The sequence below is a fragment of the Buchnera aphidicola str. G002 (Myzus persicae) genome (assembly GCF_000521565.1).
Classification (GTDB): domain Bacteria; phylum Pseudomonadota; class Gammaproteobacteria; order Enterobacterales; family Enterobacteriaceae; genus Buchnera; species Buchnera aphidicola_C.
On record NZ_CP002701.1, the window covers coordinates 346027 to 461369 of the forward strand.

Genomic DNA, 115343 nt, shown 5'->3' on the forward strand with positions numbered 1-115343 from the left:
TTTGTACGGATAGGAGGATATCCTTTATTTTTTTCATATTCTATAATAGCACCTCCTTGTCTTAAAGCATCTACTAGGTCCTTAATAGGTCTTTCATGCATTCTATCATCACCACTTAATATAACATCATTATTTAAATTTAAAGATAATGCAGATAGAAGTGGACGTATAGCAGTACCTGCATTTCCTAAAAACAATGAAATAGGTTTAGATAATTGAAAAGCATGCCCAATACCTTCAATATGACATTCTTTTTTATTATCAGATAAATGATAATGAATACCTATTTTTTTTAAAGCTTGTAACATGTGTTTAACATCATCACTATTTAATAAATTATTTAAATATGTTGTACCTTTAGCTAGAGAAGCAAGTAATAACACTCTATTTGAAATACTTTTAGAACCAGGTAAATAAATAGTTCCATTGACAGAAGAGATTGGTTTTAAATTAAAAGAATCTTGCATAATAAATATACACTCTATTTAATAAAAGTTAAGATTGTATTATAGAGATAAATAATAATATTTTATCCATATCGTTTTTCAAAATATGACATAAATTTTACTAAAGATTTAACACCTTCTAATGGCATTGCATTATAAATAGATGCACGAATGCCACCTACTATGCGATGTCCTCGTAAAGCCATGAGACCAAATTGAAAAGCTTCTTTAAAAAAAATTTCATTTAATTTAGGATCAACTAAATCAAATACAACATTCATTTGAGATCTATTTTTATGTTCTATTTTATTAATATAAAAATTACTACTATCTATTTTTGTATATAATAAATGTGATTTTTTTTTATTTAATTTTTCGATTCTTTTTAAACCACCTTCTTTTTTTAACCATTTAAAAACTAGTCCTGATAAATACCAAGAAAAAGTAGGTGGTGTATTAAACATAGAATTATGTTCTGATATTTTTTTATAATCTAAAATGGAAGGAGATATTTTAGAAATGTGTCTTATTAATTTTTCTCGAATAATAATTATTGTTATACCTGCTGGTCCAATGTTCTTTTGAGCACCTGCATAAATAAGATCATAATTTTCAATATTTATTGTACGAGATAGTATAAAAGATGAAAAATCTCCAACTATTATTTTATTTTCAAAATTAGGTTCTTCATATATAGATAATCCATCTATAGTCTCATTGGGACAATAGTGAATATATACTGAATTTTTAGTAATATTCCATTCAGACATTGGTAAAAGAGAAGTTTTTTCATTGATTTTTTTTCTAATCAGTATGGATTGAGGTATACAATATTTTTTAGCTTCAATAAATGCACACTGTGACCAATATCCACTGTCTATATAATCAGCTGATTCTGCATTTCTTAATAAATTCATAGGAACAGCAGAAAATTGACCCCTAGCACCACCTTGACAAAATAATACTCTATAAGAATCAGGTATACTCATCAAATCTCTTAAATCTTTTTCTGCTTCTATAGCTACTTGTGTAAATTCTTTGCTACGATGACTTATTTCCATAATAGAAGAACCTGATTTTTTCCAATTTTGAAGTTCTTTTTTAGCTATATATAGTACTTCTTTTGGAATCATAGCTGGACCAGCACTAAAATTATAAACTACATTCATTATTTCACCAATCGTATCTTTTGCTAGCAATATATTTATAATTAATTTATAAATTTCAAGCCTTGCATATATTTTTCTTGAAGGATTTTGGGAATTTCTACACGGCCATCAGAATGTTGATAATTTTCTAATATAGCTGCTAATGTTCGACCTATTGCTAAACCAGAACCATTTAAAGTGTGTACTAAAGAAATTTTTTGTTTATGTTTTTTTTTATAACGGGCTTTGATACGACGTGCTTGAAAGTCACTCATATTTGAACAAGATGAAATTTCTCTGTATTTTTTCTGAGAAGGAAACCATACTTCTAAATCATAAGTTTTTGCAGAAGAAAATCCCATTTCTCCTCCACACAAAAGTACTTTTCTATATGGCAAGTCTAAAAGTTGTAAAACTTTTTCAGCATGACCTGTGAGTTCTTCTAATGTTTCCATAGATTTTTCAGGATTAACAATTTGAACTAATTCTACTTTATCAAATTGATGCAATCGAATTAATCCTCTTGTATCACGTCCATAAGAGGAAGATTCTGATCTAAAACAAGGAGTATGTGCAGTTAACATAATAGGTAGATCTTTTTCATCTAAAATTTGATTAGAAAATAAATTAGTTAATGGCACTTCTGCTGTAGGAATTAATATATAATTATTTTTTTCCATAAAATTGATATGAAATAAATCATTGCTAAATTTCGGTAATTGCCCTGTTCCATATAAAGCTTTAGGATTTACTAGATAAGGTACATAAGTCTCTTTATAACCATGTTCTATAGTATGTAAATCTAACATAAACTGACTTAATGCTCGATGTAAAAGAGCAATATCACCTTTCATAACAACAAAACGTGCACCTGATATTTTTGCTGAAGATGTCCAATCTAATTCATTAAATTTTTTTCCTATTTCAACATGATCTTGCACTCTAAAATTATATTCTTTTTTTATACCCCAATATTTTATTTTTTTATTATTCATAGATGTGTTTCCTTCTGGAACATCGTCAGAAGGAATATTTGGTATACATAGAGAAAAAGTGTAAATTTTCTCTTTTAAAGAATTTAGTTGAGTTTTAGCAATTTGTAAATCTTTACCCGATTTTATAATTTTATCTTTTAAAATTTGATTTTCTTCTTGAATAATTTTTGTATTTTTGAATAAGTTTGATAAAATATTATGATTATACTGCAAATTTTCAGTTTCAACTTGTAACTTTTTACGTTTTTTTTCCATAGAAGATATTTCAGAAACATCTAACGTATAACCTTTCTTAAGTAATTTTTCAGCTGTTAAATGTATTTCATTTCGTAATAAATAAGGATTTAACATAATATATTTTGCTTCTTTATTTAATTATAAATATTATTTTTTAATAAATGTTTTAATACTAAATATTATACTATTTTGAAGTAAAAATTATTTATTTGTATTTTGTACTAAATATTTAATACATTGAAATCTATTTTATAAAATTAAAATAAACTTTAAAATACTATTTAAGAAAATTTAATTAAAAATAATAATAACTCATTTTGTTATTTAGATCATAGTTTTCTATATTAATTTCGACTCAAAAATATTTTTTAATATTATATAATTCTATAACATAATAACTAGTGGATAAATATTGAATTAAAAAATATATTTTTTAAAAGTTATAAAAATATTGATTTTATCATTAAATTAATTTTAAAAATATTTTTAAAAAAGGAAAATCAGCAATGAACAACTTTATTAAAAACAGTAAGATAATTATTTTAGGATCTGGCCCAGCAGGATATACTGCTGCTATATATGCTTCAAGAGCTAATTTATGTCCTATTTTGCTAACCGGAAATAATCAAGGAGGTCAATTAATGAATACTAGTGAAATTGAAAATTGGCCTGCAGATATTAATACAATTACTGGTTCAGAATTAATGAATCGCATGTACCAACATGCTATTAAGTTTCAAACTGAAATTATACCTGATAACATACATTCAGTTAATTTTAAAAAAAAACCATTTCATCTTATAGGAGAAAAATTTGAATATACTTCAAACGCAGTTATTATTGCTACTGGAGCCAATCCTAGATATTTAGGATTAAAATCCGAAGATGTTTTTAAAGGAAAAGGTGTATCAACATGCGCAGTATGTGACGGTTTTTTTTATCGAGAAGAAGAAGTAGCTGTGGTCGGAGGAGGCAATACAGCTATAGAAGAAACATTATATTTATCTAATTTTGTTAAAAAAGTCCATTTGATTCATCGTAGAGTTGATTTTAGTGCTGAAAAAATTTTATTAGATCGATTAACAAAAAAAATAAAAAATAAAAAAGTAGTCCTTCATTTAAATTCTACTGTAAAAGATATATTAGGTAATACTTCAGGTGTTACTCATATATTGATTGAACAAAAAAATTTAAAGGAAGAAAAGGAAATAAAAATAATGATTGCTGGAATATTTATAGCCATAGGATATTCTCCAAATACAAGTATTTTTGTAAATCAATTAGAAATGAAAGATGGTTATATTAAGGTCATGCGTGGTACACATGGAAATTATACTCAAACAAGTGTTCCTGGCGTGTTTGCTGCAGGAGATGTTATAGATCACGTATATAAACAAGCCATTACATCATCTGCTAGCGGTTGCATGGCTGCATTAGATAGTGAACGTTATCTTAGTTCTTTAATATAAGTAATATGACAAATTTAAAACATACTAGTCAAAATGACTAGTATCTGATATAATAAATTATCTTATTAAAATCAAATATTATTTAAGAGAATATAATGTCTAAAGAAGAAAATATTGAAATGCAAGGTGTAGTAATAGATACATTACCCAACACTATGTTTCGTGTACAATTAGATAATAAGCATATTATTACGGCTCATATTTCAGGAAAAATGAGAAAAAACTATATTAGAATATTAACAGGAGATAAAGTAACTGTAGAACTAACACCTTACGATTTAACTAAAGGAAGAATTATTTTTAGAAGTCGTTAATTATAATTATGAAAAGTTTATGACGATCTAGTATACTAAAAATTAATAAAAAAATTTTAAACAATCACTGTCAATTATTTTTAAAAACTCACCTCCTAAAAACTTATCTTATTAAAAATTTAATCTATTTTTTAAAAAAATTAAGAAATTATAAAAAATAATTTCTATTGTTTTCATACTCAAAAAAATAAAAAAATTTTAAAGAGAATTTATGCGTACTCAATATTGTGGAAAAATTCGAGCAACTCATCTTAATAAAATTGTCACATTATGTGGCTGGGTTCATAAAATAAGAAATTTTGGTCAATTTATTTTTATTGATATGAGAGATTTAACAGGTCTTGTTCAGATTATTTTTGAATCACAAAAAAATATAATTTTTAAAAAAGCTCTTCAATTAAGAAGTGAATTTTGTGTTCAAATTACTGGTATAGTTAGAGAAAGAGACGAAAAAAATAAAAATTTTAAAATACTTACTGGAGAAATAGAAATATTAGCAATAAAATTGAATATTTTAAATATTGCAAAATCATTACCATTAGATTATATGAATAATAATCATGATGATTCAAGATTAAAGTACCGATATTTAGATTTACGTCGTTTTTCTATTTTAGAAAATCTTAAAATAAGAAACCAAATTACTTATCTCATAAGAAAATTTATGACAAAAAAAAATTTTCTAGATATTGAGACACCGATACTCACAAAATCTACACCAGAAGGTGCTAGAGATTATTTAGTACCCAGTCGAAATTATCATGGAAAATTTTATGCATTGCCCCAATCTCCTCAATTATTTAAACAACTATTAATGATTGCCGGAATTGATAGATATTATCAAATAGTAAAATGTTTCCGTGATGAAGACTTACGTTCGGATCGACAACCAGAATTTACACAGGTTGATATTGAAGTATCATTCATGAATTCTCATAAGATACGAAATTTAACAGAAAAACTCATAAAAAATATTTGGTCAAAAATAATAAATTTTAATTTAAATAAATTTCCTAAATTATCTTTTCGTGAATCCATGAAACGATATGGATCAGATAAACCTGATTTACGGAATCCAATAGAAATTATTGATGTATCTAATATATTTAAAAATAGAAAATTTATATTATTTTTTAATATAAATTTAAAAAAAAATAGTCGAATAGCATTATTATGTATTTCTGGCGGTTGTGACTTAAGTCGTAAAAAAATTGATGAATATGTTGAATATGTCAAAAAATACGATGCACAAAAATTATTTTATATAAAAATAAAAAAAAATGATATTGGATTAAAAGGAATTGATAGCTCGATAAAAAAAATTTTAGACGAAGATGTCTTAAAAAAAATATTAGATAAAACTAATGCTAAAAATGGAGATATACTATTTATCATTGCTGATGAAGAGTATATTGTGAATAAATCTCTCGGAATGTTGCGTTTAAAATTAGGTATTGATTTAAATATCACTGAGAAAAACACTTGGAAACCTCTTTGGATTGTTGATTTTCCAATGTTTTATAAAAATGACCAGGGAAATTTTTCTTCAATTCATCATCCTTTTACTGCTATCAAAAAAATGGACTTAAAAAAATTAAAGAATTCACCTGAATCTGCTATTTCAGATAGTTATGATCTTGTTATAAATGGTTATGAAATTGGTGGTGGTTCAGTTCGTATTCATGATGTGAAGATGCAAAAAATCGTCTTTGATATTCTGGGAATAAAAAAATCAATACAGTATGAAAAATTTGGTTTTTTAATAGAAGCATTAAAATATGGAGCACCTCCACATGCTGGAATAGCTTTAGGACTAGATAGGATAGTAATGCTATTAACTAATAGTACAAATATTAGAGATGTCATTGCTTTTCCAAAAACAACTTCAGCAGCTTGTTTAATGACTGATTCTCCTAGCATATTAAATCCTGTGACGTTAAAAGAATTAGGCATCAAAATATTTAAAAAAAAGATATAAAAATTTTATCAAACTATTCATTAAAAATATTTTTTTATATTACTTAATAAACAAAGAAACGAAGAACATAAAACAATAGATGGACTAGCTGGTGTGTTATAAAAAACTGATAGAAATATTCCTCCTGTAATAGACAGAATACTAACTATTATGGCAATAATAATCATTTTTTCTGGAGATCCAGAAAAATGCTGTGCTGTTGCAGGTGGAATAATTAATAAAGAAGTAATTAATAATGCACCCACAAACTTAATTGCTATAGAAATAGTTAGAGCAGTCAATAACATTATAGTTAAACGTGCATAAAAAATATTTACGCCATCTATTTGAGCTAATTCTTCATTAATCGTTGCTGATAAAATAGAATTCCATCGAAAAATTAAAATACTAAGTATAATTATACTTCCTAATGAAATAATAATTAAATCAGATTCTGTGACAGCTAATAATTCACCAAATAAATAATTTGTAACATCTATTTGTTGATGATTAGAAGACATGAGACTAATAAATACTATTCCTAAAGATAATGAACTATGTGACATAATACTTAATATAGTTTCTAAAGAAAAAGGTAATAATTCTTCTAACCATGCTAAAATAAATGCTAGCAAACTGATAAAAAATAATACCGTATAAAAAGAACTAATATCTAAAAATACAGATATAGATAAAGCAAGTAAAGAAGAATGTGATAAAGTATCACCAAAAGATGACATACGGCGCCAAACTATAAATGAACCTAATGGACCTGTTGTAAAAGATAGTATAATACCTGCTAACCAAGCTGGAAAAATTAATTCAAACATAAAAAAATTACTCTATAATGACAACATATTATTTTAAAAATTATGAGCATGATAATCATGATGGTACATTGCTAATTCTTGTCTATTTTTTATGCCAAATATAGAAATAAATTCTATATTTTTACAAACAGATTCTGGAGCACCCGAACAACAAATATGATTATTTAAACAAATTACCTCATCTGTTTTAGCCATCACAAAATTTAAATCATGAGAAACCATTAAAACAGAACATTTTAATTCATATCGAATCTGATTGATTAATTCATACAAAGCTATTTGTCCCATCACGTCTACTCCTTGTGCTGGTTCGTCTAAAACAAGTAATTCTGGATCGTTTAATAAAGCTCGAGCTAAAAGAATTCGCTGTGTTTCCCCACCAGATAATTTTTGAAGTAGGGAATATTTTAAAGATTCTGCTTTTACACGTCTTAATATTTCTGATATTTTTATATCGTTAGTTACTTTTTGAGATAATTTCATAAATCGTTCTACTGTAATTGGCAACAAAGTATTCAGGTATAATTTTTGAGGAACATAACCAATAGATAAATTATATGAACGAATAATTTGACCTGAATTAGGTTTGATTAATCCCAAAATAATACGTACTAAAGTAGATTTTCCAGCTCCGTTAGGTCCAATAAGAGTTAGAATACGATTAGGAATCAATGACAATGTTATGTTAGAAAGAATAGAACGATTAGAAAAATTTACATAAACATTTTTTAATTTAACAAATTCAAACATGGTGTTATAAAGTATGTTTCTATTAAAACAGATTTTTAATCTTAATATTATAAGATATATTTTTTAAGATGAACATGAATATTATATTAAATAATAAAAAAATAAACATTTTTACTAGATTAGTAGTAATTTTTTTTTGTTTTATATCAACTAATTCCAATGCTTCTATAGTAACTTTTTTCAAACCATTAGGATTTATTGCATCAGCTATTGCAGATGGAGTGACGTCAGTCGAAGTTATCATACCCGATGGTGCTACAATACATAATTATTCTTTGCGTCCATTAGACATCATGAAAATAAGAAATGCTGATTTTTTAATTTTAATAGGAAACAACGCAGAGCCTTTTTTTTTAAAAAATATCGTACACCATTTAAAAAAAAAAATATTGAATTAAGTACAATAAATAAAATTAAATTATTTTTAATATATAATTCTAAGAATTTAATCGATAAAAAAAGACAAAAAAATACTTTGCAAAAGAAAAAAGAAATTAATAATATATTATATGATATACATGTGTGGTTATCACCTAAAATTGCTTTAGAATCTGCAATTGCAATACATAATATGTTAATAAAAATCATACCCCAAAAGAAAATAATAATAGATAATAATTTAAAAAATTTTAAATTAAGTTTATTGAAATTAGATGAAAATATAAAAGCAAGACTTTTATCATTTAAAGAAAAAAAATATTTTATTTTTCACAATGCATATAAATACTTTGAAAAATATTATCAATTGCATCCAATAGGATATTTTGAAAAATATCCTGGAATACAAACAGGAGCTAGAAGCTTATATGAAATTAAAGAACAATTATTGAAAAAAAAAGCAACATGCATTTTTACAGAACCACAGTTTAATACAAATATTATCGATGTTATAATACGTAGAACAAATATTCATAAAGGTCTTCTTGATCCTCTAGGTATCACTATACCTTTGAGCAAAGATAGCTATCTAAAATTTCTTCTACAATTGTCTAATCAATACATTCGCTGCTTTAAAAAAGCTCAAGGAATAAAATAAAGTGCAGCAAACTTGTAAAATATTTTTTTTAAAAATTTTTGGTGTATCTTTTTTTTACAACATTATTATAATATTTATTAATAGTTTAGTTGCGCTATCTTTTTTATCTAGTTGTAATATTTTATTTTATCATCCGATCAAAAATTTTCCTATTAGACAAGAAAGAATAAAAAAAAATACTAATATCAAAGAAACTATACATAAAATAGACAACATTAAAAAAAATTATTATAAAATTAATAAAAGAGAGAAAAAAATTCATACATTACTTGATATGTCTGGAGTAAATACAAATGAAATCTTGAAACTTATTCGGACAGATTCAAATTTAAAAAATTTAAAAAATGGACAAAAATTATCTTGGAAAGTCAATTCATCAGGTAAATTATTAGAATTAGAATGGCAGTTATCTAAATTTCAAAAAAAAATATATAAAAATATTAATAATAATTTTTGCATCTTTAACCTTTTATTAAAAAAAACTATAACCATCAAAAAAAAATCAAATTTTTTTAAAAGCGCAATAGAATCCGGTTTAAGTAAATCGGAGATAAATAATGTTATCCAAGCTATTAGATGGCAAATAGATTTTCAAAAACTAGATATAGGAAGTCATTTTAATGTCATTTTTTTACATAATTCAAGAAATAATAACAATATATTATTAGGTGTAAAATTAGATAATTTTGGAAAAAAATATTATTCTATACGTGCTTCTAATGGTGATTTTTACAATCTTTATGGTTTTAATACAAACATCTGTCCTATAAGTTTATCATTTTTAAAAAAATATAGAATTTCTTCTCAATTTAATTTGCATCGTTTGAATCCAGTAACACATCGAATTACCCAGCACTTAGGTGTAGATTTAGCTATGCCTCAAGGAACTCCTATTTTAGCTACAAGTAACGGTAAAATTATAAAAGCACAATTTAATAAAATTGCTGGTTTTTATATTTCTTTGAAAAATAAAAATGACTATATAACTCGATATATGCATCTTAAAAAAATTCTAGTAAAAATAGGTGATAAAGTCAAGATGGGACAAAAAATTGCTTTATCCGGGAATACTGGTCGTACTACGGGACCACATTTACATTATGAAATTTGGATTAATAATCATCCTATCGATCCTATAAAATTTAAATGTATACCAAATAAAAGAATGACAAAAGAAGAAGAAAAAATATTACAATATTTACAATAAAAAAATTATATAACTTTTAAAATTCTACTAGTATTAGTTTTCCCGGTTGTTCTCATCACGTCTCCTTGAGTAATAATGACTAAATCACCACTCTGTAAAAAACCTTTTTTACATAAAAGAACAATAGCTTCATTAGCTGCTTTACAACCGTCATATTTACTATCAAAATATATTGGAGTAACACCTCTATAAAGAGTTGCTAAATTTAAAGTTTTTTTGTGTTTTGATAAAGCAAAAATAGGTAGTCCAGATGTTATTCTAGATGTCATTAATGCAGTTTTACCTGATTCAGTCATTGTAATAATGGCTGTGATCCCTTTTAAATGATTAGCGGCGTACATAGCTGACATAGCAATAGTTTCTTCAATATCATTAAATTGAACATTGAGACGATGCCTAGAAACATTAATACTCGGAACTTTTTCTGCTCCTTGACAAATTTTTGCCATTTTTATAACGGTCTCAGAGGGATATTTACCAGACGCAGTTTCAGCTGAAAGCATGACGGCATCGCTGCCATCTAAAACAGCATTAGCCACGTCCATTACTTCGGCACGAGTAGGTGATGGATTGATAATCATAGATTCCATCATCTGTGTGGCAGTAATGACAATTCTATTTAGCTGTCTAGCTGTTCTAATTAATTTTTTTTGGATTCCTGCTAATTCGTAATCACCGATTTCTACACCTAAGTCTCCTCTAGCAATCATAATTCCATCAGAAGATAATATTATATCTTCTATAGTGTTTTGATCTATTACAGCTTCAGCACGTTCTATTTTAGCAATAATTTTAGCGTTACTACCATTCTTTTCAGCTAATTTTCTAGCTTTTTTTAAATCATTACTACATCGTGGAAAAGATATTGCTAAATAATCTACATCTATTTCAGATGCAAGTATTATATCTTTTCTATCTTTTTGAGTTAATGAATTTGCTGATAAACCACCACCTAATTTATTAATACCCTTATTATTAGAAAGCATACCACCTATAATAACTTTTGTGAATATTTCATGGTCAGTTACTTTTATCACTTTCAATTGAATTCGACCATCATCTAATAACAAAATATCATTTACTTTTAAATCAAACGGTAGTTTTTTATAATCAATACCTACTCTTTCTTGATCTCCACTATTTTCTTCTAAAAACGCATCTAATATAAAAAAATCACCAATTTTTAAAAAAATATTATTTTTTTTAAATTTAGAAATTCTAATTTTAGGACCTTGTAAATCACCAAGTAATGCAATATGACAATTTAAATTAGTCATTATATCTCTTGCAGTTTTCGCTCTTAATTTATGTTCATCTACTGAACCATGAGAAAAATTTAATCGAAGAACATTTACACCAGAAGAAATCATTTTTTCAAGATTATTATTAATATCTGTAGATGGTCCTAAAGTAGCGACAATTTTTGTTCTTCTTAATCGATTCAACATAAAAAAACCCTTTTTTTAAAAAAATATTTTCTGAAATGATTTTTTTCTTAACATAAAATTAAGAATTTAAAATTTGTATTTATATTTATTAACTTATTTAGTAAAATTAACTTTTATTATAAAAAAGAATATATTATAAAAAATATGAAGTAATAGCATTTTTAGTATATAAATATTTTTTATCTCTAAAAAAACTAAAAGTTTTATAAAATTCTTATCTAATATAATGTTATTTAAATTATTGCATTAAAAATTAAAATTTTATATGTAAATTTTATAAAAGAGACGATTATGATCATAGAAATAAATCAAGCTTGTGATTTAGTAATTTTTGGCACAAAAGGAGATCTGGCAAAAAGAAAACTCTTACCTGCTTTATATAAATTAGAAAAATCTAAAAAAATTCATGACAATACGCGCATAATTGGTGCAGGTCGCGCTGATTGGAATAGACTAGAATATAAAAAAATAGTAAAAACAGCAATACAAACTTTTTTAAATGAAAAATTTGATAATTTCATTTGGGAGAAATTTAGTACTCGTTTATATTTTTGTAATATTGATGTTTATGAAACATTACATTTTTTTAGATTGAAAGAAATATTACAAAAACAGAAAAATATAAATATTTTTTATTGTGCTGTACCTCCAAATACATTAAATTCTATTTTTAAAGGATTAGGCGATACTAGTTTAAATTCTGAACCAGCACGAATAGTTCTAGAAAAACCATTAGGTATTTGTTTGAAAACATCTAAACTAATTAATGATCAAATTTCTAAATATTTTTTAGAATCACAAATTTTTAGAATTGACCATTATCTTGGTAAAGAATCAGTACTAAATCTTCTTGCTTTACGTTTTGCAAATTCATTTTTTTTCCAGAATTGGGATAATCAAACCATTGATCACATTCAAATTACTGTATCTGAAGAAGTCGGTATTGAAGATAGATGGAATTATTTTGATAAAATGGGACAAATGAGAGATATGGTACAAAACCATCTTTTACAAATACTTACTATTATTGCAATGGATCAACCTAAAAACTTGACATCCGAAGATATCCGAGAAAAAAAATTAAATATTCTAGGTGCACTAAAGCGAATCGATATTAATAATATCAACATGAAAACTGTACGAGGACAATATTGTGCTGGAATAATAAAGGGAAAAAAAGTATTTTCTTATATAGAAGAATCTGGTTCAAATAAAAGCAGTCAAACTGAAACATTTGTTGCTATTAAAGTAGAAATTAATAATAAGAAATGGTTTGGTGTACCATTTTATTTAAGAACAGGAAAACGTTTATCACATAAATATTCTGAAATAGTAGTTGTATTTAAAAAAAATCCTATAAATTTATTTAAAAATTCACATTTAAAATTATCACACAATAAATTAATAATACGTTTAGAACCTAATCCTAATATTAAAATAGACATTTTTAATAAAATACCAGGATTAAAACAAGAATATGAATTAGAAAGTTCTCAATTAGAATATAATCATATTTATCAAAAAAACTATAAAAATTCAATTGATGCCTATGAAAGATTATTATTAGAAAGTATGAGAGGTATTCAATCTTTATTTGTATCTCGTGAAGAAGTAGAAGAAGCATGGAAATGGATAGATCCAATTATCAATGCATGGAAAGAAAAAAATAAAAATATTCTTCAATTATATATATCTGGAACTTGGGGACCAAAAAATTCAGATTTATTACTGACTCGTGAAGGTCGTTTTTGGCATAAATTTCAATAGAAAGTGATTTTAAAAAAATTATCTATCTTGACTTCATTAAGACAACTATGTTAGCTTAAAAAATTAATTTTTTAATATTGGCATAAGTAAAAATTTTTAAAATTCTTAATTTTAAACATGTTTCATTTTATGTTTTGATAAAGACTTCTTTTGCTAATGGAGGAAAATAATCTCTTATGATACGTATGATTCTTTTCTTATTAACTAATCTATCAGTTATGCTGATATTTAGTATAATTCTTAGTCTAACAGGTATTCAATCTCATACTGTTTATGGTCTATTAATCATGTCATCTCTATTTGGATTTAGTGGTTCTATTTTATCACTTATTTTATCAAAATGGATTGCATTACGATCTGTAGACGGAAAAATAATTACTCATCCTAAAAATGAAACAGAAAATTGGCTCATAGATACAATTCGTGAACAATCTATAAAAAAAGGCATTATTATGCCTCAAATAGCAATATATCATGCTGCTGATATAAACGCGTTTGCAACAGGTGCAAGACGTAATTCTGCTCTAATTGCTATTTCTACAGGATTATTAGAAAATATGACTCGTAATGAAGCAGAAGCCGTAATTGCTCATGAAATCAGTCATATAGCGAATGGAGATATGATTACTATGACACTAATACAAGGAGTAGTTAATACCTTTGTCATTTTTATATCTCGTATTCTTTCACAAATTATCAGTAGTGTTGTATCAAATAATAGAAATGAAAATAATGTAGAAGAAAAAAATCCATTTGTATATTTTTTAATTTCTACATTTTTAGAGTTAATTTTTGGTGTACTAGCAAGTATGATTACAATGTGGTTTTCAAGACATCGTGAATTTTATGCCGATGCCAGTTCTGCAAAATTAGTGGGTCGTGAAAAAATGATTTCTGCTTTAAATCGTTTAAAAACAAGTCATGAACCTCAAGAATCTGATAGTATGATCGCATTCTGTATAAATGGAAAATCTAATAATTATTTTTTAAAATTGTTTGCATCTCATCCTTCTTTAGATAAAAGAATACAGGCTCTATATAATAGAGAATACATGTAGTGAAAAAAATCTCTCTTAATAGAAAATTAAAAATAAATTTCTATTAAGAGAAATGAAAAATATTTAAAAAATAAATTTAAACTTGTTTTTTTCATAAAAAAGTTATAGAATTAGTATTAATTATAATCATTTTATAATTAAAAAATTTATTTATATAAAATAATTCATATTTCTAGATAAATTTTTCAAATAATTTTAAAATTATAGAATAAAAAAATTTCTATTTAATCTTAAATTTATAACACAAAAAAACTTTTTCTATTTTTAAATAAAATTAAGAAAAAAAATATTCTGAAGAAAGAAGTTTATGATATGAATAAGATTAAATATTAAGTTTAGTATTGAAATAGATTTTAAAAATTTATCTTTATCATTTTTTAAATGAAAGAGAATCTATTTACGACTTATAGTAGAATATAAAATGTTAAATTTGCAATTCAAAATAAATTTAAAAAAATCAATTATTCTAAGTGTAAATTACTTAAATCTAAAAAAATATACCAAGATTTAATACATTCAATTATATTAAAGTATTTATTAATAATATTTACTATCGTAAATTACAATCAAAAAAATAACCTAATCTTATTCTAAATATAATCATAACTAACTTCATATATGAATTCTCTCAAAATCTGTTCATTCATATAACTTATTTTTATCTAAACTATTTGTTTAATCTTCTAAATATAATAAAATATATAATTTTTCATATATTATATCTTAGACACATTAAATATTACGCTGTCCTATTTTTTTTGCGGAGTTTTTGTGATGGAGTTTTTTTTAGACCCGTCAACTTGGGCCGGCTTATTAACACTAGTTATTCTAGAAGTAGTATTAGGAATTGATAATTTAATATTTGTAGCTATTTTGTCAGAAAAACTACCTCCTAATCAAAGAGATAAAGCCCGTTTAATTGGTTTGGGATTAGCTCTAGTAATGCGATTAGCATTATTATCATTAATATCTTGGGTTGTAACACTCACTTCCCCTATTATTCATAATAGTTTTTTTTCTTTATCAGTACGTGATGTAATCCTTTTATTTGGTGGTTTATTTTTATTATTTAAAACTACAATAGAATTACATGAAAGATTAGAAAATAATTATCATGAAAATTCAGAAAATAAAAATTATGCAGGTTTTTGGGCTGTAGTAATTCAAATAGTTATATTAGATGCTGTATTTTCGTTAGATGCTATCATAACAGCTGTTGGTATGGTAAACCAATTATTAATTATGATGATAGCAGTTATATTAGCTACTACTTTAATGTTATTAGCATCAAAAGCATTAACTAATTTTATTAATTTACATCAAACAGTAGTAGTATTATGTCTTAGTTTTTTATTGATGATTGGGTTTAGTTTAGTAACAGAAGCATTAAGATTCTACATTCCAAAAGGATATTTATATGCTGCAATAGGTTTTTCTATTTTAATAGAGATTTTTAATCAAATAGCACGTCATAATTTTATGAAAAATCAATCTAGAAGACCAATGAGACAAAGAGCAGCAGAAGCTATTTTCCGTTTGATGGTAGGAGAAAAAAACAAAAAAAAACAAATAAAAAAAACAGATCTAGATCAAAAAAAAACAACATCTATTCAATCCGAATCAGAAATAGAAACTTTTAAAGACGAAGAACGATATATGATTAATGGTGTTTTAACCTTAGCTGGTCGTTCTATTAGAAGTATTATGACTCCAAGAAGAAATATTTCTTGGGTAAATACAGAAAAAAATACTGATGAAATTCGCATGCAATTATTAGATACACCCCATAGTTTATTTCCAGTATGTAAAGGAGAACTAGATGAAATCATAGGAATTGTACGTGCTAAAGAATTATTAGTAGCCATTGAAAAAAAAATAGACGTATCTGATTTTGCTAGTAAAATATTACCAATTGTTATCCCAGATACTCTAGATCCTATTAATCTTCTAGGTGTACTACGTCGTGCTCAAGGAAGTTTTGTAATTGTAAGCAATGAATTTGGTGTGATACAAGGATTAATCACTCCTTTAGATGTTTTAGAAGCTATAGCAGGTGAATTTCCAGATGCTGATGAAACACCAGATATTATAAAAGAACATAATAGTTGGTTAGTAAAAGGTGAAACTGATTTGCATTCATTACAACAATTACTAAACACTGAAGAATTAATTAAAGAAAATAATTACGCTTCTTTAGGAGGACTGCTAATTGCTCAAAAAGGTCAATTACCCCTTCCAGGAGAAGTTATCTATATTTATCCTTTTCATTTTCATATTATTAAAGCAACTGAATATCGCATTGATTTAGTAAGAATTATTAAAAATCAGGATCATAATCAAGAAATTTTTAAATAAATTTTTTAATTTTCATAAAATATCTTATATATTTTAAAATAAATTCTTTGAGACAAAATATGTCTAATATAATTTTGGCAATTGATACATCAATTGACTACTGTTCAGTTGCTATATATAAAAAACAACATATTTATTTTCTATCAGAAAAATGTAAAAAAAAACATACCTCACAAGTATTACCTATGCTAAAAAAATTATTATTTCAGACAAAAACTACATTCCAAGAATTAAATTATATTGGTTTTGCAAAAGGACCTGGTAATTTTACTAGTATACGTATTGCAGCAAGTATCGCTCAAAGTTTATCTTTGAGTTTAAAAATTCCTATAATTAGTATTTCTACTTTGCTCATTATAGCTGAAAAAACATGGCGAAAATATAAAAAAAAAAATGTTATTGTTATAATGCAAGCTAAAAAAACACATGTATATTGGGCTCAATATATTAGAAATCAAGAATCTATTTGGATAGGAGAGCACACAGAATCTTTAATAAAAACAGAATCGATTAAAGATAAAATGAATAAGCTAGAAAAAAATTGGACTTGTGTTGGTAATGGATCAAAAATAATTGAATATAAAAATATTTCAAACTCTATTAAAGATGATGTTTTTTTTCCTGAGGCTCAAGATATTATTCCATTTATTTTATTAAAAATCAAAAATAGAGCATTTTTTTATTCTACAAATACTGAATTAAATTACTTATATAATAATTTTTAAATAAAATTATTTTTTTCTAGTTTTTAAAAAACAATCAATACTGAAATATTAAATATGCTACAGTATTGATTGTACAAAATTAGGATAATATAAATTGAAATAAAAATTTAAAAAATAGTCTAATCTGGTAAAATAACATTTAGTTCTAATATAGTAATATCTTCTCTTTTTTGTTCTAGTTGAACACTAATCATATTAGGTTCTATTTTCACATATTTACAAATTACAGATAATATTTCACGTTTTAATTGAGGAAAATAATCTGGTTCATTATTATATTTTCTTTGTTCTGCAATAATTATTTGTAATCTTTCTTTCGCAATATTAGCATTAGCAATATTGGTAGTATTTTTGTTCCGGGATAAAAAAAAATCCAATAAAGCCATATCTATCTCCCGAATAAACGTTGTAAAAAACTTTTTTTTTCTTCTTCGATAAAACGGAAACGATGTTTTTCACCTAATAATCGATTAACAGCATCAAAATAAGCATGTCCTGCATTTGAATTAACATCTAATATAATAGATTCTCCTTGATTAGAAGCACGAAGAACAGATGGATCTTCAGGTATGACACCTATTATAGGTATTCTCAGAATATCTAAAACGTCTGTCATACTTAACATTTCACCTTTTTTAACACGCGTAGGATTATAACGTGTTAATAAAAGATATTCTTTTATAGGAGTTTTGTTTTGTTCAGCTCTTTTTGATTTAGATGCAATAATTCCTAAGATTCGATCTGAATCTCGTACTGAAGACACTTCGGGATTAGTAGTAATAATAGCTTCATCTGCAAAATATATTGCTAAAATTGCACCAGTTTCTATTCCTGCTGGTGAATCACAAATAATAAAATCAAATTTCATTTTTACAAGTTCTGATAAAACTTTTTCAACTCCTATATGTGTTAAGGAATCTTTATCTCGAGTTTGTGATGCCGGAAGAATAAATAAATTGTTTGTTTTTTTATCTTTAATTAATGCTTGATTCAGAGTTGCATCCCCTTGAATTACATTAATAAAGTCATAGACTACTCTACGTTCACATCCCATAATTAAATCTAAATTTCTTAATCCTATATCAAAATCTATAACAATTGTTTTTTTTCCTTTTCTTGCCAAACCTGTTGCTATGGCTGCACTCGAAGTAGTTTTACCTACACCTCCTTTCCCTGAAGTTACTACAATAATCCGTGTCATAATAAAAAATGTCCTTTAAAAAATATACTTAACTGAGAGAATTGATAGTTAAAAATTTATTTTTTAAGTAAATTTGAGCTGCTTTTCCAATAAATTCTGATGGTATTTGATCTAATAACCAATATTCTCCAGATATAGAAACTAATTCAGCTAATAACCTTGTACAAAATATTTTTCTTGTTATATCTCCATTAGCACCTGCTAGAACTCTTCCGCGAACACTTCCATAAATATGAATATTTCCATCTGCTACTAATTCTGCTCCGGCACTAACATTATTAGTGACTATTAAATCAGAATCTTTTGCATAAATTTTTTGACCTGATCGAACAGGTATATCTATAATATGAGTTTTTTCTATTTTTTTAATTATATCTTTTTGAGTTTTTACTAAAGAAGTAACACAAGGATTATGAACCATGTTTATATTATTATTTTTGCTTTCTGATAAAATAGGTATTCCTGAATCAATAATATTTTTTTTTAATATATGATTTTTACAACCACTGACTCCTATCACAGAAAAACCATGAGAAGTAATAATGTCTTGTATTCTTTTCCAATCTGCTTTATTACATAAACCTGCAATATTTACAATAACAGGTGCATTTTTAAAAAATCCCGGACATTCTTTAATTTTTTTACGTAATGATTTGTTTATTATATCTATGTTATGATTATTCAAATAAAGAACTAACAATGTAAAATTACTACCTTTTAGTTCAATGGGTTTTTTTTGCATATTTATTACTCAATGGTATTTACTTATATGCAGATAAAATTTATAAAAAAAGAGAAGTTCTATTATTTATAATAGAAAACTAATAAAATTTATATAATATAGATTATAGTATAAATACTATATGATAACAATTTCTATTTGTTACAAAAGAAATATACTAGAAAAAATAAAATTTATTTAAATTTATAAAAAAATTCTATTAGATATTTTTTAAATTATATAACATATAAGGAAATTTTTAACTTTGTTATTTTCTCAAAATAGCCAACTAATACTACGTCACACTAAAAAATTCAAAACAAAAAAGGTATTTTTTTTCGGAAATATACAAGATAACTTTCCTGAATATTTATCTACAATTGAAACAAAAATAAATTTTCAAAAATATGATGACTATAAAAATTTTAAAAAAAACAATATTAAAAAAATTGACGTTTATAATCGTTTTCTAGTCTCTGATGAAATGATTAAAAATTGTGATACAATAATTTATTATTGGCCTAAAAACAAATCTGAAGCTAAATTTCAATTAATCAACTTAATATCTCATTTTTCAACACAAACTGAAATATTTATTGTAGGAGAAAATTCTAGTGGTATAAAAAGCGCACCATTAATATTAAAAGCATGGATGGAATTATACAAAATAGATAGCGCTAAACATTCTATACTAATGTCAGGCTTTCTTAAAAGAAAAAAAAAATTTATATTAGATCATTTTTTTAAAATACATAAATGGAAAAATTTTTTTATCAAATCTTTACCAGGTGTTTTTGGTTACAAAAAAATAGATGAAGGAAGCAAGGTACTTGCATCAACTTTTTCAAAAAATATAACTGGTGATGTTTTAGATATTGGTTGTGGAACAGGATTTTTATCAGTATCTTTATTCTATTATTCTCCTAATGTAGTTATGACATTAGTCGACAATAATATTGTTGCATTAAGATGTGCTCAAGATACATTTGATTTTAATCGATTAAAAGGAAAAATTATATGCAGTGATCTTTATTCTAATATATTTAAAAAATTTAATTTGATTATTTCCAATCCACCTTTTCATAATAATTTAAAAACAAATTTTCATATAATAAAAAAAATAATATGTGATTCTATAAAATATTTAAAACCGAAAGGAGAATTGAGATTTGTTACTAATAGTTGTTTTAGTTATCATGATTTATTGACAAAAGTATTTAAAAGATATTTTATAATGAAGAAAACTAATAAATATAAAGTTTATCAAGCTTTTTTAAATTAGTTTCTATTATATTTTATTATTTACTTTGGTACCCGGAGCGGGACTTGAACCCGCAAAGCTATATAGCCGAGGGATTTTAAGTCCCTTGTGTCTACCGATTCCACCATCCGGGCTAGAAAATTTTAGAGGCGTATCCCGGAATCGAACCGGGTTATACGGATTTGCAATCCGCTACATATCCAATCTGTCAACACGCCTAGATAATCATTATAGAAAAAAAAAATATAAATTACAAATAAAAAAATTTTTTTTTAAAAAATATATATAAAAAAAAAATTATCTTTACAATCAGTAATGTAATGATTTAATATTGCAAGACAAACTATTTTTATTATCGGAGAGATGGCCGAGTGGTTTAAGGCAGCGGTCTTGAAAACCGCCGATGAGCAATCATCCGAGAGTTCGAATCTCTCTCTCTCCGAAAAACTAAAAAATATTAAAAAGTATAATAAAAATTAATAAAATTAGAAAAATACATCTTTTTTTCAATCAAAAAATTTTATTTATTAATATATTTACTTGTCTGAACTAGATAAAACTTCAATTTCTACTCGACGATCAGGAGCCAAACAACTAATTAATAAAGGTCTATTTTCTATATCCTTACATACCTGATTAGTTAATGAATACAAATTTCCCATTCCTTGGACAGTTATTTGTTCTCTAGAAAAACCTTTAGATGTTAAATAGTTTTTAATGCTATAAGCGCGATCCTCAGATAATGTTTGGTTATATTCTATACTACCAATTCTATCAGAATGTCCTGAAAGAATAATTGAAATATTTTTTAAATTCATCTTTTTTATATCATTTTCTAATTTGTCAAGCTTATCATAAGAAATAGGTTTTAATTCTGTACTATTAAAAGGAAAATTAATATTTTCATTTAATACACTGTATTGTCTATTTAATAATTCAGAATCATCAGATAAAAATATATCATCAACATCAGATTTTCCAAATTTCCATCCAAAAGATAAAATTGCATCTCCTAAAGAAGGTTTAATAGATGAATCTATTATATTTCTTATGGTATTTTTCCAAGTATAATCTAATCTAGTAATAAATTTTTTATTAAATACATATTCAGCTCCTAAAGACAAACTAGGAAATAATTTACTTTCTTTACTAAACATGCTTTTTAAATCTTGTTTAGAAACAAGATTTTCCCAAAATACTGTTCCGCCCAATCTAGTGTAAAAATGAAAATCATCTGTAATTGGATAAGATAATTTAGTTGCTAATTGCACACTATTAATTTGCGTATATTTTTGTTCTTTTTGAAATATACGATGAGGAAAAAAACCATTAGTATCGTTTTCTATTTCAAAAGCAAAATATGGATTAAATTCGTATCCTAAAAATAATCCAATAATTGGAGCACTGAGGTTTTCTTTTGATTCACTACTAGTATTGTCAGTCTTTTTCAAATCATCAATGTTATATTTTAGAGGATTAAAATGAGACCATCCCATCTTTGTACCTAGATACCATCCATTTTTTTCTTCGGCTTGGACAGACGTCACTAAGCTTGCTAATAAAAATACGATAGCAAAAGCTCGTTTTTTCATTTGAAACTCCATTGTATTTAGATGAATTGTAGGTAATAAATTTTATATAATATTCTTCATATACAGATAATATATTTAAAATATAGTAATGTTGTATTATCTAAATATTCTTAAAATATTATTTAACATTATATATTAAATATAATATTAATTATATATCGATGACGATTTATCATTGATATATAATTAATATTATATTAATCTAATTAAGATAACTTATAAGAAAAACTCATGAAACGAATTCCTAAAAAATTCAACGTGATTAAATATCCAATACCAGAGATAAAACAAACAAACAATAAACGAATTACTTTATTAACAAAAGAACCTATATTCCATAAAGGCATAAAATATAAAACAAAAAACAAAATAAAAAGCATGACTAATGTTGATAAAATTAAACGAATTACAAAAATTAATTCTCTATATTTAAAAAAAATAATTTTTCTTTGATACAATTTCCAATAAAGAAATAAAAAATTTATCCAGCTAGATATACTAACAGATAAAGCAAGACCAGCATGTTTAAAATAAAAAATAAAAATTGGATTCATTACTTGCGTTAAAAGTAGTGTTAATAATGAAATCTGCATAGGAATACTTATTTCTTCACAAGCATAAAAAGCAGAAGCTAATATTTTAGTTAAAATAAAAGCAATCAAACCAAAAGAATATAATTCAAGCACTTCTTTCGTCATTAAAACATCAAATTCTGTAAATTTACCATATTGAAAAAGAACAACTACAATAGGTTTAGCTAGAACAAAAAGAATTATGGCACTGGGTAATGAGACAATTAAACCAATACGAAAACCCCAATCTAGTAATTTTTTATATTCTAATTTTATACCATTTTTATATCTTTTAGTAAGAGATGTAAATAAAATAGTACTTAATGATGTACCAAATATTCCAACTGGAAATTCTATTAATCGATCAGCGTAATATATCCAAGATATTGATCCTGAATGTAATAATGAACTAAAAATAGTATTCATAATTAAAGATATTTGACTTGCAGACGTTCCCAAAATAGCTGGTCCTATTTTTTTTAAAAACCTTGATAGACCAATATTGTGATAACTAATTTTAGGTAAAACTAACATATTTATTTTATATAAGAATGGTAATTGATAAAATAATTGTACTAAACCACCAATAACAACAGCCCATCCTAAAGAAAAAATAGAAGGATTAAAAAAAGAACTAAAAAAAATAGAAAAAATAATCATACTAATGTTTAAAAATATTGGAGATAAAGCGGGAATAGAAAAATAATTCCAACTATTTAAAATAGAGGAAAAAAAAGAAGATAAAGAAATTAATAAAATATAAGGAAACATAATTATCAACAAATTTTCAGATAATTCTAGTTTTTTAGGTAACTCTGAAAAACCTGGGGCGTTAATTAAAATTAAAAATCGAGAAAAAAACATTCCTAATATTGTTAAAATAAATAGAAAAAATATCATAAAACCAAATATAGAAGAAAGAAAATCTTTTACATACTTCTCGTTTTTACGAGTTTTATATTCCATTAATATGGGTATAAAGGCTTGAGAAAAAGTTCCATCAGAAAAAATACGACGTAATAAATTAGGAATCTTAAAAGATATAAAAAAAGCATCAGTAAAGATAGAAGCACCAAAGGTACTAGCAATTAATAAATCTCGAATAAAACCTAATATACGAGATATTAAGGTCATAAAACTTACTGATATTAAAGATTTTAAAAGGTTCATTCTCAAATAACCTACAACTATAAAAAAATATTTTAATATTATTTTTTTAAAAATTAAAATTCTATTTATTTTGTGTTTATTTAAATTATTTAATCGATCTATTATAAGAAAAAAATATGTCTAAATTTGAAAAAAAAATAATTATTATAAAACCTGATGATTGGCACGTACACTTAAGAGATAAAAAAATTTTAAATAAAGTTATCAAATATACTGGGCAATTTTATAAAAGAGCGGTCATTATGCCAAATCTTAAAGACCCTATTACAAGCTGTTTCAAAAGCATCGCTTATCGTAAACAAATTTTAAAAGCAATGAATGTAAATTATAAATTTGAACCATTAATGACTTGTTATTTAACTAGTTCGACTACTCCTAAAGAATTAGAATTTGGTTTTTTTAAAAAAATATTTATAGCAGCTAAATTATATCCTCATTGTTCTACGACTAATTCTCAACAAGGCGTCAAAGCAATCAGTGATATTAATTGTGTGTTAGAATGTATGGAAAAAATAGGAATGCCATTATTAATTCATGGTGAAGAGATTAATCAAAATATAGATATCTATGATAGAGAATCAGAATTTATTAAAAATACTTTAGAACCTTTACGTAATAAGTTTCCACAGTTAAAAATAGTATTAGAACATATTACAACTAAAGAATCTGTAGAATATATTAAGAAACATGATTGCAATTATCTATCAGGAACAATTACACCACATCATTTAATGTTAAATCGAAACGATATGTTTTCTAGTGGCATTCAACCATACCTTTATTGTCTTCCTATCTTAAAAAAAAATAAACATCAAAAAGCATTAAGAAAAGCTATAGCTAGTGGAGACAATCATTTTTTTTTAGGAAGTGACACAGCGCCACATTTACATAAAAATAAAATTGGTTCTTTTGGATGTGCTGGCATATTTAATGCTCCTTCTTCTTTCTTATCTTATGTTACAATTTTTGAAGAAATGAAGGCATTGAAATATTTACAAGCTTTTTGTTCAGAAAATGGTCCTAAATTTTATAATATGCCAATTAATAAAGAAACTATAACATTAGTTAAAAAACCATATAAAGTTTTGAAACAAATTAATTTTGGTAAGAACAAAATTATTCCATTTTTATCAGGTAAAACTTTAAACTGGTCTCTTCAAAAATAATATAAAAAGTAGATTTTTTTAAAAATACCAATTTTTAATATTCTAAATTACCACTCAGATTATACGTGATACACTTTCTATCTGATAAAAATAATTCTAAAAAATATTGGTTAAAATAAAATTTTTTATTTAAAAGAATTTTATTTTGAATATTTATTTTTTTTAATAAACAAGATTTTTTAAAAATAAGAATAGAATATTTTTTTAATTCATGATGTTCTTTATAAGGTAAAAAGATATTATTTTTTTTTTCAAAAAATGCTCTTTCCTTACTTAATTCTAAGAATTGTTTTAAAAAATGTTCTTTTTTCTTTATGATGAACTTTAATTCATTCATATTAGAATCAGGATTTAATAAATTTTTATGTTCTTGGTTCATTAAAACTTCTAAAGATGATAAATTTGCTTCTATTTTTTTAATTATATTTATTAAGATTTTCATTTCAGAATTAATATTTTTAATATTAAATAACATTTTTACATAAACAAAACATTACATCAATTAAAAAATTGTATAAAAATAAATTATTATGAATATATTTATCTTTTTTTATTAAAAAAGATTTTACTTTATTTAAAGAGACACTATAACTTCTCCATTTTTATTAACAATTCCTGTAATAATCTTTCCGTTTTTTGTTTTAATACGTACTTTTTCATTTTCTGCTCCATTATTTAATGATTTTGCTATTGAAGAAATCGTAAAACCATCTCCTTTAAAAATAATTTTAACTTGTTGATTGACTTGCACTAACCAAAACGGTCGTGTTATAAAAGATGTTATCGGTTGTAATGGGAAAATGTCACGTAAATTAACTCTATTAATTACGTCTTCTTTCTTGAGATACGTATTATTAGGTAACATATCTAATCGTCCAATTAAAATTTTTAAATCTGATTTTTGTATTTTCGTTCCTCTAGGAATTTTTCTTTTAGCAACGATATATTCTCCTTGTGTTTGAATTTCTACTTGTAAAAAATATTGTCGTGTATCGCACTTTAAAAGAACATCAACTAAACTCAAATCACGCAAATTACTTAAAATTGAAAAAAAAGGTTTTTTACAATTCAGATGATCTTTTAATGGAGTACGTATTATGATATGCATACGATTTTTTTTAAAAGGATATTCTTTCTTAAAGAAATCATTTAATTTTTCATTTAAACTTAATGCATCAACTTGATAAGATAAACACAATAAAAAAAAACTAATTGTTATTTTTTTTAATATCATTCTTTCCCTTAACTATATACTGTTAATAATAAGACTAAGGTATAGTAATTTAATAAAATTTATATTATTAAATTTTTAAAATGATTTTCTTGATAGAAAATATTGAATAAAGTTATAATATAAATATATTATTATTTCTAATATTTGTAAAAATTATTATGAAATAATGGATATTATAAAAAAAACAGAATAAAATAATATTTTATATGAATCTTCAAACAAATTTGTATACTTTATAATATTAAAGGATAAAATTATGTTTAATCAAATTAACCAAGTGTTTGATTTTAACCAAAAAGCATTAAATATTTATGTTAAAAGACAAGAAATTTTGGCTTCTAATATTGCTAATGCTGATACACCTGGATATAAAGCTGTAGATATTAATTTTAAAGATGAACTGAATAAAACATTAAACAAGAAAGATACAAAAATTATTCTTAAAAAAACATCTCCTAATCATCTTAATGGAAAAAATAACCATATATCTTTATTAAAAATAATACCTGTAATAAGTAATAACATCAAACCAGATGGAAATACAGTTAATATGGATAGAGAAAGAATCGAATTTGTAAATAATAGTTTAAAATACGTATCAACTTTAGCATTTATAAAAAATGAAATTAAAAATATAATACATGTTTTACAAGGATAAAATAAATTATGTCTCTTCTTAATATATTTCATATTGCAGGTTCTGCAATGACTGCACAGTCACAGAAAATGAATGTTATTGCAAGTAATTTAGCTAATATAGATAGTGTAACAGAGAAAAATGGAAAGTTTTATCCATATATTGCAAAACAAGTAATTTTTGAATTAGATGCTTCAAATAATTCAGCAATAGGTGGAGTAAAAGTATCTAATATAATTAATGACTCTACTCCTATGAACTTAATATATAATCCTAATCATCCTATGGCTAATAAAAAAGGCTATCTTTTAACATCTAATGTCAATCCTATTACAGAAACAGTAAACAACATATCGGCAGCAAGAAACTATCAAGCTAATATAGAAGTATTAAAAACGGCTAAATCTATGATCATGAAAACATTGACAATTAACGAATAATGGAGAATAAATAAACATGATTAATATGAATTCATCCATTGATAACAAATTAATTGAAAAAAATATTAATGATTCACCAAACAACTTGAATCCATTAGATTTACAAAAAAATTTTTTAAGTTTATTGATTGCACAAATTAAAAATCAAGATCCTACTGATCCTATTAAGAATACTGAATTAACATCACAATTAGCGCAAATTAATACGGCAACAGGAGTCGAAAAATTAAATAATACTGTTTTAAATATTTCTAATGAAATTAATAAAAATCAAAATGTTCAAATATCTTCATTAATTGGACATCGTGTGATGATACCAAGTACTCAAATTGTACACACCCAAGGTGCACCTAGTAGATATGGTATAGAATTAGTTGGATACGCTACTTTAGTAGAAATACAAATTAAAGATAAAAATGGTAATACATTATACACTAAAAGAATGAATGATATGAAACCTGGCATTCATAATTTTATCTGGAATGCAAAGGATATCAATACTGGAAAATATGATATTTTAGTTTCAGCTAAAAACAAAGATCAAAATATTCCTGTTCAAAGTTTAAGTGAAAGTTTAGTACAGAGTGTCATTATATCTTCTAGAGGTCCTCTTATAGATCTAGGGGTAGCTGGAAATATAACACTATCACAGATTCGAGAAATTCTTAAATAAAAGTTTTTTCATTTAATACATAATAAAGTGTAAGGGTGAATATTATGACAGCAATGACAGCTATCAGCGGTTTACTCATTAATAATAATTATATAGATATTATATCTAATAATATCGCAAATGCTTCTACTATAGGATATAAATCTAGTCAACCTATCTTTTTTGATATTTTTTCACATTCTTGTTATTCAAACACTCCTATCGGATATGGAGTTGGAATTTCAAATATTATACAAAACTTCAGCAATGGAATGTTAGTAGAAACCGGTAGAGATTTAGACTTAGGAATTATAAAAGATGGTTTTTTTCGTGTTTTAGACGCTCAAGGTCACGTACATTACACACGAAATGGTCAATTCTTAATAGATAAAAATAAAAATATTATTAATATACAAGGAATGTATCTCACAGGACAAAATAAATCTCATTCAAAAAATACTTTTAATAATTTATCTAATTTAGAACCGATTAACTTACAACATGCGCATATATTACAAGCAAAACCTACTTCATCAATTAAATTGAGTAGAGCTTTAAATAGTGATATGAATCCTATTAATCATGAAAATAATTCTGATAATGATTTGTCTCAAAAAGACAACTATGTAAGCAACATCACTATTTATAATAAAGATGAAAAAGCAGAAACACTAACTATTTCTTTTAAAAAGACAGATAAAAAAAATACATGGAACGTAAATATAAAATCAAATAACCTTTCAGATGATTCTGACAAAAAAGAGAATATTAATAAAAGTTTTGATTTAAAATTTGATTCTCATGGTGAATTAATTTCTGAGGCAGTATTAAGTATTCAATCAGAAAATTCAAAATATGAAAATATTACTTTAGATTTAACTGGTACTATAGAACAATTAGACAGTGATAATTCTTATCATGAATACTTTTCTTCTCAAAATGGATATGCAAAAGGATCTTTAAAAACATTTCGCATTCTTCTCAATGGTGAAATTATTGGTACATATTCTAACGAACAAACTGTTCCAATTGGACAAATATTATTGTCAAAATTTATTAGTCCAGAAAAATTACATCCTGAAAGTGGTAATTTATGGTCTGCTACTGAAGAATCAGGTCAAGGAGACATAGGTATAGCGGGTGATTCTGGTTTTGGAACATTAACAAATGGAACTTTAGAAACTTCAAATGTAGATTTGAACAAAGAATTAATAAACATGATTATAGCACAACGCAACTATCAATCAAATGCACAATCTTTTAAAACAGAAGATAAAATCATTAACACATTACTAAATTTACGATAATCTATTAATGGGACTCAAAACTATATATGGAGAATGCAATATATCATTCTATGATGTCAGCTAAGCAATTATTAGAAAAACAAACTATAATTTCTAATAATCTAGCAAATATTTCTACTAATGGTTTTAAAGAAAAATTTAATTATATATTACAGGATGAAAATACAAATAATTTATTTAATAATCATCATCCAATTATAAAAGAATATTATAATCTTTCTCCAGGTATATTACATCATACACAAAGAAATTTAGATTTATTTATTAAAGATGATGGTTGGTTAACAGTTAAAGATATAAATGGTGAAGAAGCATATACAAAAAACGGTCATTTAAAAATAAATGCAGCAAGAAAACTGACTATTCAAGATAATGAAGTAGTAGGACATAATTCTAATATAGAAATACCTGATAATGTAAATTTAAAAATTTTATCTAATGGAATTATTACTGTAATAGAAAAAAAGAATAAAAAAATTTTTACAAACCAAATAGGTGCATTAAAATTAGTTAGTCTTCCTTGGCAAAATCTAATACAAAAAGAAAATGGGTTATTTTATCTTAAAAAAGATTTCAAAAGTAACAAATATAGTCATATTATTAATCATAATAATAATATACGTGTGCAAGCAGGATTTTTAGAATCTAGCAATGTAAATACTTCAAAAAACATGATAGAAATGATATCTAATGCTAGACAGTTTGAAATGCAAATGAAAATGATATCTACGTGTGATCAAAATTTTGAATATGCTAATCAATTAATTAATATAAACAATTAAAAAGGAGAAAAAAATATGATTCCTTCTTTATGGATTGCTAAAACAGGACTAGATGCTCAACAAATTAATATGAATGTTATTTCTAATAATTTAGCAAATGTTAGTACTAACGGATTTAAACGTTCTAGAGCTGTTTTTGAAGATTTAATGTATCAAACAGTAAGGCAAGCAGGAACAAACTCATCTATTGATACAAATTTGCCATCAGGACTACAGATCGGTACTGGAGTGAGACCAGTTGCTACAGAAAGAATTCATAGTCAAGGTAACCTTTCTAAAACAGATTCTAGAAAAGATGTCGCAATCAACGGACCTGGTTTTTTTCAAGTACAATTACCAGATGGAAATATGGCGTATACTAGAGATGGTTCTTTTCAATTTGACCAAAATGGTCAATTAGTCACTAACAGTGGTTTTCCTATTATACCTGAAATTACTATTCCTGCTAATGCTTTAAATCTAAATATAGCAAGAGATGGTGTAGTTAGTGTTACTGTGCAAGGACAAACTCAACCTATTTTTCTTGGTCAATTGAATTTAATTAATTTTATTAATCATTCTGGATTAGAAAGTTTGGGAGAAAATTTATATCAAGAAACTCAGGCATCTGGGACACCCATCGATACTACTCCTGGTTTAAACGGTACAGGTTTATTATATCAAGGATATGTTGAAACTTCAAATGTGAATGTTGCTGAAGAACTAGTTAATATGATTCAAACTCAAAGAGCATATGAAATAAATAGTAAATCTATTAATACATCTGATCAAATGTTACAAAAATTGTCACAATTATAATATATTCTACTTCTATATTATTTTTAAAAATAGGTTAAGAAAAAACTTTTATTTATTGAACGTCTATTATTAAAGGTAACTTTTTCGTGATAAAGTTATTTATCTGTCAATTTAAATATTATTTAACTGCTTTATTTTTATTAACTATTCAGAGCTGTGCATCAGTGCCATATCAACCTCTAGTGGAAGGTGTAACAACAGCTGTAGCACCTAATATTTTACCCAAAATAGTAAATGGTTCTTTATTTCAAGAAAGAACACCTATAAACCCAGGTTATCAACCATTATTTGAAGATCACCGTCCACATAATATTGGTGATACTATAACTGTTGTATTACAAGAAAATATAAGTGCTAGTAATAGTTCTGCTTCCAATATGAGCCGAGATGGAAGTGCTAATCTAGGAATTACAATAGCACCTAGTCAATTCAATCCGATTTTAGGTTTTGATTCAAAAGACAATAAAACTGGATTAGATAGTATAGGAAAAAACGTCTTTTCTGGGACAGGTAGTAATTCAGCTGAAAATAAATTTACTGGTCTAATTACTGTTACTGTAAAACAAGTATTACCGAATGGAAACTTAAAAGTTGTTGGAGAAAAACAGGTAGCCATTAATGAAGGAACAGAATTTATTCGTTTTTCAGGTGTGATAAATCCTAATAACATTAGTAAAAATAACTTAGTAGCATCTACTCAAATATCTGATACGCGTATTGAATATTTAAATAATGGACGTATTCATGATATTCAAAAAATGGGATGGTTGCAAAGATTCTTACTAAAAATTTCTCCTATATAGATATTTGAACAAAAAAATAATTGAAAAAATATCCAAAAAATTATATATCCTCTAAAATAATATTAATTTTCATAAAGGACTCTATTTGTCCTTTATGATAAACATATAAAATATTTTAAAAAATAAAAAATTTTTACATAATGAGAATATTTATTGAAAATAATATATTTGTATACTATAACACTTTTAAAAAAGTGAATTGATAAAGGTTTTCTATGTCTAAAATAATATCATCATTAAAATTTATTATTTTTCTTTTAATAAGTTTATCTCTTCCTGTGTATGCTGAAAAAATACGTGATTTAACTAGTATTGAAGGAATTCGAGATAATCAGCTGATCGGTTATGGTTTAATAGTAGGTTTAGATGGCACAGGAGATCAATCAATACAAGCACCATTCACAAGTCAATCACTCAATAATATGTTAGCTCAATTAGGAGTTAGCATTTCACCAAATACTAATATGCAATTAAAAAATGTAGCTGCAGTAATAGTAACTGCAAATTTGCCTCCATTTAGTCATGCAGGTGAACAAATAGATGTTTTTGTTTCATCTATAGGAAATGCTAAAAGTCTGAGAGGCGGTACATTATTAATGACTCCATTAAAAGGTACTGATAATCAAATTTATGCTCTGGCTCAAGGTAACATATTAGTATCTGAAAAAAATAACTCTATAAAAAAGTTTAATTATATTCATGTAAATCAGGTTAATTCTGGAAAAATTCATCGTGGTGCAACAATCGAACGTGAGATCAAAAATAATTTTGGAAAAAAAAATACAATTAATCTCCAACTAAATACAGAAGATTTCATTACGGCACAACGTATCAGTGATATGATTAATATAAAATATCCCGATACAGCTACACCTATTAATTCTAAAACAGTACAACTGAATACTTCACCTAATAACGATGTACAAGTTCACATGCTTTCTAATATTCAAAATATCGATATTTCTTTACCATCTCAAGAGGCAAAAGTTATATTAAATTCTCGTACTGGTTCTATTGTAGTTAATCAAGAAGTAAAACTAGGAACATGCGTAGTTTCTAACGGAAATATATCAATAATTGTACATGAAATAATTAATAAAAAAAGAGATCTTAATTTTTTAAAAGATTTTAAAAAAAATATAAAAAAAGAATCTTATTCAGAAGATATAATAAATCAAAATTACATGGAGAACATTTCTTTAAATCAAAAAAATTTGAATAATATAGTGAGAGCTTTAAATATATTAGGTTCTACAACTAGTGAACTTATGTCTATTTTACAATCAATGAAAAGCGCTGGTTGTCTTAATGCTAAATTGGAAATCATTTAATGAACAATAATTTATTATTATTTAATATATCAAATTATGGTACAAAATTTATTCATGAATTAAAATATCAAGTTCATAATAATGCAAAAAAATATTCATTGCAAACTGCGAAAGAAGTAGAAGGTGTCTTTATTCAAATATTACTTAAAAGTATGAGAAGTTCTTTATCAAAAGATAACTTAATAGATAACAACCAAAGTCGTCTTTATACAGATATTTATGATCAAGAATTATCAAAAATATTAAGTAAAAAAGGAATGGGATTAACTAATATCATTTTAAAACAACTTCAAAAAACACAAAAAACATAAAAAAATATATGGAATATAATTAAAATATACTATTTTATCGTAATAAATATAATTTATTACAAATTATATCAAAAAGGGAAGAATTATGAGTTCTATATTTAACACTGCCATTGCTGGTATAAATGCAATGAGAATTATGATTGAAAAAACTACTAATAAAATTAACCATCCAGATGAAAATAACAATGTAGAAAAACGTATTTTTTTAGAAAATACAGCACAAGATTCTAGTGTCAATACTGCAGTAAAAGTAAAAGAAATTTACGATAATTATAATGATTTTATTACTGAAGAAAAAAGAAAAACAAATGTACAAGTACAAGATGAACAAACTAAAATTGAACAATTATTAAAACTAGAAGACTTATTGTGTGAAAAATCAAATATTTTTAATGAATTAATTAATGATCTATACGAACAAATAGAAAAAGATGTTGCATTAGATAAAAAAAATATTATTAATAGTAATATAAAAGAAAAATCAAATAATATTATTACTGAATTAAAAGATTTTGATAGAAAATTAAAATTTCTAGAAAAAGATATTAAAACATCAGTAATTAATAAAGTACAAAAAGTTAATTCTTTAATTGATCAAATTCATGATGCAACTATTGATATTCGTTTTTTTCCTATTTTGAAGATACCTAACAGAATTCAAGGTTTTATTGATAAAAGAGATGATTTAGTCGATGAACTAAATAATTTAGTTGGTGTTAAAGTTGTTAAGGGTAATGATAGTTATAAAATTTATTTAAATAATGGAATATGTATTATTAACAATAATCAAAAACAAAACTTAATTCCATTAACATCTAAATCTGATGATAGATATATTAGTGTAGGATACATTGATAAAGATGAAAATAGAGTAAAAAAAATAGAAGATATGATTCCTAGTGCTTCTTTAGGTGCTCTTTTAAAATTTCGCAGAGAAGAATTAACTAATGCAAGAAATAAAATTGGACAATTAACAGTCAATTTTGCTGATAGTATAAATTCTTATCACACATTAGGATATGATGTATTTGAACATGTTGGCAAACAAATTTTTAATATCAGCAATCCAGAAATTATAGCTAGTTCAACTAATCATTCATCCCCTATAACGTCTGCACAATGGGTTTCTACTAGTAATTCTAAAGATACTGATTATATTTTATACTTTAAAAACAATAATTGGAACGTCAGAAGATTATCTGATCATACTTCAGTTCAACCTAATATACGTAGAGAAAATAATAATTTATTAATCACTTTTGATGGACTTGAATTTTTAATACAAGGTCAGAATGAAGATGGTGATATTTACATGATTAAACCATATTCTAAAACACTAGAACAATTAGATCTATTAATCGAAGAAAATGAACCTTTTTCATTTTCATCTGCAAATAAAATAAATAATCAAAAGAAAAATGTTTTAGTCAATCATCAAGAAACACTTGATGAATCTTATCAAAAATTTTCAAAATCTATAGCTTATAAATGTAATTTACTTGAAGAAGAGTTACCTTTCAAAAAAAATATGATTAAAATACTTGATGATAAAAAACTTTCCATGTCAAGTGATCTTGAAAAAGACTATCAAAATTTAAATTATCAACAAGAGTGTTATCTTGCTAACGTTAAAGTTTTAGAAACAGCAGAACGAATTTTTAATGAAATAATTGAATGCTATAGCTAATTAACTAATTTTAAAATTATATCTTTAAAAAAAATAAAAACTTACTTTTAAAGTAAGTTTTTATTTTTTACAAGTATAAATATATAAAAAATATTAATACATGTATTAAATTTTTTTTTTAGGTTTAAAAACAGGAGAATTAGAAAAATTTTTTGCAGAGTGTGCTCCTGCTGAATTTTTTATTTTAATATTTGATTCTCTTAAAAATAAATTAGAATTTATGACTTTCTTTTTTTCTTTTAAATATAGTTCTGTAGAGATCTTAGTAATGGGAGCACTAGATTGATTTTTTTTATTAAAAATAAATGTATTTTTCTTTTTAGGAATTAGTATATATTTACATTTTATGTTTTTTTTAATTTGTTTTTTAAATTTTGAATATTTTTTCAATGAATCGAGTTCGCTTGTTATTTTTTTTATTTGATCATAATCATTCTTAATTTCTTTCTTTTTTAACTTTTTTTCTGATAAAATTGGATATGAAACTAAATTGTTTTTTTCAAAAATAGAAAATGAATTTATTTTTTTTTTCAATATGTTTTTTTTGTTTTTTTTTATTCCATCTAATGAAATAATTGAATATTTAATCCAAACTTTACTAAAAGCTAATTCTAATGAAAAAACTGAAGATTTAATTGAAACAGGACATACGAGTGGATAAAAATTTAAATGATTATTCTTAATACTCCTTTTTTTTAATATTTTAGAAGCAGTAAAAACTGGATAAACAATATTATCATGTTCTATGATTTTATTCTTATTTAAATTATTTATAACAGTCTTTTGGGATATATTTTTTTTATTTTCTATATTATAAAAAAAATTATATTCACTTATAAAATAAAATTGATTTTTTTTCATATAATTATTATAAATCTGACTGAAAGTAAAACAATCATTTTTAAATACTTTAATATCTGAATCTTTTGAAAATGAATTTTGAATATTTTTACTATTAACATTGAATTTATTGTCTTTTTTCTCTCTATCACTATAAGAAGATTTATTATTTTTATTTAGAGAATGATATTTTTTTTTTATATATATGTTGTTTTTATTCTGATAAGTATGATTCTTAATGAATTCACTTGTTGTTAAAATATATCTCATTAAAACAGAACGTTTTAACCAAGTTATTATTTTTAAAATAAAATTATTATTTAATAAAATCTTATAAAATTTACTATTAATCTTATTTTTTTTTAAAATATTTTCTTTTTCTTTTTTTGTTTTATTAATTTTATTATTCGTTAAAATAAAATTTTTCAAAACTAATTTTTCTTTTTGTTTTTTTTGAATAACGTTTTCTTTCAATGTATGAGAAAATTTTCTTTTTTTAGTATCAGAAAGATAATAACTCATTGAATTGATATTTTCACCTTTTCTTATTCTAGAAACAGAATAATGTGGAGTTTTCATATTTTTACTCGGAACAATGATAGTTTTTCCACCACGTTGACGTTTTTCAATAGCATGTACTGCATCTCTTTTTTCATTTAATAAATAACAGGCTATTTCTATAGGTACAATAGCATGCACTTCATATGTATTCTCTTTCAGAGCTTCTTCTTCAATTAAACGTAAAATAGATAATGATAAAGATTCATTATCTCTAATAGTTCCAGTTCCTGTACATCTAGGACAAATATGATAATTAGATTCACCTAAAGAAGAACTTAATCGTTGTCTCGACATTTCCAACAAACCAAATTTAGAAATCTGACCAATTTGAATCTTTGCTCTATCTTCCCGTGCAATCTCACGTAATCTATTTTCAATAGCTCTCTGATGACTAACCGGAGTCATATCTATAAAATCAATAACAATTAAACCCCCTAAATCTCTTAAACGTAATTGACGAGAAATTTCATCTACTGCTTCAAGATTAGTATTAAATGCTGTAGACTCAATATCTATACCACTTGTAGAGCGAGCAGAATTAATATCAATAGCAGTTAATGCTTCAGTACTATCTACCATAATTGATCCACCTGAAGGCAATCTTACTTGTCTTTGAAAAGCAGAATCTATCTGTGTTTCAATCTGAAAATGTCTGAACAGTGGAATTGCTCCAGTATATAGTTTGATCTTATTAATAAAATCTGGCCGGCCTAAAAAAGTAATATGTTCTCGTGCGAAATCTAGCATTAAAGGATTATCAATTAAAATCTCTCCAATGTCTTGCCGTAAATAATCTCTAAAAGCACGTACAATTACATTACTTTCTTGATGAATCAAAAATGGTGCTGTTCGTTGTTGTGCTATTATTTGAATCGTCTCCCAATGCTGTAATCTAAGTGATAAATCCCATTTTAATGATTCTATCGATTTTCCGGCACCTGCAGTCCGAATTATGACACTCATATCTTCAGGTAATTTTAATGAAGTTAATAACTCTTTTAAAAGAGTTCTATCACTTCCTTCAATTCTTCTTGATATTCCACCAGCTTTCGGATTATTTGGCATAAGTACTAAATAACTACCTGCCAAACTGATAAAAGTCGTTAAAGCTGCTCCTTTAGTACCGCGTTCTTCTCTATTTATTTGAATAATAACTTCTTGACCTTCTTGCAAAATATCTTTTATATTTACACGTGAATTATAAATATATTTTTTCGGAAAATAATTTTTAGAAATTTCTCGTAATGGTAAAAAACCATGTTTTTCTTCACCATAATCTACAAAAGCAGCTTCTAAACTAGGTTCAATTCGAGCAATCTTTCCTTTATATATATTTGATTTTTTTTGTTCTGATCCAGAATTTTCTATATCAAGATCATATAAACGCTGACCATCAACAAGTGCTACACGCAACTCTTCCTGCTGAGTGGCATTAATTAACATTCTTTTCATTGTAACTTTTTCTCTCTTATTTTTATAAATAAGTAAATACATCAACAGGAAATACAAACTGGAAAAAAATTCTTATTATCATATAATGACTTTTATTTGAAATACCTATAAAAATAAGCTTTTTATAAAAAATTAAATAAAAAGAAGTTCAAAATATAAATATATAAAAAAATTAGTATATTCATAATATATTTTTTATAAAATAATTATTTTTTACACGATCAAATTTATTACTAATACTATATTTTATTCTAATAAATTTAATTAATATATTTATATAAATAATTATATTATAATAAATAAAAAATTAAAAAAATTACTGAATAAAATAGAGATTTTTTTAATGAAATATAAAACACTACCTGTATCTATAATATATATTAATGAAGATATGATGAATCAAAGAATAGATAATTTTATGCATAATCGATTTAAAAATGTGCCTAAAAGTATGATATATCGAATTATCAGAACAGGAAAAATTAGAATTAACAAAAAAAGAATTCAACCCTATTATAAATTAAATATTGGAGATATACTTAGAATTCCACCAATAAAAATATCATATAATTTCAAAAATAATATTTTTCCTTTAAAAGATGCTGAAATTTTATTAAATAGTATCTTGTATGAAGATAATGATTTATTGATTATTAATAAACCTTCTGGAATTGCAGTACACGGGGGAAGTGGATTCAATTTTGGAGTGATAGAGTATTTCAGAAAGTTACGTCCACTAAATAAATTTCTTGAACTCGTTCATCGTATTGATCGTGAGACATCAGGCGTATTAATATTAGCAAAAAAACGTACATGTTTAACTTCTTTACATGAGCAATTAAGAGAGAAAAAAATAAAAAAAGAATACTTAGCATTAGTACATGGTTTATGGCCTATTCATAGAAAAAAAATTGTTAACTCTTTATTAAAAACAAAATTACAAAATAAACAAAAAAAAGTTTTAATTGACCCTCTTGGCAAACCTTCAGAAACTTATTTTAAAATAAAAAAACAATTTTCTTCATCCACACTACTTTCAATTATTCCTAAAACTGGTCGAACACATCAAATCCGAGTACATACTGCACATATCGGACATCCTATAATATTTGATAAACGTTACGGTGAAAGTTATTTAGATATTAATATAAAAAATAAAATAAATATTAATAGACTTTTACTTCATTCTGCTGCAATTCATTTTATTCATCCAAATAATGGCAAAAAAATTTGTATTCAAGCACCCTTAGATGAAACTTTTAAAAGTTTCTTGAATAATATAGTATAGTTTATTTTAAATCATATATTTCATACTAATATGTTTCAATCACTGTTTAAATAATTATCTTAATACATTTAAGAAAAAGTGAGAATAAAAATGGCTGTTCAAAAAAACAAACCGACACGTTCTAAAAGAGGTATGAGGCGTTCCCATAATTTTTTAATAGAACCAACCTTGTCTATAGATAAATTTTCCGGAGAAATTCATATACGACATCATATTACTAATAATGGTTATTACAAAGGTAAAAAAGTAATTTAAGAAATTTTATACAAAATGATGCTTATGAAAAAGCATCATTTTTTTTAAAAAAAATTAATGAAAAATATTAAATTTTCTTAAACTTATTTTAGATAATATTATAAATTTTTTGAACAATATAAAAATGTTAATGTATTTTTTATTTAAGAAAATAAGGTATTCATAATGGCTTTATTTGCAATGTTATTTCCAGGACAAGGTTCGCAATATGTAGGTATGTTGTCTTCTTTTTTTAAAAAAAATAACAATATTTTTAAATATACTTTTGATGAAGCATCTCATTATGTTAATCATAATTTGTTAAAATTAATAAAAGAAGGACCAAAAATAAAATTAAATGAAAGTTCATACTCACAAGTCGCGATATTAACTTCATCAGTATCAATTTATCGTTTTTGGAAAAATCAAAATGGAAAATCTCCATCATTGATATCTGGACATAGTCTTGGAGAATATTCCGCTTTAGTATGCTCTAATGCAATAAAATTTTCTGATGCATTAAAAATTGTTTTTTTACGCGGTAAAATTATGCAAAAAACCGCTATGAATCATCCTAGTTTAATGCAAGCAATTATCGATATAGATAAAAAAAAAGTTGAAAAAGCATGTTTAATAGCTTCAAAAAAAAAAGTAGTATCTTTGGCAAGTATAAATTCTAATAATCAAATCGTAATTTCTGGAGATAAATCAGCTGTTTATGAAGCAGGTTTACATTGTAAAAAATTTGGTGCTAAATGCATATTAAATTTAAATATTAACACACCTGCACATTCGCAATTAATGAAACCAGCAGCTGAAAAACTGAAAAAAATATTACAACTCACTACTATATATTCACCAAAAATTCCAGTGATAAATAATGTTGATGTAAAATATGAAAACAATAGCAAAAATATTAAAAATGCATTAACCAGACAAATTTACAGTACTGTCAGATGGAAAGAAATTATAGATTTAATCCAAAATAAAAAAATTTTTATTATGTTGGAAGTAGGACCTAGTCAAATACTAACAAATTTAAACAAAAAAAATAAAAAAATTATTTCATTAAGTACAAACAATTTAAAAAATTTTTTAGAAGCATTTCAAAAAATTAATAAAGGTAATCATGAATAAAAATAAAAAAACTGCTTTAATCACAGGTGCTAACCGTGGAATAGGACAAGCAATTGCAAAAAAATTAATAAAAACAGGAATAAAAGTAATTGGAACAGCTACAAGTCAAGATGGTGTTAATTTGATTAATAATTATTTAAAAGAAGATGGATTTGGTTTTGTGTTAAATCTAGAAGATACTTCTTCTATTAGAGAAAAAATAAAAGAAATTTGTAACAAAAAATGTTCTATTGATATACTCGTTAATAATGCCGGGATAAAAGAAGATAAATTATTAGTTAATATGAATGATCAAGAATGGAATAAAGTTATAAAAATTAATTTTATGTCAATATTCTATCTTGTAAAATCAGTACTTCGTTATATGATAAAAAAAAAACAAGGACGTATAATTACTATCAGCTCAATAATTGCTTATACTGGAAACAAAGGACAAGTTAATTATAGTGCTTCTAAATCTGCATTAATAGGATTTCATAAATCATTAGCGTTAGAAGTAGCATTAAAAGGAATTACTGTTAATATTGTTGCACCAGGATTTATTAAAACAGATCTTACAAATACGTTAAATATCATTCAATATCAAAAATATTTATCTGAAATACCTATGAAAAGATTAGGTAATGTTAAAGAAGTAGCTGACGCTGTTGAATTTTTATCTTCAGAAAAAGCATCATATATCACAGGACATACATTACATGTTAATGGTGGTATGTATATGATATAATATAAAATAAATCTATTTTTTTATAGAGTAAAATATTCATTATATTCACAAATACAATAGAGAATTATAAAAATGAAAAACATTGAAAAACGAATAAAAAAAATAATTACTGATATATTAGATATAAAAGAAGAAAATATTTCAAACAATGCTTCTTTTATAGATGATCTTGGTGCTGATTCCCTTGATACAGTAGAATTAATTATGGCATTAGAAGAAGAATTCGATATTGAAATATCAGATGAAGCAGCAGAAAAAATGAATACGATACAACAATCTATTGATTATATTAAAAAATATTGTAAAACATAATTAATCAATTCTATATATTTCAAAAAAGATTAGACTTATTTTTTAAATTAATTAATAAATCTCATTTAACGTAATAAATCAATTATATAATCAATATATGTTAAAAAATGATAAAAAATAAATTTATTGTTATTGAAGGATTAGAAGGCGCTGGTAAAACTCATGCTTGTATATATATTAAAAATACTTTAAATAAATATAATATTAAAAATGTAATATTAGTACGCCAACCTGGCAGTACACCTATTGCAGAAGAAATAAGAAATTTAATAAAAAAAAATTTTAATACTGAAGATTTTACTAAAGAAACAGAATTATTATTAATGTATGCAGCAAGAATACAACTAGTCAAAAAAATAATTCAACCTGCCTTAAAACGTGGAATGTGGGTCATTTCTGACCGCCATGATTTATCTTCTTTAGCTTATCAAGGTGGAGGATTGGGGATCCAAGAAAAAAAAATAATTCAATTAAAAAATTTATTTCTAAGAGGTTTTATTCCGGACTTAACTATTTATTTAGACGTTTTTCCAAAAATTGGTTTAAAAAGAGCATTGAATAGAAATTCATTGGATCGAATTGAACGTAGAAAACTAGAATTCTTTAAAAAAACTAGAAAAATTTATCTAAAAAACACACAATCAGATCAAAAAATTATTAAGATTAATGCTAATTTAAATATTAATACTGTTCAAAAAAATATTAAAAAAAAAATATTAAATTGGCTTAAACAGCAAATCATATGAAATTATATCCTTGGTTACTTAAACCATATAACAATATTATTCAACAATATCAAATAAAAAAAGCTCATCATGCTATTTTAATTAAAACTTCAAAAGGAATGGGTGTATCAAAATTAATTTGGTTTATCAGCAAATGGATATTATGTCTGGATCCTATCGGAACAAATTTTTGTAATAAATGTCATGGATGTAAATTAATGTCTATTCAAAATCATCCAGATTGGCATTATTGTAAATCTAAAAACAATGATCTGTTTAATATCGATGAGATGAGAATAATTAACGAAAAAATATTCAAATGTTCACAACAAGGTGGATCTAAAATTATTTTTTTTCCAGATACTGAAAAATTAACAGAATCAGCAGTGAATGCTTTTTTAAAAACATTAGAAGAACCACCAAACAATACTTGGTTTTTTTTAGTAAATTATAATAATTTAAGTTTACATTATACATTAAATAGTCGTTGTCTAATATATAAATTATTTGTTCCAAATGAAAAAGATAGTTTAACTTGGTTAAAAAAATCTACTAAAAAAAAAGATAAATCATGTTTAACTTCACTACGAATCAATCAAGGTTCTCCTATATATGCAAAAAAATTTATTAATAGCCAAATATGGATAGAACGAATAAATTTTTATAAATGTTTATTTCATGCTTGTCAAAATAGAAATTTATTAAAAATATTACCAATATTAAATAACAAGAATAGTATTGTCTATATCAACTGGATATGTTTTTTACTATTAGATTCTATTAAATTTAGTTTTAATCAAAAGGAATATTTAACTAATTTGGATCAAATAGAACTGATTGAATTTTTTTCTGATAATTACAAAACTATTATTTTAGATGTTAGTATTCGAACTTGGATGAAATGTCGATACAGATTATTAAATATATCTGGAATAAATCATGAGTTACTATTATTAGAACAATTATTAAAATGGGAAAAAATTTTGAATTTTATATTTAAAATTTAATAATTAAAAAATTGAAATAAAAAGAGATGAAATTATGTTCTTAATTGATTCACATTGTCATTTTGATCGATTAAATTATGATTTATTGCATACGAATATAGAAGATGTGTTAAAAAAGTCTTTTAATAATGATGTAAAAAAATTTTTAACTGTATCTACTTCCATAAATAATTTTTATAAAATTAATCAATTATGCAAAAAAAATATTTCCATTCTTTATTCTTGCGGTGTTCACCCTTTAAATTGTCAAAAAGAAATAATTAATTTTAATACAATAGAAAAAATTACTGAAAAAATAGAAAAATTATCTTCTATACCACGTGTAATAGCAATAGGTGAAACTGGTTTAGATTATCATTATTCATCTGAAAATAAAAACATTCAAAAAAAATTTTTTCGTAAACACATTCGCACTGCAATAAAATTAAAAAAACCAATTATAGTTCATTCTCGTAATGCGATGGATGATACTATCCAAATATTGAAAGAAGAAAATGCAGAAATATGCACAGGAATATTACATTCATTTAATGATAACTATCATTCAGTATCTAAATTATTAGACATAGGTTTTTATATTTCTTTTTCTGGAATAATTACTTTTAAAAATTCTATAGAATTACGTTCTATAATTAAAAAAATACCATTAGAACGTTTATTAATAGAAACAGATTCACCTTATCTAACACCTGTTCCTTATCGAGGACAAGAAAATCAACCTGCATATTTATTAGAAATAGCAAAAACAATATCTATCTTGAAAAAGATAAACATAGAAAAAATTTCACAAATGACAACGGATAACTTTCATAGATTATTTAATCTATAAAAAATTAATAACAATTTTATAAAAATATATCAGATGAAATATATCTGAAAATTTTAGAATATATTTAGGAGTTCTTCAAATATGTTTAAAAATACTTTTGCTAACCTTCAAAAAGTAGGCAAATCACTTATGCTACCTGTTTCAGTTTTGCCTATTGCAGGTATACTTCTTGGAATAGGATCTGCACATTTTAGTTTATTACCTGATATTGTTTCTCAAATAATGGCTCAAACAGGTAGTTCTGTATTTAATAATATGCCATTAATTTTTGCTATTGGCGTTGCTCTTGGTTTTACTAAAAATGATGGTGTTGCAGCTCTAGCTGCAGTAGTTGCTTATGGTATTTTAACTCAAACGTTATTTTTAGTTGAACCTATAATTTTACATACTACTATTGATGTTATAAAAGATAATCATCTTACAGATACTGGTATACTCGGAGGTATTATTGCAGGAGCTATTTCAGCATATATGTTTAATAAATTTTATCGTATTCAATTACCTGAATATTTAGGTTTTTTCGCTGGTAAAAGATTTGTTCCTATAATTTCAGGATTATCTGCTATATTAATAGGCTTAATATTATCAATAATATGGCCTCCTATTGGACATGGTATTCAAATTTTTTCTAAATGGGCTGCTTATCAAAATCCTATTCTTGCTTTTGCGCTTTATGGTTTAGTAGAAAGAGCGTTAGTACCATTTGGATTACATCATATATGGAACGTACCATTCCAAATGCAAATTGGTGAATATACTAATTCTATTGGACAAGTATTTCACGGAGACATTGCAAGGTATATGGCTGGTGATACTACTGCTGGTAATTTATCAGGAGGATTTATTTTTAAAATGTATGGACTTCCTGGAGCTGCTTTAGCAATTTGGCATTCAGCTAGAAAAGAAAATAAAAATAAAATAGGAAGTATTATGATCTCAGCAGCATTAACTGCTTTTTTAACAGGTATTACTGAACCTATTGAGTTTTCATTTATTATTGTTGCACCTATATTATATGTTATTCATGCTGTTTTAGCCGGGTTATCTTTTCCTATATGCATTTTTCTAAATATGCGAGCAGGAACAAGTTTTTCGCATGGCTTTATAGATTTCATAGTGTTAAGCGGAAATAGTAATCATATATATCTTTTCCCAATCGTTGGAATACTTTATGGATTATTATATTATAGTATTTTTTACCTATTCATAGTCCATTTGAATCTAAAAACACCAGGACGAGAAGAAGATAAAAATACTATTTTGTTTAAAAGTAATATTGAAATGGCACCATATATTATTAAAGCATTAGGAGGTAAAAATAACATTAAAAATTTAGATGCGTGTATAACTAGACTAAGAATTACAGTTTTAGAAATATCAAAAGTTAACCAAAAAGATTTGAAGAATCTTGGTGCAGCAGGAATAATCATTTCAGGATCAGGAATACAAGCTGTTTTTGGTACTAAATCTGAAAATATTAAAACTGCTATAGATGAATATATACAAAAAATGCTATAAAATTTTTACATTTAAAAAATCAAGGAATTTTAATTATGAAGGATGAATCTATTTTTAAGAAAATTATTAATAAAGAATTAACAGCTAGTATAATTTATCAAGATAAAATAGTCACCGCTTTCAAAGATATAAAACCAAAAGCACCAATACATATATTAATCATACCTAATATTTTCATTTCATCATCAAATGATATTGATGAAAAAAATAAAGATATTTTAGCTCATATGTTTTATATTGCTGTACAAATTGCAAAAAAAAAGAAAATTAGTGAGAAAGGATATCGAATAATTATTAATTGCAACAAAGATGGAGGACAAGAAATAAATTATCTTCATATGCATTTGTTAGGAGGAAAAAAATTAAGACCATTATCCTAATGATGTTTTATCATCAAATATTTTTTTATATAAAAAAATAATATATGACATAGTTCTTTTTTTTCAAATTTAAGGATGAAATTTTATTAAATACTTAATACTTATATTTTTCACGTTTTTTTTTATTAATAATTGTTCATTTTTTAATAATTTTAAAAAAAATTTGACAAAAACAAAAAATGTCTCGTTGAACTTTGACGCTACGATAGATAATATTATTGAAGAATTATTAAATTCTAAAAATATATTTATCTCTTATAAAACCTCATTTTTTGTTGATTTATTAAGAAATAAATCTAGTCTTATCATAGACGAAAAAAGAATCACAGATTTAATAAAAAATAAAATTACTAAACATACTAATAAAATTTATTTTTTTGAAAAAAAAGTTATTGATAAAAACAAAATTAAATTAGGGTTATCAGATTTAGAAGATGCATTAGATACTAGTACTGCAATGCTATTATGTCGTAATAATCATATAAAATATTATCTCCATAGCTCTGTACTTGAAGAACAAGATTTTTTTTTGTTAAAAATACAATTGATACTAGTTAGAACAGGAGAAATAGTTTTTGGAAAAACAGAAAAATTTTACTGGTAATGGGTATAAAAAAATCTATTTTTTTATAAAAATTTTTTATTTTTACTAAGAGTAGCGCTTTCTACTGAAATTGACATCATTAAAATATTATTTTTTTAATATACAAAAATAAATTTTTTATTTATAGATCAGTAGAAAGTTCTAACTCTTAATCAGGCAAAACATTATATAAAATTTTTAATTCCATTTAAAAAATATATTTTCTAAATATATTAAAACTGATACACTATTCCTGCACCAATTATATTATCTGTAGGTATTTTATCTCTTTCAATAGATTTATGATTATTCTTTAATAAATTAATTTTATAATTCATATATGTAGAAATATTTTTATTAAATTCATAACGAGTAGAAATATTGATTTCTTTAGCTAATTCTAAAGCATTATTAGATGCATCTTTTAAATCTGAATTTGTTTGTTGTCCCTTAGAATCTAAATAACTTAATGAAGGGTGAAATCCAGAATGAAAATTATATTCTGCAATAGCTTCAATGTTTTCTGTCGTCTGTATATATGGTTCACTAGATGAATCATGATTTTCACGAATACTAAACTGTATTGGTAAATGACTTCCTACACCATAAAAAGCTGCAATATATAAATCGTTAGCATCATATTTAAAACCTAATCCATATACATCTACAGACGAAAGTTTTTTATTTTTATTCGTATCAGAATTTAATTTTTCAGAAGAAAAAAAAGAACCTACAGCAGTAAGTCCTGTATCACTTTCATATTTTAAAGAAGCACCCCAACCCGCACCATTTTTTTGGTGTACTGCTCTATTTTCTACTGCATCTTGATATTGTAATGCAATACTAATTCCATCTAATAAACCAAAAAAATTGTCATTTCTATAAGTTAGTAAACTATTACTTCTACCTATCATATAATTATCATTACTAGAAAATACACTTTCTTTAACAATATACGGCATATGATTTGTTAATGATTGAGCATCATGTAAAATACCATAATTACGACCATAATCTATTGAACCCCAATTACCATATTTGAAACCAGCATATCCTAAACGCATAGAATTAGTTTTTTGTTTATCAAATGTTTCTTCTGGTATCGTAAGATCAGTATTATATTCAATATTTGCATAGCTCAAAAGTTGATCAGTAATATTGATTTCTCCTGATAAACCTAAAATAGCATTAGTATGATCATGATGAGATTTAATCTTTGTAGATAAAAATCCATGAGACAATTCATGTTTAGGATTAATACTACCATGTAATTCTAATTTATTACCATTTTTATTAAAAATTTCTACAGCATTAGCTCCATTACTAGCTGCTAATAACATTGGTATTACAATTGCTAAAGATTTACGATTTGTCATAATTTTTTATACTACCTTTTTAGTAAATATAATTTAAATGAATATCGATTTGTATTTGAATAAAATAAATATTATCTTTTTTTATCTTATTTATGGATATAAAATTATTATAATCAAAAATTTGTTTATTAAAAATTTGAACAGAAATCTTAACTAAAAATGTGCATTGTTTACTGTACGTGGAAATGGAATAATGTCTCTTATATTTGATATTCCAGTAATATAAGAGATTAATCTCTCGAAACCTAGTCCAAAACCTGAGTGTGGTACTGTACCATATCGGCGAAGATCTCTATACCACCAATAATCTTCTTTTTTTAATCCTAATTCTAATAAACGTTGATCTAAAACTAATAAACGTTCTTCGCGTTGAGAGCCACCTATTAGCTCTCCAATATTAGGTACTAATAAATCGATTGCTGCAACAGTTTTTTTATCATCATTCAATCTCATATAAAAAGCTTTTAATTCTTTTGGATAATTTTTTATTATTACGGGAATTTTAAAATGTTTTTCTACAAGAAAACGTTCATGTTCAGATGCTAAATCAACACCAAAAAAAACGGATTTTTTAAATTTCATATTAGAATTAAGTAGAATATTTATAGCATCTATATAATCTATACGTACAAAATTTATTAATAATAATTCTTTTAAACGATTAACAATGTTACTATCAATATAGTTTTTAAGAAAATTAATGTCTGGCATGCAATCTTTTAAAAGAGCTTTAAAAATATATTTTAACATACGTTCAATAAAATCTGATATATCGTTTAAATTTGTAAAAGCTGACTCTACTTCTAACATCCAAAATTCAGCTAAATGACGACTAGTATTAGAATTTTCCGCACGAAAAGTCGGTCCAAAAGTATAAACTTTAGAAAGAGCACAAGCATATGTTTCTATATTAAGCTGCCCCGAAACAGTTAAAAAAGATTCTTTTCCAAAAAAATCTTTTTTAAAATCAACGGAACCATCTTTATTTTTAGGAATATTTTTCATGTCTAATGTTGAAACACGAAACATTTCTCCAGTACCTTCAGTATTTAATCCAGTAATAATAGGAGTTGGGACCCAATAATAGTTATTTTTATATAAAAAACTATGTAAGGTGTGTAACACATGATTTCTAATTCGAACTATTACACCTATTAAGTTTGTTCTAGATCTTAAATGAGATACTTCTCTTAAATATTCTAAACTATGTTTTTTAGCTGATATTGGATAAGTATCTGGTTGATCAATCCAACCTTGAACTTCAATTTCTATTGCCTTAATTTCATATTTTTGTTTATGTCCAATAGACAATATTAATACTCCTGTAATCCTTACAGAACATCCAATAGTTAAATTCAATATTTCTTTATCATAATTAGATAAAGAATTATTCGCAATAACTTGTATTGAATAAAAACATGAACCATCATAAATCGTAATAAAAGAAAAACCAGATTTTGAATTTCTGCGGCTGCGAACCCATCCACATACAGTAATTGTACTACTTACTATAATATCATCTTTATATATATCTGATATTGATACTGTATTCATAAAATCTTTCCTTTTACACTTATTTTAAAATATTTTAATAGAAATAATTTCAAAAAAACATACAAAAAATGATATTATCTAATTTAGCAATAAAATTCTTATTAAAATTTAATTTCACCTATTTTCTTTTACGATACGTTAAAAACTTTACATAAATTTTTTAAAAATTTTTTATCTAAACAAAACGTTTTACCTGGACTATCAGATATTTTAGCAACAGGTTTTCCATTACATTTTACTAATTTAATTACAATATTTAATGGTTTTACATATGGAATATCACATGTTAATTTTGTTCCTATTCCAAAAACAAGATTGATTTTATTATTAAATCTTTTATATAAAGAAATAATTTTTTTAAAATTTAAATTATCTGAAAACAACAATGTTTTAGTACGAGGGTCTATTCCTGATTCTTCATAATGTTTTATAGCTTTTTCACCCCATTTGACAGGATCCCCCGAATCATGTCTAATTCCTTGATAGGAAGAGGTAAAAAATAAATTAAAATCATGTAAAAAAGCGTCCATAGTAATAGAATCTGTAAGTGCGATACTTAAATGATTCCCATAATGAGATAGCCATGTTTTTAATGCTAAAATCTGACTTTTTTTTAAATTTGAACTAATCTGTTGATGCGCTTGAAACCATTCATGCGCCTGTGTTCCAACTGGTGATAAATTTAATATTCGTGATATATGATAGTTACTTGAACCAATTAAAAAAGGAAATTTTTCTTTTAATCTTTTAACAATTGCATACTGTACATCATAAGAAAATCTTCTTCTCGTTCCAAAATCAACAATTTTCAAACGAGATAAATCTATATTTTTAGTATATCTAAAGAATTTTTTTAATTTAGAATCTAAATATTGTATGGCACTTATAGTACTTATTTCTGGAGAAAAATTACTATGAAAAACTTCACTAATTAATGCTAAAATAGGTACTTCCCACAATATGACTTCTTGCCATAATCCACTTATTCGAATATGCAATTGTCCTTGATAATTGTTTATTTTTACTTGTGATATATTATATCGAAATTTTTTTAACCAATGTAAATACTCTTTTTTAAAAAATGGGAAGGAAGTCATATAAATATATTCTTCATGGCTTAAAGATAGAGATCTCATCATACTAATTTGTTCTAATAAAACATGAGAGTAACAGCCTAAAAAATTATCTCCTCTGCAAAGGAATTCTGCTACTACGTCGACGTTCTTATAATTATAAAAAATGGCTTGTTGCATATGAAGTTTATATGCGTCAGTATCAAGTAAAGTTTTTACTATTGGATAATCATATCGTTTCATAATATCTTGTATGTTATTATTATACTCTTTTTTCATATATGATAACTAAAATATTATTTTTTTTCATATTTAAATTACATTAAAAAACAAAAACAAAAAATTTTTTTAAGATATTACAAAAAAATACAAACAAAAAAAGTTATTACTTTTTAATAGATAATATTATACAAGATTTTTTAATGTAAATTTTATGGAATTTTACTTTAAATTCAAAAGGAATTATAATGTTTTATTATTTAATTCGTAAACTGTTATTTTTAATAGATCCTGAAAAATCTCATATTTTTATATTAAAATGTCTTAATTTTAAATTTTTTCAACTATTTAACAAAATATTTTCTAAAAAAAATCAAAAATCAAAAAAAATAAAATGTATGGGTTTAATTTTTAAAAATAAACTTGGTACCGCAGCAGGAATAGATAAAAATGGAGAGTATATAAATTGTTTATCAAAATTAGGATTTGGTTTTATTGAAGTAGGAACTGTCACTCCTTTACCGCAAAATGGCCATCCTAAACCTAGATTGTTTAGAATAACTCCTATGGAGGGTATCATTAATAGAATGGGATTTAATAATCTAGGTATAGATAATTTAATTCTTAACATAAAAAAATCTCATTTCAAAGGAATTATAGGCGTTAACATTGGAAAAAATCAAAACACTAGTATTAAAAATTCAATTAATGACTATTTAATATGTATAGAAAAAATTTATCTTTATGCTAGTTATATTGCAATTAATATTTCATCACCTAATACAACTAATTTAAGAAATTTACAATATGGAACTATTTTAAAACATTTATTGTATACTATTAAAGAGAAACAAAAAGAGTTGCATAAAAAACATTTAAAATACGTTCCTATTGCAATTAAAATCTCACCAGATCTTTCCATAAAAGAATTAAAAAATATTTCAAAGCAATTTATAAAATATAAGATAGATGCAGTAATTGCTACTAATACAACATTAGACCATTCATCAGTTTTATCATTGAAAAATGGTTCACAAATAGGAGGACTCAGCGGGTTACCTTTACAGAAAAAAAGTACTAATATAATATCTATATTGTCAAAAAACTTAGGGGAAAAAATTCCTATTATTGGTGTTGGTGGAATTAATTCTATACATTCAGCAAAAGAAAAGATTAAATCAGGTGCTACTTTAATTCAAATATATTCTGGATTAATATATCATGGGCCTGATCTTATTAAAAAAATTATAAAAAGTTTGTAAAAATTTTATAGATAATAAAAAATCTATCTTATATAAAAATATTATATTTTTTTATATCATATACGTAATATTAATTAAATTAATTATAAAAAATAATGAATTGTTTATTTGCAAGTACAAATTTTGGGACTGAAAATTTATTAAAAGAAGAACTCTTATATTTAGGAGCTAAAAATTTAAATATAAAAAATGGAGGTATTTACTATGAAGCAAATGAGTTATTATTATATAAAAGTTTAATGTGGAGTCGCATTGCTTCTCGTATTTTTTTATGTATAAAACAATTTAAAATAAAGAACAAAGAAGAACTATATTCTAATATCTATAATATAGATTGGGATGAAATCTTTTCTATAAATAAAACTTTTTCAATTAATTTTAAGGGAATTAATCATTTTATTCGTAATAGTTTATTCGGATCTTTAATAATAAAAGATGCTATTGTTGATCAATTTAAAAGAAAATATCTTCTCCGTCCAAACATAGATCTTATAAATCCTGATATTCGAATCAGATCATTTTTATCACATGATAATATAATTCATATTATGTTAGATTTAAGTGGTTCATCATTACATAAAAGGGGATATCGACAATTATCTAATTCCACTCCTATTAAAGAAAATTTAGGTGCAGCAATTATATTAAATTCAGGGTGGAATAAAAAAATGCCAATTATAGATCCTATGTGTGGCTCTGGAACATTATTAATAGAAGCTGCTATGGTATCTACTGATAGAGCACCTGGATTAAGAAGGGTGAAATGGGGATTTCAATCATGGAAAAAATATAATAAAAGTCTATGGCTTAATGTTATTCAAGAAGCAGAAGAAAGATTTAAAATAGGACTCGAAAAATGTTTTAAAAATAATTTTATTGGATATGATTATGATTCTAAAATAATAGAAAAAGCTAAAATAAACGCATCAAATGCAGGTTTATCAAAAACAATTAAATTTTTTACACAAAACTTAAATAATCTTAAAAATCTTTATGATGATAAAAAAATTGGAATATTGTTAACTAATCCTCCATATGGTGAAAGGCATCAAACTGAGAGTCAACTTGTAGGTTTATATATACAATTGGGTGTAGTATCAAAAAAATACTTTAAAAATTGGATATTGTCTATCTTTAGTTCATCAAAATTTTTGTTAAATTTTGTACAAATGAAATCAGATAAAGAGTATTTTTTAAAGAATGGAGCGTTAAATTGTATTCAACAGAGTTTTAAAATTTACTCAAAAGAAGTGCATACGGAAAATAGTGAATATCAAAATAGATTAAAAAAAAATTTCAATAAATTTAAAAAATGGACAAATCAAGAAGGAATAGAATGTTTCCGTGTATATAATGCTGATTTACCAAATTACAATATTATAGTAGATGTTTATAATAAATGGCTAGTCATTCAAGAATACAAAGCTCCAAAACTAATCAACTCCAATAAAGCATATAAAAGATTATGTAATGCAATTTATTATACTAAAGAAATATTATCTATTGATATTAATAATATAGTATTAAAAATTAGACAAAAAAATAAAAATACAACACAATATAAAAGACTATATAACAGTAATAGTTTTATGATAATTAAAGAATATCATGCAAAGTTTTTAGTGAATTTAATAGATTATTTAGATACCGGATTATTTTCAGATAAACGACTTATAAGAAAAATGTTAGGAACAATGGCGAGAGGAAAAGATTTCTTAAATTTATTTTCATATACTGGAACTGCTACTGTATATGCTGCACTAGGAAAAGCTAAAAGCACGACGAGTGTAGATATATCTAATACTTATATGAAATGGTCAATGCGTAATATGTCTATTAATAATTTAACAGATTATAATCATCATTTTATTCAAGAAGATTGTTTGAACTGGATAAAAAAAACAGATCATAAATTTGATCTTATATTTATTAATCCACCAACTTTTTCAAATTCTAAAAAAATGCAACAAGATTTTGATTTAAAAAGAGATTACCTTATTTTGATGATAAATTTAAAAAGAATTTTACGGTACGATGGTAATATTATTTTCTCTAGTTCTACACGTAATTTTAATATTAATTTGAATTCTCTTAAGAAAATAAAATTACATGCACAAAATATTACAAAAAAAACACAAAGTAAGGATTTTTTAAAAAATTTTAATATTTACCATTCCTGGTTAATAAAACATTCATAATAGATTGAAGGATATAAAGATTTATGCCTCTTATTAATCTTAAAGATGCTTCGTTATCATTTAGTAATTTAGAAATTTTAAAAAACAGTATGCTTCATATCCACAAAAATGAAAGAATATGTTTAATTGGTAAAAATGGTACTGGAAAATCAACGCTCTTAAAAATTATTAATAAAAAACAAGATCTGGATCATGGCTGTGTTATTTATAAAAAAAATATAAAAATATCTTATTTAAAACAAGAAAATCCGAAAAATTTAAATATTTCTATACATGATTTTATTATTTCTGGTTTTTATAAAATTTATACTAATAGCAATAACAGTTATAATATTGAATCAATTAAAAAAAAATTAAATATGGATCAAATTGTAAAAATAGAAAAAACAATAGAATTAATTGAATTAAAAAAAAATACTTTACTATCTGAACTTTCTGGAGGTTTACTAAGAAAAGTTGCATTAAGTCGTGTTTTAATAGATGAACCAGATGTATTATTACTCGATGAACCCACGAATCATTTAGATATAAAAACAGTCAAATGGCTCGAAAATTTTTTAAAGAAATTTCATGGTAGTATATTATTTGTATCACATGATAGAGGTTTTATTCAAAATATATCTACACGTATTGTTGATCTTGATCGAGGTAAACTAATTTCTTGGCCAGGAAATTATGAAAATTTTATAAAATTAAAAAATGATAGCAACCGGATTGAAAAAATACAAAAAAAAATATTTGATAAAAATTTAGAAAAAGAAGAAAAATGGATTAGAAAAGGAATTAAAGCTCGTTCAACTAGAAATGAAGGAAGAGTAAAAAATTTACAATTATTACGTAAAGAAAATAATGATTACAAAAAAATAGAAAAATTAAATAATATTACAATCAATCAAGATAAAAATTATTTAGGAAAAATAATTTTTAAAGTAGACAAAATAGATTTTTCATTTAAAAAAAAATTAATTATAAAAAATTTTTCATCAATAATTCAACATGGTGACAAATTAGCATTAATTGGAGCAAACGGATGTGGTAAAAGTACAATGATTAAACTTCTGATAGGAGAAAAAAAACCTACTAAAGGGGAAATTTATAAAAGTCAAAGATTAAAAATATCGTATTTTGATCAAAATAGATCTATATTAAATCCTAATAAATCTATAATAGATAACATCTCTTATGGGAAAGAAACCGTTTTAATAAATGGAAAAGAACAATACTTGATAGGATATCTAAAAAAATTCCTTTTCAAACCGAATCAACTTAATTCTTTAGTAAAAACATTATCTGGAGGTGAATGCAATAGATTGCTTTTAGCAAGATTATTTTTGACACCCAGTAATGTTTTAATTTTAGATGAACCTACTAATGATCTAGATTTAGATACATTGGAATTATTAGAAAAAATTATTATCAATTATAAAGGAACAGTTCTTATCGTAAGCCATGACGAAAAATTTATAAATAATACAGTAAACAAATGTTGGTTTTTTGAAAAAAATGGATTAATTAATACTTATGTTGGTAATTACGATTGTCTCAAAAAAGAACAAAATAATTTAATTAAAGAAAAAAAAAATATAACAAGAAAAACACATCATCAATTGATTACTCATATAAAAAAGAATCATAAAACAGTAATCAAAGAAATATTAATTAAAATAGAAAAAATAGAATGTGATATTAACAAACTACAAAAAATAGTTAATGAATTAAATTTCTTTCAAAAAAAAAGAGAAGAAAAAGTGCTAACATTAAAAATGTTAATACAAAAAGAAAAAGAATTAGAAGAAATATTAATATATTGGGAACAATTAGAAAAAAAACATAATCAGTAATATAGAAAAAAATTTTTAAAATGTATAGTATATTATACTATATCTTTCTCATACAATTTAAAGAACAACAATTATTAAAAGAAATTGTACAGTTTTTACACTGAATGAAAAGAAGATGACATAAATTATTCTTACAATTAACATAAGTGTCTGAAGGAGTGTTACATTGTGAACAAGAAGACAGAATTTCATCTGAAATTTTTTCACTCATACGGTTATCAAAAACAAAATTTTTCCCTTTAAAGAGTATTGGTAATCCATTTTTCTTAGCATCATGAACATAACCAATAATACCTCCTTCTATATGATAAACATATTTAAAACCATTGAAATGCATCCAAGCAGTAGCTTTTTCACAACGTATTCCACCTGTACAATACATAACAATTCTTTTGTTTTTAGCGTATTCCATTAATTTTATTATTTTTTTTAATTGTTCTCTAAAAGTCAAACTTTTAATTTCAATTGCTTTTTCAAAATGACCAATAGCATATTCATAAGAGTTTCTCATATCAATAAATATCGTTTCTGTATCTTTAAGCATTAAATTAACTTGTTTTGATCTAATATAAATACCCACATGTTCAGGATTAAAAAGAGGATCTACAATTCCATCTTCTACGATTTTTTTTCGTACTTTTACCGAAAGAACCCAAAAAGATTTTTCATCATTTAGTGATTTATTAATACGTAAATTATTTAATACAGAGTTTAATCTACATAAAAATTGTTTTATAAAAAAGTATTTGTTTTTAGGCACACTTATTTGAGCATTAATACCTTCAGCTGCCACATAAATTCTTCCTAAAACATTATATTTATAAAATTCTTTATAAATTTGATCTCTATATTCATATGGATTATTAATAGTAAAATATTTATAGAAAGATAGTGTAAAGCGTGGTTCTTTTTCACACAACATACGATTTTTTAATTCTTTTTTGCACATTATATTATGTAAAATAGACATAAAACACCCTTAAATTATATTATTTAAAATCAATGTTATTGTGTTTCAAAAAATATATCAACAAAACTATTTTTTATTAGATAAATTTGTAAAAATTTTTATTTGTTGAAAAAATTTTTGATATATTTTATTTAATTTTGACAATTTGTTTTTTTCTTCCGTTACTATTTTTTCTGGTGCATAGGATAAAAAATTTTCATTTGCAAGCTTATTTTTAATTTTTTTGATATTTATTTCTATTTTTTCCATTTCTTTTTTTAATCTTTTTAGTTCTTTTTCTTTCTCTACTAGTTGAAGTATAGGAAGTATAATTTCAGCTCCATCAATTATTTCTTTTATACATAGATCTTTATTATATTCTTGAAATAATATTTTTACTTCATTTAAGAAAGATATCTTTTTTAGTAAAAAAGTATTTTCTTGAATAACTTTTTCTTGTTCAGAAGTTGTTTTATATAAAAATAATGGTATTAATTTAGTCGAATTAATATTCATACTAATTCTAATATTTCTCAAAAAAATAATTATTTTTTTTATCCAATCAACATTAATCAATATTGTTTGATCAAAAATTGTATGATTATATTCTGGAAATTTTTGTAGCATAATTGTTTTTGATTTAATATTTGCAATTACTTTTACACGCTGCCAAATTATTTCAGTAATAAAAGGAATAATAGGATGTGCTAATCTTAAAAGTAATTCTAAAACATAAATTAAAATATTTTTAGTAAAAAAAACATTTTGAGAAGAACTTTTTTGAAAAATAATTTTAACAAACTCTAAATACCAATCACAAAATATATTCCAAATAAAATCATATAAAATATTTGAAGCAATATCAAATCGATAAGCATCTAATGATTCTCGATATATTTTAACTGTATTATTTAGTTTTATTAAAATCCATTTATTCACTAATAACATATCATCTTTTATATTTAAATTTAAATAATTATGATTGTGTGTATTTATTAAAACAAATCGACTAGCGTTCCAAAGTTTATTACAAAAATTACGGTATCCTTTTAATCGACTCATATCCCATTTTATATCACGCGTACTAGATGCTAACGCAGAAAAAGTAAACCGAAGTGCATCTGTACCAGTAGATTCAATTCCTTTAGGAAATTCTTTTATAGTACGTTTAGTGATCTTGCTAGATAAATTTGGTTGGAGTAAATTACTAGTTCTTTTTTTGATTAATTCTGTTAAAGAAATTCCATCTATCATATCTAAAGGATCTATCACATTTCCTTTTGATTTTGACATTTTTTGACCTTCTTCATCTCGAATTAAACCTGTTATATAAACGTTTTTAAAAGGAACTTCAGGTTCTCCATGATCATCTTTAATAAGATACATAGTTAACATAATCATTCTAGCAATCCAAAAAAAAATAATATCAAATCCACTAACTAAAACATCTGTAGAATGAAAAAGTTTTAAAAATTTTGTTTTTTTAGGCCATCCTAATGTAGAAAAAGTCCATAATCCAGAAGAAAACCAAGTATCTAATACATCATCATCTTGTACTAATAATATATTTTTTGATATAGAATATTCTTTTCGTATTTCTTCTTCATTATGTCCAACATATATATTTTTTTGATTATCGTACCATACTGGAATACGATGTCCCCACCATAATTGACGAGAAATACACCAATCTTCTATATTATTCATCCAAGATGAATACATAGTTGTATATTGCTCTGGAACAAATTTAATTTTTTTATTTTTTACCGCATCAAGAGCTATCTGAGATAATTGTGATGTTTTTAAGTACCATTGATCAGTCAAAATAGGTTGAACAATAACACCGCTTCTATCACTGTAAGGCGTAACAATATCACATTCTTCGCAACCTTCTAATAATCCTATTTTTTCAATTTCTTTAATAATTTTTATCCGTGCAGATAAGATGTCTAATTTTTGAAATTTAAGTGGAATAAAGTTACTATATACACTAGATTTTTGTCCATTATAATTATAAATTTTAGAAAAAGATCTAATTTTCCCATTTAGAGTAAAAATATTAATCATAGGTAATTTATGACGATAACCTATCTTATAATCATTAAAATCATGTGCTGGTGTTATTTTAACACAACCTGTTCCTTTTTCTATATCAGCATATTTATCTCCAATAATAGGAATAATTCTATCAACTAAAGGGCAATGAACAAATTCACCAATTAATTGATTATGTTGACAATCTTCAGGATTAATAGCAATAGCTGTGTCACCTAATAAAGTTTCTGGTCGAGTAGTGGATACAATTAAATATTTAATATCTGAATTAGAATTTGTAATACTATTTTTCACTATAGGATATCGAATTAACCATTTTCTACCCTTTACTAAACGATGTTCAACTTCTAAATCAGAAATCACAGTTTCTAATTTTGAATCCCAATGTACTAATCTTTTTTTCTTATAAATCAAATTTTTTTTATATAATAAAATAAAAGCTTCTCGAACAGCAATAGAAATATCTGCATCTAAAGTAAATTTTTCACGATCCCAATCAACAGAAATTCCTAATCGGCGCATTTGTTTTGTAACAATACTATTATATTTTTTTTTCCAAATCCAAATTTTTTCTATAAAATCATCTCTTGTATAATCTTTTTTGGTTTTCTTTTCTTCTAAAAATAATTGACGTTCAACTAATAATTGTGTTGCTATTCCGGCATGATCTGTACCAACTTGCCATAATGTATTTTTCCCTTGCATTCTATGATAACGAACTAATATATCCATAATTGTTTGTTGAAAAGCATGTCCCATATGTAAACTTCCTGTAATATTGGGAGGAGGCATCATAATACAAAAAGTTGGTTTTTTTAAATTATTTGGTTTAAAATAACCATTCTTTTCCCAAAAATTATATAAAGATTCTTCAATATGCTGAGGATTATAAATTTTTTCCATTTTCTTTAACTATTTATTAATAAAAAGGCGAAATTGCCATGTTATGAAAACAATATTGTAATAATATTAAGAAATATATTTAAATATTAATAATTTTTTACTTGATTCAATAAAAATTGAGATAAAAGTTCAACAGGACGACCTGTAGCTCCTTTGTTGTTTGATTTCCAAGCAGTTCCAGCAATATCTAAATGTGCCCAACTATATTTTTTTGTAAAATAAGAAAGAAAATAAGCAGCAGTAATAGCTCCAGCTTTTCCTTTTCCCGTATTAGACAAATCTGCAATAGAAGAATATAAATCTTTTTCATATTCTTGAAATAATGGCAAACGCCATATTTTATCATTTGTTTCTTTTGAAGCACAATATAATTCATTAGATAAGTCTTCATTATTAGTAAAAAGACCACTAACAGACTCTCCTAATGCTGTAACGCATGCTCCAGTTAAAGTAGCAATATCAATTACTATATTGGGAGAAAAACGTTCGACATAAGTTAATGAATCACATAAAACTAAACGTCCTTCAGCATCAGTATTTAATATTTCTACTGTTTTACCAGACATGGTAGTTAAAACATCTCCAGGTCTAAAGGCATGTCCTCCTGGCATATTTTCACAACCAGACAAAATTCCTATTATTGTTAAAGGTAAACATAGTTCTGCAGCCATAATTAAAATACCATATACTGCTGCTGCACCACACATGTCATATTTCATTTCGTGCATATTCATAGCAGGTTTGATAGATATTCCTCCTGAATCAAAAGTTAAACCTTTTCCAACAAAAGCAATAGTTTTATTACTAATAATATTATCTCCAGAATACTTTATTACAGACATAAATGGTTTATTTTTTGATCCCTGTGATACAGATAAATAAGCATTCATTCCTAATTTTTTCATTTCTTCAATACCAATTATTTCCACTGTAATATTTTTTGGATATTTCAAAACAAGTTTTTTTGCTTCGTTAGATAAATATAAAGGATCACAAATATTAGGAGGCAAATTACTTATGTTTTTTGCAGATGTAATTCCAAGATTAATTGCTAATGCGTGCTTTAAAGCTGTCTCTGCTATTAATACATCTTTTTTTTCAAAAAAATTAAATTTAATTAATTCTAAATTAATATTTTTTTGATTTGAATTATTTATTTTTACAATTTTATATAAACTTTGTTGTATAGAAAGTATTCCACATCTTACTATCCAATAAATATTATTTTTAACATTAAGATTTAAATCAGTAAAAGAATAAATAACATTTTTTACAGATATCTTTTTAATCATTTTAATAGTTTTTTTAAATATTTTTTTAAGAACTGATCTAGTAATAATTTCTTTTTTTCCACAACCAACTAATAATATTCTCTTAGAAAAAATATTAGGAACATCATATAAAACAAGTATTTCTCCTACTTGTCCTTTAATATCTCCTAATTTTATAAAAGAACGTATATATCCTTTGCTACATTCATCTAAATAATTTGCACTACTAGATAATTTATATGATTCGAAAACATTTACTATTATACAATCAGTTTCTTCTTTATCTAAGTGATCATTTTTTATAAGAAATTTCATGATATTTACTCTATTTAAAATATTATTAACTAATATAATTCAAATTACATTAAGTATATTAAATATTCTTTAAAATTATTAATTAAATTTAATTTATATTTTTTATTTTAATATATAATTAAACTTATATATTAACATTACTTTTTTTTGTATTGAAAATTTTTACGAAACATAACACTATCTTTTTACTGAAATACATTTTTTTATGTATGAATTTTATTGTAATTTCATAGAATTCCTTCCATCATTTATTGTTTAAGAAAAAAATATTATATACTATAATATGTATTCTCTAATTTCAATTTTTTTAAAAATATATTTTTTATTCAATGTTGAGACTTTAACATGAACAATCTTTATCAACGTAATTGTTTGAAACTATTAGATTTCACTTCTTCTGAATTAAAAAAAATTATTTCTTTGGCAGAAAAACTTAAAAAAAACAAAAAAAATAATCAAGAAATTCCGTTACTTAAGAAAAAAAATATCGCTTTAATTTTTGAAAAAGAATCTACTCGAACTAGATGCTCGTTTGAAATAGCTGCTTTTGATCAAGGTGCTCATGTTACGTATCTTGGTCCCGGTAGCACTCATCTTGGAACAAAAGAATCAATTGCAGATACAGCACAAGTCCTTAGTCGTTTATATGATGGTATTCAGTATCGAGGACATAATCATAGAACAATAGAAATTTTAGCACAATATTCCCGAGTACCCGTATGGAATGGTTTAACTGAAAAATTTCATCCTACTCAAATACTAGCTGATTTGTTAACTATGCAAGAAATTTTTCCTAATAAAAAATTTAATGAAATAAAGTGTGCATATGTTGGTGACACACATAATAATATGGGAAATAGTTTACTAGAAGCAGCTTCATTAGTTGGATTAGACTTACGTTTAGTATCTCCTAAAAAATATTGGCCAGAAAAAACGTTTTTTTTATTTTGTCAAGAGCAATCTCAAAATAAAAAAGGAAGAATAATTTGTACTGAAAATATTTCAGAAGGTGTTAAAAATGTAGATTTTATTTATACAGATGTTTGGGTATCTATGGGAGAACCAGAAGATCAATGGAAAGATAGAATTGAATCATTGCATGATTATCAAGTTAATAGTTCAATGTTAGATCTTACTAATAATTCTAATATAAAAATATTGCACTGTCTTCCAGCATTACATAATCAAGAAACCAAAATAGGAAAATCTATATTAAGAAAATATGGATTTAAAAATGGGATGGAAATCACAGATAATATTTTTCAAAAACACCAAAACACTATTTTTGAACAATCAGAAAATAGATTACATACTATCAAAGCACTACTAGTATCTAGTCTGCTAAAAACCATTGACTTTTAAATAAATTATACATACATTGAAATATTCAAAATATTAATAAAATTTATAAAAATATTTAAAAAAACAATATTTTTTATAGAGTTTTCTATACTAAAAAAGTATCTTATGCTATCTTTTCTGAAATTATTAAGGTAAATAAAATTTGAGAAATTCTCTATATAAAAAAAATATAATTTCTATAAATGACTTACAGCGTAATGAATTAGAATTAGTTCTAAAAAAATCTGCAATTCTTAAAAAAAAACCACATTATAACTTATTAAAAAATAAAATTATAGCTAGTTGTTTTTTTGAAGCTTCAACACGTACTCGTTTATCATTTGAAACTGCTATCTATCGATTAGGAGCATCGATAGTAGGATTTTCGGATGGAAATAATATTTCATTAAAAAAGAAAGGAGAAACATTATCAGATACTATTTCAGTAATTAGTTCTTATGTAGATGCAATTGTTATTCGACATCCACAAGAAGGTGCTGCACGTTTAGCAACAGAATTTTCTAATGGTATACCGGTATTCAATGCAGGAGATGGTGCAAATCAGCATCCCACACAAACACTTTTAGATTTATTTACTATTCAAGAAACTCAGAATAGATTAGGTAATTTAAATATTGCAATGGTAGGAGATCTGAAATACGGAAGAACAGTCCATTCATTAGCACAAGCATTAGCAAAATTTAAAGATAATAAATTTTTTTTTATTTCTCCTAATGCTTTAACGATGCCAAATTATATCAATGACATGCTCGAAAAAAAAGAAATTTTTTGGAAAAGATATAAAAACATAGAAGATATAATTTCTGAAATAGATATTCTTTATATGACTCGAGTGCAGAGAGAAAGATTAGATTCTACTGAGTATGCAAATGCTAAAGCAAAATTTGTATTACATTCTTCAACTTTACGAAATGCACGAAGTAATTTAAAAATATTGCATCCTCTCCCTCGTATAGAGGAAATAGATCGTGATGTTGATCATACACCTTATGCTTGGTATTTTAAACAAGCTGCAAATGGAATTTATGCACGTCAAGCAATTTTATCTTTAGTCTTAATAGAAAAACATTAATAATAAAAATATGCAAATAAATAAACTTCAAGTAGAAGCTATTAGATCTGGCAGTGTTATTGACCATATACCTGCACATATTGGTTTTAAATTATTATCTTTATTTAGATTTACTGAAACAGAAAAACGTATTACTATAGGATTAAATTTACCTTCGCAAAAATTAGGAAAAAAAGATCTCATCAAGATTGAAAATACTTTTTTAAATGATCATCAAATCAATCAATTAGCTATTTATGCTCCAGATGCTACCGTAAATTATATTAATGAATATAATCTTGTAGGAAAAACATTTCCAACTTTACCTGAAAAAATAGATCAAATTCTTATTTGTCCAAATAGTAATTGTATTAGTCATCATAATTTTGTAACTTCTAGTTTTGTTTTTCAAAAAGATAAATATCATAATATAAATTTAAAATGTAAATACTGTGAAAAAGAATTTCCTAAAAATATAGTTTTGTCATATTAACGATAGTATTAATATCACACAAATATAAAAACGGTTATCATATATGAAAGACATAATTAATACTAAAAATGCACCGCAACCTATTGGTCCCTATTCACAAGCTATTCAAGTTAATAATATTCTTATATTGTCAGGACAAATACCGATTGATGTTGTATCAAATTATATCCCACAAAATATTTCTGAACAGACATATCTTGTATTAGTTAATATTAAAGCTATTTTAACACAAGCTAAATTTCAGATAAAAGATATTATTAAAACAACTATTTTTACGACTGATTTAAAAAAAATAGATATTATTAATGAAATTTATACAAAATTTTTTATAGATAATAAATCAGAATTTCCTGCACGATCTTGTGTAGAAGTAAAATCTTTACCTAAAAATGTAAAAATAGAAATTGAAGCAATAGCGTATCAAAAATAAAACTTATTTTAAAATAATATTTATAAAGAAAATTTTTTATTTTAAATATTTGAATATGCCGCAAAGCGGCATAAAACTTCAAGAATTTATACATTCCTACGACGAGAAAAAGACGTTTTTGATTCGTTCTTAGAAAAATTAGATTTATTTAAACGATTTTCAGAAAAACGACGATTGCTATTTTTATCTTTATTAAATGTAGTACGGTTCGTTGTTTTAGTTTCGTAAACTCGAGAGTCACGTAATAATTTTATATTGATAGGTTTGTTTAAAATTCTAGTACGTGTCAAATATTGTAATAAATCTTTTGACATTCCCTTGGGTAATTCAATTGTAGCATAGGAAGAAAAAAGTTTAATATTTCCAATATTACGACTATTAATATTTCCTTCATTAGCAATAGCTCCAACAATATGACGTACTTCTACTCCATCGTTACGTCCTACTTCAATGCGATATAAATCTATATCTTTATTATCACGACGTTCTCGACGTATTCGACTGTTACGATTGTCTTCTCGTCTACGTTCCTCTTTAGATAAACGATGATTGATGACTAAATCAGGTTTGATAATTAAAGGACGTTCTCCTTGAGCCATTTTTAATAAAGCAGCTGCTAAAGTTTTTATATCTAAATCATCTGTAAAATATAGTTTATCTAACAAAGCACTATATTGTTCTAAGTCTCGACTTTCTAATTGCTGTTGTACTTTTTTTGCAAATTGTTCAAGCCGTCTTTTAGATAATAACTCAATTTTTGGTAATTGTACTTCTGGAATAGATTGTTTGATAGTACGTTCTATATTACGTAACAAACGACGTTCACGATTTTCAACAAATAATAATGCACGACCTGCACGACCTGCACGACCTGTACGACCTATACGGTGAACATAAGATTCTGAATCCATAGGAATATCGTAGTTTATAACAAAACTAATACGATCAACATCTAAACCGCGTGCTGCAACATCTGTAGCAATTAGAATATCTAATCGACCATTTTTTAATCTTTCTAAGGTTTGTTCTCGTAAAGCTTGATTCATATCTCCATTTAATGCAGCACTATTATATCCGTTACGTTCTAAAGCTTCTGATACTTCTAAAGTTGCATTTTTAGTTTTAACAAAAATAATAGTAGCAGAAAAATCTTCAGCTTCTAAAAATCGAATTAACGCATCAGTTTTTCGACTACAGACCATCCAATAACTTTGTTTGATATCTGGACGTGTACTAATATTAGATTGTATTTTTATTTCTTCCGGATTTTTCATAAATCGTTTAGAAATTCGACGTATTGCTTCTGGCATTGTAGCAGAAAATAATGCAGTCTGATGATCTTTGGGAATTTGTGCCATAATAGTTTCTACATCTTCTATAAATCCCATGCGTAACATTTCATCTGCTTCATCTAAAACTAATCCATGTAAATTTGAAAGATTAAGAGTTCCTCGTTTTAAATGATCTAATAAACGTCCTGGAGTTCCTACAACAATTTGAGGTCCTTGTTTTAAAGCACGTAATTGCAATTCGTATCTTTGTCCACCATATAAAGGTAATACATGTATGCCTATCATATGTTTAGAAAAATCCGAAAATGCTTCAGCTACTTGAACTGCTAATTCTCTTGTAGGAGCTAATACTAATATTTGAGGAGCTTTTAAATTAATATCAAGATTATGTAACAACGGCAATGCAAATGCGGCAGTTTTACCGCTTCCGGTTTGTGCCATGCCTAATACATCACGTCCTTTTAAGAGCAAAGGAATACACGCTGCTTGTATAGGAGAAGGTTTAACATATCCCATTTCAGTTAAAGATTGGATAATAAAAGGGTTTAAACCAAGAAAAGAAAATGTGCTTTCAATATGAGTCATGCAATAGATATGCCTTTTAAGTTACAGTGGCCAGTCTACATAGCTCATTATGAAAATATTTATTTATTCTCATTGAAAGGTGTGAACCGGCTCAAATTAAGTGATTTAATAAATAAAAAAATTGAATTTTATAAAAAATTAATAGTTATATTTATTAATTATTGCTAATGATTTTTTAGATATATATGATTTATTTCAAAAAATAACATTAGCAACTTATTGAATTTTATTTTTTAAAAAAATTATATATCTATTCTAGATTAATATAATTTTTCAAAAATAAGATGAATTAAATTTTATATAATTTCTATTTCCATGGTACTATTTGAAAAGATATAAAGCTATATTTTATTAAAAAATGTTTTTTAAGAATTTTACTCTGGTTAAGATAATTTTTTAAATTTAATTAATTTAAAATAATTATATCAGATAATATCATGATTTATTATTTTATTAGAAATAATAGAATTTTCTATTTCTTTTATGCTTAACCTCAAACGACCCTGACGATCTATTTCTAAAACTTTTACAGAGATTACTTGATCAATTTTTAAATGATCAGATACTTTATCAACTCGTTTATCAGAAATTTGTGAAATATGAACTAAACCTTCTTTTCCAAAACCGATAGAAACAAAAGCACCAAAATCAACAATACGAGTAACTTTTCCTGAATAAATTTTTCCTACTTCAATTTCTGCTGTAATTTCTTCAATTCTGCGGATAGCATGTTTTGCTTTTTCACTAACAGCAGCTGATATCTTAACTGTACCATCATCTTCAATTTCAATTATAGTACCAGTTTCTTCAGTAAGCATTCTAATAACAGAACCTCCTTTACCTATTACATCCTTTATTTTTTCAGGACTAATTTTAATGGTATGGATACGAGGAGCAAGTTCAGAAATTTCATTTCTTGATTTACTTAATGCTTGATTCATTACATTTAAAATATGTAATCGAGCTAATCTTGCTGCATTTAGAGCTGTATGTATAATTTCATTAGTAATACCCTCTATCTTCATATCCATTTGTAATGCTGTAATACCTATATCTGTTCCAGAAACTTTAAAGTCCATATCTCCTAAATGATCTTCATCCCCTAAAATATCTGAAAGTAGTACATATTGTTCTCCTTCTTTCACTAAACCCATCGATATACCAGCAACAGCAGATTTAATAGGTACACCAGCATCCATTAAAGCTAAAGAAGCTCCACAAACAGAAGCCATGGAAGACGAACCATTTGATTCAGTAATTTCAGAAACTATTCTAATAGTATACGGAAAATCGTCTAATTTTGGCATCACAGCTAATAAACTTCTTTTAGCAAGACGACCATGTCCAATTTCACGTCTTTTTGGTGATCCTACTGTTCCTATTTCTCCAACAGAATAAGGAGGAAAATTATAATGAAATAAAAAATTATCTGTTCTATCTCCTAATAACTCATCTAAGTTTTGTGCATCTCGAGATGTTCCTAAAGTTACTGCAACTAAAGATTGTGTTTCTCCTCTAGTAAATAAAGCAGAACCATGTGTTCTAGGTAAAACACCAGTACGCACATCTAATGCACGAATCATATCTTTTTCTCGTCCATCAATTCGCGTTTCATTATTTAATATACGTTTACGCACAATTTTTTTTTCAATTTTTTGAAAAATAGCTTCTATTTCTAACACAGAAACATTCGAATTATTATCAGAAAATGTTTTTATTATTTCTTCTTTAATAGAATTTAATCTATCAAATCTTTCTTGTTTATTAAAAATTAAATAAGCAGAACTTATTTCTTTTTCAGATAATTCGATAATTTTCAATTCTAATGCTTTATTTATATCTGGATAAGATGTTGTCCAAGGTAATTTACTAGCTTCATTTGATAAAGAACGAATATTATTAATTACTACTTGTTGTTGTTGATGACCAAAAATAATAGCTTCAAGAATTTTTTCTTCACTAAGTATTTTTGATTCTGCTTCTACCATAAGAACAGCGTTTTGAGTTCCTGAAACAACTAAATCTAAAGAACTATTTTTCATATCATCACTTGTAGGATTTAATAAGTATTGATTATTAATATAACCCACTCTTGCAGCACCTACTGGACCATAAAATGGAATACCCGATAAACTCAGTGCTGCTGATGCGCCTATAATAGAAATTATATCAGGATTAATTTGAGGATTAACTGATACAACTGTTGCAATAATTTGAACTTCATTCAAAAAATTTTTAGGAAATAGAGGTCGAATAGGTCTATCTATCAAACGAGCTATTAATATTTCATTTTCACTTGGACGTCCTTCTCTTCTAAAAAATCCCCCCGGTATACGACCTGCAGCATATGTACGTTCTTGATAATTAACAGTAAGTGGAAAAAATTTTTGACCTGTATGTATTTTTTTTTGCCCTACAACAGTTACAAAAACTGCTGTATCATCCATACTTGCCATAACAGCTGCTGTCGCTTGTCGTGCCATTATACCTGTTTCTAAAGTAATCGTATATTGACCATATTGAAATTTACGTACAATTGGATTTAGCAAAATAATATCCTTAACATAAAACTAATTTTTTTAATAAATAGAAATTACCTTATTAATACTTTAATAGTATTAATAACATTTAGTTTATAAAATTTAAATGAAACTGTAAAAAAAGGGCTAAAAAAGCCCTTTGTAAGTAATATTTCTTCATTTTTTTATGAAAATATAGATTTTTTTTAAATTCTATATTTTTAGAAGAACTGTTTACCGTCTTAAATGTAATTCTTCAATTAAAATAGTATAACGAGAGATATTTTTTTTCTTTAAATAATCTAATAATTTACGACGTTTTGAAACCATATTTAAAAGACCTCTACGGCTACAATGATCTTTTTTATGTTGAGAAAAATGTACTTGAAGATGATTAATTTGAGTTGTTAGTAATGCAATTTGTACTTCTGTTTTTCCACTATCTTGTTTATTTTGACCATATTTTAAAATAATATTTTTTGTGTCTATTGCACACAGGGACATATAATACTCCATATATTTAAAACAATATTTTATTGATTTTAGAATCTAATTCAGTATTTTAAAAATAATATCATGCTAATCTTAAATTTAATAGTGAATAACTTAATTAGTATATAGAAACTAATCGATATGGTATTAATAATGCTTCTGTATTAATTCTTCCTAATCCAATAAATTTTTTATCTTTTTTTTCTATTACACGTACCAAACTATTTTTAATATTAGATTGATAATTTACTATCTGTCCAAGTTTAAAATGATATGATTCTGTACAAGAAAGATATACTTCTGGTAAAAAAGATACAGGACTATCTATAGGCATTAATAAATTATCTATTTTTTGAAAAAAATTAATATTTTTAGTATTATTTTTGTTTAACAATTTATATAAATCAGTAATTTTGACTAATTTCGTATAACTATAGGATGCAACTTGTAAACGACGTAAAAAAATTACATGAGCACCACAACCTAATTTTTCCCCTAAATCTTCAATAAGAGTTCTAATATATGTGCCTTTTGAACATAATACTGTAAATTCAATTAAATTATCTTTTTGAATAACAGAATCAATACTATATATCATTACTTTTCTTATTTTACGTTTTATATTTAATCCTTGACGCGCATATTTATATAAAGGAATACCATTATATTTAATCGCTGAATACATGGAAGGAATTTGATTAATTAAACCAGTAAGTTCTTTTATAGATGCATTCAGCTGAAAATTAGTAAACAAAATAGGACGTTTTTCTATCACTATTCCATAGGAATCAGATGTAGATGTTTTTTCTCCTAATTTAGCAATAACATGGTAACGCTTATTAGATTCCGTCAAATAACTAGAAAATTTTGCACATTCTCCAAAACAAATAGGTAACATTCCAGTTGCTAAAGGATCTAAAGTTCCAATATATCCTGCTTTTTTTGCATTAAAAATAGATTTTACTTTCTGTAAAGCCTGATTAGAGGACATACCGGAAGGTTTATCTAATAATATTAACCCATGAACATTGCGTTTTTTATGAAAAAACATTGATTAATCCTTTTTTCATTCATAAAATAGTGTATTCTCATTTTTTTTTGATAATTTATTCAATATCATAGAAATATGATTACCTTTTAAAAACGAATCATCATAATAAAAAATAATATTCGGTATAATCCTTAGTCTCATTTTTTTGCATAATAATTTTCGAATATAACTAGAAGCGTTATTTAAGACTATTAATATTTTATCAACATTGCGTTGATTTAAATTTTCTAAAAAACTTACAAATACTTGAGCATAGGACAAATCTTTAGATATTTTAACTTCAGAAACTGTTATCATTTTTTTGATGCGTGGATCTTGCATTGAATATTGTATAATAACAGATATTTTTTTTTGTAATTCTTGTCCTATACGAATAGATCGATTAAAAGATTTTTCCATAATGATATTACCAAATTATTTTTTTTAAAATAAATATACATTTAAATTTATAATATTCTTTTAACTTCTTTTACTTCGAAAACTTCTATGATATCTTTGATGCGTATATCGTTATAATTTTTTATACCAATACCACATTCTAATCCATTACGTATTTCATTAACATCTTCTTTAAAACGACGTAACGATTCTAATTCACCTTCATGTATCACTATATTATCTCTTAATATATGAATTGGATTAGTACGTTTAACTATCCCTTCAATAACCATGCAACCTGCAATCAAGCCAAATTTAGGAGATTTAAAAGTATTTCTAACTTCAGCTAATCCAATAATATTTTGTTTATATTCAGGTGATAAAAGACCAGTCATAGCAGATTTAACTTCATTAATTAAATCATAAATAACTGAATAATAACGAAGATCTAAATGTTCTGAATTAATTATTTTTTTGGCAGCAGCATCTGCTCTAACATTAAATCCTAAAATAATAGCATTTGAAGCCATAGCTAAAGAAGCATCTGTTTCTGTAATACCACCGATACCTAATCCTATTATTTTTACTTTTACTTCATTTGTAGAAAGCTTTAATAAGGCTCCAGAAATTGCTTCTAAAGAACCTTGTACATCAGATTTAAGAATGATCTTTAATTCAGAAAAATTATTTTTACTCATACTATCAAACATATTTTCTAAATTTATTTTATTTTCATTTAATAACTTTCTTTCACGAAATTTTTCTTTTCTATAAGAAGCTACTTCTTTTGCTTTTTTTTCATCACGGACTACAGTAACGTTATCTCCTGAAAAAGGAACTTTAGATAGTCCTAAAACTTCTACTGGCATAGCAGGTCCTGCATACAAGACTTCCTTTCCTGTTTGATCACGTAAAGCTTTAATACGACCATATTCAAAGCCACATAGTATTATATCTCCTTTTTTTAAAGTACCTTTTTGAATTAATACAGTAGCTATTGGTCCACGACCCTTATCTAAAAATGATTCAATAACGACACCTTCTGCCATACCAGTAGGTACTGCTTTTAATTCTAATATTTCTGCTTGAAGTAAAATTGCATTTAATAGTTGATCTACACCGTTGCCTGTTTTTGCAGAAACAGATACAAATATATTTTCACCACCCCATTCTTCTGAAAGAATATTATATTTCATTAAATCATTTTTTACTTTATCAATATCAGAATCTATTTTATCAATTTTATTAATAGCTACAATTACTGGAACATTAGCTTCTTTTGCATGTTGAATCGCTTCAATCGTTTGAGGCATAACACCATCATCTGCTGCTATAACCAAAACAACAATATCAGTTATTTTTACTCCACGAGATCTCATGGCAGTAAAAGCTGAATGACCTGGTGTATCTAAAAAAGTAATAGAACCTAAATCAGTTTTCACATGATATGCACCAATATTCTGTGTAATTCCTCCAGCTTCATGAAAAGCGGTTTTTGTTGAACGAATATAATCTAATAATGATGTTTTACCATGATCAACATGTCCCATTATAGTAACTACTGGAGATCTTACAGTAAAAATATTATTACCTATATCACGATCTTGCATAATTATTTCTTCTAATTCATTTTCTCTATGCAAAGTAACTTTATGACCCATTTCTTCTGCAATTAACTGAGCTGTATCCTGATCTAAGATATGATTAATAGTACCTATAACACCAATTTTCATCATAGTTTTAATCACTTCAGAACTTTTTATAGCCATTTTATTAGAAAGATCAGATACAGAAATAGTTCCATTAATTATAATATCTCTATTAACAATAGAATCGGGTTTTTTAAAAACTTGTTGCAATAAAATAGGCTTGTTTTTTTGTTTCAGATTTTTTTTCTGACGATTGGAAATACGTATTTCTTCTTTATTATTTTTACTATTATAAAAATTTTTATTACTTTTTTTCTGACGATGATTTTTTAAAACTCGGTTATGATTTCTTTTATCAGTTTCGATATCTCTATCATTATCATCTTCAGCTTGTCGAGCATGTAAAAACGTTGTTAAATGATAATCTTTTTTTTCTTCTTTATAAGATTTTCTAGTATCTATATTTTCTTTTGTTCTTTTTTTTTCATTAATATCAATAAAATTTTTTTCTATATTTTTTTTTATTTTTTTGTCTTTTTCTTCTTTATTTAAGATTTTAGAATTTTTTACTTTATTAATTTTTTTAAAGTTAAAAAATTCAACATTTGTTTTATTAAAATCTAATTTTTCAATATTTTTTTTACGTTTTTTGTCTATAGTATTTTTTTCTATAGACGTATTTATATTATTTTTTTGTAAATTTTTTAAAGAATACTCTTGTTTTATTAGAATTTTATTAGTACTTGTTATATTCGATGAAAAGTCAGCTTCAAATTTATTATTTTTTATGTAAGTTCTTTTCTTACGTACTTCTACTTGTATAGATTTATTTTTTCCACTAGTAGTAGATACGCTTAAAGTACTGCGTGTTTTCCTTTGTAAAATTAAAGTATCTAAAGAAGATTTTTTTTTAGATTCTAAATGTTTTAATAAATTATTTTTTTCAATTAAATTAATTTGATCCTTTTCATTTTTTACTATACCGATATCAGATAATTCTTTTATCAACTCTTTGATTGATATTTTTATTTCATTAGATAAAAATTTTAAACTTATATCTGTCATACCTTTTCTTCCTATTATTAAACTTTACCACCGAACCAACAGATATTACGAGCAGTCATAATTAATAAACCAGCTTGTTCAGAATTGAGACTCTTAATATCAGTTAAATCATCTATTCCTTGATCAGCTAATTCTGCTAAAGTAAATATATTTTTTTCAGCTAATTGCAAAGCCAATACTGTATTCATACCATTTATATTTAGTAAATCTTTTTCTGTTTTTTTATCTTTAATTCTATTTTTTTTTCTGATTCTATGATACGTAATTTATTTTTTGCACCTTCACGTACTATTTTTGCTTCTTCTTTACTTAAATCATTAATTTCTAATAATTCATTAAATGGTATATAAGCTAATTCTTCAAGAGAAGAAAAACCTTCTTTTACTAAAATTTTTATAATTTTTTCGCTAATATTTAAATTTTTTTTAAAAGTATTAAAAGCTGCATGAGCTTCTTCTTGATGTTTAGAATGCAGATCTTCTGTAGTCATGACATTTAATTCCCAACCACTGATTTGAGAAGCCAAACGAACGTTCTGCCCATTTCGACCGATAGCTTGTGCTAAATTTCCGGATTCTACAGCTATATCCATAGTGTGATGATCTTCATCTACTACAATAGAAGCTACATCTGCTGGAGCCATTGCGTTAATAACAAACTGAGCAGGATTATCATCCCATAAAATAATATCAATTCGTTCACCACATAATTCGCTTGATACTGCTTGTACACGAGCTCCTCTCATTCCTACACATGCACCTACTGGATCAATGCGCTTATCATTAGTTTTTACTGCAATTTTTGCTCGAGAACCTGGATCACGGGCAGCTGCTTTAATTTCAATGACTTCTTCTCCAATTTCAGGAACTTCTATCCTGAATAACTCAATTAACATTTCTGTTTTAGAGCGACTAATAAATAACTGAGCGCCACGAGATTCAGGATATACACCGTATAGAATCCCGCGAATACGATCACCAGGACGAAAGTTTTCTCTCGGCAACATACCTTCACGTAAAATTAATGCTTCAGCATTATTGCCTAAATCTAAAGTTAAATTATCTCGATGAATTTTCTTAACTATGCCAGTAATTATCTGACCAATATATTTTCGAAATTGATTAACTAACATTGCTCTTTCTGCTTCTCGTACTTTTTGTACAATTACTTGTTTTGCAGTTTGAGTAGTTATTCTATCAAAATTTACAGATTCTATCTGATCTTCTATATAATCGTTAATCTGAACTTTTTCACCTTCAAAACAAGCTGCTTCTAAAGTAATTTCTCTAGTGGGTTGAGTCACTGTATCCACTACCATCCAACGTCTAAAAGTAGTAAAATTTCCAGTTTTTCGATTTATACTAACTCTAATATCAATTTCTTGTTCATGTTTTTTCTTAGTGGCTGTTGCTAAGGCGATTTCTAATGCTTCAAAAATTTTTTCACGAGGGAGAGACTTTTCATTAGAAACAGCTTCTACGACAGCTAAGATTTCTTTATTCATCTTAGAGTACCTTAAAATAAACATTTTTGAAATGAACAATAAATAGCTTATTTTGTATGTATTCATTACAAAAAATTAATTTTTAAATTAAATAATTAATTATTTAATATTTTAAGAAATATTAATTTTACATAAATTAAAATAAATTTTCTAATAAAAAACCCCGAAAATTCGGGGTTTTAGGCAATATTACCCTATATATATAGTAATGATGATAAATCTAAATCTTTTAAATAAAAAAATAGTACCGAGGATGGGAATTGAACCCATATGCCTATTTGGCACTATCCCCTCAAGATAGCGTGTCTACCAGTTTCACCACCTCGGTATATTATATTTATTCTTAAAATCACAATTAACTTAATATACAATTAATATAAGAATGATAAAAAATTAATGCGGTATATCAGAATGAAACAATTTTTTATCTAATATAGGTTTTTTTGCTATAATATTTTTTGTATGATCTTCCCATAAAAAATCTGGTTCCATTTTTCTATTATTAATATTACATAAAATAATACTAATCAGTAGAAACAAAAAGGAAAAAATTCCAATAATATTAGTTACAAAATTATTAGTTCCAATGCCACTGAAGAATTTAATATTATTTTTACTATTAAAATTCAACGTATTATTAAATCCTTTTCTTGGCTGTAATAAAATAAAAAAAATTAAAAAAATAGAAATGAAAATAAAAAAAAATAAAAAAAATAAATACATAAAAAATTATTTCCTTTTTTTATAAAATATGAACTATTTATAATCTATTTTTTCATAAATAATTTATATATAAATTATTTAGATATAAATTATCTATTTAATAGTAAAAGAAATAAAATTATTCAAAATAATATCATCTAATTTTATTACTATAACATCGATGTATTATGACCACTTATATTTTTTTAATAAAAATAATTTATTTTATAATAGGTTTTGAAAAGAATACTTAATATAGAAAATATAAATTAAAGTAATTCAATAGTTTTTGCAATATCATGTGCTAATTTATGAACCTTTAAAAAATTTTTACCTTCCACCATAATGCGAATACAAGATTCTGTACCTGATTTACGAAGTAAAATACGACTATTTTGACCTAAAATGGATTTAGATTTAGCAAGAATGTTTTGTATAGTTAAATCTTCTGCTAAATTTATCTCTTTTTTAGAAAAAACATTTAATAATATTTGAGGAAATAATTTTACTTCTTTAGATAATTGATACAAAGTTTTATTATTATTAATCATACTTAATAAAACTTGTAAACTTGCTATGATACCATCACCTGTAGAATGTTTATCTGATAATATAACATGACCTGATTTTTCTGCTCCGAGTATCCATTTTTTTTCTTGAATTTTTCTATATACATTACTATCTCCTATTGGTGCAGCGAAAAAAGGAATCCCAAGTTTTTTTAAACTTAAAACTACTCCCATATTAGTCATTAACGTACCTACGACACCACCATTTAACATTCTATTTTTTAAATATTCTTTCGCAATAATATAAATAATTTGATCGCCATCTATTTCATGACCTAAATGATCGATCATAATCACACGATCTCCATCTCCATCAAATGCCAAACCTATATCTGCTTTTTCTAATAAAACTTTTTTTTTTAATTTTAAAACATTCGTAGATCCTGAATTTTTATTAATATTTACTCCATTAGGATTAATTGAAAAATTAATTATTTTTGCACCTAAATTTCTAAAAATTTTAGGTGCTACACGATAAGTAGCACCATTAGCACAATCTAAAACAATAGTCAGTTTAGATAAATTTAAATTTTTAGGAAAAGTATTTATACAAAAATTAATATATTTTTTTTCAGCATCAATCATTTGATGAGAAAGGCCAAAATGAATAAAATTAGAAAAAAAAACATTTTTTTTAATATTTTTTTCAATAGAACACTCAATTTCTTTGTCTAATTTAATCCCATGTTTATAGAAAACTTTTATTCCATTATCGTCAAAAAGATTATGAGAACCTGAAATTACAATACCCGCTGATGCATTTAAAAATCTTGTAAAATATGCAATTGCTGAAGTAGGAACACAATCAGCTAATAAAGTAGATGTTCCTGTTGATAAAATCCCATACTCTAAAGCAGACTGTAACATAGTACCAGAAATACGAGTATCTCTTCCTATAATAATTTTTTTTGTTTTATTTTTACCTAAAACTGTTCCAATAGACCATCCTAATTTTAAAAAAAACTCTGGTGTTATAGGTTTTTTACCTACTTTACCACGGATGCCATCTGTTTTAAAATATTGCAAATCATGCATAATAATTTTATTCCTGTACTATTTTAAAATAATTAAATTTGTAATAAATATCATAACTTTTATCTTCCATTAAAAAATAAGATGAAGTTATAATTTTTTTATTACTTCATCTTATTTTAATACATATTAAATTAATTAATTTTACACAGAATAAATTATTTTTTTATATCTGTTTCTACCCACCCCTTCGGTTTTCGTACTTCTCGTCTTTCCATTAAGTCATCAATTTGAAAAGCATCAATAGTTTCATATTTAATTAAAGCATCTTTCATAGCATGTAATACATCAATGTTTGCATTTAAAATATTTCGAGCTCTACTATAATTAGCTTCAATTAATAATTTAACTTCTTCATCAATAATTCTAGCTGTTTCATCAGACATATGTTTTGCTTTAGCTACCGAACGACCCAAAAATACTTCTTCTTCTTCTTCAGCATATAATAAAGGTCCTAACTTATCTGAGAAACCCCATTGAGTTACCATATTTCGTGCTAAATTAGTAGCAACTTTAATATCATTACAAGCACCAGTAGAAACATTTTTAGGACCATAAATAATTTCTTCTGCTAGACGACCACCATATAAAGTCGATATTTGACTTTCTAGTTTCTGACGACTGATACTTAATGTATCAGATTCTGGTAAAAAAAATGTAACACCTAAAGCTCTTCCTCTAGGAATAATTGTAACTTTATGCGCAGGATCATGATCAGGTACTAATCTTCCAATAATCACATGACCAGCTTCATGATATGCAGTAGATTCTTTTTGAAAATCACTCATCACCATTGATTTACGCTCTGAACCCATCATCATTTTATCTTTTGCTCGTTCAAATTCTAGCATAGACACAACACGATTATTAAGTCTAGCAGCAAAAAGAGCAGCTTCATTCACTAAATTAGCTAAATCTGCACCTGAAAAACCAGGTGTACCACGCGCGATAATCATAGGATCTACATCTTTTGATAAAGGCACTTTTCTCATATGTACTTTTAAAATTTGTTCTCGTCCACGAATATCAGGAAGTGCTACAATAACTTGACGATCAAATCGACCCGGACGTAATAAAGCAGGATCTAAAACATCTGGTCTATTAGTAGCAGCTATTAAAATAATACCTTCATTTCCATCGAAACCATCCATTTCTACTAACATTTGATTAAGTGTTTGTTCTCTTTCGTCATGTCCACCACCTAGTCCAGCTCCTCTTTGACGACCTACTGCATCAATTTCATCAATAAATATTATACACGGTGCAGATTTTCTTGAATGTTCAAACATGTCTCTTACTCTAGAAGCACCTACTCCAACAAACATTTCGACAAAATCAGAACCAGAAATTGTGAAAAAAGGCACTTTAGCTTCTCCAGCTATTGCTTTTGCAAGTAATGTTTTACCAGTGCCAGGTGGACCAACCATTAATACACCTTTTGGAATTTTTCCTCCTAATTTTTGAAAACGACTAGGCTCCTTAAGATATTCAACTAATTCACTTACTTCTTCTTTTGCTTCGTCACATCCTGCAACGTCTGCAAAAGTAGTTTGAATTTGATCTTCTGATAGCATACGTGCTTTACTTTTACCAAATGACATTGCACCTTTTCCACCACCCATTTGCATTTGTCTCATAAAAAAAATCCATACCCCAATTAAGAGTAACATAGGAAACCAAGAAATAAATATAGAAATAAGAAGACTGGGTTCCTCAGGAACTGCACCGATAATTTTAACGTTTTTTGTCAAAAGATTGTCTAACAGTTTAGGATCATTTACAGGAATATAGGTGATGTATTTACTGCTATCTTTTTTAGTAACACTGATCATACGTCCGTTAATGTATGTTTCACGAATTTGATCTTGGTTAACTTCTGATAAAAAAGTGGAATAATCAACTCTATGATTGTTTACATCACTAGTGTTAAAATTTTGAAAAATAGACATTAATACCACTGTGATAACTAACCAGAAGATCAGGTTTTTAACCATGTCACTCAAGGGAACAACCTCTCATTGGATCTATAATATTTAAAAATAACACAGACTACTATAATGTTTATCTGGTTGCTAAAATGAATATTTCTCGAGATCTTGATCGAGAAGTTTTAGGTTTACAAATTTTAACTTGTGTAAATAATATTTTAATTTTTTTATAAAATTCATTAAAACCTTCTCCTTGAAATGATTTCAATAACAAAATACCATTTTTAGATAAAACATAATTTGATATTTTTAATGCTAATTTAGATAAATCAATAATTCGTGGCATATCAATAGAAAAATTTCCTGTTATATTAGGAGCCATATCTGACATAACTAAATGAAATTTAGTACTATTTAAAGAATTTAACATGAGATTTAATACATGTTGATCACGAAAATCTCCTTGAAAAAAATCAACACCTATGATTGGTTTAATAGGCAAGATGTCACAAGCTATGATACGTCCTGTTTTACCTATTTTCTGAATTGCATATTGTGACCAGCTTCCAGGAGCTGCACCTAAATCAATTACATTCATCCCAGTTTTAAATATTTTATTAGTTTGATCTAGTTCTTCTAATTTAAACCAAGCCCTTGAACGTATTTTATTTTCTCTTGCTTTCTGAACATATTGATCTTGAAAATGTTCTAATAACCAACGATTAGAACTTTTTGATTTTTTTCGAGAAATCATATTATTATAATTGTAAAATTTATTTGAAAAACACACTTTTAAGTTATAATAAAACCAACTATATATAATCGATCTTTAGAATTTTATATTCGACTTCACCACCTGGTGTAGATATAGTTACAATAGCATCATTTCTTTTTCCAATTAAACCTCTTGCTATTGGAGAATTAATAGAAATTAAATTTTTTTTAAAATCAGATTCATCATCACCAACAATTTGATAAGTAAATTTTTCTTTATTTTTCATATTTAAAATTGTAATAGTAGAACCAAAAATTACTCTTCCATTATTCGTTAATTTTGTTACATCTATAATTTGAGAATTAGATAATTTTGCTTCAATTTCTTTGATACGTCCTTCACAAAAACTTTGTTCTTCACGAGCAGAATGATATTCGGCATTTTCTTTTAAATCACCATGTTCTCTTGCCTCTGCTATTGCAGTAATAATACGAGGACGTTTTATATTTTTTAATTTCTGAAGTTCTTCACGAAGTTTTTCTGCACCTCTTACAGTCATAGGAATTAAATTAACCATATATAAACACTCCATTATTTTTTTATTTCATATTATAAAAATAATTTCATTTATAATATAAAAATATTTTTTAAAATTTAAAAAAATGTTAAAATTTTAAATTATATTTTTTAATAAAAAATATAGTTTAATTTTTCAAATATTGTATTTGTAATAAAATTTAAAATGATTAAAAATTTTAATTTGCATCTCTTATAAAATTTTATATGAAAATTAGAACAAAAAATTATCATTATATAAAATTAAATCATTTTTTTATAAAAAATGATATATACATTAAAAATAAACTAAAATAAGGTATTTAAAATATTAAAAACATATACATTTTAAAGTAAAAAATAGAATTTATCAAAATTTTAAAAATTTAGTTATATATTTTTATATCCTTAATTTAAATCAATGAATAATATTCTTTATGAAAAAATCATTAATTTTTTAAAATTTTAAAATTATTTCAATATTAAATTAAAAGTATATTAAAAAATGAATAATCAAAATATCAAATTGCTACTTATGAAAGAATTAAATTTAACACAAGCCTATATCACAGGAGATAACAATCATATTAAAATAATAGCGATAGGAAATATATTTAAAGAAATGAGTCAAGTAAAAAGACAACAAATAGTTTATAAACCTTTAATAAATATGATTACAGAAAAAAATCTTCATGCTATATCTATAATTTCTTATACAGATGAAGAATGGGATAAAAATAATACAAGTATAGATAATTCTTATCATGCATAAAATAAAAAAAATTTTCATATCAATAAAAACAGAGATTTCTTAATAAATGAATAAATTATGCATCGAAGGTAATAAAAATTTATATGGTAGTGTTGTTATTTCCGGTTCTAAAAATGCTGCATTACCAATTTTATTTATGACGATACTAACAGAAGAAAAAATTAAAATAAGTAATGTTCCAAATTTGACAGATATTAATATAGCACTGAGATTACTTGTATATTTAGGTGCAAAAATAGCATATAAAAAAACATTATCTATTGACACTAGTAGAATAAACGTATTCTCTACTCCATATGACTTAATTAAAAAAATAAGAGCATCTATTTGGATATTAGCTCCCCTTTTAGCAAGGTTTGGAAAAGCTCAAATATTTCTTCCTGGAGGATGTAAAATAGGTAGTAGACCTATAGATTTACACTTAAATGGATTGATAAAATTAGGCGCGACAATTAATTTAAAAAATGATTGCATTAACGCTTTTGTAAAGGGACGTCTAAAAGGTAAATATATTTTAATGGAAAAGATCAGCGTTGGTGCTACTATTACAATTATGAGTGCTGCAACTTTAGCTCAAGGTTTAACAATTATTGATAATGCAGCATGTGAACCAGAAATTATTGATATAGCAAAATTTTTAAATACTTTAGGTGCAAATATTATTGGAGCAGGTACTCACAAAATATTTATTACAGGTGTACTGAAACTAAACGGCGGTAATCATAAAGTAATTCCTGATAGAATTGAAACAGGTACTTTTTTAGTAGCTGCAGCAATATCAAAAGGTTATATTACTTGCCATAAAACTGAACCTAAACATTTAAAAAATGTACTTTCAAAATTAGGTAAAACTGGCGCCAAGATTAAAACAGGAAAAGACTGGATTAAATTAGATATGAGAGGGAAAAGACCAAAATCCTTAAATATTTCTACTTCACCCTATCCAGGGTTTCCAACAGATATGCAAGCTCAATTCACTTTATTAAATATAATCTCTAAAGGAATGAGCACTATAACTGAAACTATATTTGAAAATCGTTTTCTTTATACTTCAGAATTAATTCATATGGGAGCTAAAATAAAAATTCAAAATAGTAATACTATTGTTTGTCATGGAGTCCCTACATTATCTTCTGCAAATGTTTCTTGTAGCGATTTGAGAGCTGCAGCAACATTAGTATTAGCAGGATGTATCTCTATAGGTGTCACTATAGTTAATCAAGCTGATCATCTTATTAGAGGATACGATTCATTTCCGAATAAATTAAACAAATTAGGAGCTAATATTAAAATTATATAAATGCAATTAATAAAAATTATTTATCTTTTTTAAATAGAAAGTTTTTTGTTTGTTAAAAGAATAATGAATAATAGATAGCTGGAGTTATTTATGTATGCAGTCTTTATCAGTGGTGGGAAACAATATCGAGTAATTAAAAACCAAATTATTCGGTTAGAAAAATTAAAAAATCCAATTGGTACAACTATAGAATTTAAAAAAATATTGATAATGTCTAATAATAAAGATGTCCAGAGAATTGGCACTCCTTTCATAACTGGAGGCATAATAAAAGCTAACATTGAAAATCATGGTCGTTTAAAAAAAATTAAAGTTATTAAATTTAATCGTCGTAAACATTATAAAAAACAACAAGGTCATCGTCAATATTTTACTGATGTAAAAATTTTAGATATTAATAATATTTCAGAGGAAATTGAAAAAAATGGCTCATAAAAAAGCTGGAGGTTCTACTAGAAACGGACGTGATTCTAATGCTCAAAGACTAGGTGTGAAACATTTTGGTGGTGAATTTATTTCAGCAGGAAGTATAATTGTTAAACAACGTGGTACTAAATTTCATCCTGGTAAAAATGTAGGCTGCGGAAAAGACCATACAATTTTTGCAATGGTAAAGGGAAAAGTAGAATTCAAGAAAAAAGGATTAAAAAAAAGAACATATGTAAATATTATAAATTAAAACAAAAAATTAATATATATAAGACCCCTTTTTTCGGGGGGTTTGATTATTGAGAATAAAAAATATCAGAATATATGGATAAAAAATGAAATTTATTGATCAAACTATTATAGAAGTTATTGCCGGAAAAGGTGGAAATGGTTGTGTTAACTTTAGAAGAGAAAAATATATTCCTAAAGGAGGTCCTGATGGTGGAGATGGTGGAGATGGTGGAAATGTTTGGTTAGAAGCAAATAATAATTTAAATACTCTTATAGATCTTCGATTTAAAAAAAAATTCTGTGCTCAAAATGGAGAAAACGGATCAGGTAAAAAATGTTCTGGAAAAAAAGGAAGTGATATTAACATACAAGTTCCTATAGGAACAAAAGTAATAAATTACCAAACACGTGAAGTTATAGGTGATTTGATAAAAAATAAACAAAAAATATTAGTAGCTAAAGGAGGTTGGCACGGATTAGGTAATACTAGATTTAAATCCTCAACAAATAGAAGTCCTAGACAAAGTACTATGGGTACAATAGGAGAAAAACGAGATATACAATTAGAATTAATGTTAATCGCTGACGTAGGTACATTAGGCATGCCTAATGTAGGAAAATCTACTTTAGTAAAAAGTATATCTGGTGCTAAAACAAAAATCGCAGATTATCCTTTTACTACATTAAATCCAGTTTTAGGTAGTGTAAATATTAAAAATAATAAAAAATTTATAATAGCAGATATTCCAGGCATCATTAAAGGAGCTTCAAATGGTTCTGGATTAGGTATTCGTTTTTTAAAACATCTAGAAAGATGTAAAATTTTACTACATATCGTAGATTTAAAACCTCAAAATAACTTTCATCCTATGAAAAATATAAGTATAGTTTTAAATGAATTAAAAAAATATAATATTGCTTTATATAATAAACCACGATGGCTGGTTTTTAATAAAATAGATTTATTAAATTTAGAAGAAATAAAAAAAATTATTAAAGAAATAGAATCTAAACTAGAAACACAAGAAAAATATTATTTTATTTCATCGAAAAAACAAACGGGAATAAAAAAATTATGTTTTGATATAAGCCAATATTTAAATAAAGAAGAAAAAGAACTCGGTTAATTAAAAAAACCAAGTCCTTGTATAATAAAAAATAATTATGTGTTTTTTAGTATTAACGTTTAGAAAACTGTGGACGTTTTCTAGCTTTTCGTAAACCTATCTTTTTACGTTCAACTTGTCTTGAATCTCGAGTAACAAATCCAGATTTTCTTAATTCACATCGTAAAGATTGATTATATTGAATTAAAGCACGAGTAATACCCTGTCGAATAGCACCAGCTTGACCAGAAATACCTCCGCCTTTAACGGTAATATAAATATTAAATTTAGTCATCATATCAACTAATTCTAAAGGTTGACAAACGATCATACATGACGTTTCACGACCAAAATATTCATTTAAAGAACGCTTATTTACAATAATTTTACCATTACCAGATCTAAGAAAAACTCTAGCAGAAGAGCTCTTACGACGACCAGTACCATAGTTTTGAATTGGAATCATTTATTATTTTTTAACCTCTTTATCAAATATTTAACAATTGAGGACATTGTGCCATATGATCATGTTTATCATTAGAAAAAACTTTCAATTTTTTAAACATAGCACGTCCTAAAGGACCTTTAGGTAACATACCCTTGACAGCAATTTCAATGACTCTTTCAGGATGATTAGATAGCATTTCTTCAAATCTAGAAGATTTTATACCGCCTATATAACCTGTATGATGATAATAGACTTTATCTGTCTTTTTTTTCCCTGTAACTAATATTTTTGAAGCATTTAAAACAATAATATAGTCTCCAGTATCAAGATGAGGAGTATACTCGATTTTATGTTTCCCTCTAAGACGTAAAGACAACGCACTCGCTAATCTTCCTAATATTTTATTCGTTGCATCTACATAATACCAATTTCTTTTTATATCACTTAATTTAACTGAAAAAGTTTTCATATAAAACTCACTAAAATATAATCATTTATATAGAAAATAATACTATGATTAGAATTAATAAGATATAGTAAATATATTTTACTAAAATATTTTTTAAAGTAATTTTTTAAACAACTTTATAATGTAAAAAATTATACTAATTTTACTACTATTGATGTTACTAAAAAAAAATAATTTTTTAAAAATATTCCTTTTACATTAATACATTCTATATATTTTATAGGTAATCAATATATGACCGCTAAAAACTCTTTATTAGTTCTTCGTAATGAAATTAATAATATTGATGAAAAAATAGTTACATTATTAGCAAAAAGAAAAGATCTAGTTTTAAAAATTGCGATGTCTAAAATAGAAAATAATCAACCAATACGCGATATAGAACGTGAAAGAAAAATATTAAGAAAATTGATTGTTTTAGGAAAAAAAAAATATCTCACACCTGAATATATAACTCAATTATTTCAGTTGATAATTGAAGAATCAGTATTAAATCAAGAAAAATTATTAAAAAAATTTTGTAGTGATAATAAATTAACGCTTGCTAGTTTTTCTTTTTTAGGACCTAAAGGTTCTTACTCTCATATTGCAGCTTCTGAATATGCGGATCGTAATTTTAAAACATGTATTATTAAAGAATGTTCAACATTTGAAGAAGTTATTGCATCAGTCGAAAATAATGAATCAGATTATGCTATTTTACCAATAGAAAATACTTGTTCTGGATATATTAATGAAGTTTTTGATATATTAAAAAAAACTAATTTATTCATTGTTGGTGAAATTAATATTTTTATAAACCACTGTTTACTTGCAATAAAAAAAATTGCATTAGATGAAATTAAAACAGTATATAGTCATCCTCAACCGTTTCAACAATGTAGTAACTTTATTAAAAAATTTCCACAATGGAAAATTAAATATACCAAAAGCACAGCTGATGCTATGGAAAAAATATCTAAATATAACGACATACATAATGCAGCATTAGGTAGTGAAATAGGATCTAAAATTTACGGACTAAATATTTTATCTAAAAATTTAGCAAATCAAGAAAAAAATATTACAAGATTTATTTTATTGAATCGAAAACCTATTAAAATTTCTGAAAAAATACCAACTAAAACAACATTAATTTTTAGTACAGGACAAGAATCAGGTGCTCTTTCTAAAGTATTGTTAATATTACAAGAAAAAAAATTAATTATGAAAAAACTCACTTCTCAAACAATTTATAAAAATCCATGGGAAGAAATGTTTTACATTGATATTCAAGTAAATTTATCGTCTGAACTGATGCAAAAAACTCTAAAAGAAATTCAAAAAATAACTAAATTTGTAAAAATTTTAGGATGTTATCCAAGTGAAAATGTAATTCCAATAGTATCATAATATCTTTAAAAAAATAAAACGATTCTTATCGTAAATATATACCATATATAAATATCATAAATAATCATTTTTCTAAATCAAGAACATATTTTTTAAGATAATTATTATTATATTAATAATGTATTAAAAATATTAACATGAGCAATAAATAATGTTCAATAATTTAACTCAACGTCTTTCACAAAGTTTACGTAAAATTATCAATAAAGGAAGACTTACAGAAGACAATATTCAAGATACCATAAGAGAAGTACGAAAAGCATTATTAGAAGCAGACGTAACCTTATCAGTAGTACAAAAATTTATAGAAAATGTCAAAAAAAAATCAATTGGATCTCAAATTAATAAAAGTTTAACTCCTGGTCAAGAATTCATAAAAATAGTGAAAAATGAGTTAATACTTGCTATGGGTGAAAAAAATAATACTTTAAATTTATCTATTGCACCACCCGCTATCATATTAGTCATCGGATTACAAGGAGCAGGAAAAACAACTACTTTAGCAAAATTAGCTAAATGGATACGAGATAAACATAAGAAAAAAATATTAGTTGTATCTACTGATATTTATCGTGCAGCTGCTATTAAACAACTTGAAATTCTATCACAGCAAATTCAAATAGATTTTTTTTCATCAAACACAAATGAAAAACCAATAGAGATCACTGAAAAAGCGATAAAATATACAAAATTAAAATTATATGATGTTTTATTGATTGATACTGCAGGACGCTTACATATTGATGAAAAAATGATGAATGAAATTAATCAAATACAAAATTTATCAAAACCTATTGAAACATTATTAATAGTAGATTCTATGATGGGTCAAGATGCAATAAATATGTCAAAAATATTTAATAATAAACTATTTATATCTGGTATAGTATTAACAAAAACAGATAGTGATTCTAGAAGCGGAATTGCTTTATCTATGCGATATATCACAGGAAAACCAATTAAATTCATTGGAACAGGAGAAAAAATAACAGATTTGGAAGCATTTTCTCCTGAAAGAATTTCTGATAGAATCTTAGGAATGAATGATGTCATATCTCTGATTGAAGATATTGAAGAAAAAGTTGATCAATCTCAAGTTCAAAAACTCACAAAAAAGTTAAAAAAAGGTCATAATTTTAACTTAAATGATTTTTTAATACAAATTAAACAAATAAAAAAAATAGGAGGATTAAACTATTTTATTAATAAATTTTCTATGAATAATATATTATCTAATAATATATCATTGCTAAATTCAGATAAAAATACATTAAAAAAAATAGAAGCAATAATATCTTCAATGACACCTAAAGAAAGAGAAAAACCAATAATTATAAAAGGATCTAGAAAACGTAGAATTGCTTTAGGTTCTGGAACAAAAATACAAGATGTCAATAAATTATTAAAAAATTTTGATGATATACAAAGAATTATGAAAAAAATAAAAACTGGAGGAATATCAAAAGTGATGAGAGGAATAAAAAATATATTACCTAAAAATTTTTCATAAATAAAATTACATACATAAAATATTAAAAAATATTTTTATATGTAATTTTATCCAAAAATAAAATTCAGTTTCATGATATTTCTATTAAATAAATTTAAAGAAGATAAATATATGGTAAAAATTCGTTTAGCTCGATATGGAACAAAAAAACGTCCTTTTTATAAGTTAGTAGTAGCTGATAGTCGTTGTCCTAGAGATGGTCGTTTTATTGAGCGTGTAGGCCATTTTAATCCCATTTCCAAAGGAAAAACGCATGATCTCAAGGTTAACTTAGATCGTATTAAATATTGGAAAGAAAAAGGAGCTAAAATATCAAAAAGAACACAAAAAATAATAAAATTATCTGATAAAGAGGTCATATTATAATTATTAGTATAAAGAAACCAATTGCACCATTGTTAATAGGAAAAGTAGGAAAAGCTTATGGAATACTAGGCTGGATGACTATTTTTTCTTTTACAGAAGAAAAAGAAAAAATATTTAATTATCAACCATGGTTTTTTTTTAAAAAAAAATGGTTAAAAGTTCAACTTAATAAGTGGAAAAAACATAATAAGAATTTTATTATTCATATCAAAGGTATTTCTAATCGATCAGAAGCTAGAGAACTAACTAATTCAGATATTATAATTAATAAAGATGTATTGCCTGTATTAAAAAAAAATGAATATTATTGGAATGATATTATCAACTATAAAGTGTTTAATTTAAACCAAATTTATTTAGGTAGAGTTATTAATTTAATACGTACAAAACATAATGATATTTTAATAGTCGAAAATTCATTAAAAACATTAAAAAAAAATATTTTTATTCCATTCATCGATAAAAAAATCATCAAAAATATAAATACCAATTATAAATTTATAACAGTTCAATGGAACTAAATTATCTATTCTAAATGAAAAACAAATATGATAAAACTTTAATATGGTTTAAAATTATTACTATTTTTCCGGAAATGTTTCGTGCTATTACTGATTATGGCGTCATTGGAAAAGCGATCAAAAAAAACATTATTAACATTGATTTTTTAAATCCCAGAAATTTTACTAATAATAAGTATAGATCTATAGATGACCGTCCTTATGGAGGAGGACCAGGTATGTTGATGAGTGTCGAACCATTATATTTATCTATTCAACATGCTAAATCTACATTAAAAGATGCTTTTGTAATTTACTTATCTCCTCAAGGAAAACAATTAGAACAAAATTGTATACAAAAATTAATTGATAAAAAAAAAATTATACTTATATGTGGCCGATATGAAGGAATAGATCAAAGAATTATTGACAGCCAAGTTAATGAAGAATGGTCAATTGGAAATTATATACTTACTGGAGGAGAACTTGCTGCTATGATTATGATTGATTCAATTTCTAGATTAATTCCAGGTGTTATCAAAAAAAAACAATCATTAGAACAAGATTCTTTTTCTAATAATTTACTTGATTATCCAAATTATACTCGACCAAGAATAATTTATAATATGTCTGTTCCTAAAATATTGTTATCTGGAAATCATGATAAAATTCGACTTTGGCGTTTAAAACAGTCACTAGGAAACACTTGGATCAAACGACCTGATCTTTTAAAAAAAAATTTTTTAACTAAAGAAGAAACAATACTATTAAATGAATTCAAAAAAAAACATAAATAATTATTTATTTCTTCAGTTATCTGATTTTTAGGAGTAATATATGCCCAATATAATTCAAGAAATAGAAAAAAAACAACTAAAAAAAAATATACCTATTTTTAGACCCGGAGATACTGCAGAAGTTAAAGTATGGGTTGTCGAAGGTTCTAAAAAACGTCTTCAATCTTTTGAAGGAATAGTCATAGCAATAAAAAATCGTTGTTTAAATTCATCTTTTACAGTACGTAAAATATCTAATGGAGAAGGTGTAGAGCGTGTTTTTCAAACGCATTCTCGTGGTATTGAAGAAATTATCATAAAAAGAAAAGGTCTAGTTAGAAAAGCAAAATTATACTATTTAAGAACACGAACAGGTAAAGCTGCGCGTATTAAAGAAAAAATTAACTAACATTAATGAAATAACTTTCGCATGCAGTCATGACATATTTCTTGACTGCATTATTCTTTATAAGATTTTAACAAAATTATTAAAAAATTTTCTCTTGTAAAAATTAAACAGTTGTTCCGCCTACAGTTAAACTATCTAATTTTATAGATGGCTGTCCAATTCCCACCGGAATATTTTGACCATCTTTACCACAAAATCCCATTCCTTGATCCATTTTTAAATCATCACCCACCATGGATATTTTTTTCATAACTTCTAAACCAGATCCTATTAATGTTATATTTTTAATTGGTGTAGAAATTTTTCCTTTCTTAATTAAATAGGCCTCAGAAGTAGAAAATACAAAATTTCCAGAAGTAATGTCCACTTGACCTCCAGAAAAATTTATAGCATATATTCCATAGTCAACACTGTTAATTATATCATCTATTTTAGACTTACCAGATAACATATAGGTATTAGTCATTCTAGGAATAGGTAAATATGAGTAAGATTCACGACGTCCATTCCCAGTAGACTGAGTTCCCATCAAACGTGCATTGAGTTTATCTTGCATATATTTTTTTAAGATTCCGTCTTCAATTAAAATATTATACTGACCAGGAGTACCTTCATCATCAATACTTAAGGATCCGCGTTGATCTTTTATGGTTCCGTCATCAATAATAGTACATAATTCAGATGCAACTTTTTTCCCAATCATATTAGTAAATATTGATGTTCCTCTTCTATTAAAATCACCTTCCAAGCCGTGTCCAACCGCTTCATGCAATAAAACACCTGGCCATCCAGGACCTAAAACTACTGGAAAAGTTCCTGAAGGAGCTTCTTTTGAAGATAAGTTTAATAAAGCTATACGGACTGCTTCTCTTGACCAATAATCAATCCTAATCTCTTTTGAAAAATCATCTTTTTTTAGAAAAAAACTATAATCAGTGCGATTTCCTCCACCACTTCGTCCTTTTTCTCTTCTTCCATGATCTTCAACTATTACACTAACAGAGAAATGAACTAAAGGTCTGATATCAGTTGCTAAATCTCCATCAGTAGAAGCTATTAATATTTGTTCATAAGAACCTGTTAAAGTTGCGTTGACTTCTATTACACGATGATCAACACTACGTGCTATATGATCTGCTCTATATAATAAATCACTTTTTTCTCTGTAAGAGAACATTTCTAAAGGATTTTTAAAATTATAAAATGGTTTTATTTTTTTTTCGAGTAATATTTTTGTCTTTACTTTTTCTTTAATAGAAATAAAACTGCCTGCTACGTTGATACTTTTTCTTAGAGAATCTATCGATATTTGATCTGCATATGCGAATCCTGTTGTTTGTCCTTGTATAGCTCTAACACCTACCCCTTGATCTGCATGATAATTACCTTCTTTTATAATTCTATTTTCTAATGACCAAGATTCATGAAGATTAGATTGAAAGTATAGATCTGCATAATCTAACTTACGTGTACATAATTCTTCTAAAGAGACGAAAAGATCTTGATGATTTATTTTATTAGTAGTTAATAAAGCTTCAGTAACTAATTCAAATGTCATTTAAACTCGCTTAATATATAATAATTTTATGGAAATTTATTATAAAAGATAAAATATAAAATAAAAATATTTTTTATAAAAAATGCTATAATTTATTTAAAAAGATAATTGTTTAAAAAGAGATTAAATATGAAAAATATTAAAAATGTATTAGTAATCAATGGACCGAATTTAAATCTTTTAGGAACAAGAGAAACTAAATTTTATGGCAACATTAGTTTAACTCATTTAATCAACGATTTACAAATAAAAGCTAAAAAGCTTAATATGACATTAGATCATGTACAGTCAAATGCAGAACATGTTTTAATTGATACAATTCACAATTCAAAAGATAATGTTCATTATATTATCATTAATCCAGCAGCATTTACACATACTAGCATAGCGATAAGAGATGCTTTGATCGGAGTTAATATTCCTTTTATTGAAGTTCATATTTCAAATATTTATTCTAGAGAAGATTTTCGTTCTCATTCTTGGTTATCAGATATTTCTCAAGGTGTAATTTGTGGACTAGGACTTGATGGTTACTATTGGGCATTAAAAACCATATCAAATAGACTAATCTGATTTCTATAAAAATAAAAGATGATATGAACTAAAAAACTATATTTTATATATTACATAACAAAATTTTTTGCACTCTCTCGATTTTTAAAAAATAGAAAGTGCAATAAAATAAAGTTAGTTCATACCATATTTTTTTAATTTTTTTCGTAATGTACTTCGATTAATCCCCATCATTAAAGCTGCACGTGTCTGATTTCCTCGAGTATGTTGCATAATCATGTCTAATAATGGTTGTTCTAATTCAGATAAAGCTAATGAATATAAATTATCAATATTTTTTCCATTTAAATTTAATAAAAAATGTTTTAAAGATTGTCTAACTGATTCACGTAAAGGTTTCTTTATAATTTTATTTTGAGAACTTATACTAGATACAACAAAAAATTCAGTATTTAAGGTTTCTTCTAACATAGTACTATCAACTCTTTATTATTTTATAATGTCTCTATTTAAAAAAAGAATATATTTTTTAAACTTTTTTATTAAGATAAATAATATGTTTTATTAAAAATAAATACAATAAATAAAACAAATTTGTTATATATTTGTAATATATGTTAGAAGTTCTTTTATATCTTCAGGAAGAGGTACTGACCAAGACATTAAGTTTTTAGTAATAGGATGATGAAAAGAAATATGAGTAGCATGTAATGCCTGACGCGGAAATTGAACTATTTTATTTATATTTTTATTTTTTATATTATCAATCTTCTGGTTCATTCCACCATAAATAGGATCGCCAACTAACGGATGTCTAATATGTAACATGTGTACACGAATCTGATGTGTACGTCCTGTTTCTAATCTTATCGTTATATGCGTATGAAATCTAAAACGATTTATTATTTTATAATGAGTAATAGATTTTTTACCTAAACTATGTACCATCATACATGTTCTTTTAACATTATGACGTATTATGGGAGCATTGATAGTACCACCTGAAATCATATTTCCTTTTACGATGCCTTGATATTTTCGAGTAATCTTTCTTTTTTTCAATAATTTTAACAAATAATTATAAGATATCAAATTTTTTGCAATTACCATTAAGCCACTGGTATCTTTATCTAAACGATGTACAATGCCTGCACGAGGCAAATGCTGAATATTTTGATAACGATATAATAATGCATTTAAAATAGTTCCTTTATGATTCCCCGCACCAGGATGAACGACTAAACCAGCAGGTTTATTAATAATAATTATGTCACAATCTTCGTAAATAATATTTAAAGAAATATTTTCAGCTAAATGAAGAAAAAGTTCTTTCGAATCGGGATAAATACTAATAATTTCTCCTCCGAATATTTTTTTATCAGGCTGATTAATTATATTTTTATCAACAAATACTTTATTTTTAAGAATTAACTGTTTTAAATAAGAACGAGAATATTGCTTGAACAAATGAGTTAATACTTGATCTAATCTTTTTCCTGATAAAGCAATAGAAGATACAATCGTACTTAATTCTATTTTTTTCAATAAAATTATCCTTTTGATAGATAAATAAATATTTTTTTGTTAATCAAACCGAATCCTTAATTAATAGAAAATATGATATTCTATTCATCACCAAACAAAAAATATTCTGAATAAAAAATTTTATGAATTTCAATAAAAAATTCCAAATAAAAAAAAATAATATCATATGCATTTTTTTAATTATATGTTTAAACTTTACAGTATGCTGTAAATCTTCAAATAATGATTTTTTTATAAAGACATATAATGTTTATAAAAAAGCTCAAAAAAAATTAAAAGAAAAAAATTTTAATGATGCAATTTTCATATTAGAAAAATTAAAAAAAAACCATATGACTTATTTTATTCATGACAAAATTCAAATAAATTTAATTTATGCTTATTACAAAAATTGCAATTTCAATACAGCTCAAAAAAATATAGAAGAATTTCTACGTATTTATCCAAATCATCCAAATATGGATTATATTATATATATGCAGTGCTTAATTAAAATGGCTATGGATAAAAATATATTTTTTCAAGAATGGCTTATTAATTATCATAAAAACGATACTTATTATGCTATAAGTGCATTTTTCGAATTAAAAAATTTTATTTATCAATATCCAAAAAGCTTTTATGTTATCAATGCAAAGAAACATTTAATATATTTAAAATATCGTCTTTCAGAACATGATCTTAAAATATTAAAATTTTATTTCTTGCATAAAGAATATGTAGCTGTTGTCAATAGAGGTGAAGAAATGATTCAGAAATATTCTGAAACACCAGCTGCAAGAAAAGCTCTTGTATATATGAAAAAATCTTATATTGCATTAAGAATTTTTCAAACAGCTGAGAAAATATCAAAAATAATCTCATTAAATAAAATCTAAAATATTTAAAACTAAATAAAAATATCTAATTATAATATATAATATGAAAATATTAATTAAGCAAAATATTTTTTAAATTTTTAGGGAATAAAAAAAATTTAATCACTTTTATAAATTTAATCACTTTTATTTTAATAAAATATTATGTTGTTAAAATTTGTATTAATAAAATTAATAAGAATCATTATGAAAAAAAGTACAAATGAAATACGTCAAAAATTTTTAAATTTTTTTGAAAAAAAAAGACATGTAATTATTCCCAGTAGCTCTTTAGTGCCATATAATGATCCTACATTATTGTTTACTAATGCAGGCATGAATCAATTTAAGGATTTTTTTTTAGGACAAAAAAAAAGCAATCATCCTCGTATAGCTACTATACAACGTTGTTTAAGAACTGGAGGAAAACATAATGATTTAGAAAATGTAGGATATACTTCAAAACATCATACATTTTTTGAAATGCTTGGAAACTTTAGTTTTGGTGATTATTTTAAAAAAGAAGCTATCTCATATGCATGGGAATTATTAACATCTCAAAATTGGTTTAATATACCACAAAATAAATTATGGATTACGGTATATGAAAATGATAATGAAACATATGAAATATGGAAAAATATTATTAAAGTACCACCTGAACGAATTATCAGAATTGGTGATAAAAATAACTTAAAATATAATTCTGAAAATTTTTGGCAAATGGGCGATACTGGACCGTGTGGTCCTTGTACTGAAATATTTTATGATTATGGCGCTCAAATTTTAAAAAATTCACTAGAATTTCTAGAAAATAAAAATAATCGTTTTGTCGAAATTTGGAATATTGTTTTTATACAATTTAATCGCATTTCAAAAACAAAAATTATTTCTTTACCAAATAAATGTATAGATACAGGTATGGGATTAGAAAGAATATCTGCTGTTTTACAAGATGTTTATTCTAACTATAATATTGATATATTTCAAAAATTAATAAAAAATATATCTCAATATACTATTATTAAAGATTTAAATAATGTTTCTTTAAAGATTATAGCAGATCATATTCGATCTTGTGCATATATTATTGCAGATAATATTTCTCCATCTAATGAATATCGAGGTTATGTTTTAAGAAGAATTATTAGAAGAGCTTTAAGACATGGTCATAAAATTGGAATTAAAGAAAATTTTTTTTATAAACTTGTTTCTAACTTAATTTCAGTCATGGGAGATGCAGGTGATATTTTAAGACAAAAACAAGAAAAAATAGAAAAAATATTAGAAACAGAAGAAATACAATTTTCTCATACTCTTGATAAAGGCCTTAAAATATTACATTCTGAAATAGAAAAAACACATGATCATATACTTTCAGGAAAAACTGCATTTTATCTTTATGATACTTTTGGATTTCCAATTGATCTAACAGCAGATGTATGTCGTGAAAAAAATATCAAAATTGATTATATCAGTTACGAATCATATAAAAAAAAGCAAAGGGAACAATCTAATATTCGTAAGAAATTTTATAAAAACTATAATGAAGATATTATTGTAAATAATACATGCGTGTTCCAAGGTTATAAACAATACAAAGTAAAATCATTAGTACAATTTATTTTTGTAAAAAACGTTTCAGTTAAAAAAATTATGCCTAATGAGGATGGAATTATTTTTCTTGATACGACATCGTTTTATGCGGAGTCAGGTGGACAAATAAGCGATATAGGTCGACTATATAACGAAGAATCATGCTTCATAGTACAAAATACAAAAAAATATGGAAAAACAGTAGGACATATTGGAAAATTAATCTCAGGGATAATTAAAGTAAATAATTATCTCTATAGTGAAATTGATCGAGATTATAGGCATTCTATTGAACTAAACCATTCGGCAACACATTTATTACATGCTGCATTAAGAAAAATTTTCGGAGAAAATATTAGTCAAAAAGGATCTTTAGTCACTGATACACATCTAAGATTTGATTTTTCTCATCACAAGTCTATAGAAAGAGCTCAAATTCAACAAATTGAATATATTGTTAATATGCAAATTCGTAATAATATTCTAATTAAAATTAAAGAATTAAATTTAGAAGAAGCTAAAAAACAGCAAGCAATTGCTTTATTTGAAAATCAATATCAATCTATAGTTCGAGTAGTTTTTATAAATAATTTTTCTATAGAATTATGTGGCGGAACACATGTAAAAAGAACTGGAGAAATAGGACTATTTAAAATTATTAATCAATCAAGTGTAGCATCAGGAATCAAAAGAATTGAAGCAGTCACTGGGCAAAAAGCAATAGATTATTTACATAAAAAAGATAATTATTTAGAAGATATCTCTCTTTTTTTAAACTGTAATAGTTTTTATATTAAAGAAAAAATAAAAAAATTAACAGTTACAATAACAGATTTAGAAAAAAAAATAAGTATATTACAAGAAAAAGAAAATATATCTCACATAAAACAATTAATTAAAAACATTGATTATGTACAAGATATAAAATTTATTAAAAATATATTTTATAACTATGAACATAAATTAATGAAAAAAATAGTTTATCAATTAAAAAAAGAACTAAAGAATTCGATAATTATATTAATTAATATTAATAATAATCATTTTACAATCGTTATCGGAATCACAAAAAATTTAATTAATGACATCACAGCTATAAAAATCATGAATATAATTATGAAGGAAACAAATGGAAAGGGAGGGGGTAAAAAAGATATTGCTGAAGGAGGTGGTGTTAATACAAAAAAACTTTCTATAGTTTTAAAAAACATTAAGGTATGGATTGATACACAATTAAAAAAAAATAACTATTTATAACTGATATTTTATAGATTAAACTATTTTAATAAAACACATTCATATAAAGTATATATCGTATATATTATTTAAATATTTTCATAGTCTACGTTTAACTCTGTATTATTCATAACGCCAGGAACTGGAAAGGAAAAACTCTTTTAATTTTTCAAGGAGACAAGAATGCTTATTCTAACTCGTCGAGTTGGCGAAACGTTAATAATTGGCGACGAGATCACTGTAACAGTACTAGGAGTTAAAGGTAACCAAGTTCGTATTGGTGTAAATGCCCCTAAATCAGTTTCGGTACATCGTGAAGAAATATATCAACGTATTCAAGCTGAAAAAAAACAACAAAAAAATTGCTAAAAAAACCGCATCTTACTAATTTCAAGTAAGATGTAGTTTTTTAGTATTTTATAAATTTAGTTTATTTAACAAAACAATAAAAATTTTATATAAAATATATTTGACTTATATTAAAAAAAAAGTAGAATAAAACTATAAATAATTTTAAAAAAAAATATATTCAGGTGAGATGGCCGAGAGGTTAAAGGCGCTCCCCTGCTAAGGGAGTATGTAGAAAATATCTGCATCGAGGGTTCGAATCCCTCTCTCACCGCCACTACCTATTTCATTTTTAAAATTGCATCCGTAGCTCAGTTGGATAGAGTACTCGGCTACGAACCGAGCGGTCGGAGGTTCGAATCCTTCCGGATGCAAAATAAAAAAATCCAAAAAATTCTCAATTCAAAAAATATAATACATATATCATAGTACTAAATTTTTTTAAAAGTTATCAAAAAAATATTTAAAAAATTAGGAGATAACATTGATACAAGACATCTCGAAAAAAATTTCTTGGTTAAAAACACACCCCAAAATATTAGAAAGTATTTTTCGAGGAATTGAACGTGAAACTTTAAGAATCAAAAAAAATGGAAATTTTTCACAAAATAAACATCCATTTTCAATTGGATCACCTTTAACCCACCAATGGATCACTACTGATTTTTCCGAAAATTTATTAGAATTTATTACTCCAAAAAGTAATAAAATAGATGATGTATTATCTTTTTTAAAAGATCTACATTGTTTTGTGGCATCTAAAATAAAAAATGAACGTTTATGGCCCTTCAGTATACCATACTGTTATGACATCCAAACAAATATTCAAATTGCTGAATATGGCTCTTCTAATATGGGAAAAATAAAAAACATTTATCGAAGAGGCTTAAAAAATCGTTATGGTGATCTGATAAACACTGTTTCAGGAGTACATTATAATTTTTCATTACCCATAAAATTCTGGGAGAATTATAGAAAAACAAACGGAAAAAATAATAATGTAGATTATGTTTCTGCAGGTTATTTAAATTTAATTCGAAATTATTATAGATTTGGATGGATTATTCCATATTTATTTGGAGCATCACCAGCTGTTTCATCGTTTTTTTTAAAAAATAAAAATCAAAAATACGAGTTTAAAAAAAATCAAGAAAATATATTTTATTTGCCATGGGCAACTTCATTAAGATTAAGTAATATTAGATCTACTAATCAAAAAATTATAGATTTGAATATTATGTTTAATGATTTAGAATCATATCTTCAATCACTCAAAAATGCTATAGAAAAACCATCAGAAGAATTTATAAATATAGGATTAAAAGATAAAAAAGGTAATTTTAAACAATTAAATACTAATATTTTACAAATGGAAAATGAACTTTACACACAAATAAGACCTAAAAGAAATAAAAAATATGGTGAAACACTTATAGATGCTCTGAAAAACAGAGGTATAGAATATGTTGAAATACGTTCTTTAGATATTAATCCATTTTCATCCGTAGGTATCAGTAAAAATCAAATATTACTATTAGATTTATTTTTAATCTGGTGTGCTCTAATCGATGCACCTAAAATGAATAAAACAAATTTTTTATTAAGTACTGAAAATTGGGAAAAAATAATTTTTGAAGGAAGAAAACCTAATCAAACTATTTATATTAATAACAACTATGAGAAAAAAACATTAGTTGAAATAAGTGAAATAATATTTAAAGACTTAAATAAAATTGCATTAATATTAGATAATATTAATAATAATTCATTATATCAAAAAGTATGTCAAAAAATAATATTGTTTTTTAAAAAACCAGAATTGACTTATTCTGCTCAATTTTTAAAATATTTCATACCAAAAGATATTAAAAAAAGCGGATTATATTTAGCTAATAAATATCATAAAAAATTTATTAATAGATTATACTCAAATACTCATAAAAAAATTTTAGAAGAAGAAGTTCTTATTTCACACGAAAAACAAAAAAAAATAGAAAAAGAAGATATATTATCTTTTGAAGATTATATGAATAATAAAAAATAAAAAGTTTTCCCATGCTAGTTAACATGGGACATATAATAATACCAGTATATTTGTCCCTTTTCATACTCTTAATAATTTTATAAAAAGTATTTTTTAATATTTTAATTTTAATGTACAAAAAATATAAGAAAATTTATGCAGATAATTCATCTATCTTATCTATTCGCTCCCATGGAAACTCTTCTCTACCAAAATGGCCATAAACTGCGGTATTTAAATAAATAGGTCGAAGAAGATTGAGCATTTTAATTATTCCATATGGTCGCAAATCAAAAATATGACGTATTAAAGACACTAAAGAAGTATTACTTATTTTTCCAGTTTGAAAAGTATCAACCATAATAGAAGTTGGTTCCGCTATTCCAATGGCATAAGAAAGTTGAATTTCACAACGATCAGCTAAACCTGCAGCTACAATATTTTTAGCTACGTATCTTGCTGCATATGCTGCAGAACGATCTACTTTTGAAGGATCTTTACCAGAAAAAGCACCTCCCCCATGCCTAGACATACCACCATACGTATCTACTATAATTTTACGACCAGTTAAACCACAGTCTCCCATTGGTCCTCCTATAACAAATCTACCTGTTGGATTAATAAAAAATTTTGTATGTTTGTTTAACCATTTTTTAGGCAATACTGGTTTTATAATCTTTTCCATAATTGCTTCTTTTAAAATACTTTGAGTAATATTTTTTTGATGTTGTGTTGAAAAAACTACGGTATCTATTCCAATTATCTTTCCATTTTTATATTGAAAAGTAACTTGACTTTTAGCATCAGGTCTGAGCCAAGATAAAATATTATTTTTCCTTAGTTCAGATTGTTTTTTCATTAAAAGATGAGCATAAGTAATAGGTGCTGGCATTAATACTTCTGTTTCATTAGTTGCATAACCAAATATAATTCCTTGATCTCCAGCTCCTTGTTCTAAAGGATCTTCATGATCTATACCTTGATTAATATCTGGTGATTGTTTACCAATTGCACTTAAAACTGCACAAGAATTAGCATCAAATCCAGCATCAGAATTGATATAACCAATATTATTAATAGTATTTCGAGTAATTTCTTCAACATCAACCCATGCAGTTGTTGTAATTTCTCCTCCGATTAAAACCATTCCTGTTTTAACATAAGTCTCACAAGCAACGCGTGCTTTAACATCTTGTTTTAATATTTCATCAAGTAAAGCATCTGAAATTTGATCAGCAATTTTATCTGGATGTCCTTCTGAAACTGATTCAGATGTAAAAAGATATTGAGTCATTTTTTTTCCTTATTATGATCAATGTTATTATTAATATTTTAAAATAAAATTAAAAGGTTTTAACATATAAGATGTTAATATAAGATATATTAAAATATTATTTAATTACAATAATATTAAAAAAATAATCAGAAAAATATAATTTATAACTCATAACTTTTCTGATTAATATTAAAAAATAACAGATATATTATTCATATAAAATAAAATATATCATATAAAAAAATTTTTTTTAAAATAGATAAAATAAAAATGATAAAAAAAATATTAATCATAATTAGCGTATTTTTTTTTTATTCTCACATAAAAAAAATAATTTTAAAAAAAATACTGTACAAAATTTCTATCAAGTAAAACTTAAAGCTATTAAAATCCACAAAAATGTCCCAGGTTCTTTTTATTGTGGCTGTAAAATTAATTGGACACAAAAAAAAGGTATTCCTAATTTACTATCTTGTGGATATAAAATCCGAAAAAATAAAATACGTGCAACACGAATTGAATGGGAACATGTTGTACCAGCATGGCAATTTGGACATCAAAAAAAATGTTGGAAAAAAGGAGGACGCAAAGCATGTATAAAAATAGATCAAAAATATAAATATATTCAATCTGATCTTCATAATTTACAACCTGCTATTGGAGAAATTAATGGAGATCGATCTAATTTTATGTATAGTCAATTGAACATTAAAAGTTCCCAATATGGAAAATGTAGTATGAAAATAGATTTTAAAAAAAAATTAGTAGAGCCTCCTGAAAGAGCTCGAGGCACGATAGCTCGAACTTATTTTTATATGAGTGAACAATATAAAATTGTTCTATCTCCAAAACAAAAAATGCTATTTCGTCTATGGGATAAAAAATTTCCTGTTACAAAGTGGGAATGTGAAAGAGAAAAATTAATCTTTCAAATACAAAAAAATCACAATAATTATATTTTTAAGAACTGTAAAAGAAAATAAAAATATGAAAAAAAATATTCCACGTCTTTATATTAAAGAAAATTTAAAAATCAAACAAATTTTTTATTTATCAAGATATGATACATATTATATTCAAAAAGTTTTAAGAATGAAAGTTGAAGATGTTTTAGAAATATTTAATAATACTAATTATATTTTTTTTTCTAAAATAATATATCTATCTGATAAAATTATTAAAATAAAAATTTTTGACTGTAAATTTAAAAATAATGAATCTCCACTTCACATTCATTTAGGACAAGTGATTTCTAGTAATGAAAAAATGGATTTTACTATTCAAAAATCAGTTGAAATGGGAGTCAATATTATTACACCATTGATTTCTGAATATTGTAATGTTAAAAAAAAAGGTATTGATTTTTCAAAAAAAATAAAACGTTGGGAAAAAATAGTTGTTGCTTCATGTCAACAATGTCGTCGTAATATTATTCCAATAATTCAATACCCACAAGATATTTTTTCTTGGTGTCAAAATAATACAAAAAATAGCACAAAAATTATTTTTCATACAGAATCCAAATCAACAATTAATCACTTACCACAATATACAAATAATGTTCATATGATCGTTGGTTCTGAAGGAGGATTTTCAAATAATGAAATTTTTAAAATAACTGAATATGGTTTTTTTTCAATAAAACTAGGACCTAGAATCTTAAGAACAGAAACAGCTACTGTTGTAGCGATTACTGCATTACAAATAAAATTTGGTGATTTTTTAATTTAAAAAAAATTTTAGAAATTTTTTTAAAATTTTATAAAAAAAGTAATTTAAAAAATCCATTTTTTATTCGGTGTTAAAATAATAGGTAATGAAATATCCCAATGTTGCTGGGGTATATTATTAACTAATTGAAAATCATATGAAAAACCTATTGGGAAAAATTTTTCTTTCTTCCAATCTTTTAAACAAACATCATAAAAACCTCCACCCATACCTAATCTTGAACCCTGTTTATCAAAAGCTACTAACGGTACTATTACTACATCTAAATTAGAAATTGAAATAATATCTTTAGCACTAAAAAAAGGCTCAAATATATTATATTGATTGCGATATAATATAGAATAAGAGGAAAAACGGACAAATGATAATTTTTTATTTTTAATAGAATTTATTACAGGAAGGAAGACCTTTTTTTTATTTAACCATAATTTTTTAATAAAAGGATATGTATTAATTTCTCCATCAAAAGGTAAAAAAACAGCAATATTTTTAGCGTTATAAATAAAACTACAATTGCATGCAACTTTAGAAATTTTTATAGATTCATTATATTTCTGTGTAATTGTGAGAGATTGACGCATAAAGCGCATGTATTTACGAATATTTTTGCGATTTTTTAAAAATTTTGTTAACATATGTTTATATTAAAAGTTATTTTTTTTAATAGTTTTTATTCCTTTAGGTGTACCAACTAAAAGAATATCAGCACTTCTTTCAGCAAACAAACCAACTGTGACAACACCAGGTAGAGAATTAATTTTTTTTTCCATTAATAAAGGATCTTCTATACATAAATCATATACATCTATAATAATGTTTCCATTATCTGTAATAACATTTTTTCGATATTTTGGTTTCCCTCCAATCTTTATTATTTCTTGTGAAATATAAGAAATAGCCATTGGAATAATTTCAATTGGTAATGGAAAATTTCCTAAAATATCTACTTTTTTTGATTTATCAATTATACAAATAAAATTCTTTGCCATGGCAGCAATAATTTTTTCTCTAGTTAAGGCAGCTCCTCCACCTTTAATCATTTGCATACGATTATTTATTTCATCAGCACTATCAAAATAATTGGTTATAGAACTAAAATTTTTTAAATTAAATACTCGTATACCTTGTTTTTTTAATAATAAAGTAGAATGATTAGAACTAGATACTGTACCATATATTAAATTTTTTATTGTACTTAAAGCTTCAATAAAATAAAAAATTGTAGTTCCGGTTCCCACACCAACAATAGAACCAGGAGGAATATAATCTAATGCAGCCCATGCTGCTTGTTTTTTTAATTGGTTTAAAGTCATAATATAAAAAACGTATTTTTATTTTTAAATTAAGAATTTTTTAAATAGAAAAAATAATAGATTTTTGATCTTATTCAGTAGTAAATTTAATATAATATGAAATTAGCATCTTTAAATAAATTTATATTCTTTATTGAGGGAATATTATTTATATTTAAGCAGTGAAGAAAAAATAGTTTTTAGAGTGGCTGGGGTACCTGGATTCGAACCAGGGATGCCGGTATCAAAAACCGGTGCCTTAACCACTTGGCTATACCCCATATAATTGTAATATTTTTATAATATTACGGGAGGCGAGACTTGAACTCGCATACCTTTCGGCGCCAGAACCTAAATCTGGTGCGTCTACCAATTTCGCCACTCCCGCTAAAGTGGTAGCTACGACGGGAATCGAACCCATGACCCCAGCGTTATGAGTGCTGTGCTCTAACCGACTGAGCTACGTAGCCTATAAAAAATTAACTATTTATTAATAATATTTTATAATATATCAATTAAATAATCAATAAAATTATTTTAAATAAAAAATAGATTTTATAAATTTTAAAAAAATAATGAGTAAATTAAAAAAAAAGAGAAAAAAATGAATAATCAAGTAAAAAAATATAATAATTTTATTAGTCAAATTATAGATGAAGATTTTATGGAAAACAAAAATTTGTCTTTTTATACTCGATTCCCACCTGAGCCAAATGGATATCTTCATATTGGTCATGCTAAATCAATATGTTTAAATTTTGAATTAGCAAATCTTTATAAAGGAAAATGCAATCTTAGATTTGATGATACTAATCCAATAAAAGAAAACATAAAATATATTAATGCAATTCAATATGATATTAATTGGCTTGGATACAAATGGCATAATCATGTTTATTATTCTTCTCAATATTTTCCTGTACTATATAAATATGCAAAAGAATTAATTAAAAAAGGTCTTGCTTATGTAGATGAATTAACAAAAGAACAAATACGTGAATATAGAGGTACTTTAAACACTCCAGGAAAAAATAGCCCATATAGAAATAGAACAATTCAAGAAAACTTAGAACTATTTCAACAAATGAAAAACGGAAATTTTTCTGAAGGGAAAGCATGTTTGCGAGCTAAAATTAATATGCGTTCTTCTTTTATTATTATGCGTGATCCTGTTTTATATAGAATTATTTTTTCTGAACATCATCAAACGAAAAAAAAATGGTGTATATATCCAATGTATGATTTTGCTCATTGCTTATCTGATTCTATTGAAGGAATTACGCATTCATTATGCACACTAGAATTTCAAGATAATAAATGTTTATATAACTGGATTTTGCAAAACACAAACGTGACTCACTTTCCCAAACAATATGAGTTTTCTAGACTAAATTTAGAGTTTTCAGTCTTATCTAAAAGAAAAATAAAAACATTAATTGATAAAAATATAATAAAAGGATGGAATGATCCTCGTATATCTACACTATCTGGTCTAAGAAGAAAAGGATATACACCATATTCTATTAAAAAGTTCTGTGAAAAAATTGGTGTAACTAAACAAAATACTTTAATAGAGTTTTCTATGCTAGAACATTGTATTAGAAAAGAACTAAATAAAACAGCTATACGAACTATGGCTGTACTAGATCCAATAAAAATTTTTTTATATAATTTAGACGAGAAACATGAAGAAAAATTTATAGTTCCTAATCATCCTAATAACCCAGAATTAGGAAGTCATGAAATTCTTTTTACTAATGTAATATATATTGAACGCACAGATTTCAAAGAAAAATACGATAACAAATACAAAAGATTAAAAATTGGAGAAGAAATACGTTTAAGATACGCATATATAATAAAAGCAGAAAAAATAGAAAAAGATGAATATGATAATATTATTAATATAATATGTTATTGTAATATGCAAACTTTGGGTAAAAAACCAAAAAATAAAAAAAATCCCTCAGTAATACACTGGATTTCAATAAAAAATGCATTTCCAGCAGAATTTAGATTATATAATCAATTGTTTAATATAAAAAACCCAGAACAAGAAAAAAATTTTTTATCTTATATAAATCCGAATTCATTAATAATAAAAAAAGGATTTATTGAAAAAATAATATGGAAACAAATACAAGAAGAAATGAACATAAACAACAAAAAAATATTTTTTCAATTTGAAAGAATAGGTTATTTTTCTTTAGATTATATAGATTCTAAAAAAGATCAATTAGTATTTAATCGTACTGTTAATTTACGTGATTCATGGGCATGTAAAAAATAAATTAAAATAAAAAACATTACTAATAATTAGTATCAGTATATAATCTTAAGATTATATTTTATAAAAAAATATATAAATTTATATAGATATAAATTTCTGATAAAAATAATTTAAATTAATTTATTTTAGTATTTTTAAAAAATACATTATCTTTAATAAGTTAAAAATTTTTTATTAATATACATATTAAAATATAAATAATAAAATTTTTAAAATTAAACACTTATTCATCTTAACTTATATTTTTATATTTAGCATGACGAAAAATTATATTTTTATTACTGGTGGAGTAGTCTCATCTTTAGGAAAAGGCATTGCAGCAGCATCGTTAGGTGCCATATTAAAAGCACGTAATTTGCAAGTGACAATAATAAAATTAGATCCATATATTAATGTAGATCCTGGAACAATGAGTCCAATTCAACATGGAGAAGTTTTTGTTACTGAAGACGGTGCTGAAACAGACTTAGATTTAGGACACTATGAACGTTTTATGCATACTAAAATGACATATTTAAACAATTTTACTACAGGAAGTATTTATGCTCAAGTTTTAAAAAAAGAAAGAAGAGGTGATTATTTAGGTGCAACAATACAAGTTATACCTCATATTACTAATGCTATTAAAGAAAGAATTATTTTATGTTCTCAAAAAAGTAATATTATTTTAGTAGAAATAGGTGGCACTGTAGGAGATATTGAATCCCTACCATTTTTAGAAGCAATACGTCAAATGGCAGTTGATATTGGACGTAAAAACGTTATTTATATACATCTCACACTAGTACCTTATATTTCTACTGCAGGTGAAATAAAAACAAAACCAACTCAACATTCAGTAAAACAGCTACTTTCTATAGGGATACAACCAGATATTTTAATTTGTCGATCCGAACGTACTGTTCCTTTAAATGAAAGAAAAAAAATTGCGTTATTTTGTAATGTACCAGTCAATGCTGTAATTTCTTTGAGAGATGTTGATTCAATATACAAAATTCCCAAACTACTGAAAAATCAAAAACTAGATAATTATATATGCAAATATTTTAAATTAAAAGTTCCTGAAGCTAACTTAAAAGAATGGGAACAGGTAATTTCTGCTGAAAAAAAATCTCATAAAACAATTATGATTGGGATTATTGGTAAATATATTACATTACCTGATGCATATAAATCTGTAATAGAAGCACTTAAACATGCAGGTTTAAAAAATAAAATTAAAGTAAACATTCAATTAATTAATTCTCAGAATATAGAAAATAAAAATATTCAACAACTGAAAAATCTGAATGGCATCTTAATACCAGGTGGTTTTGGCGATCGAGGCATTATCGGTAAATTATTATCTATACAATATGCACGAGAAAATAAAATTCCATATTTTGGTATTTGTTTAGGAATGCAAATAGCTATTATAGAATTTGCACAAAATGTAGCAGGAATAAAAGAAGCTAATTCAACAGAATTTGATCCTCAATGCAAATACCCAATTATAGATTTAATAAAAAATTCGAGTATACATAAAGAAAAAAATAGCACAGGAAAGAGTAATAATATTAATTTAGGTGGTACTATGAAATTAGGTAGTCAACCTTGTAGATTAAGTCTAAATAGTTTATCTAGAAAGCTATATAACAAAGAGATTATTATAGAAAGACATAGACATCGATATGAAGTCAATAATATTTTATTAAAAAAAATAGAAATAGCAGGATTAGAAGTAACTGGACGTTCTCAAGAGAGTAACGTTGCAGAAATTATTGAAATATCTGATCATCCATGGTTTTTAGCATGTCAATTTCATCCAGAATTCACTTCTACACCACGTGATGGACATCCATTATTCATAGATTTTATAAAATCAGCAGGAAAATATAAAAAAAATAATACAAAAAAAACATTTTTTATTAAAAAAACTCTTAAGATTTAATGAGGTAAACATGTCTAAAATTATTAAAGTCATAGGTCGTGAAATTATAGATTCTCGAGGTAACCCTACTGTAGAATCTGAAGTACATTTAGAAGGAGGTTTTGTTGGACTAGCTTCCTCTCCTTCTGGAGCGTCTACAGGTTCTTTAGAAGCATTAGAATTACGAGATCAAGACAAAAATAGATTCATGGGTAAAGGGGTAAAAAAAGCAGTTTTATTAATTAATGAAAATATATCAAACGCTTTAAAAAATAAAAATGCTAAAAACCAAAAAAAAATTGATTCTATCATGATCGATTTAGATGGCACAAAAAATAAGTCTAAATTAGGTGCTAATGCTATTTTATCTGTTTCTTTAGCTGTCGCAAAAGCAGCTGCTTTATCTAAAGGAATGCCTTTATATGAACATATTTCAGAAATAAACAATACAGCAGGTCTTTTTTCTATGCCACTTCCCATGATTAACATTATTAACGGTGGTAAACATGCAAATAATAATATTGATATTCAAGAATTCATGATTCAACCAGTAAGTGCTAAAACAATCAAGGAAGCTATACGTATAGGATCTGAAGTATTTCATTCGTTAGGTAAATTACTAAAAGAAAAAGGAATGAGTACCACTGTAGGTGATGAAGGAGGATATGCACCAAATTTAAAATCTAATGAAGAAGCTTTAAATTTGATTCAAGATGCTATACATAAAACAAAATATAAATTAGGTCAAGATATACTACTAGCAATAGATTGTGCTGCATCTGAACTGTATAATAAAGATGAGAAAAAATATTACTTAGAAGGAGAACAAAAAAAATTTTCTTCAAAAGAATTCACTCATTATTTAGAAAATTTATGTAATAAATATCCTATTGTATCTATTGAAGACGGACAAAATGAATCTGATTGGGAAGGATATCTATATCAAACAAATATACTAGGTAACAAAATTCAATTAGTAGGAGATGATTTATTCGTAACTAATACCAATATTTTAAAAAAAGGAATAGAAAAAGGTATTGCTAATTCTATATTGATCAAATTAAACCAAATTGGTACATTAACCGAGACTCTTGAAGCCATAAAAATGGCAAAAGAAGCTAATTATAGTGTTATAATATCTCATCGATCAGGTGAAACAGAAGACGCATCTATAGCAGATTTATCTGTAGGAACATCAGCCGGACAAATTAAAACTGGCTCTATGAGCCGTTCAGATAGAACTGCGAAATATAATCAATTGATCAGAATAGAAGAAATATTAGGAGAAAAAAACGCACCTTTTCAAAGATTAAAAATAATTAAATAAATTTTTAAAATTTATAAAATATAAAAAAAAGAATCAGGTATGTTATATATGCCTGTTTCTTATTGCAAAATTAATCAATAAAGAGAAAAAATTATGAATTATCCGGTTAATGAAATATTTCAAACCATACAAGGTGAAGGTTACTATACTGGAACTCCATCTATTTTTATTAGATTACAAGGTTGTCCGATTCATTGTCCATGGTGTGATACTAAATATACATGGACATGTTTGGATAAAAATAAAATATCTTCTGAAGAAATTATAAAAAAAAATACATCGAACCAACAGTGGAGCCTCATGAATGTTGAACAAATACTTTTAAATATTAAAATAAAAAAATGGACCGCTAAACATATAGTAATTACTGGTGGCGAACCCTGTATATATAATTTATTACATCTTACAGAAACATTAGAAAAAAAAGGATTTAGATGCCAAATAGAAAGTAGTGGTACTCAATTAATTCAATGCTCATTAAATACTTGGGTCACAATTTCTCCTAAAAAAAATCAAAATACATTATTAACAGCAATGTTGCGATCTAATGAAATTAAATATCCTATTTTAAAAAAAGAGGATTTATCTTATTTAGATAAGATCTTGTCCATGGTAAAAAATAAAAAAAAATGCTATGTTTCTTTACAACCTATTAGTCAAAATAAAGAAGCTTTAGAAATATGCATAAAAACTTGTATAATGAAAAATTGGAAGCTTTCAATACAACTGCATAAATATATTCTAATAAAATAAGACAGATAACTCTTATCTATTTTATTTATTATCACCTCTATAAATACAACCAGACGTACAAGTCTCTTTAACTATAACTGCACTTAATAAAGGTAAAATAGGCTTTAATCGTACCCAAATCCATTTAGCTAAATTTTCACTAGTTGGATTTTCTAATCCAGAAATATTATTCAAAAAATTATGATCTAATTGTTTGTAAATAGGATGAAATATTAATTTAAGATCAGAAAAATCCATTATCCATCCAGTTTTTTTTTCAATTTCACCTTCTATTTCTAAACGAATTAAAAAAGAATGACCATGCAATCGTCTACATTTATGTTCTTTAGGTACATATGGTAAATAGTGTGCAGCTTCTAAATAAAAATCTTTAAATATTATAGTTTTCATGTATGTATAAAAAATCATTAATTTTTATTGAAAAATTTAATAAATCACTCTCTTGGTATTAATTTGAGGTAAAATATTTAATGGATTTATAGATTGACCTCTATAACGAATTTCAAAATATAGCTTTGATGAATTATTTTCAGATGATCCCATAGTAGAAATTTGTTGATTAACATGAACAGTATCTTGTTGTTTAACTAAAATTAAGTTATTAAAAGCATAAATACTAAGATAATTTTGACTATGTTTTAAAATAATTAAGCGACCATATTTTTTAAATATATCAGTTACACAAACTACTTTACCAGTTGCAGCAGCAAAAACAGGCTGACCTTTAAAACCAAAAAATTCTATTTCTTTATTTTTTGATTTACTATGATAAATATATTTAATATTTGTACTTTTAATAGGCCAATCCCAATCTTTAGAAGATATAAAATTTTTTTTTCTAAAAAGAACACTCTTTTTTTTAGTTGTTTCATCACAAAAAAAACAGATTTGACTCGTACTATATCGTGAAGTATCTTTTAAAAAATTTTTAAGTTTTAATGGGTTATTAAATATTAATTCACAAGAAGTGCTATTTTTTTTATTTAAATCTATAATAGAACAATTATTTTGATTAATTAAAAAATCTCCTATCCATATTTTCTGACCGACGATTATTTTATAAGGCTTTTTAATATAATTGAATTTAGATAATTCATAATAATTATGACCAGATTTTTTAGCAATAGAATAAAGATTATCATTCCGTTTAACTGTATAAAACATTTGAAATTTGTTTTCTCGAAATAAACCAATAAAACTGTGATTAAAAACAGTAATTTCATGTTTTTTTAAAGAAATATTTTTTTTGGATTTGAAAAATGAAAAACACTCATTCTTATTAAAAAAAAATATTTTTTTTTTACTATTATGATCAAAATAAATAAATGAATTATTTTCTATAGACGATGCAAAAACAAAATTATTATAAATCAATGACATGAATATTAAAAAAAATAATTTATATAAAAAACATTTTAATAACATTATTTTTTCCATTCTCTTTAAGAAAAAAATTATCTTCTAATATTTTTAACAAGCATTACAACAGCTTGACAAGAAATGCCTTCTTTTCTTCCAATGCATCCTATCATTTTAGCACTTGTAGCTTTAATACTAATATTCTCTATTTTAGTCTGAAGATCTAATGATAAATTAGATCTCATCGAAAAGATATATGAAGACATTTTCGGACATTCTGCAATAATAGTAGCATCAAGATTACATATATCATAATTTTTTAATGTAATTTTCTTCCAAATGTTTTTTAACAAAATTCTACTATCAATATTTTTATATCTTTGGTTATTACTAGGAAAAAAAGTTCCAATATCTCCCATTGCAGTAGCACCTAGCAATGAATCTATGATAGCATGAATCAATACATCTCCATTGGAATGAGCAATTAATCCTATTTCATAAGGAATTGAAACACCTCCAATAATTAATGGTTTTTTATCTCCAAAAGCATGAAGATCAAAACCGTATCCAATTCTCATGAATCTGTCCTTTTTTATTCATTTACATTATACATATTTTTTAAATAAAATTCTGCTAAAATAAGATCTTCAGGCCAAGTAATTTTAATGTTTTTAGAACTTCCTAAAACTAATAGTGGATGATATCCACAGTATTCTAGTGCTGATGCTTCATCTGTTATACTAATTCTATTTTTTATAATTTCTTTTAAACAATTTTTCAAAATTTTAAATCGAAATAATTGAGGAGTTAAAGCATGCCATAAATTTTTTCTATATATAGTATATAATATTTTTTCTTTTTTTATATTACTATATTTAATAGTATCACATACAGGTCTTGCTAAAACAGCACCTACTGGATTTTTTTTTATCATAGATATTAACGCGTCTAAATCTTTATAACTTAAACAAGGACGTACGGCATCATGTACTATTACCCAGTCAATATTTTTTACTATTTTTAATCCTGAAAAAACTGAATTAATTCTTTTTTTACCTCCAACCACAGAAAAAATACGAAGATGAGATGATATAGATAATTTATGAAAATAATTATCTTTTGGATGCAAACTAACAATTATTTGAGATATATAGGGATGTAACAATAATTTAGTTAAGGTATGTTCAAGTATGGTACGATCTTGAATTTTCATATATTGTTTTGGTAAACTTGATATCATTCTACTACCTGTTCCAGCAGCTGGTACTATAGCTACAATTTTAGGTTTAAACAAACTAAACAAAATCATTTTATATCCAAAATAATATTATTAAGTTTCATTTTTTTTAATATGATTATTATGATTATTTAAATTTTTAATTTCTAATATTATTTGATTATTACGAATTTCAAGTTTTTCATTATTTTTTTCTTCTATTACAACTTTTTGATGTATTTTTATATAATCTAGAAAACCATTTGTTCCTAACCAAAGAGAATATTGTAACCAAGCAAGCAAAAAAAATAGAAATGTTTTTAACATTCTCATACTTTACTCTAAACAATCAATTTTTTTATTTACAGTGAAAAATTTCAATCGATTCCCATAAAAGATATTATATTATAATCATGCAATACTTTAATTAACTTTTTTGCACTATTTTGTAAAGAATCTGTTCCATCTAAATGCACATCAGCTGTTTCTGGTCTTTCATATAAATCATTAATACCGGTAAAATTAGATATTTTCCCCATACGGGCTTTTTTATATAATTTTTTAGGATCACGATTTTCACATATATGAATGGGCGTATCCACAAATATTTCTAAAAAATTTTTTTTTCCTAATATTTTATAAACCATTTTTCTTTGATGTATGTATGGAGAAATAACTGATACTAATGTAATGATACCAGAATCTAACATCAATTTAGCTACTTCTCCAATACGCCTTATATTTTCTTCTCGATCAATTATAGTGAAATTTAAATCTGAACATAATCCTAATCTAATATTATCACCATCTAGCACGTAAGTATGAATACCATTTTTAAATAATATTTTTTCTAAATAATTAGCAATGGTTGATTTACCTGAACCTGATAATCCAGTAAACCAGATTACAATTGATTTATGACCATATTTTTTTTCACGTTTAATACGAGTAATAAAATGTTTTTGACGAACAATATTATTTGGAAAGTTACTATTCATTTTAAGATGAAACCTTTTTCATAACTAATTTAGGTATGTTCCAATGCGGAAAATGTTTCGAAACAAAGGCATGTAAATCTAATTCAAAATCTTTTTTCTGGTCATGTAAAATCGGTTTTTTTGTTCTTAAATTGCTCTTGATCATTCCAGCTCCGACTGTGATATTCGTTAAAAAATCAATAAAAATTATATTTCCTGTCATTCTATTCTCATCATAATTATCAAAAATCATAGGTTCGCTAAACATGACTTTAATTCGGCCAATACTATTTAGAGAAAGAGAATCACTTTTTCTTTTTATTAAAGTATTTATATCTATTTGAAATAAAATTTCTTTTATGTACACTCGTGTTTTTTTCCCAGATAATTTAATATTATAAGATCCTCCTATTAATAATAGATCATCTATCATCCAGACTA

The 115343-nt window shown here is 25.1% G+C and carries 108 protein-coding genes, 9 tRNA genes and 1 pseudogene (2 of these 118 only partly in view); 65 read left to right on the plus strand and 53 right to left on the minus strand.

Annotation, left to right across the window (positions count from 1 at the left end; translation table 11 throughout):
* The 3 genes from aroA to serS form a co-directional block, all read right to left on the minus strand.
* Positions 1–467: the 5' portion of a 3-phosphoshikimate 1-carboxyvinyltransferase gene (aroA, locus tag BUMPG002_RS01580; protein ID WP_025368948.1), read on the minus strand. Its footprint begins 823 nt before the window's first position; only the first 467 of its 1290 coding nucleotides appear in the window; its start codon is at positions 465–467; its stop codon lies beyond the left edge, outside the window.
* Between the two features lie 62 nt (positions 468–529).
* Positions 530–1615: a 3-phosphoserine/phosphohydroxythreonine transaminase gene (gene serC, locus BUMPG002_RS01585; protein ID WP_025368949.1), complete on the minus strand. Its 1086-nt coding sequence runs from the start codon at positions 1613–1615 to the stop codon at positions 530–532.
* Positions 1616–1656: 41 nt separating this feature from the next.
* Positions 1657–2940 (minus strand): serine--tRNA ligase, encoded by a 1284-nt coding sequence (gene serS / locus BUMPG002_RS01590; protein WP_025368950.1) that lies wholly within the window; start codon positions 2938–2940, stop codon positions 1657–1659.
* A 392-nt stretch (positions 2941–3332) separates the two neighbouring features.
* Between serS and trxB the strand changes: the two genes are divergently transcribed.
* The 3 genes from trxB to aspS all read left to right on the plus strand — a co-directional run bounded on the left by trxB (position 3333) and on the right by aspS (position 6587).
* Positions 3333–4295 (plus strand): thioredoxin-disulfide reductase, encoded by a 963-nt coding sequence (gene trxB / locus BUMPG002_RS01595; RefSeq protein WP_025368951.1) that lies wholly within the window; start codon positions 3333–3335, stop codon positions 4293–4295.
* Between the two features lie 95 nt (positions 4296–4390).
* The gene (gene infA / locus BUMPG002_RS01600; protein WP_025368952.1) at positions 4391–4609 is read left to right on the plus strand and encodes a translation initiation factor IF-1; all 219 of its coding nucleotides are present in this window, start codon (positions 4391–4393) and stop codon (positions 4607–4609) included.
* A 211-nt stretch (positions 4610–4820) separates the two neighbouring features.
* Positions 4821–6587, plus strand: a complete 1767-nt coding sequence (gene aspS, locus BUMPG002_RS01605; protein ID WP_025368953.1) for an aspartate--tRNA ligase — start codon at positions 4821–4823, stop codon at positions 6585–6587.
* A 20-nt stretch (positions 6588–6607) separates the two neighbouring features.
* On the opposite strand, the gene znuB is transcribed toward aspS, so the two are convergent.
* Positions 6608–7396: a zinc ABC transporter permease subunit ZnuB gene (znuB, locus tag BUMPG002_RS01610; RefSeq protein WP_025368954.1), complete on the minus strand. Its 789-nt coding sequence runs from the start codon at positions 7394–7396 to the stop codon at positions 6608–6610.
* Positions 7397–7429: 33 nt separating this feature from the next.
* Positions 7430–8146 carry a zinc ABC transporter ATP-binding protein ZnuC gene (gene znuC / locus BUMPG002_RS01615; RefSeq protein ID WP_025368955.1) on the minus strand — a complete coding sequence of 239 codons (717 nt, stop codon included), beginning with the start codon at positions 8144–8146 and terminating at the stop codon, positions 7430–7432.
* A gap of 74 nt (positions 8147–8220) precedes the next feature.
* Here znuC and BUMPG002_RS03320 point away from each other — a divergent pair, with 74 nt between their 5' ends.
* The 3 genes from BUMPG002_RS03320 (at position 8221) to BUMPG002_RS01630 (ending at position 10389) form a co-directional block, all read left to right on the plus strand.
* Positions 8221–8544, plus strand: a complete 324-nt coding sequence (locus BUMPG002_RS03320) for a metal ABC transporter solute-binding protein, Zn/Mn family (protein WP_051422830.1) — start codon at positions 8221–8223, stop codon at positions 8542–8544.
* A 77-nt stretch (positions 8545–8621) separates the two neighbouring features.
* Positions 8622–9182 (plus strand): metal ABC transporter solute-binding protein, Zn/Mn family, encoded by a 561-nt coding sequence (locus BUMPG002_RS03325; RefSeq protein WP_051422831.1) that lies wholly within the window; start codon positions 8622–8624, stop codon positions 9180–9182.
* A gap of 1 nt (position 9183) precedes the next feature.
* Positions 9184–10389 carry a peptidoglycan DD-metalloendopeptidase family protein gene (locus tag BUMPG002_RS01630; RefSeq protein ID WP_051426249.1) on the plus strand — a complete coding sequence of 402 codons (1206 nt, stop codon included), beginning with the start codon at positions 9184–9186 and terminating at the stop codon, positions 10387–10389.
* A gap of 5 nt (positions 10390–10394) precedes the next feature.
* Here BUMPG002_RS01630 and pyk read toward each other — a convergent pair whose 3' ends face one another.
* Positions 10395–11837 carry a pyruvate kinase gene (gene pyk / locus BUMPG002_RS01635; RefSeq protein WP_025368956.1) on the minus strand — a complete coding sequence of 481 codons (1443 nt, stop codon included), beginning with the start codon at positions 11835–11837 and terminating at the stop codon, positions 10395–10397.
* Between the two features lie 291 nt (positions 11838–12128).
* Here pyk and zwf point away from each other — a divergent pair, with 291 nt between their 5' ends.
* The 4 genes from zwf (at position 12129) to tsaB (ending at position 17742) form a co-directional block, all read left to right on the plus strand.
* Complete coding sequence (gene zwf, locus BUMPG002_RS01640) at positions 12129–13604, plus strand: glucose-6-phosphate dehydrogenase (RefSeq protein WP_025368957.1); 1476 nt, start codon at positions 12129–12131, stop codon at positions 13602–13604.
* A gap of 176 nt (positions 13605–13780) precedes the next feature.
* On the plus strand, positions 13781–14662 hold the full coding sequence (gene htpX / locus BUMPG002_RS01645; RefSeq protein ID WP_025368958.1) for a protease HtpX: 882 nt from the start codon (positions 13781–13783) through the stop codon (positions 14660–14662).
* A gap of 774 nt (positions 14663–15436) precedes the next feature.
* Positions 15437–17017 (plus strand): TerC family protein, encoded by a 1581-nt coding sequence (locus BUMPG002_RS01650; RefSeq protein WP_025368959.1) that lies wholly within the window; start codon positions 15437–15439, stop codon positions 17015–17017.
* Positions 17018–17076: 59 nt separating this feature from the next.
* Positions 17077–17742, plus strand: coding sequence for a tRNA (adenosine(37)-N6)-threonylcarbamoyltransferase complex dimerization subunit type 1 TsaB (tsaB, locus tag BUMPG002_RS01655; protein WP_025368960.1), 666 nt, complete (start codon positions 17077–17079; stop codon positions 17740–17742).
* 119 nt (positions 17743–17861) lie between these two features.
* Here tsaB and minE read toward each other — a convergent pair whose 3' ends face one another.
* Genes minE through minC form a run of 3 tightly spaced genes read right to left on the minus strand, consistent with a single transcriptional unit; the run spans position 17862 to position 19685 of the window.
* A complete protein-coding gene (gene minE, locus BUMPG002_RS01660) occupies positions 17862–18128 on the minus strand; it encodes a cell division topological specificity factor MinE (RefSeq protein ID WP_025368961.1) in 267 nt (88 codons plus the stop codon).
* Between the two features lie 2 nt (positions 18129–18130).
* Positions 18131–18943 (minus strand): septum site-determining protein MinD, encoded by an 813-nt coding sequence (minD, locus tag BUMPG002_RS01665; protein WP_025368962.1) that lies wholly within the window; start codon positions 18941–18943, stop codon positions 18131–18133.
* Positions 18944–18971: 28 nt separating this feature from the next.
* Complete coding sequence (gene minC / locus BUMPG002_RS01670; protein ID WP_025368963.1) at positions 18972–19685, minus strand: septum site-determining protein MinC; 714 nt, start codon at positions 19683–19685, stop codon at positions 18972–18974.
* A 244-nt stretch (positions 19686–19929) separates the two neighbouring features.
* On the opposite strand from minC, the gene rsmC reads away from it, so the two are divergent.
* Positions 19930–20946, plus strand: a complete 1017-nt coding sequence (gene rsmC, locus BUMPG002_RS01675; protein ID WP_025368964.1) for a 16S rRNA (guanine(1207)-N(2))-methyltransferase RsmC — start codon at positions 19930–19932, stop codon at positions 20944–20946.
* Between the two features lie 26 nt (positions 20947–20972).
* On the opposite strand, the gene BUMPG002_RS01680 is transcribed toward rsmC, so the two are convergent.
* A tRNA-Leu gene (locus BUMPG002_RS01680) sits at positions 20973–21059 on the minus strand.
* 13 nt (positions 21060–21072) lie between these two features.
* A tRNA-Cys gene (locus tag BUMPG002_RS03250) sits at positions 21073–21143 on the minus strand.
* Between the two features lie 139 nt (positions 21144–21282).
* Here BUMPG002_RS03250 and BUMPG002_RS01685 point away from each other — a divergent pair.
* A tRNA-Ser gene (locus BUMPG002_RS01685) sits at positions 21283–21367 on the plus strand.
* Between the two features lie 94 nt (positions 21368–21461).
* Here the strand turns inward: BUMPG002_RS01685 and BUMPG002_RS01690 are convergent.
* Both BUMPG002_RS01690 and murJ read right to left on the minus strand, forming a co-directional pair.
* Positions 21462–22517: an OmpA family protein gene (locus BUMPG002_RS01690; RefSeq protein ID WP_025368965.1), complete on the minus strand. Its 1056-nt coding sequence runs from the start codon at positions 22515–22517 to the stop codon at positions 21462–21464.
* 206 nt (positions 22518–22723) lie between these two features.
* Positions 22724–24259 carry a murein biosynthesis integral membrane protein MurJ gene (murJ, locus tag BUMPG002_RS01695; RefSeq protein WP_025368966.1) on the minus strand — a complete coding sequence of 512 codons (1536 nt, stop codon included), beginning with the start codon at positions 24257–24259 and terminating at the stop codon, positions 22724–22726.
* A 116-nt stretch (positions 24260–24375) separates the two neighbouring features.
* Here murJ and pyrC point away from each other — a divergent pair, with 116 nt between their 5' ends.
* Complete coding sequence (pyrC, locus tag BUMPG002_RS01700) at positions 24376–25425, plus strand: dihydroorotase (protein ID WP_025368967.1); 1050 nt, start codon at positions 24376–24378, stop codon at positions 25423–25425.
* Between the two features lie 34 nt (positions 25426–25459).
* On the opposite strand, the gene flgN is transcribed toward pyrC, so the two are convergent.
* Both flgN and flgA read right to left on the minus strand, forming a co-directional pair.
* Positions 25460–25867: a flagellar export chaperone FlgN gene (gene flgN / locus BUMPG002_RS01705; protein ID WP_051422839.1), complete on the minus strand. Its 408-nt coding sequence runs from the start codon at positions 25865–25867 to the stop codon at positions 25460–25462.
* A gap of 132 nt (positions 25868–25999) precedes the next feature.
* On the minus strand, positions 26000–26659 hold the full coding sequence (gene flgA / locus BUMPG002_RS01710) for a flagellar basal body P-ring formation chaperone FlgA (RefSeq protein ID WP_025368969.1): 660 nt from the start codon (positions 26657–26659) through the stop codon (positions 26000–26002).
* 256 nt (positions 26660–26915) lie between these two features.
* On the opposite strand from flgA, the gene flgB reads away from it, so the two are divergent.
* The 10 genes from flgB to BUMPG002_RS01760 all read left to right on the plus strand — a co-directional run bounded on the left by flgB (position 26916) and on the right by BUMPG002_RS01760 (position 35407).
* Positions 26916–27317: a flagellar basal body rod protein FlgB gene (flgB, locus tag BUMPG002_RS01715; protein WP_025368970.1), complete on the plus strand. Its 402-nt coding sequence runs from the start codon at positions 26916–26918 to the stop codon at positions 27315–27317.
* A gap of 8 nt (positions 27318–27325) precedes the next feature.
* Positions 27326–27736: a flagellar basal body rod protein FlgC gene (gene flgC / locus BUMPG002_RS01720; RefSeq protein WP_025368971.1), complete on the plus strand. Its 411-nt coding sequence runs from the start codon at positions 27326–27328 to the stop codon at positions 27734–27736.
* 10 nt (positions 27737–27746) lie between these two features.
* Positions 27747–28409 carry a flagellar hook capping FlgD N-terminal domain-containing protein gene (locus BUMPG002_RS01725; protein WP_025368972.1) on the plus strand — a complete coding sequence of 221 codons (663 nt, stop codon included), beginning with the start codon at positions 27747–27749 and terminating at the stop codon, positions 28407–28409.
* Positions 28410–28453: 44 nt separating this feature from the next.
* Positions 28454–29695: a flagellar hook protein FlgE gene (locus BUMPG002_RS01730; RefSeq protein ID WP_025368973.1), complete on the plus strand. Its 1242-nt coding sequence runs from the start codon at positions 28454–28456 to the stop codon at positions 29693–29695.
* A 26-nt stretch (positions 29696–29721) separates the two neighbouring features.
* A complete protein-coding gene (flgF, locus tag BUMPG002_RS01735; RefSeq protein ID WP_025368974.1) occupies positions 29722–30477 on the plus strand; it encodes a flagellar basal-body rod protein FlgF in 756 nt (251 codons plus the stop codon).
* 15 nt (positions 30478–30492) lie between these two features.
* On the plus strand, positions 30493–31275 hold the full coding sequence (gene flgG, locus BUMPG002_RS01740) for a flagellar basal-body rod protein FlgG (protein ID WP_025368975.1): 783 nt from the start codon (positions 30493–30495) through the stop codon (positions 31273–31275).
* An 86-nt stretch (positions 31276–31361) separates the two neighbouring features.
* On the plus strand, positions 31362–32078 hold the full coding sequence (locus tag BUMPG002_RS01745) for a flagellar basal body L-ring protein FlgH (RefSeq protein ID WP_025368976.1): 717 nt from the start codon (positions 31362–31364) through the stop codon (positions 32076–32078).
* Between the two features lie 215 nt (positions 32079–32293).
* Positions 32294–33409 carry a flagellar basal body P-ring protein FlgI gene (locus BUMPG002_RS01750; protein ID WP_025368977.1) on the plus strand — a complete coding sequence of 372 codons (1116 nt, stop codon included), beginning with the start codon at positions 32294–32296 and terminating at the stop codon, positions 33407–33409.
* Positions 33409–33720 (plus strand): rod-binding protein, encoded by a 312-nt coding sequence (locus tag BUMPG002_RS01755; protein ID WP_025368978.1) that lies wholly within the window; start codon positions 33409–33411, stop codon positions 33718–33720. Before BUMPG002_RS01750 ends, BUMPG002_RS01755 begins: the two co-directional genes overlap by 1 nt.
* Positions 33721–33805: 85 nt before the next feature.
* The gene (locus BUMPG002_RS01760; protein ID WP_025384589.1) at positions 33806–35407 is read left to right on the plus strand and encodes a flagellar hook-associated protein FlgK; all 1602 of its coding nucleotides are present in this window, start codon (positions 33806–33808) and stop codon (positions 35405–35407) included.
* 105 nt (positions 35408–35512) lie between these two features.
* Here the strand turns inward: BUMPG002_RS01760 and rne are convergent, their stop codons facing one another.
* A complete protein-coding gene (gene rne, locus BUMPG002_RS01765; RefSeq protein ID WP_025368980.1) occupies positions 35513–38260 on the minus strand; it encodes a ribonuclease E in 2748 nt (915 codons plus the stop codon).
* Positions 38261–38603: 343 nt separating this feature from the next.
* Here rne and rluC point away from each other — a divergent pair, with 343 nt between their 5' ends.
* The 11 genes from rluC to BUMPG002_RS01820 all read left to right on the plus strand — a co-directional run bounded on the left by rluC (position 38604) and on the right by BUMPG002_RS01820 (position 47021).
* Entirely contained in the window at positions 38604–39548 is a 945-nt protein-coding gene (gene rluC, locus BUMPG002_RS01770; RefSeq protein WP_025368981.1) for a 23S rRNA pseudouridine(955/2504/2580) synthase RluC, read from the plus strand.
* A 90-nt stretch (positions 39549–39638) separates the two neighbouring features.
* Positions 39639–39803 carry a 50S ribosomal protein L32 gene (gene rpmF, locus BUMPG002_RS01775; RefSeq protein WP_025368982.1) on the plus strand — a complete coding sequence of 55 codons (165 nt, stop codon included), beginning with the start codon at positions 39639–39641 and terminating at the stop codon, positions 39801–39803.
* A 165-nt stretch (positions 39804–39968) separates the two neighbouring features.
* The gene (gene fabD / locus BUMPG002_RS01780) at positions 39969–40919 is read left to right on the plus strand and encodes an ACP S-malonyltransferase (RefSeq protein ID WP_025404228.1); all 951 of its coding nucleotides are present in this window, start codon (positions 39969–39971) and stop codon (positions 40917–40919) included.
* Positions 40912–41646 (plus strand): 3-oxoacyl-[acyl-carrier-protein] reductase, encoded by a 735-nt coding sequence (fabG, locus tag BUMPG002_RS01785; RefSeq protein WP_025368984.1) that lies wholly within the window; start codon positions 40912–40914, stop codon positions 41644–41646. The genes fabD and fabG overlap by 8 nt, the downstream gene beginning before the upstream one ends.
* Before the next feature lie 72 nt (positions 41647–41718).
* Positions 41719–41958 (plus strand): acyl carrier protein, encoded by a 240-nt coding sequence (acpP, locus tag BUMPG002_RS01790; protein ID WP_025368985.1) that lies wholly within the window; start codon positions 41719–41721, stop codon positions 41956–41958.
* Between the two features lie 107 nt (positions 41959–42065).
* Entirely contained in the window at positions 42066–42704 is a 639-nt protein-coding gene (gene tmk, locus BUMPG002_RS01795; RefSeq protein ID WP_025368986.1) for a dTMP kinase, read from the plus strand.
* Complete coding sequence (locus tag BUMPG002_RS01800; protein ID WP_025368987.1) at positions 42701–43690, plus strand: DNA polymerase III subunit delta' C-terminal domain-containing protein; 990 nt, start codon at positions 42701–42703, stop codon at positions 43688–43690. The genes tmk and BUMPG002_RS01800 overlap by 4 nt, the downstream gene beginning before the upstream one ends.
* A 34-nt stretch (positions 43691–43724) precedes the next feature.
* Complete coding sequence (locus BUMPG002_RS01805) at positions 43725–44519, plus strand: TatD family hydrolase (protein WP_025368988.1); 795 nt, start codon at positions 43725–43727, stop codon at positions 44517–44519.
* An 81-nt stretch (positions 44520–44600) separates the two neighbouring features.
* Positions 44601–46037: a PTS glucose transporter subunit IIBC gene (ptsG, locus tag BUMPG002_RS01810; RefSeq protein ID WP_025368989.1), complete on the plus strand. Its 1437-nt coding sequence runs from the start codon at positions 44601–44603 to the stop codon at positions 46035–46037.
* Between the two features lie 35 nt (positions 46038–46072).
* The gene (locus BUMPG002_RS01815) at positions 46073–46417 is read left to right on the plus strand and encodes a histidine triad nucleotide-binding protein (RefSeq protein ID WP_025368990.1); all 345 of its coding nucleotides are present in this window, start codon (positions 46073–46075) and stop codon (positions 46415–46417) included.
* A 187-nt stretch (positions 46418–46604) separates the two neighbouring features.
* Positions 46605–47021, plus strand: coding sequence for a hypothetical protein (locus BUMPG002_RS01820; RefSeq protein WP_025368991.1), 417 nt, complete (start codon positions 46605–46607; stop codon positions 47019–47021).
* 212 nt (positions 47022–47233) lie between these two features.
* Here the strand turns inward: BUMPG002_RS01820 and BUMPG002_RS01825 are convergent, their stop codons facing one another.
* The 3 genes from BUMPG002_RS01825 to pncB all read right to left on the minus strand — a co-directional run bounded on the left by BUMPG002_RS01825 (position 47234) and on the right by pncB (position 51246).
* Positions 47234–48376 (minus strand): porin, encoded by a 1143-nt coding sequence (locus BUMPG002_RS01825; protein ID WP_025368992.1) that lies wholly within the window; start codon positions 48374–48376, stop codon positions 47234–47236.
* A 153-nt stretch (positions 48377–48529) separates the two neighbouring features.
* Positions 48530–49930, minus strand: a complete 1401-nt coding sequence (gene asnS / locus BUMPG002_RS01830; RefSeq protein WP_025368993.1) for an asparagine--tRNA ligase — start codon at positions 49928–49930, stop codon at positions 48530–48532.
* 128 nt (positions 49931–50058) lie between these two features.
* Positions 50059–51246 carry a nicotinate phosphoribosyltransferase gene (pncB, locus tag BUMPG002_RS01835; RefSeq protein WP_044006166.1) on the minus strand — a complete coding sequence of 396 codons (1188 nt, stop codon included), beginning with the start codon at positions 51244–51246 and terminating at the stop codon, positions 50059–50061.
* A 224-nt stretch (positions 51247–51470) separates the two neighbouring features.
* Between pncB and pyrD the strand changes: the two genes are divergently transcribed.
* The 3 genes from pyrD (at position 51471) to BUMPG002_RS01850 (ending at position 56523) form a co-directional block, all read left to right on the plus strand.
* On the plus strand, positions 51471–52484 hold the full coding sequence (gene pyrD / locus BUMPG002_RS01840) for a quinone-dependent dihydroorotate dehydrogenase (protein WP_025368994.1): 1014 nt from the start codon (positions 51471–51473) through the stop codon (positions 52482–52484).
* A gap of 95 nt (positions 52485–52579) precedes the next feature.
* Complete coding sequence (gene rlmKL / locus BUMPG002_RS01845) at positions 52580–54682, plus strand: bifunctional 23S rRNA (guanine(2069)-N(7))-methyltransferase RlmK/23S rRNA (guanine(2445)-N(2))-methyltransferase RlmL (RefSeq protein ID WP_025368995.1); 2103 nt, start codon at positions 52580–52582, stop codon at positions 54680–54682.
* Between the two features lie 23 nt (positions 54683–54705).
* Positions 54706–56523 carry an ATP-binding cassette domain-containing protein gene (locus tag BUMPG002_RS01850; RefSeq protein WP_025368996.1) on the plus strand — a complete coding sequence of 606 codons (1818 nt, stop codon included), beginning with the start codon at positions 54706–54708 and terminating at the stop codon, positions 56521–56523.
* A gap of 37 nt (positions 56524–56560) precedes the next feature.
* Here BUMPG002_RS01850 and trhO read toward each other — a convergent pair whose 3' ends face one another.
* The 3 genes from trhO to BUMPG002_RS01865 all read right to left on the minus strand — a co-directional run bounded on the left by trhO (position 56561) and on the right by BUMPG002_RS01865 (position 62016).
* Complete coding sequence (gene trhO / locus BUMPG002_RS01855) at positions 56561–57493, minus strand: oxygen-dependent tRNA uridine(34) hydroxylase TrhO (RefSeq protein WP_025368997.1); 933 nt, start codon at positions 57491–57493, stop codon at positions 56561–56563.
* 66 nt (positions 57494–57559) lie between these two features.
* Entirely contained in the window at positions 57560–60430 is a 2871-nt protein-coding gene (locus tag BUMPG002_RS01860) for a valine--tRNA ligase (protein WP_025368998.1), read from the minus strand.
* 86 nt (positions 60431–60516) lie between these two features.
* Positions 60517–62016 (minus strand): leucyl aminopeptidase, encoded by a 1500-nt coding sequence (locus tag BUMPG002_RS01865; protein ID WP_044006137.1) that lies wholly within the window; start codon positions 62014–62016, stop codon positions 60517–60519.
* A 345-nt stretch (positions 62017–62361) separates the two neighbouring features.
* Here BUMPG002_RS01865 and argF point away from each other — a divergent pair, with 345 nt between their 5' ends.
* The 4 genes from argF to BUMPG002_RS01885 all read left to right on the plus strand — a co-directional run bounded on the left by argF (position 62362) and on the right by BUMPG002_RS01885 (position 65352).
* Entirely contained in the window at positions 62362–63378 is a 1017-nt protein-coding gene (argF, locus tag BUMPG002_RS01870) for an ornithine carbamoyltransferase (protein WP_025368999.1), read from the plus strand.
* Positions 63379–63520: 142 nt separating this feature from the next.
* Positions 63521–64450 carry an aspartate carbamoyltransferase gene (gene pyrB, locus BUMPG002_RS01875; RefSeq protein ID WP_025369000.1) on the plus strand — a complete coding sequence of 310 codons (930 nt, stop codon included), beginning with the start codon at positions 63521–63523 and terminating at the stop codon, positions 64448–64450.
* A gap of 10 nt (positions 64451–64460) precedes the next feature.
* Positions 64461–64922, plus strand: coding sequence for an aspartate carbamoyltransferase regulatory subunit (gene pyrI, locus BUMPG002_RS01880; protein ID WP_025369001.1), 462 nt, complete (start codon positions 64461–64463; stop codon positions 64920–64922).
* Positions 64923–64965: 43 nt separating this feature from the next.
* Positions 64966–65352, plus strand: coding sequence for a Rid family detoxifying hydrolase (locus BUMPG002_RS01885; protein ID WP_025369002.1), 387 nt, complete (start codon positions 64966–64968; stop codon positions 65350–65352).
* An 86-nt stretch (positions 65353–65438) separates the two neighbouring features.
* Here the strand turns inward: BUMPG002_RS01885 and BUMPG002_RS01890 are convergent, their stop codons facing one another.
* The 13 genes and pseudogenes from BUMPG002_RS01890 to greA form a co-directional block, all read right to left on the minus strand.
* Positions 65439–67229, minus strand: a complete 1791-nt coding sequence (locus BUMPG002_RS01890) for a DEAD/DEAH family ATP-dependent RNA helicase (protein WP_025369003.1) — start codon at positions 67227–67229, stop codon at positions 65439–65441.
* A 425-nt stretch (positions 67230–67654) separates the two neighbouring features.
* Positions 67655–69778, minus strand: coding sequence for a polyribonucleotide nucleotidyltransferase (pnp, locus tag BUMPG002_RS01895; protein ID WP_025369004.1), 2124 nt, complete (start codon positions 69776–69778; stop codon positions 67655–67657).
* Positions 69779–69982: 204 nt separating this feature from the next.
* Complete coding sequence (gene rpsO, locus BUMPG002_RS01900) at positions 69983–70252, minus strand: 30S ribosomal protein S15 (protein ID WP_025369005.1); 270 nt, start codon at positions 70250–70252, stop codon at positions 69983–69985.
* A 106-nt stretch (positions 70253–70358) separates the two neighbouring features.
* Positions 70359–71291 carry a tRNA pseudouridine(55) synthase TruB gene (gene truB / locus BUMPG002_RS01905; protein ID WP_025369006.1) on the minus strand — a complete coding sequence of 311 codons (933 nt, stop codon included), beginning with the start codon at positions 71289–71291 and terminating at the stop codon, positions 70359–70361.
* Between the two features lie 15 nt (positions 71292–71306).
* On the minus strand, positions 71307–71690 hold the full coding sequence (gene rbfA / locus BUMPG002_RS01910) for a 30S ribosome-binding factor RbfA (protein ID WP_025369007.1): 384 nt from the start codon (positions 71688–71690) through the stop codon (positions 71307–71309).
* Between the two features lie 47 nt (positions 71691–71737).
* Positions 71738–74383 (minus strand): translation initiation factor IF-2, encoded by a 2646-nt coding sequence (gene infB, locus BUMPG002_RS01915; protein WP_025369008.1) that lies wholly within the window; start codon positions 74381–74383, stop codon positions 71738–71740.
* 17 nt (positions 74384–74400) lie between these two features.
* Positions 74401–75887: pseudogene (gene nusA / locus BUMPG002_RS01920) on the minus strand (transcription termination factor NusA).
* A gap of 245 nt (positions 75888–76132) precedes the next feature.
* Positions 76133–76215, minus strand: a tRNA-Leu gene (locus BUMPG002_RS03255).
* 65 nt (positions 76216–76280) lie between these two features.
* Positions 76281–76610 (minus strand): preprotein translocase subunit SecG, encoded by a 330-nt coding sequence (gene secG / locus BUMPG002_RS01925; RefSeq protein ID WP_025369010.1) that lies wholly within the window; start codon positions 76608–76610, stop codon positions 76281–76283.
* A 248-nt stretch (positions 76611–76858) separates the two neighbouring features.
* Positions 76859–78193 carry a phosphoglucosamine mutase gene (gene glmM, locus BUMPG002_RS01930; protein ID WP_025369011.1) on the minus strand — a complete coding sequence of 445 codons (1335 nt, stop codon included), beginning with the start codon at positions 78191–78193 and terminating at the stop codon, positions 76859–76861.
* A gap of 155 nt (positions 78194–78348) precedes the next feature.
* Entirely contained in the window at positions 78349–80184 is a 1836-nt protein-coding gene (ftsH, locus tag BUMPG002_RS01935) for an ATP-dependent zinc metalloprotease FtsH (RefSeq protein WP_025369012.1), read from the minus strand.
* Positions 80185–80251: 67 nt separating this feature from the next.
* A complete protein-coding gene (gene rlmE, locus BUMPG002_RS01940; RefSeq protein ID WP_025369013.1) occupies positions 80252–80872 on the minus strand; it encodes a 23S rRNA (uridine(2552)-2'-O)-methyltransferase RlmE in 621 nt (206 codons plus the stop codon).
* 58 nt (positions 80873–80930) lie between these two features.
* Positions 80931–81410 carry a transcription elongation factor GreA gene (gene greA, locus BUMPG002_RS01945; protein ID WP_025369014.1) on the minus strand — a complete coding sequence of 160 codons (480 nt, stop codon included), beginning with the start codon at positions 81408–81410 and terminating at the stop codon, positions 80931–80933.
* A gap of 483 nt (positions 81411–81893) precedes the next feature.
* Here greA and BUMPG002_RS01950 point away from each other — a divergent pair, with 483 nt between their 5' ends.
* From BUMPG002_RS01950 to cgtA, 5 genes are all read left to right on the plus strand, one after another.
* Positions 81894–82160, plus strand: coding sequence for a BolA family protein (locus BUMPG002_RS01950; protein WP_025369015.1), 267 nt, complete (start codon positions 81894–81896; stop codon positions 82158–82160).
* 46 nt (positions 82161–82206) lie between these two features.
* A complete protein-coding gene (gene murA, locus BUMPG002_RS01955) occupies positions 82207–83460 on the plus strand; it encodes a UDP-N-acetylglucosamine 1-carboxyvinyltransferase (protein WP_025369016.1) in 1254 nt (417 codons plus the stop codon).
* A gap of 90 nt (positions 83461–83550) precedes the next feature.
* Positions 83551–83895 carry a 50S ribosomal protein L21 gene (rplU, locus tag BUMPG002_RS01960; protein WP_025369017.1) on the plus strand — a complete coding sequence of 115 codons (345 nt, stop codon included), beginning with the start codon at positions 83551–83553 and terminating at the stop codon, positions 83893–83895.
* Positions 83885–84139: a 50S ribosomal protein L27 gene (gene rpmA, locus BUMPG002_RS01965; RefSeq protein ID WP_025369018.1), complete on the plus strand. Its 255-nt coding sequence runs from the start codon at positions 83885–83887 to the stop codon at positions 84137–84139. The genes rplU and rpmA overlap by 11 nt, the downstream gene beginning before the upstream one ends.
* A gap of 85 nt (positions 84140–84224) precedes the next feature.
* A complete protein-coding gene (gene cgtA / locus BUMPG002_RS01970) occupies positions 84225–85247 on the plus strand; it encodes an Obg family GTPase CgtA (protein WP_025369019.1) in 1023 nt (340 codons plus the stop codon).
* Between the two features lie 52 nt (positions 85248–85299).
* Here cgtA and rpsI read toward each other — a convergent pair whose 3' ends face one another.
* Both rpsI and rplM read right to left on the minus strand, forming a co-directional pair.
* Positions 85300–85692, minus strand: a complete 393-nt coding sequence (rpsI, locus tag BUMPG002_RS01975; protein ID WP_025369020.1) for a 30S ribosomal protein S9 — start codon at positions 85690–85692, stop codon at positions 85300–85302.
* Positions 85693–85714: 22 nt separating this feature from the next.
* Entirely contained in the window at positions 85715–86143 is a 429-nt protein-coding gene (gene rplM / locus BUMPG002_RS01980; RefSeq protein WP_025369021.1) for a 50S ribosomal protein L13, read from the minus strand.
* 234 nt (positions 86144–86377) lie between these two features.
* On the opposite strand from rplM, the gene BUMPG002_RS01985 reads away from it, so the two are divergent.
* The 6 genes from BUMPG002_RS01985 to rplS all read left to right on the plus strand — a co-directional run bounded on the left by BUMPG002_RS01985 (position 86378) and on the right by rplS (position 91096).
* Positions 86378–87535 carry a chorismate mutase gene (locus tag BUMPG002_RS01985; RefSeq protein ID WP_025369022.1) on the plus strand — a complete coding sequence of 386 codons (1158 nt, stop codon included), beginning with the start codon at positions 86378–86380 and terminating at the stop codon, positions 87533–87535.
* A 151-nt stretch (positions 87536–87686) separates the two neighbouring features.
* Positions 87687–89045, plus strand: a complete 1359-nt coding sequence (ffh, locus tag BUMPG002_RS01990; protein WP_025369023.1) for a signal recognition particle protein — start codon at positions 87687–87689, stop codon at positions 89043–89045.
* Between the two features lie 111 nt (positions 89046–89156).
* Entirely contained in the window at positions 89157–89411 is a 255-nt protein-coding gene (gene rpsP / locus BUMPG002_RS01995) for a 30S ribosomal protein S16 (protein WP_025369024.1), read from the plus strand.
* Positions 89405–89932 (plus strand): ribosome maturation factor RimM, encoded by a 528-nt coding sequence (rimM, locus tag BUMPG002_RS02000; RefSeq protein WP_025369025.1) that lies wholly within the window; start codon positions 89405–89407, stop codon positions 89930–89932. The genes rpsP and rimM overlap by 7 nt, the downstream gene beginning before the upstream one ends.
* 14 nt (positions 89933–89946) lie before the next feature.
* Positions 89947–90708 carry a tRNA (guanosine(37)-N1)-methyltransferase TrmD gene (gene trmD, locus BUMPG002_RS02005; RefSeq protein ID WP_044006139.1) on the plus strand — a complete coding sequence of 254 codons (762 nt, stop codon included), beginning with the start codon at positions 89947–89949 and terminating at the stop codon, positions 90706–90708.
* 40 nt (positions 90709–90748) lie between these two features.
* A complete protein-coding gene (rplS, locus tag BUMPG002_RS02010; protein WP_025369027.1) occupies positions 90749–91096 on the plus strand; it encodes a 50S ribosomal protein L19 in 348 nt (115 codons plus the stop codon).
* A gap of 103 nt (positions 91097–91199) precedes the next feature.
* Here rplS and tldD read toward each other — a convergent pair whose 3' ends face one another.
* The gene (tldD, locus tag BUMPG002_RS02015) at positions 91200–92654 is read right to left on the minus strand and encodes a metalloprotease TldD (protein WP_025369028.1); all 1455 of its coding nucleotides are present in this window, start codon (positions 92652–92654) and stop codon (positions 91200–91202) included.
* Positions 92655–92783: 129 nt separating this feature from the next.
* On the opposite strand from tldD, the gene aroQ reads away from it, so the two are divergent.
* Positions 92784–93227 carry a type II 3-dehydroquinate dehydratase gene (aroQ, locus tag BUMPG002_RS02020; protein WP_025369029.1) on the plus strand — a complete coding sequence of 148 codons (444 nt, stop codon included), beginning with the start codon at positions 92784–92786 and terminating at the stop codon, positions 93225–93227.
* A 114-nt stretch (positions 93228–93341) separates the two neighbouring features.
* On the opposite strand, the gene fis is transcribed toward aroQ, so the two are convergent.
* Both fis and rluD read right to left on the minus strand, forming a co-directional pair.
* Positions 93342–93638 carry a DNA-binding transcriptional regulator Fis gene (gene fis, locus BUMPG002_RS02025; RefSeq protein ID WP_025369030.1) on the minus strand — a complete coding sequence of 99 codons (297 nt, stop codon included), beginning with the start codon at positions 93636–93638 and terminating at the stop codon, positions 93342–93344.
* A gap of 126 nt (positions 93639–93764) precedes the next feature.
* On the minus strand, positions 93765–94712 hold the full coding sequence (gene rluD / locus BUMPG002_RS02030) for a 23S rRNA pseudouridine(1911/1915/1917) synthase RluD (protein WP_025369031.1): 948 nt from the start codon (positions 94710–94712) through the stop codon (positions 93765–93767).
* Between the two features lie 122 nt (positions 94713–94834).
* On the opposite strand from rluD, the gene BUMPG002_RS02035 reads away from it, so the two are divergent.
* The 6 genes from BUMPG002_RS02035 to gshA all read left to right on the plus strand — a co-directional run bounded on the left by BUMPG002_RS02035 (position 94835) and on the right by gshA (position 100793).
* Positions 94835–95590, plus strand: a complete 756-nt coding sequence (locus BUMPG002_RS02035; RefSeq protein ID WP_044006140.1) for an outer membrane protein assembly factor BamD — start codon at positions 94835–94837, stop codon at positions 95588–95590.
* 186 nt (positions 95591–95776) lie between these two features.
* Entirely contained in the window at positions 95777–98422 is a 2646-nt protein-coding gene (gene alaS, locus BUMPG002_RS02040; protein ID WP_025369033.1) for an alanine--tRNA ligase, read from the plus strand.
* 162 nt (positions 98423–98584) lie between these two features.
* Positions 98585–98770 carry a carbon storage regulator CsrA gene (gene csrA, locus BUMPG002_RS02045; protein ID WP_025369034.1) on the plus strand — a complete coding sequence of 62 codons (186 nt, stop codon included), beginning with the start codon at positions 98585–98587 and terminating at the stop codon, positions 98768–98770.
* 163 nt (positions 98771–98933) lie between these two features.
* Positions 98934–99026 (plus strand) — tRNA-Ser (locus BUMPG002_RS02050).
* A gap of 23 nt (positions 99027–99049) precedes the next feature.
* Positions 99050–99123, plus strand: a tRNA-Arg gene (locus tag BUMPG002_RS02055).
* Between the two features lie 110 nt (positions 99124–99233).
* A complete protein-coding gene (gene gshA, locus BUMPG002_RS02060; protein WP_025369035.1) occupies positions 99234–100793 on the plus strand; it encodes a glutamate--cysteine ligase in 1560 nt (519 codons plus the stop codon).
* 133 nt (positions 100794–100926) lie between these two features.
* Here gshA and metK read toward each other — a convergent pair whose 3' ends face one another.
* Positions 100927–102066, minus strand: a complete 1140-nt coding sequence (gene metK / locus BUMPG002_RS02065) for a methionine adenosyltransferase (protein WP_025369036.1) — start codon at positions 102064–102066, stop codon at positions 100927–100929.
* Positions 102067–102350: 284 nt separating this feature from the next.
* On the opposite strand from metK, the gene BUMPG002_RS02070 reads away from it, so the two are divergent.
* Both BUMPG002_RS02070 and BUMPG002_RS02075 read left to right on the plus strand, forming a co-directional pair.
* The gene (locus tag BUMPG002_RS02070; RefSeq protein ID WP_051422833.1) at positions 102351–103031 is read left to right on the plus strand and encodes an endonuclease; all 681 of its coding nucleotides are present in this window, start codon (positions 102351–102353) and stop codon (positions 103029–103031) included.
* A complete protein-coding gene (locus BUMPG002_RS02075; RefSeq protein ID WP_419119969.1) occupies positions 103003–103779 on the plus strand; it encodes a 16S rRNA (uracil(1498)-N(3))-methyltransferase in 777 nt (258 codons plus the stop codon). Before BUMPG002_RS02070 ends, BUMPG002_RS02075 begins: the two co-directional genes overlap by 29 nt.
* A 44-nt stretch (positions 103780–103823) precedes the next feature.
* Here BUMPG002_RS02075 and BUMPG002_RS02080 read toward each other — a convergent pair whose 3' ends face one another.
* The 5 genes from BUMPG002_RS02080 to BUMPG002_RS02100 form a co-directional block, all read right to left on the minus strand.
* Positions 103824–104414 carry a 5-formyltetrahydrofolate cyclo-ligase gene (locus tag BUMPG002_RS02080; RefSeq protein ID WP_025369039.1) on the minus strand — a complete coding sequence of 197 codons (591 nt, stop codon included), beginning with the start codon at positions 104412–104414 and terminating at the stop codon, positions 103824–103826.
* A 9-nt stretch (positions 104415–104423) separates the two neighbouring features.
* On the minus strand, positions 104424–105092 hold the full coding sequence (gene rpiA, locus BUMPG002_RS02085; protein ID WP_025369040.1) for a ribose-5-phosphate isomerase RpiA: 669 nt from the start codon (positions 105090–105092) through the stop codon (positions 104424–104426).
* Positions 105093–105277: 185 nt separating this feature from the next.
* A tRNA-Gln gene (locus BUMPG002_RS02090) sits at positions 105278–105352 on the minus strand.
* Positions 105353–105377: 25 nt separating this feature from the next.
* Positions 105378–105459: transfer RNA gene (locus BUMPG002_RS02095), tRNA-Leu, on the minus strand.
* 5 nt (positions 105460–105464) lie between these two features.
* Positions 105465–105541: transfer RNA gene (locus BUMPG002_RS02100), tRNA-Met, on the minus strand.
* 134 nt (positions 105542–105675) lie between these two features.
* On the opposite strand from BUMPG002_RS02100, the gene glnS reads away from it, so the two are divergent.
* From glnS to queE, 4 genes are all read left to right on the plus strand, one after another.
* Positions 105676–107361, plus strand: a complete 1686-nt coding sequence (glnS, locus tag BUMPG002_RS02105) for a glutamine--tRNA ligase (protein WP_025369041.1) — start codon at positions 105676–105678, stop codon at positions 107359–107361.
* A gap of 256 nt (positions 107362–107617) precedes the next feature.
* Positions 107618–109291: a CTP synthase gene (locus BUMPG002_RS02110; RefSeq protein ID WP_025384591.1), complete on the plus strand. Its 1674-nt coding sequence runs from the start codon at positions 107618–107620 to the stop codon at positions 109289–109291.
* Positions 109292–109301: 10 nt separating this feature from the next.
* Positions 109302–110597 carry a phosphopyruvate hydratase gene (gene eno / locus BUMPG002_RS02115; RefSeq protein ID WP_025369043.1) on the plus strand — a complete coding sequence of 432 codons (1296 nt, stop codon included), beginning with the start codon at positions 109302–109304 and terminating at the stop codon, positions 110595–110597.
* 93 nt (positions 110598–110690) lie between these two features.
* Entirely contained in the window at positions 110691–111350 is a 660-nt protein-coding gene (gene queE / locus BUMPG002_RS02120) for a 7-carboxy-7-deazaguanine synthase QueE (RefSeq protein WP_025369044.1), read from the plus strand.
* A gap of 21 nt (positions 111351–111371) precedes the next feature.
* Here the strand turns inward: queE and queD are convergent, their stop codons facing one another.
* The 7 genes from queD to cysN form a co-directional block, all read right to left on the minus strand.
* Positions 111372–111740 carry a 6-carboxytetrahydropterin synthase QueD gene (gene queD, locus BUMPG002_RS02125; protein ID WP_025369045.1) on the minus strand — a complete coding sequence of 123 codons (369 nt, stop codon included), beginning with the start codon at positions 111738–111740 and terminating at the stop codon, positions 111372–111374.
* 36 nt (positions 111741–111776) lie between these two features.
* Positions 111777–112514, minus strand: coding sequence for a peptidoglycan DD-metalloendopeptidase family protein (locus tag BUMPG002_RS02130; protein WP_235065605.1), 738 nt, complete (start codon positions 112512–112514; stop codon positions 111777–111779).
* Between the two features lie 290 nt (positions 112515–112804).
* A complete protein-coding gene (gene ispF, locus BUMPG002_RS02135; protein ID WP_025369047.1) occupies positions 112805–113287 on the minus strand; it encodes a 2-C-methyl-D-erythritol 2,4-cyclodiphosphate synthase in 483 nt (160 codons plus the stop codon).
* Positions 113288–113301: 14 nt separating this feature from the next.
* A complete protein-coding gene (gene ispD / locus BUMPG002_RS02140) occupies positions 113302–114018 on the minus strand; it encodes a 2-C-methyl-D-erythritol 4-phosphate cytidylyltransferase (RefSeq protein WP_025369048.1) in 717 nt (238 codons plus the stop codon).
* 21 nt (positions 114019–114039) lie between these two features.
* Complete coding sequence (locus BUMPG002_RS02145; protein WP_235065606.1) at positions 114040–114252, minus strand: septum formation initiator family protein; 213 nt, start codon at positions 114250–114252, stop codon at positions 114040–114042.
* Positions 114253–114302: 50 nt separating this feature from the next.
* Complete coding sequence (gene cysC / locus BUMPG002_RS02150) at positions 114303–114923, minus strand: adenylyl-sulfate kinase (protein ID WP_025369050.1); 621 nt, start codon at positions 114921–114923, stop codon at positions 114303–114305.
* A 1-nt stretch (position 114924) separates the two neighbouring features.
* Positions 114925–115343, minus strand: partial view of a sulfate adenylyltransferase subunit CysN gene (gene cysN, locus BUMPG002_RS02155; protein WP_025369051.1) — the 3' portion only. Its footprint extends 1003 nt past the window's final position; the window shows 419 of its 1422 coding nt (coding positions 1004–1422); the start codon falls outside the window, past its right edge — the gene reads right to left on this strand; it ends in the stop codon at positions 114925–114927.

Excerpts from the sequence above, each read along its gene's own strand:
- serC (WP_025368949.1), bottom strand. The coding sequence starts at position 1,615 with ATGAATGTAGTTTATAATTTTAGTGCTGGTCCAGCTATGATTCCAAAA.
- serS (WP_025368950.1), bottom strand. The coding sequence starts at position 2,940 with ATGTTAAATCCTTATTTATTACGAAATGAAATACATTTAACAGCTGAA.
- trxB (WP_025368951.1), top strand. The coding sequence starts at position 3,333 with ATGAACAACTTTATTAAAAACAGTAAGATAATTATTTTAGGATCTGGC.
- infA (WP_025368952.1), top strand. The coding sequence starts at position 4,391 with ATGTCTAAAGAAGAAAATATTGAAATGCAAGGTGTAGTAATAGATACA.
- aspS (WP_025368953.1), top strand. The coding sequence starts at position 4,821 with ATGCGTACTCAATATTGTGGAAAAATTCGAGCAACTCATCTTAATAAA.
- znuB (WP_025368954.1), bottom strand. The coding sequence starts at position 7,396 with ATGTTTGAATTAATTTTTCCAGCTTGGTTAGCAGGTATTATACTATCT.
- znuC (WP_025368955.1), bottom strand. The coding sequence starts at position 8,146 with ATGTTTGAATTTGTTAAATTAAAAAATGTTTATGTAAATTTTTCTAAT.
- BUMPG002_RS03320 (WP_051422830.1), top strand. The coding sequence starts at position 8,221 with ATGAATATTATATTAAATAATAAAAAAATAAACATTTTTACTAGATTA.
- pyk (WP_025368956.1), bottom strand. The coding sequence starts at position 11,837 with ATGTTGAATCGATTAAGAAGAACAAAAATTGTCGCTACTTTAGGACCA.
- zwf (WP_025368957.1), top strand. The coding sequence starts at position 12,129 with ATGATCATAGAAATAAATCAAGCTTGTGATTTAGTAATTTTTGGCACA.
- htpX (WP_025368958.1), top strand. The coding sequence starts at position 13,781 with ATGATACGTATGATTCTTTTCTTATTAACTAATCTATCAGTTATGCTG.
- BUMPG002_RS01650 (WP_025368959.1), top strand. The coding sequence starts at position 15,437 with ATGGAGTTTTTTTTAGACCCGTCAACTTGGGCCGGCTTATTAACACTA.
- tsaB (WP_025368960.1), top strand. The coding sequence starts at position 17,077 with ATGTCTAATATAATTTTGGCAATTGATACATCAATTGACTACTGTTCA.
- minE (WP_025368961.1), bottom strand. The coding sequence starts at position 18,128 with ATGGCTTTATTGGATTTTTTTTTATCCCGGAACAAAAATACTACCAAT.
- minD (WP_025368962.1), bottom strand. The coding sequence starts at position 18,943 with ATGACACGGATTATTGTAGTAACTTCAGGGAAAGGAGGTGTAGGTAAA.
- minC (WP_025368963.1), bottom strand. The coding sequence starts at position 19,685 with ATGCAAAAAAAACCCATTGAACTAAAAGGTAGTAATTTTACATTGTTA.
- BUMPG002_RS01690 (WP_025368965.1), bottom strand. The coding sequence starts at position 22,517 with ATGAAAAAACGAGCTTTTGCTATCGTATTTTTATTAGCAAGCTTAGTG.
- murJ (WP_025368966.1), bottom strand. The coding sequence starts at position 24,259 with ATGAACCTTTTAAAATCTTTAATATCAGTAAGTTTTATGACCTTAATA.
- pyrC (WP_025368967.1), top strand. The coding sequence starts at position 24,376 with ATGTCTAAATTTGAAAAAAAAATAATTATTATAAAACCTGATGATTGG.
- flgN (WP_051422839.1), bottom strand. The coding sequence starts at position 25,867 with ATGAAAATCTTAATAAATATAATTAAAAAAATAGAAGCAAATTTATCA.
- flgA (WP_025368969.1), bottom strand. The coding sequence starts at position 26,659 with ATGATATTAAAAAAAATAACAATTAGTTTTTTTTTATTGTGTTTATCT.
- flgB (WP_025368970.1), top strand. The coding sequence starts at position 26,916 with ATGTTTAATCAAATTAACCAAGTGTTTGATTTTAACCAAAAAGCATTA.
- flgC (WP_025368971.1), top strand. The coding sequence starts at position 27,326 with ATGTCTCTTCTTAATATATTTCATATTGCAGGTTCTGCAATGACTGCA.
- BUMPG002_RS01730 (WP_025368973.1), top strand. The coding sequence starts at position 28,454 with ATGACAGCAATGACAGCTATCAGCGGTTTACTCATTAATAATAATTAT.
- flgF (WP_025368974.1), top strand. The coding sequence starts at position 29,722 with ATGGAGAATGCAATATATCATTCTATGATGTCAGCTAAGCAATTATTA.
- flgG (WP_025368975.1), top strand. The coding sequence starts at position 30,493 with ATGATTCCTTCTTTATGGATTGCTAAAACAGGACTAGATGCTCAACAA.
- BUMPG002_RS01750 (WP_025368977.1), top strand. The coding sequence starts at position 32,294 with ATGTCTAAAATAATATCATCATTAAAATTTATTATTTTTCTTTTAATA.
- BUMPG002_RS01755 (WP_025368978.1), top strand. The coding sequence starts at position 33,409 with ATGAACAATAATTTATTATTATTTAATATATCAAATTATGGTACAAAA.
- BUMPG002_RS01760 (WP_025384589.1), top strand. The coding sequence starts at position 33,806 with ATGAGTTCTATATTTAACACTGCCATTGCTGGTATAAATGCAATGAGA.
- rne (WP_025368980.1), bottom strand. The coding sequence starts at position 38,260 with ATGAAAAGAATGTTAATTAATGCCACTCAGCAGGAAGAGTTGCGTGTA.
- rluC (WP_025368981.1), top strand. The coding sequence starts at position 38,604 with ATGAAATATAAAACACTACCTGTATCTATAATATATATTAATGAAGAT.
- rpmF (WP_025368982.1), top strand. The coding sequence starts at position 39,639 with ATGGCTGTTCAAAAAAACAAACCGACACGTTCTAAAAGAGGTATGAGG.
- fabD (WP_025404228.1), top strand. The coding sequence starts at position 39,969 with ATGGCTTTATTTGCAATGTTATTTCCAGGACAAGGTTCGCAATATGTA.
- fabG (WP_025368984.1), top strand. The coding sequence starts at position 40,912 with ATGAATAAAAATAAAAAAACTGCTTTAATCACAGGTGCTAACCGTGGA.
- acpP (WP_025368985.1), top strand. The coding sequence starts at position 41,719 with ATGAAAAACATTGAAAAACGAATAAAAAAAATAATTACTGATATATTA.
- tmk (WP_025368986.1), top strand. The coding sequence starts at position 42,066 with ATGATAAAAAATAAATTTATTGTTATTGAAGGATTAGAAGGCGCTGGT.
- BUMPG002_RS01800 (WP_025368987.1), top strand. The coding sequence starts at position 42,701 with ATGAAATTATATCCTTGGTTACTTAAACCATATAACAATATTATTCAA.
- BUMPG002_RS01805 (WP_025368988.1), top strand. The coding sequence starts at position 43,725 with ATGTTCTTAATTGATTCACATTGTCATTTTGATCGATTAAATTATGAT.
- ptsG (WP_025368989.1), top strand. The coding sequence starts at position 44,601 with ATGTTTAAAAATACTTTTGCTAACCTTCAAAAAGTAGGCAAATCACTT.
- BUMPG002_RS01815 (WP_025368990.1), top strand. The coding sequence starts at position 46,073 with ATGAAGGATGAATCTATTTTTAAGAAAATTATTAATAAAGAATTAACA.
- BUMPG002_RS01825 (WP_025368992.1), bottom strand. The coding sequence starts at position 48,376 with ATGACAAATCGTAAATCTTTAGCAATTGTAATACCAATGTTATTAGCA.
- asnS (WP_025368993.1), bottom strand. The coding sequence starts at position 49,930 with ATGAATACAGTATCAATATCAGATATATATAAAGATGATATTATAGTA.
- pncB (WP_044006166.1), bottom strand. The coding sequence starts at position 51,246 with ATGAAACGATATGATTATCCAATAGTAAAAACTTTACTTGATACTGAC.
- pyrD (WP_025368994.1), top strand. The coding sequence starts at position 51,471 with ATGTTTTATTATTTAATTCGTAAACTGTTATTTTTAATAGATCCTGAA.
- rlmKL (WP_025368995.1), top strand. The coding sequence starts at position 52,580 with ATGAATTGTTTATTTGCAAGTACAAATTTTGGGACTGAAAATTTATTA.
- BUMPG002_RS01850 (WP_025368996.1), top strand. The coding sequence starts at position 54,706 with ATGCCTCTTATTAATCTTAAAGATGCTTCGTTATCATTTAGTAATTTA.
- trhO (WP_025368997.1), bottom strand. The coding sequence starts at position 57,493 with ATGTCTATTTTACATAATATAATGTGCAAAAAAGAATTAAAAAATCGT.
- BUMPG002_RS01860 (WP_025368998.1), bottom strand. The coding sequence starts at position 60,430 with ATGGAAAAAATTTATAATCCTCAGCATATTGAAGAATCTTTATATAAT.
- BUMPG002_RS01865 (WP_044006137.1), bottom strand. The coding sequence starts at position 62,016 with ATGAAATTTCTTATAAAAAATGATCACTTAGATAAAGAAGAAACTGAT.
- argF (WP_025368999.1), top strand. The coding sequence starts at position 62,362 with ATGAACAATCTTTATCAACGTAATTGTTTGAAACTATTAGATTTCACT.
- pyrI (WP_025369001.1), top strand. The coding sequence starts at position 64,461 with ATGCAAATAAATAAACTTCAAGTAGAAGCTATTAGATCTGGCAGTGTT.
- BUMPG002_RS01885 (WP_025369002.1), top strand. The coding sequence starts at position 64,966 with ATGAAAGACATAATTAATACTAAAAATGCACCGCAACCTATTGGTCCC.
- BUMPG002_RS01890 (WP_025369003.1), bottom strand. The coding sequence starts at position 67,229 with ATGACTCATATTGAAAGCACATTTTCTTTTCTTGGTTTAAACCCTTTT.
- rpsO (WP_025369005.1), bottom strand. The coding sequence starts at position 70,252 with ATGTCCCTGTGTGCAATAGACACAAAAAATATTATTTTAAAATATGGT.
- truB (WP_025369006.1), bottom strand. The coding sequence starts at position 71,291 with ATGTTTTTTCATAAAAAACGCAATGTTCATGGGTTAATATTATTAGAT.
- rbfA (WP_025369007.1), bottom strand. The coding sequence starts at position 71,690 with ATGGAAAAATCTTTTAATCGATCTATTCGTATAGGACAAGAATTACAA.
- infB (WP_025369008.1), bottom strand. The coding sequence starts at position 74,383 with ATGACAGATATAAGTTTAAAATTTTTATCTAATGAAATAAAAATATCA.
- secG (WP_025369010.1), bottom strand. The coding sequence starts at position 76,610 with ATGTATTTATTTTTTTTATTTTTTTTTATTTTCATTTCTATTTTTTTA.
- glmM (WP_025369011.1), bottom strand. The coding sequence starts at position 78,193 with ATGCATGATTTGCAATATTTTAAAACAGATGGCATCCGTGGTAAAGTA.
- ftsH (WP_025369012.1), bottom strand. The coding sequence starts at position 80,184 with ATGGTTAAAAACCTGATCTTCTGGTTAGTTATCACAGTGGTATTAATG.
- rlmE (WP_025369013.1), bottom strand. The coding sequence starts at position 80,872 with ATGATTTCTCGAAAAAAATCAAAAAGTTCTAATCGTTGGTTATTAGAA.
- greA (WP_025369014.1), bottom strand. The coding sequence starts at position 81,410 with ATGGTTAATTTAATTCCTATGACTGTAAGAGGTGCAGAAAAACTTCGT.
- BUMPG002_RS01950 (WP_025369015.1), top strand. The coding sequence starts at position 81,894 with ATGAATAATCAAAATATCAAATTGCTACTTATGAAAGAATTAAATTTA.
- murA (WP_025369016.1), top strand. The coding sequence starts at position 82,207 with ATGAATAAATTATGCATCGAAGGTAATAAAAATTTATATGGTAGTGTT.
- rplU (WP_025369017.1), top strand. The coding sequence starts at position 83,551 with ATGTATGCAGTCTTTATCAGTGGTGGGAAACAATATCGAGTAATTAAA.
- rpmA (WP_025369018.1), top strand. The coding sequence starts at position 83,885 with ATGGCTCATAAAAAAGCTGGAGGTTCTACTAGAAACGGACGTGATTCT.
- cgtA (WP_025369019.1), top strand. The coding sequence starts at position 84,225 with ATGAAATTTATTGATCAAACTATTATAGAAGTTATTGCCGGAAAAGGT.
- rpsI (WP_025369020.1), bottom strand. The coding sequence starts at position 85,692 with ATGATTCCAATTCAAAACTATGGTACTGGTCGTCGTAAGAGCTCTTCT.
- rplM (WP_025369021.1), bottom strand. The coding sequence starts at position 86,143 with ATGAAAACTTTTTCAGTTAAATTAAGTGATATAAAAAGAAATTGGTAT.
- BUMPG002_RS01985 (WP_025369022.1), top strand. The coding sequence starts at position 86,378 with ATGACCGCTAAAAACTCTTTATTAGTTCTTCGTAATGAAATTAATAAT.
- ffh (WP_025369023.1), top strand. The coding sequence starts at position 87,687 with ATGTTCAATAATTTAACTCAACGTCTTTCACAAAGTTTACGTAAAATT.
- rpsP (WP_025369024.1), top strand. The coding sequence starts at position 89,157 with ATGGTAAAAATTCGTTTAGCTCGATATGGAACAAAAAAACGTCCTTTT.
- trmD (WP_044006139.1), top strand. The coding sequence starts at position 89,947 with ATGAAAAACAAATATGATAAAACTTTAATATGGTTTAAAATTATTACT.
- rplS (WP_025369027.1), top strand. The coding sequence starts at position 90,749 with ATGCCCAATATAATTCAAGAAATAGAAAAAAAACAACTAAAAAAAAAT.
- tldD (WP_025369028.1), bottom strand. The coding sequence starts at position 92,654 with ATGACATTTGAATTAGTTACTGAAGCTTTATTAACTACTAATAAAATA.
- aroQ (WP_025369029.1), top strand. The coding sequence starts at position 92,784 with ATGAAAAATATTAAAAATGTATTAGTAATCAATGGACCGAATTTAAAT.
- fis (WP_025369030.1), bottom strand. The coding sequence starts at position 93,638 with ATGTTAGAAGAAACCTTAAATACTGAATTTTTTGTTGTATCTAGTATA.
- BUMPG002_RS02035 (WP_044006140.1), top strand. The coding sequence starts at position 94,835 with ATGAATTTCAATAAAAAATTCCAAATAAAAAAAAATAATATCATATGC.
- alaS (WP_025369033.1), top strand. The coding sequence starts at position 95,777 with ATGAAAAAAAGTACAAATGAAATACGTCAAAAATTTTTAAATTTTTTT.
- csrA (WP_025369034.1), top strand. The coding sequence starts at position 98,585 with ATGCTTATTCTAACTCGTCGAGTTGGCGAAACGTTAATAATTGGCGAC.
- metK (WP_025369036.1), bottom strand. The coding sequence starts at position 102,066 with ATGACTCAATATCTTTTTACATCTGAATCAGTTTCAGAAGGACATCCA.
- BUMPG002_RS02080 (WP_025369039.1), bottom strand. The coding sequence starts at position 104,414 with ATGTTAACAAAATTTTTAAAAAATCGCAAAAATATTCGTAAATACATG.
- rpiA (WP_025369040.1), bottom strand. The coding sequence starts at position 105,092 with ATGACTTTAAACCAATTAAAAAAACAAGCAGCATGGGCTGCATTAGAT.
- glnS (WP_025369041.1), top strand. The coding sequence starts at position 105,676 with ATGAATAATCAAGTAAAAAAATATAATAATTTTATTAGTCAAATTATA.
- BUMPG002_RS02110 (WP_025384591.1), top strand. The coding sequence starts at position 107,618 with ATGACGAAAAATTATATTTTTATTACTGGTGGAGTAGTCTCATCTTTA.
- eno (WP_025369043.1), top strand. The coding sequence starts at position 109,302 with ATGTCTAAAATTATTAAAGTCATAGGTCGTGAAATTATAGATTCTCGA.
- queE (WP_025369044.1), top strand. The coding sequence starts at position 110,691 with ATGAATTATCCGGTTAATGAAATATTTCAAACCATACAAGGTGAAGGT.
- queD (WP_025369045.1), bottom strand. The coding sequence starts at position 111,740 with ATGAAAACTATAATATTTAAAGATTTTTATTTAGAAGCTGCACACTAT.
- BUMPG002_RS02130 (WP_235065605.1), bottom strand. The coding sequence starts at position 112,514 with ATGTTTTATACAGTTAAACGGAATGATAATCTTTATTCTATTGCTAAA.
- ispF (WP_025369047.1), bottom strand. The coding sequence starts at position 113,287 with ATGAGAATTGGATACGGTTTTGATCTTCATGCTTTTGGAGATAAAAAA.
- ispD (WP_025369048.1), bottom strand. The coding sequence starts at position 114,018 with ATGATTTTGTTTAGTTTGTTTAAACCTAAAATTGTAGCTATAGTACCA.
- BUMPG002_RS02145 (WP_235065606.1), bottom strand. The coding sequence starts at position 114,252 with ATGTTAAAAACATTTCTATTTTTTTTGCTTGCTTGGTTACAATATTCT.
- cysC (WP_025369050.1), bottom strand. The coding sequence starts at position 114,923 with ATGAATAGTAACTTTCCAAATAATATTGTTCGTCAAAAACATTTTATT.